The following is a 113,068-nucleotide window of genomic DNA, read 5'->3' on the forward strand; positions in this document are numbered from 1 at the left end:
ATCATCCTCAATTACGTAGAAGTCTCTTTCCTCTGCTAGTTCGACCAGCTCCTTTCTCCTTTCCTCTGCCATGTTTACTCCCGCAGGGTTATGACAGTCAGGAATAACGTATACCAAATCTGGCCTGACTATCTTAGTCAGAACGTTCAGCTCATCTGTGGAGATACCCTTTCCGTCTACCTTGACGGGTATCGTGATAGATGCCCTCAACCTGAAAGCTGAGAAGGTCTCCACGAACGTAGGGTTCTCCACCATAACCGTTCCGTTCTCTAGGAAATATTTGGAGAGAAGCTCTATGGCATGCTGAGCACCGCTGGTAATCACCACAGGATCCTTGCTTGTAATTCCTATTGCCGGAAGGTAATCGTCCACCTGTTTTATCAGTTCTTGCTGACCTCCCGCACCTGGATAGAAAAGAGATTTAGGCCCCAGCTCGTTCAACACGTCTTCGTAAGCCCTTTCTATCTCCTTTACCGGGATGGTTGACGGGTCGGGCGATCCACTGGCCATGTTAATCTCAGCATTACGCCCTAACCTAGATCCCATCTCCACTGGTGAGAGTTCTATTTCCCTTCCTATCCTTGAGACCATCTTCCCCTAACCTCCAGGTTTGTGCCAACGCCCTTCTCCTTAGCTTTGAGGAAGAGCCTTTTCATGGATGCGACATCCTCTAGGCCTATTCCCACAGACTTGAAAATGGTTAACCCTGGTTTCACCGAGACCTTTCCACCAATTAGCTCCGAGAGAGTAACCACTTTCTTCCAATCCATCATTCCCATCTTCTCAGCCAAAATTAGGTCTCCTGCCTCATCTTTGGCCTGCATCTCATCCTCAACGGCTATCATGGTGGATGCCTTAACTACCTCAGGGAAAAGTTCCACCCTCTCAGGTAGATTGGATCCCATGGCGTTTATGTGGACTTTCTCGGTGAGGTGATCCAGTTTTAGGAAGGGAGAAGTGGCGGTGGTTATTGTTACCACCACCTCTACTCTAGAAACCAGCTCTTTCAGATTGGGGACAGTCTCCAGTTTAATCCCCAACTTGGATAGCTTTTCTTTGGCTCTTGCTTCCCTTTCCTGGGTTCTGGTGTATCCAAGGATCTTTATTCCGGGCTTTAGGTGGTGAAATGCCTCAACCTGGGCAATTCCCTGTTTACCCAACCCAATGATTCCCACGGACGAGTAATCCTTCTTCATCACGTCTGAGGCCAACACAGACAGCGCGCCAGTTCTCAAGAGGGACAGCCTGTCAGCCTCAGCTATCATGAGAAGTTCGCCGTCGTTTGCGAAAAGAAGGGATACAAAATTTCCCCTCATATATGTCTTGAAACCAATATATCCTTCCATTGCCCCGGCTTGATAGGTTAGGGTAGATCCGGAAAACGACGTTCTGACCCTCTTGGTATTCACAGCCTTTTTGCTATCCTCTAGGATGAAGGCTTCCCTCAACGCCTCATATGCGTCCTTGAAATTCAGGAGAGCATTTACCTCCTGTTCCTTTATTAACAGCGTCAACGAAGGTCCTCAGTATGATAGGGGCCCTATTGCTTAAAAACAGAACGGTTTAACCATACTTTTTATGGAGTTAACGCCCAGATTACAGGACATTATTAATATTATTAGAAACAAAGGAGAAATTAACGTCCAAGAGATAGCCCTTTTCCTCAAGGTATCACCTAAGACTGCTAAGGGATATGTCAGGGAACTTGTGAGGTTGGGTTACGTATCCATGGATGAGAGCGGGAACGTGAGACTCATCCTAGCTTCAGAGGACCCCATTGAGAGGATTACTAAAATTGTTGAAATCCACGAGGGCGAAATCTCCATGCTTAGGAAACAGATGGAGGAGCTAAGGGAGGAGCTTCAGAAATTAAAGAGGAGAGGCAGAGCATAAGTGGTCCTTCTTAAGATCTAGATCTACAAAGATTCCATATATCGTCTCCTATCCAGTGCAGTGCAGATGCAACCTTCCCCTTTCTATTCTTTAGGGCCTCCATGGCTCCTTCTACCGTACCCATCACGGCCACCGGCTGATCCGTCTTGGTTTTTACAAGGAGAAGATAGCCCGGTTTCACGTCCTCTGCATATTCCACAACGCCCGGGGCGTAAAGATCCGCCCCTCTGGCCACAGCTTTTACGGCACCCTCATCTATTTTTACCCAAGGTAGGTTTGCCCTAAATTTTAACAGAAAGCATAACGTTGGAATTAAATTTTCTCCAAAAAAGCTCAGCATATCATCTACGAAGTAAAATACCTGCCTTTTCTCCTTCCCTATCTCGATTCTTTCTGAGGTTAGCTCAACACCGTAAAGGTTCTTTACCTTCTCCCTAAACTCCTTGGCCTCCTTTTGAGAAAGGAGATGTCTCTGCAACCCTTCATTCACCCAGTGCCTTCTCCAGGAGAATCGGCATGGTGTTCATTTTTCTTTTCAGGCATCCCTCTAGCGCGCTAGTTATTACTGGGGTACCTACAACTGCCCCAGCCTCACCTATTCCCTTGCTCCCCGTTGGGTGGGGCGAGAGGCCATTGGTGATATATTTCCATGTAAAGTGTGGCGTCTCAACAGCCGTGGGCAAAGCGTAATCTCCGAAGGTTGGATTCTGCAAAACACCGTCGTTAATTACCGCCTCCTCATATAATGCCTGGCTTATTCCCTGAAGCGCTCCACCGTGAATCTGACCCTCTGCCAGTAGGGGATTGATAACGTTACCTACATCGTCTATGGCTATGTATTTCTTTACCTTGATCAGTCCTGTCTCCCTGTCTATTTCCATTAACCCCATATGCACACCGTAAGGCGACGTGGGCTTTTTGACAGGGTATACGGAGGTCACATCCAGGGATATGCCGAACTTATATGCCGACTTGATCACGTCAATTAGTTCCAAAGATTTTGCGTTCTTCTTGTGAACTACCTTACCCTCTCTGTATTCTACCTCCTCCACGTCAGCTTCCAAGGCTTTAGCTCCAGCCTCGGTTAGTCTCCTCTTGAGTTCCTGGGACGCCATCAATACGGCTGAACCCCCAACTGTCACCGTTCTGCTTCCCCAGGTCCCAATTCCATCCTCAATCACGTCCGTGTCCCCCCATCTGACCTCTACTAGTTCCATGGGGATCTCCAGGGCATCGGCCGCAAGTTGGGCAAAGGCTGTAGCATCACCCTGACCGTGCGGTCCTGTTCCCGTGACCACGACTATCCTGCCGTCATATTTTGCGTACACTCTGGCCGTCTCCCATGGACCGAAACCCGTTATTTCCACGTACATCGCCAGCCCCACGCACTGGTTATCCCTGGCCTCAGCCTTGAGCTGTTCGTAGTAGGGTTTGGCTGAATTCAGTAACTCTGGATAGTTCCCAGAGTCGTAAGTTATACCAAACACGTTGGTGTAGGGCATTTCCTCAGGCCTAATTACGTTTCTAAGCCTGACCTCCAGCGGATCTAGTTTCAACTCCTCTGCTATCTCCTCCATAATGCTTTCAATGAAATAGGTTGCCTCGGGTCTGCCAGCGCCTCTGTATGAGGTTGTGGGGGTTAGATTTGTGTTGACGCTGTAGGCCGTGATCACTCCATGTTTTATTCTGTATGGTCCAGGGAGCATTCTAGCTGCGCTCATGACATTCCCAGAATCATCATCGTTGGCATCTCGATAGGGTGCCCCCAGATTTCCGACCACTGTTCCAACCACGGCCGTAATTGTTCCATCTCTCCTCACCCCAACCTTGTATCTTAGCCATTTATCCCTTCCATGTCCTGCACTCATCATCTCCTCTGTCCTAGTTGGTATCCACTTCAGAGGAATGCCAAGTTTCAGGGCAAGGAAACTAACAGCGTATTCCTCCGGATGGGTAATTATCTTGCTCCCAAACGCTCCTCCCACATCGGGCTGGATGACCCTAATGTTCTGGATTCCTAGGAAGCTCACCAGGTTTCTTCTCAGGTAATGGGCGGATTGGGTTGAGGACCAAACGTTTAGTCTGTTCCCGTCAAACCAGGCCAGCGTCCCCCTGGTCTCCATGGGAGAGGCTACTATTCTCTGGTTGTGTAGCTCGCCGGAGAGTATTACGGGGGATTGTTCCAGTTCTTTCTTGGCCTCTCCTCCCAGAAATTCCTTCCTGGCGAAAACGTTACTTTCGAGCTTGGAGTAAACCTTGATCTTATCCTCCATGGCTCTGAAGGGGTCAGTCTCATGGGGTATCTGTTCATATTCCACTTCCACGCTCTCCAAAAGATCATATGCCTCATATCTGTCCCTAGCTATTACTGCCGCGATGGGTTGGCCAACATATGTGACCTCATTGCTTGGTATGGGAAAGTCCTTGCCTGGATTTATCTCGGAGCCTGTGAAAACGTTCTGACCGGGTTTAACCCTTATGAGCGCGTGTGGGTATTTCGACCTCACAAATGCCACGTAGTAAGTTCCGGGTAGTTGAATATCATCTACGTATAGACCTCTGCCCGTTATAAGTTTCGGATCCTCAATCCTTTTGACGGGTTTACCTACGTATCTCATTTGTTTTTACTAGATGGAGGATACTTTAAATCTTCTTAAGCCTGTTTAGCACTGTGGGGTGTGTGGAGAGCAGTGACTGCTTTTCCCCGGGATTCACGTGAAGGGCGAGGAGACGAATGTACTCGTCCCTCCCGACTAGCTCTATCGCGTATTTATCGGCCAAGTACTCAAAATGCCTTGAAATATACCTCACCACCACTATACCCGCGAACATAAGTGCCAGCCCTAGCATCACGTCAAGGTTAAGAAGGTATAAAGAAGCCACTGTAATCCCAAGAAGGGAAAGGAAGGTCTTAAGATGATGTTTTCCCCGCAGATGGCCCAGTTCATGCGCAATGGCCAATCTCAAGTTATCAACCCCCTCGTTAACTAATCCTGAGGTAACCACAATCACGTTATTGGGAAGGGAGAAAGCATTGACAAGGGGATCTTCCTTGACCTTCAATGAGAATCTTATTCCGGTCCTTAACCTGAGCTCATTGAGAGTTGAGTCTTCTAAACTCCTGAACCTTTTAAGGAAAACGGCGGGCATTAAGAAGTACAGACTCGTTAAAACTGAGAGACACACTGGGATGAAAATAATCAATGACACACGATATTATGAGCCGTAGTACTATTTAACCTTGAGCAGCTCACTGATACTTTCACTTTAAAAGAGCTGGAAAGTGTTGTTGTAACAAATGAAAGCTATTATCATGGAGGGTGGGAAAGCTGTCCTCAAGGAAGTACCAGTTCCCAAGTTGAATCAGGGCGATGTTCTTGTGGAGATGAAGGCCTGCGGGCTGTGCGGAACAGATATTGAGAAGATGTGCGGGCAATACACGGCGTCCCAGCCCATACTTGGACACGAACCTGCAGGAGTGGTTGCAGAGTCCATGTCCAACACGGTTAAACCTGGCGACAGAGTGTTCGCACACCATCACGTTCCGTGCTATGAATGCTACTACTGCAAGAAGGGAAGCCCTACCATGTGTCCATATTACAGGAAAACTAACCTTGATCCTGGAGGCTTCGCCGAATTCTTCAGGGTGCCTGCATGGAATGTGGAAAGGGGAGGAATACTTGTGTTACCCAGTCACGTGTCGTTTGAGGAGGGCTCATTTGTGGAACCGCTGGCCACAGTGATCAGGGCTCAGAGGCGTGTTGGGATCTCACGTGACGACTCAGTCCTCATAGTTGGTGCAGGTCCCATGGGGCTCTTACATCTACTGAAGGTCAGGGAGATGGGCGTTTCCAACGTGATGATTTCCGATGTTTCAGAGTACAGGCTAGAGTTTGCCGGGTCACTGGGCGCATCCCATTTGTTGAACCCCACTAAGCAACAAGTAGAGCAGGAAGCCAAGAAGGTAACCGATGGGCGAGGCGTTGATGTGGCTATAGTGGCGTCAGGTGCACCTCAGGCCATTCTCTCGGGCCTAAACTCAGTCAGGAAAGGTGGGAGGGTTCTCCTATTTGGTGTTCCGTATAAAGGAACAATACTAAACTATGATATCAGTGACCTGCTCAATAATGAAATCTCAGTGATCCCAAGCAACGCAGCTGTTGAGGAGGATACCAGGGAGGCCTTAAGACTCATTGCAGAGAGGAGAGTTGATGTGGGTAAGCTTGTGACACACAAATACGACCTAGAGCAGTTCCATGAGGCCGTAAGGGTAGCTAAGCAGGGCAATGCCATAAAGGTAGTAATAACAAGTTAGCAGGAACAGGAGATAGAGCAGGAGGGTGAGCCTGAAGAGGGTCAGTGCCCTCTTCACGTCTTCCGTTGAGGGAAGGTTTCCTGAGCCCACCGAGTACGCATTGACCTTCTCTAGCCTCACACCAAGGAGGCCAGCAGCTATGGCTATTGGGTACTTGGCGTTTGGGCTCTCCATATTGGCATTACGCAGGGAATTTATTGCACTTCTCACGTTGAGTCCCATCAGGAGACCGGCCAGTAGCATTGTAAGTCCAGTCAATCTTGCGGGAATATAGTTGAGAATGGTGTCCATCTTGGCTGAGAAGTATCCTTCCTCAATCAGTTGAGGGGTCTTATAGCCAACCATACTATCCATGGTGTTGGCAAACCTCTGGAGCAATGCCCCCGGAAGCCCAAGTACCAAGAACCAGAAGAGGGGTGATGTTATACCGTCTACGAGGCTCTCGAAAAGGGATTCAATTGAGGCGGACGCAACGTGTCCCAGCGATACCTCTCTCAGGTCCCTTCTCACTATATTCTGCACAATTTTTCTGGATTCCTCTCTTAAGGGAATGGAGGAACTCACGATAGTGTAAAGCATCCTTATCGAGAAGGTGGTCTTCAGAACGAGGACGAGCAAAGGGATCTCGATCAACTTAAAGGGCAAGTAAAGGAGAACTAGGCAGAGGAAAAGCACCGGAACCACCGAGACGAACCAGAGCACTACGCCATAACCCTTCCCCTTGAAAGGTTTTATGAGTCTTTCCGATATTTTCCCCACATAGACGACCGGATGAACAAGGGTGGGCGGTTCGCCCATTATCAGGTCTAGAGCAAGTGAGGCAATGAGAACAGGGAGCACTTTATCTCACCAATCAGTATAATGGGGAAGCTTAACGTGATTGCCGCCCCAGTTAGGTCCCCGGATGAACCTCCCAGTACCCTTTTACCTGCGTATATGAAGAGTAGCATTAACACTGTCATGAGCACTGCGGAACATAGGGAGAGGAAAGGAACGCTTTCAATGAGCAGGGCAACCCATTTTCCCTTGAGTTTTTCGTGAAACATCCTACCAAGCGTGCTCCCCTCCATGGGATTGGATAGGGCAAGGGAGAGCAGGCCTACCACCCTGGAGAGGACCTCTGCTGAGATCAGCTGATAAAGGGTCTGGAGCCCCGTCCCTCCCATCACTTGGGTTGCAACGTAAAATATGGTAAGGTAAACCAACAACAGACCAATCCCTCCAGCTCCAACAGAAACGTCCTTCAGGGCCCTCTTCCTCTCCTCTTGAGTTCCTCTGATCATGAGCGCATCGCCAAAGTCCAGGAGGCCGTCCAAATGGTTGAACCCTCTCACAACCTCAACCACGGGAATCAGTAGAACCCATGCTAGACGCCCCATTACTGGATAAAGTGAGAGTACCACAAGGTAATCTATCACTCCAGTTACCAGTCCAACTACCAGAGGTGAAAGAAAGGCGAACTCCATCACAAGATCAAAGTCCACTCTTCCCGCTGGTATCACGGTGAAGAAGCTCAACTGCCCCAAAATTCCCTTTAATACTCGCACATTCCCATACTGGTAACATGGCCATTATAATATCTTCCAGCATGAGCGATTCCGGCAAGTCACTGGTTACCTCAGCGCTGGTGAGACATTTCAGGGCCGTCCCCTTTAAGGCGCAGAACATGTCACTGAATAGCTATCCCACCCATGATGGCGGGGAGATAGCCTTCATACAGGCATTTCAGGCCATGGGAAGTGGGCAACAACCTGAAAGGTTCATGAATCCAATCCTCCTCAAACCATCAGGAAAGGGCATAGAGGTGATTTTCTGGGGAGAGTCTCAGGGGAACTTCTCACCACAAGAATACTACTCTAGGCTCACGGAGTACTGGGAGAAGGTTAGGTCTGCGGTCAGGGATGACATGATCATAGAGAGCGCTGGGGGACTCGGGGAGCCCAATTTCATGGAGAGGGATCTCACAGGTTACAGGTTAATGCAGGAGGGCATAAACTCCATACTGGTACTGGACATAGATAGGGGAGGAGCTTTCGCCTCAGCCTATGGCATATATCAAATGTTGCCATCCTCTATAAGGGAGAGGTTGAAGGGATTCATCATTAATAAGTTCAGGGGAGACGAGAAATTGCTTGAGCCAGCAATCTCCTGGCTTGAGTCAAGAACCTCAATGAAGCACCTAGGAACCATTCCATACGACGAAAGGCTCAGGATAATGGCCGAGGATTCCATGAACGTATCGGATCTTGGAGACGGAGAGCTGGAGGTTGACGTGGTGGCATATCCGTACATGAGTAACTTCAATGAGTTTCACGCATTTGAGAGATCTAACGCAAGGTTGAGATTCGTTACTAAGCCTTCCCATCTGAGCAAGGCCGACTTGATCATACTCCCAGGAACAAGGAATACCAAGCTTTCCCTATCCTGGCTTGTGGAAAGGGGATTCGTGGAAGCTCTCAAGAGAAAGCCTGTTTTGGGAGTTTGTGGCGGATTTCAGATTATGGGTAAAACCCTTTATGATCCCCACGGACTGGAGGCAGGGGAGCCCTCCTCATATTCCGGCTTGGGTCTCCTTTCGATCGACGTTAAGTTCAGGAGAAGCAAGGTTGTCTCCTTATCCCTTGGAGAGTCAGACTATGGTATAATAGAGGGATATGAAATAAGAAGGGGGGAGATAGACTACGTTGAGGGCAAACCCCTGCTTCTTATAACTAGGAGGAACGATGAGCGCGTTGAGATCTATGACGGGGCAAGAAAGGATCAGTATGTGGGGTTAAGCGTTCACGGTTTCCTCTTCTCCGAGGGAGGGAGGAAACTACTCGAGGATTTTGGGATAAGGCTTAGAACCGGCTCCATGCAGGATGAGATAAAGGCGTCGGTGGAAAGGGCGTTCCGGATTCTAAAGGAGGTATTGGATCTGGACGCCATAGAACAGATTTATATGGATAGCATGGCTAAACAAGCCTAAATGTTCTCACCAGAGAAGTTTATCGAGGAGATAGAGCCTCAGATTAGATCGGTAGTGGGAGAGAACAGGGTGGTAGCAGCTGTAAGCGGTGGAGTAGATAGCACCACTGCTGCGGCCCTTATGTACAGGATTTTGGGAAATAAGGTCACCCCGGTCATGATAGATACCGGCTTCCTCCGTGAGAACGAGGCAAACAAGGTAAGGGACCTGCTGAAGAACGTGATGCCCCTTAAAATAGTGGACAGAAGTGAGAGATTCATTAGCTCAATAGAGGGTCTTGACGACGCGGAGGAGAAGAGGAAGAAATTCAGGGACGTTTTCTACTCAACCATTTCAGAAATAGTAGCCCAGGAGAATTCAAGGTTTCTAGTCCAGGGTACCATAGCGCCAGACTGGATAGAAACGCAGGGGGGAATTAAGACGCAACATAATGTCCTGGTTCAGTTGGGCATAAATACGGAAAAAACGTGGGGTTTCTCCCTTGTGGAACCTCTGGCTGATCTGTACAAAAACGAGGTCAGGGAATTGGCCAGATATCTGGGACTGCCCAGAGAGATATCCGAGAGGCAACCCTTTCCCGGGCCCGGATTGCTGGTTAGATGCGTGGGGAGACTCTCTAGGGAGAAACTGGAAATAACCAGGAGAAGTAATTTTATTGTGGAGAACGCGCTGGAGCCCTTGAAACCTTCCCAGTACTTCGCCGCAGTGTTTGAGAGCGACTCAACCCGTGACACGAGGTTATCTGAGCTCCTTCGAGACGAGATCATGGTCTATTCCGTTAAGTCAACGGGAGTTAAGGGGGATGTCAGAACTTACGGAAAGATGGCTTCCTTCAGTCTTAGGAATAGCTACAGGGAGATCAGGGAGATATCCCAGAAGATAACTAGCGGTGAGTATACCAGGGCCCTGATGAGAGTGAAGAGCGCCAAAGGAAAGTACACAGTGGCCATCAGGGCTGTTAGCACTGAGGATTTCATGACTGCTGATATACTTGAAGTGGAACCATCATTGCTCTCAAGGATCGCAGATGAACTGCTTAAAATTCCAGGGGTTGGCGAGGTAGTTTATGACGTTACCACGAAGCCTCCAGCTACAATAGAGTTTGAGTAGGAGTTTGAGATCTAAAAAATCACGGTTTCAATAGCACAATGGAATCGTAATCAGGATCTATCTTTACGTTTATTACCTTCAGCTTGGAATCCTTCCTCTCTAGAGAATCCTTCAATCCTCCGTAGGTATCCACGGTGATGGCTCCCACGGATCTCTCCAGGAACTCATCCACATCCACGAACGTCCCTGATTTTCCTATGGATGGTATATCCGATTTAAACGTGTCAAGGTAGGTCGCTCCACCATCGTTCAATATAAGCACGGTTCCCTTAGCCTTCTCAGCTCTCTGCTGAACTAGACCCACGTTCTTGAGTATACCAGCCAGATCAGTGATCCCTAAAGCCCCTGGATCGTTGGATTGTAGCACTCCTGCCACACCGATTCCTTTCTCAAGGATTGATTCGCTGGTGTTCCACACGGGGCTTTCCACAGGAAGTCTAACCAAGTCCAGAGTTGGAGCGCTCAGATCCACGAAGTATCTGGAGAATCTAAACTGTTGTAACAGCCTCGTTATGTCGTATGGCCACAACTCAGAGTGTGGTTTCATTGTAAAGATCCTTCTACCAGAAGCTATCTCACTTCTCACGTCCCTCTTGACGTTTTCCTTTATTTTCTGCTTAAGCGTAGTTATCAACTCCTTGAGGAAGAGGCCAGTATCTGCTACAATTGGGAGCTGGGGCATCACCACCTTACCTATGTCCTCCCCATCAACGTTATTGTGCATCAGGAAGCCCTTATACTTCATGGACCAGCCGGCTGTGCTCAATTGAGGTAGTCTGGAGCCAAGCACCAGAATGGAATCGGCCTCAATCATGAGTTTTGAGGCGATGTCCGTGGAAAACGCTCCCAATCCTTCACCTGCATAGAGTGGATGAGATGCGGGGAAAACTCCCTTGGCCCGGAAGGTTGTTATCACCGGGGCGTCCAACAGTTCCGCTAGCTCCAGTAGTTGCGGAGATGCGTTACTTGCCCTAACCCCATATCCTGCCACAATCACGGGCAGTTTTGAGTTCCCCATTACCTCGGCTACCTTGGCCACAGTGTTCTTGTCAGGGGTCTTCCTCTCCGGTTTCTGTTCAGCGGTGGAAAGAGGGTAAGCCTTTAACCGGAACAATTCCTCGGCGATCTCCACGAGGGCTGGTCTTGCCCTGTTGCTCAGCGCCTCCTTGTATCCCTTTTCCACAGTTACAGTAATTTCCTCTATGCTGATCACTCTCTCCTTGAACTTAATGAAGGGCGAAAGGGAACCCGATACGTCATCAGGGGATCTCAATTCACCCACTCTCGCCTTTCCCACATCTCTATAGGACCTCAATGTCCCGATCATCAGCAGAGGAACGGAATCCGAGAAAGCCTGCGCAACTATACCACTGCCCTCAAGTAACGAGCTTCCAGGAGCGCTGATTACAACTCCTGCATCTCCAGAATCTCTGGCAAAGGCGTCCGCCAGTTCCAGCGCGTCCCTAACGCTCAGGGAAATATCTATTTCAAGGCCATACTGTACTAACCTCTCTCTGAGGAAATCGGGAATCGAGTTTGAGGTGAATACTCTCTTTACACCTATTTCCTTAAGGACGTAAGCTAGAGCCTCATCCCCTGTCATCTCCCTACCTACAGTCTCCTCCTTTCTCTTGGGCTGGCTCAAAGTTGGATCGCTATAATACCAGAAATTGTTCAATATAAACTTGAGAGCCGGGGGCGGGATTTGAACCCGCGAAATAACGGGTTTCCATCTAGAAACCCACTGCAGCCCCTAGCGCTACCAATGGTAGTGCCGCCTTAGACCGCTCGGCCACCCCGGCGATATTAGAGTTGGAGTAAAAAATTATAAAGTAATTGTGGTTGATGATGTGTGGTTTAGTTGATCACATTTGAGAAAATTGGAGAAATCTTGAGTGAAATAAAGGAGAGGATGGACTTCGTTATAATTGGTGACACGGTGGTGGACTTGGAACTGGGAAGGAAGGGAACGGAGAGTGACGTGGATCTGTTTCCCACCAACTTTAGTGTGTTAGTGGAATACGACGTTCTCCGGAGCCTCGCTGACGAAAAGGGCTGGGATATGGGTTCCACCCCGATTGACACTCCTAGGATAGTGGTTCCACTAAGTGATGAGCAATTGCAGATAGACTTCTACGAGAATATCCAAGACTTCTTTGTTCCGCCTGTCGTCATTGAGAGTGCAGAGGAAAGGGAGATAGGAAGGGATACGTTTAAGGTCATAAAGCTGGAGGATTATATTCTCCTTAAGGCCAACGCATTCAGGGATGAGGACGAGGAGGAACTAAAGAAAATCGTACAATTGATAGGGGAGAAGAAACTAAAAATCGACTTGAAACTTTTGAGGGAACATAGCGAGGCTTTCGAAGAAAATAGCGAAAGTGTGAGAGAGAGGCTCTCTTCCCTAGGTTTCAAGCTCTCTTAGTTGGTAGCTCTTTCTTCTTAGGTCTAAGGTTGGTGCTATGACATCTTCTGCATTTTGTGGCCCTGATGGAGTTGAGAGCGCCGCAGTTTCTGCATACCTTCTTTATAAACACTCTCTCCTGCACTATCTGAATTTTTGCCTGATCCGTTAAAGGCATCCGTTCCTACCCAGTACTTATATAATAGCTAGATTCAAAAGTATTGCGGTAAAGGGAGAGTGGACTTAGAATGAAAATTCCTCTTGATTACCTTTGTGTGAGGAGCGGCCTTCTTTGCAATCGTTGCCAAGGTCTGGTGGACAGCGGTCAAGTCGACCAGTTTGAGGTTAAGGTAATGGAAGCTTTGTTGGACCTAGAGGAGACGCAGTTCAGGGAACTGAAGGATGCTACCTACTATAAGGCCATAAGGTCAGGGAACTTGCTGATACTTTTGGTGGAAAGTCCGCCCTCCATAGATTCATCTAAATGGATTAAGATAGCCCGCGCACTTCAGGACAAACTCAAGCTAAAGGTCAGGATTCTGGAGAAGACCACAAGCATAAAGAACAGTGCGGTCCAGCTTCTCTCTCCGGCTAGGGTGCTCGGTGTGAATACGGTTTGGTTACCTGACGGTTCTGTTCAGTACGTGATAAGGGTAGCAAAGAATGAGAAGAGGCTCTTACCAGCAAACGCGGTGGATCTAGAAAACGCTTTATCCAAGATCCATGACACTAAGGTCAAAATAAGGGTTGAGTAATGCTCCGGACGCATTTCATTCAGGATGTAACACCAGATCTGGATGGAAAGGAAGTTGTTTTAGCCGGTTGGGTTCACAACGTTAGGGACCTGGGAGGAAAGAAGTTCATCCTTCTCAGGGATAAGAGCGGAATAGGTCAGGTTGTGGTTGATAAGTCCTCCCCATCATTTGAAGTCGCCAGGGAGCTAAGCCAGGAGTCAGCGATACAGGTTAAGGGTACGGTTAAGGCTGACAGGAGAGCACCCAACGGAGTTGAGGTATCTTGCAATGAACTGAGGATTCTCAGCAAGGCTAAGGCACCCCTGCCCCTAGATGTCTCTGATAAGGTTAAGGCTGATATAGAAGTTAGGCTGAAGGAAAGGCTCCTAGATTTGAGAAGGCAGGAAATGCAGGCAATGATCAGGATACAGTCCACAGCCGTGAGAACCTTCAGGGATACACTTTACAAACACGGATTTTATGAGATATTTACACCAAAGATCATCGCCACAGGAACCGAAGGAGGCGCCCAGCTCTTCCCAGTGATATACTTTGGGAAGGAGGCATTTCTTGCCCAGAGCCCACAGTTATACAAGGAGTTACTTGCGGGGGCAGTTGAAAGGGTTTTCGAGGTCGCCCCAGCATGGAGGGCTGAGGAATCGGACACCCCTTACCACCTGGCTGAGTTTATAAGCATGGATGTGGAGATGGCCTTTGCGGACTACAATGACGTCATGAACATAGTTGAGGACGTAATAGCTAACGTGCTTGATAACGTAGCTAAGAACCATCAGAACGATCTGGCAATACTTAATCACAGACTTCCCTCCATAACCAGACCCATCAAGAGGGTTACGTATAGGGAGGCAATACAGATACTGCAGTCCCAGGGGCTTCCCACAAAGTTCGGGGATGATATAGGCACTCCCGAATCTAGAGTACTTAACAAGGTACTGGAACAGGACCTTTACTTTATCACGGATTGGCCGGCAGAGGCACGCCCATTCTACACTAAGAGAAAGGAGGGTAATCCCGAGATAAGCGAGAGCTTCGATCTGGTTTACAGGTGGCTGGAACTCGTCTCTGGAAGTAGCAGGAATCACACCAGGGAGGTTCTGGAAAAGGAGTTAAGGGCGCGTGGTCTTAATCCCATCAACTTTGAATTCTTCCTGAAGTGGTTCGACTACGGCATTCCTCCACACGCCGGGTTTGGAATGGGACTGCAGAGATTTATGCTAATGCTAACTGGCCTTCAGAGCGTCAAAGAGGTATCCCTGTTCCCTAGAGATAAGAAGAGACTCGTCCCCTGATCAAGTGAACTCTTTTGGATCAGTATTAAGGATCTCCGATAGGACCACGGTGGCATACATACCTCTCTCTAGGGAAAATGTCACGTAGTTCCCGTCGAAATACAAGTTTCTTACACTCATGAAGGCACTTCTTTTTACAGGTCTCAGGGAGATTCCCAGTTCCTCAATGTGAAAGCTACCCCTCTGTATTCCTTCCTCCTCAAAGACTTCCATGCACTCGGCATCACACTGTTTTGGATCTGTGGGAACCACAATCTGGTCGGTCTCATACACAGTGGAATACCTGAGTTTTCTGGACAGGATCCTGTTGAAAAGGTAACTTTGGTATGCCTCCACATAAAAGCTAAGTTTAACCTGGGACTTCCTCAGGGCTGATAGACAATCTTGAGTCTTCATAAGTTCCAGATAGATATTTCTCTCCTGGCTTGGTATTTTCTTGAGAAGCTCTCCCTTCACTTTTCCCTCCATGTATTGCGTTCTGAATATCCTGATGTTCTCGTTCTCCCAGATGAAGGGATATCCCAAGATGAAATCTACTCCCTTACACCAATCTCTCTGCGTTATGGCCTTTCCCACCAGATGGGTTATAGGTCTTCTGGTTCCGAACCTCTGGTATCCCACAAAGGCTGGTAACACACCCTCCTTCCTGATCGCGTTAATCCTCTCCCCAATCTCCTCCCTGTCCTCTGTAACGAGGTTAATGGAGAAGATATTGCCAGTGTGATTTAATTTAGTTGAGGTATAACCCATGAACTCTATGGAGAAGGATTCCTCCGCGTGAAAATCCAAGGCCTTCCTTGATACGTATATTAGCTGTTCCGTGACTGCATTGGCATCCTTAATCCCTAGATAACCTGGTCTTTCACCCAGAAGTGAGGCCAGCCTAGTCATGACAGCGTTGTGTTCCATTCCCCTCTTCTTCAGAAGGTACACGGCATATCTCCCCCTCTCCGATCCCCGCCAAAGAGTGCACGGCTTTCCGTCAATTTCCTCCGTTACCCTGAATCCGTCTGGCCTTGGGATTGTGACGTGAATGGGTGGCCATTGATGTACCTTAAACTCTATTCCTATGGCAAGATCAAGTAGGTTCATCCTATCACAGCAGTTTAAGGTCTCCAGTTATTTTGTCAATTAGATCATCGGGCCCAGGGCCTATTCCTGCACACGTTATGGTTCCAGGTTCCACCTGAGTTCTCCCCGCATCCGATATTATAGATGTTGGCAATCCCTGAGACCTAGCTCTATCCACCCTTGACAAAAGATCTTCCAGGGAGCTCACCTTAACCACCACCTTAGGTTGCCCCTCGTTAAGCCAGAGATCAAGCCAGTCCCTCCAGCTCGATCTGGTAAGACAGTCCAAGACAAGACTGACCGCAGCGTGGGCGACCTGTGCAGCTATCTTACCTTTCCCCATACTGATGTCCGTTCTTACCATTACCACCATTTTCATATGATTCCCCATCTATGGACGCCAACAACCATTTTAATGTAATCAGATAGAACTAAGCCTTGCCCTTCCTGGTCCAGGATCTTGTACGGTCAGATATATTAGATTTTATAAACCCAGAGAATTGGTATTAGAGAGGTTATTCATTATGTCGATGAGGCTAAGTCTAAGGGAAGAAGTGGAACCGCCTGTGTGTTCCAGTTGCGGGAAGATAATGCATCCCAAGGAGAAGGGCGCGATTTTCAACTGTCCCAACTGTGGCGAAGTCACCATATACAGGGATATGTACTGTAGACTGCAGGGAGTTTCCTACACCTGCCCCAAATGCGGATTCGTTGGTCCTTGAGGTGATCTCATGACAGATGTTATGGTGGTCTTGAAGGTTTTCCCAGAAGGAGATGAGACGGATCTCGAAAAAGTCGCCAACGAGCTGGTCTCAAAACTTCCAGAGGGTTACAAGCTAGTTAGGAAGGAAACCGAGCCCATAGCCTTTGGATTGAAGGCCCTAGTTGTATATGTTTCCATGCCTGAGAAAACAGAAGGTGGGACTGATACCTTGGAGGAGCTAGCATCTGGCATAGAAGGGGTCAGTCACGCAGAAGTAGTGGGAATAACAAGGCTCGGGTTTTAAAGCAGTGTATAAGTTAATCTCTTTTATCCTGTAGTGCATATTTAACTTGATTAGATTTGAGTGCTGGTTCTACCCCAGAGCAAAGGTCGCCAAGGCGAGAATTGTCTCTGAAGGTTATGGAGGCAAGGCAAAAGGACGTAGGCCGAGGAAAGGTAAGAATAGACGTTGAGATGCTTGCTCAAATAGATGTAAGCCCAGGAGATGTGGTTGAAATTGAGGGTACGAGGAAAACTGCTGCAATAGCTTGGCCACTCTCCCCCGATGATGCTACCAGTGAGAGGGATATAATCAGGATGGATGGAATAACCAGAAAGAATGCTGGCGTCTCCATAGGTGACAAGGTAACGGTGAGGAAGGCCTCTGTGAAACAAGCGGCGTCCATTAAGCTTGCCCCCTCAAACTTCTCCATTACCGTGGATCCAGGCTTTGTGGCATACGTAAAGAAGAAGCTCAAGGAATTTCCCCTTGTTGAGGGTGACACGGTTCTGATCCCCGTGCTGGGTCAGGCTATCCCCTTCACTGTGATTCAAGTTAGGCCGGCATCAATTGTCATGGTCGTTGATGAGACCAGTATATCAATTTCCGACAAACCCATAGAGCAGACTAGGTATCCTAGGGTCACGTATGAGGATATAGGAGGAATGAAGAATGTCATACAGAAGATCAGGGAATTAGTGGAGCTACCACTCAGGCATCCAGAGCTGTTCAAGAGACTAGGCATTGAACCGCCTAAGGGAATAATGCTGTATGGTCCTCCGGGTGTGGGTAAGACCCTATTGGCTAAGGCAGTGGCTAATGAGACCGAGTCCTATTTCACCTCGATAAATGGGCCAGAAATAATGAGCAAGTTCTATGGTGAGAGCGAGCAGAGACTCAGGGAGATCTTTGAGGATGCCAAGAAGCATGCCCCAGCCATAATATTCATAGATGAAGTGGATGCCATAGCACCCAAGAGGGATGAGGTGATTGGTGAGGTTGAGAGACGTGTTGTGGCCCAGTTGTTAACCCTTATGGACGGTCTAGAGAGCAGGGGAAATGTGATAGTAATAGCTGCTACAAACAGGCCAAACGCTGTCGATCCTGCCCTGAGAAGACCTGGAAGATTTGACAGGGAAATAGAGATACCTCTACCAGATAAACAGGGCCGGCTAGAGATACTTCAGATTCACACCAGGAATATGCCTCTATCCAAGGATGTGGAACTTGAGAAACTAGCTGACATAAGCCACGGGTACACTGGAGCCGACCTATCAGCTCTAGTTAGGGAAGCAGCGATGAATGCCCTGAGAAGATACCTACCCATGATAGATATCAGCCAGGATAAGATTCCACCAGAGATCCTAGAAAGGATGGAGGTAAAAATGGAGGACTTCATGAACGCGTTCAAGGAAATTGTGCCCAGCGGCATGAGGGAGATTTACATTGAGGTTCCAGAGGTAAAGTGGGATGATATAGGCGGTCTGAACGAGATTAAGGAAGAATTAAGAGAAGTTGCCGAATATCCCTTAAAGTTCCCTGATTACTATGAAACCGCAGGAGTTGAGCCACCCAAGGGTATACTACTGTTTGGACCCCCAGGCACAGGTAAGACTATGCTGGCTAAGGCCGTTGCCACAGAGAGCGGAGCTAACTTTATCGCTGTGAGAGGGCCAGAGGTTCTCTCCAAGTGGGTGGGTGAGAGCGAAAGGGCAATCAGGGAGATATTCAGGAAGGCTAGGATGTACGCGCCTTCAGTGATATTCTTCGATGAAATAGATGCCATAGCCCCCATGAGGGGAATTTCCTCAGACTCCGGTGTAACAGAGAGGTTAGTTAATCAGTTACTTGCCGAGATGGACGGCATAGAGAACCTAGACAATGTGGTTATAGTGGCGGCAACCAACAGGCCAGACATACTGGATCCGGCCCTACTGAGACCCGGACGGTTTGAGAAGCTTATGTACGTACCTCCACCTGATAAGAACGCTAGGTACGATATCCTGAAGGTTCATACCAAGAAGGTAGCCCTATCAGACGAGGTCAACTTAGAGGAGCTGGCGGAAAGGACCGAGGGATATACGGGTGCAGATCTAGCAGCTCTAGTAAGAGAAGCTGCAATGAGGGCCATCAGGGAGGGTATGAGGGAATGCGTGAACAAGGTCAGTGCAGCCTGTCCACCCAACGATAAGGATTGTCGCGACGCTAAGATGAGAGATTGCATGAAGGGAGCGACCATCAAGGTAGAGAACAGACATTTCAATGAGGCGTTGACCAAGGTTAAGCCATCTCTGAGTCAGGAAATGATACAATTCTACCAGACGTGGATCGATAAGGCGAGGCAGCAACTACCCAGGCAAACCGTAAAACCCAGCACATTTACGTGACAATTCATGTGGAGAGACACACCTCTGATTTACATCGTGCTCGAGAAACTACGCAAGATAAATGGAACCATAAGGGATGAGGACCTCTACAAGGAAATAAAGAAGGACGTGAATTACGAGTTTTCATTTAGCGATTTTCTTAAGGCGCTAATGGCTCTGGAAATAAGGGGGGTCATTAGCGTATCGTTAATTAGGGAGAACACCAGAATGGTTACTTATCTAGGTGAAAAGGAATAGGCGTAGATCTTTCCGATCTGGTCTCGGATATAAAGAGGGATCTTAACCTTGCTGAGGTCAAGGGAAAGAAGGTCGGAATTGACGCGTATAATGCCATTTACCAGTTTCTTGCTGCCATCAGGCAGTATGACGGAACTCCCCTCATGAATAGACAGGGCAAGGTGACCAGTCACCTGAATGGGGTATTTTACAGAACGGTGAACTTGCTCGAGGAGGGAATAATCCCCATTTATGTTTTTGACGGAAAACCACCAGAGTTGAAAGCTCAGGAACTGGAGAACAGGAAAAGGATAAAGGAAGAGGCTGAAAAGAAGCTGGAAAAGGCTAAGGAATCCGGGAAGCTGGAGGAAGTCAGGAAATACTCCCAAATGACGTCCAGACTGACAACTGATATGGCGAGGGAGAGCAAGGAACTTCTAGAGTATATGGGGATCCCCACCGTTCAAGCTCCATCAGAGGGCGAAGCTGAGGCTGCCTTCCTTAATTCCAAGGGGATTGTATACGCCTCCGCAAGCCAGGATTACGACTCATTGCTCTTCGGCGCAGAGAGGTTGATAAGAAACCTCACCATTAGCGGGAAAAGGAAACTGCCCAATAAGGACGTTTATGTGGAAGTAAAGCCTGAGATTATTGAATCGGGCATTCTCTTGAAGAAACTGGAGATAACGAGGGAGCAACTCATCGATATTGCGATCCTAGTGGGGACAGATTACAATCCTGAAGGGATAAAGGGAATAGGTCCCAAGAAAGCCTATAAACTGATAAAGACTTACAAGAAAATTGAAAATATAGATAAAAAAGAACTGCCCGAGCCAATCTACTTCGATTATGAGAAGATAAGGGAACTGTTCCTGAAACCCCAGGTAGTTCTTCCCTCAGTCTCTCTGGAACTAGGCGATCCAGATCCCAGTAAGATAATTCAGTTTCTCGTGAATGAAAACGATTTTAATGAGGAGAGGGTGAGAGGGGCCATAGAGAGACTTCAGAAAGCCATGAAGGAGATAAGGGACATAAAAAGGCAAACAGGGTTGGATCAGTGGTTTTAACAGGTTCATAATGTGAATTTAAATCTTAACACGCATATTTGATTTGTGTCATTTACGAGTACTCGCTATTTTCCTGTATTTCTTAACCTGGCAGGAATGCGAATCCTAGTTGTTGGTGGAGGTAAGGTTGGGACTAAACGGGCTCTCAAGTTCCGGGAATACGGAGCTGACGTTACGGTTGTTTCCCTATCATTTTCAGATGAACTCTCCAAGAGGGAAGACATCAGGAGGATCGAGCTGGATGCGAGGGAAGTCGATCAGGAATTCCTGAGGGATTACGACATAGTGGTGACGGCAACCAATAGCCCCGAGTTAAACTCCAGGATATGCGACCTCTGCAGGAAGGCAAGGAAGCTGTGTAATAACCCAACTAACCCGCCCGATTCATCTTTCATTGTTCCCATTTTTTATGAAGACGAGGACATAGGTATTGCCGTTACTACCATGGGAAAGTCGAGCATAATGTCAAAGGTGATACTTGACAGGGCCCTAGAAGCTGTGAGGGAGGACCCCAGGATATTGCTTGAATTGAAGGTTATGTCTGACGTAAAGACAATGCTGAAGAGAAGGGTGAGTGACCCAGGCACTAGATATACTCTCTATCAAAAAATATTTGTTGATAGAGAATTCGAAAGTTTCATTAATAACGGAAATGTGAGTAATGCATTAAAAAGGGCAGAGGAGATCGTCAATGAACATAGCCAATGACATCATGGACTCATACTCTGCAATAGTTTACACTCACAAGACCGTTGGAGTGGATAAGCTTGCCTCCCATTATCTGGGCTGGAATGAGATAAAGGAGCTCTCCAAGTATTATGACGGGGAGATGGCCGTTCTGCAGACGTGCAACAGGATAGAAATTTACCTTTTCTCGAGAGACAGGTCAAGCGTAAGCGAGATACTCCATTATCTTAACGAGGTTCACAACAAGGTCATATCCACAGATGCCACGATTCTGAGGGGAAGGGACGCGGTCAAACATCTATTCGAAGTTGCATCAGGTATTGATTCCCTATCTGTGGGCGAGTATGAGATACTGAAGCAGATAAAGGATGCCATGAGGGACTCCATGAAGTTGGGCATAGGATCCCGTTACATGAGGGCGCTTCTTGAGAGATCCCTGAAGGTAGGAAGAAGAGTCAGACTAGAGACTGCAATCTCTCGTGGTAAGGTAGGCGTATATTCACTTGCCGTGGAGTTCGCCAAAAGTCGTTTAGGCGACATTGTGAATAAGAGAATAGCCATTCTTGGGGCAGGAGAGATTGGGGGAAAACTCGCTCTCATTCTCCACAACGAAGGGGCAACTGACGTGACCATCTTCAACAGGACCTTTGAGCGCGGGAGGAACTTGGCTATCAAGTACGGATATAGTTACTTCCCACTGGACTTCAGCAGGCTACATAACTACGATATAATTTTCTCAGCCATATTCTATCCAGACAAGGTTAAGGCCCCTGAAGGAACGGTTGTCATAGATCTGGGATCTCCGCCAGTGTTTGAGGGTCCAAACGTGTACACCCTCAAGGATCTAGAGGAACTATCAAGGGCTAAGCTGGAGGAAAGGCAGAAGGAGGTTGAGAAGGCACAGTCTATAATTGAAGAGGGGTTAGAGGACTTCAGGAAGGACTGTCTGAAACTGGTCTATGACGATTTTGTTTCATCTTTCATGTCTAGAGTTGAGGAGACTAGAAAGGAGGAAGTGGAGAGGGCCCTGAGGGTACTCGGAGATAATAGCCAGGAAACCAGGGATGTCTTGGATGCCATGACTAGGTCCATGATCAAGAAGATTTTCTCTCCAATGTTTCAGAACATGAGACGGGCAGTTGAAAACAATGAGATAAACTACATTAACTTAGCCACATCACTATTCACTCATGGTGGGATATCCCAAGATAAGACCGAGAAGGTTAAGGCAGAACAAGAATATAAGGGACGCAGTAGCGGAGACGAAGCTGAGTCGTGATGATCTGATCCTGCCCATCTTCGTCAAGGAAGGTATATCCAAACCTGAGGAAATATCTTCAATGCCCGACGTTTACAGATACCCCGTGGGGGACCCTCTCATCAAGTTCGTCGAGGAGAATTACTCTAAGGGCATAAGGAAGGTCATCCTCTTTGGGATTCCATCCTTCAAGGACAACGTGGCAAGCTCAGCCTTTCAGAAGGATGGGGTAATTCAGAGATCTTTGAAAATATTGAGGGAAACCTTCGGGGACAGGATACTTCTCTTCGCTGACGAGTGCACCGATGAGTACACAAGTCACGGGCATTGTGGGATAGTGAATTACAGGGGGAGTCAATATTACATTGATAATGACGAGAGCTTGAAGGTTCATGCCAAGATAGCTCTATCTCAAGCTGAGGCGGGTGCAGACGTGGTAGCGCCCTCCAGCATGATGGATGGAGTAGTTGGAGCCATAAGAGAGGAACTTGATAAGAACGGCTTCACCGACACCCTAATAATGTCATACAGCGTGAAATATGCCTCAGTTTTCTATTCCCCCTTCAGGGAGGCAGCGAGCTCAGCCCCTGCCTTTGGTGACAGGAAAAGTTACCAGATGGATCCACGCAATGCCCATGAGGCAATAAAGGAGGCTAGGCTAGATGTGGAGGAGGGAGCCGACATCCTCATGGTTAAACCTGCTCACACTTACCTTGATGTGATTAGGCTGGTGAAGGAGACCTATCCCGAATATCCCCTGGCGGCTTATCATGTTAGTGGGGAATACTCCATGATTAAGGCCGCGGTCCTCAACGGCTGGTTAAATGAAAGAGCGGCTGTTCTGGAGATCACCTACGCCATAAAACGTGCGGGAGCCGACATGATCCTGACATATTATGCCCCGAAACTTGCTGAATGGATTTCGGAGGCGAGTCCGTTTTGAGCAGCGAGTTATGGAACAAGGCCCAGAGCCTCTTTGCCGGGGGAGTGAATAGTCCCGTTAGGGCAGCAGTGAAACCTTTTCCCTTCTATACCAAGTCGGCAAAGGGGGCATATCTGGTTACAGAGGACTCCAAAAGGCTCATCGATTTCGTTTTAGGCTACGGCCCCCTCATCCTAGGTCACGCTCATCCTAGAGTTATTGAGGCTGTAAAGGATCAGCTGGAGAGGGGATGGTTGTATGGAACCCCAAGCAAGGCTGAGGTGGAATTGGCCTCCCTTATAACGAAGCATATACCCACTGCCCAGAAGGTCAGGTTTGTGAACAGCGGCACCGAGGCGACCATGACTGCACTTAGGCTGAGCAGGGGATTCACAGGCAGGAGTAAGATACTCAAGTTTGACGGTAACTATCACGGGGCACATGATTACGTTCTCATTGACGCGGGAAGCGCAGCTTCAGAGTTCGGTGTACCCTTTTCCCATGGCATACCAAGCGAGGTATCATCCACAGTGCTGGTTTGCCCCTACAATGATCTGGTGTGTACGGAATCTGTGCTAAGGAGGGAGGAAATAGCTGGGGTTATAGTGGAACCAGTAATGGGAAACATGGGAGTTATTCCTCCAGAGAAGGACTTCCTACCGGGTTTGAGGAAACTAACCAGCGAATACGGGGCAGTGCTCATATTCGATGAGGTGATAACGGGTTTCAGACTGGGACTGGGCGGTGCGCAATCGTATTTTGGAGTGAAACCCGACCTGACAACACTGGGGAAAATTATAGGAGGAGGTTTTCCCATAGGCGCGGTGTGCGGAAGGAAGGATATAATGGACCAGCTCACTCCCTCTGGAAGGGTGTTCAATGCTGGAACCTTTAATGCCAACCCTATCTCCATGACAGCTGGGATAGCCACAATCCATGAACTTGAGAGAGGGGAAGTATACAGGGTTAGTGAAAAGGCCGCAAGGATACTCTCTGAGGAAATAGATGGTGCAATAAGGATGGACCACGTGGTGAACAGGGTCTATAACTTCTTCCAATTCTTCCTGGGGGTGAGAGATGTTAAGAACGCCGGTGACGCTCGTAAGGCAAAGAGGGACCTTTACGTCAGAATTCACGAGAATCTCCTAAGGGATGGGGTCTTTATCCCTCCAAGCCAGTTTGAGGCCCTATTTACCTCCGGGGCTCACGACGAGGAGGTTGTGAACCAGAGCGCCAAGGTTTTCAAGAAGGTCCTGGAGGATCTAACGTGAAGATAAGGATTGCAGCCAGGGGGAGCAAGCTCAGCCTTAAACAGGTAGAGATAGTGACCTCTTTCCTGGAAAGCCAGGGATATGAGACAGAATTCATTGAGATTAAGACTAAGGCAGACCTGTTCGGAAACAAACCCCTCCATGAGATAGGGAAGGGTGTTTTCGAGAAGGAAGTGAACGAGGCCGTCCTGGAGGGTAGGGCAGACGTGGCGGTGCACAGCATGAAGGACATGTCCTCAGAGTTACCCCTGGGCCTTGAATTGCTCGCAACTCCCAGGAGGGAGGACCCTGTAGACGTTCTGGTCTCTGAGCTTGACCTTGGTGAATTGCCAGAAAAATCGCGAATAGGTACAGGGAGTCTAAGAAGGGCCAACTTCCTCAAGGTCATAAGGCCAGACCTTGTGGTAGAGAACATAAGGGGCAACGTGGACACGAGGTTAAGGAAATACAGGAACCGTGAGTATGATGGTATCATCCTAGCTGAGGCAGGATTAAGGAGACTTGGGGTTGACATTAAGAGATTTCCCCTTGATGTTGAGAGCTTCACTCCAGAACCCAATCAGGGAATAATAGCAGTTGTGGGAAGCTCCAAGCTCAGGGGTATGTTCCAAGAACTTAATCATGTAGGGACCATGATGGAGGCCCTGGCTGAAAAGGAGACAGTGAAGGTAGTGGGAGGTGGCTGTCACTCCCCATTGGGGGTTTTATTTAGACTGGAGGATGACGTCTTATCTGGGATAGCAAGTTACAGTAATGGGGTGAAGCGCGTTACGGTTAAGGTTTCCACCCGCGAATCACCTCAGATCGCGGGACGCGAACTGGGAAAGATGCTGGTAAAGGCGATGAAAAATGAGGGTCTTATACCTTAGACCTGAGGGGAGCTCTCTACCGGAGATTCCAGGGTTTGAAGTGCTTAACGTCTCAATTTTCTCCGTGAAGTGTCTGGAGTACAATGACTCCTACCTTGGTAGTGAGGGAATAGCCTTCACCAGTGTGAACGCGGTGAAATGTTTCAAGGACTTCAACAGGATAGGGAATAAAAGGATATTTTCCATTGGGCCAGGGACAGCAGAGGAGTTGAGGAAGCACGGCTTTGAGTCAACCTACCCCACCAGATATACCAGCAGGGATCTGGCCCTCCTCATTCTGGGTAGCGGGGTTCGAGAGGTCACTGCGTTCAGAAGTCTTAAGGCCTCAGATGATATGGGGAAACTCCTCGTTTCCATATCCTACCACGAGGTGTATAACTACGACCTCATTCTCGACAATGGCAAACTAAACCAGGTTAGGGAACTTCTCTCAACCTGTTCCGTGGACGTTGTGGTGCTCACGAGTTCATTAATAGCTAAAAGTGTAGCTAATTTCATAAGGGATTGTCATAGAGTAGTTACCATAGGACCAATGACATCTGCTTCACTGAAAACACTTAGACCGGACTTGAGTTTCATTGAAAGCGACGAGTCCACAATAGAAGGGACCGTTAAGGTTATGAAGAATTTGAGAGGAGGTGAAATGAATGGATGATATTCGGGATCTGCTCCTCAAGGTACTCAGGAAGATAGATCCTACAGTAGTTGAGGATACCGTGGACATAAAGTTCATACAGAACTTCAAGGATCGATATGACGTATTTGGACAGTTCAAGAACGCCAAGGGAATTTACGAATTCGCTGTTAGCTTTGATAACAAGGGGAACATAAAGAGGGAACATGTTAACATGATAGCCCCTCACAAAATCAGGGATGACATAGAACGTAAAGTTTACGATAAAGGTGATTGATTGAAAGTTTTATTGGTAGTTGTGGATGGGCTGGCCTATCATCTAATGGAGAGATTCATACATCAGTTACCAGCTATCCAAGAAATGGCTGAGAACGGAGTATACGGCCCACTAGAGAGTACCTTCCCATCCATAACTCCTGTGGCCTTAGCCTCACTTTTTACCGGAGTATCACCTAAGGTTCACGGTGTTGTCGCACCTAGAATATTTGTTAAAGGTAGAAAGATCCAATCCAGCATCTCCGCCTTCTCCAGTAATTCCCTTTTGGTGGATCCCCTCTGGACCATACTGGGAAGAAAGGGCTACAGGGTCATGGTAACCTCTGCTCCCCAGGCTTTGCCAGATAAGTGGAAACTTGATAACGTAATTCTCTTCGATCCGTATAAGGCAAAGCTGAAGAAGTGCTCGGAGAGCATCGTCCTCAAGGAAGGGGAAAACGAGTTTCTTGGAATGAAATGGAGCGTGAAGGGAGAGGACCGGGCCTATCTTGTCCAGGTGGAAGGAAGGGAATTCAAGGTGGAGAAAGACTCATGGCTTGGACCATTGGAACTTGATGGTAAATGCGGAGAGGAGGAGTTGAAGTTCTCAGTCTTCCTTCACGGGAACAATCACGGAGTGTATGTGACTCCTCCAGCCTTTCTGAACTTCAAGTGGGGGAATAACAGGGAGCTTCTACTTGAGGTTTGGGAGAACGTGGTCAAGAGAGTAGGTATGCTACTGGATGGGGACTACAAGGGCTTGAACAAGGGTATCATAAGTTTCGATGAGTACCTGAAGACTGCGGAGCTTTCCTTTAACTTCTTTGTTGAGTACTCCCTCTATCTCCTCAGGAAGAGGGATTGGGACTTCGGGATCACTTACCTTCCCATAGTGGACAATCTTCAGCATCTCTTGTATGGCGTAGATGATGGAAAGGCGTTGGATTTCATCTTTGAAGCCTACAAGATGGCTGATAAGTTTCTAATGTTACATCGGGGTTTAGCAGAAAATATATTCCTTTGTTCCGATCATGGAATAACAAAGATAAAGAAGAGAGTCTACGTAAATAAAATATTGGAGAGGTTGAACGTGTTGAAGATGGATGACGGTAAGATAAACTGGGGGAAGACCAAGGCCTACTATGGTGGAGGAGGGATGATCAGAATAAACCTCAGGGATAGGGAAGAGGCTGGCGTGGTTTATCCAAAGGAGTATCAGAAGCTTGTGAGATACATTGTGAAGAACCTGGAGGAACTGAAGGATGACGGAGAATCAATTTTCACCGGAATTTACATGAGGGATACGCCGGCCTCAGATAGGCAGGGCGACATAGAGTTAAGTATAAGGGATTATTATTCGCTGAGCTCCAACGTTGACCATGAGAACGAAATAGATCCTGTAAGACCCTATTCCACCTCCACGGGTGATCACGGATTCTACAGGAAGGAAGATCTTTACGGGATAGTGCTGGGGTCAGGTCCCAGTCTGGCTAAGGGTAGGAAGATAAAGGCAAAGATCATTGACATAGCTCCAACCATCCTGAAAATCATGGACGTTCAGGGTTCCAAGATGGAGGGAAGGGTCTTGGTGGAGGCCCTGAGTAATGGAGGTCAGGAGTAAGAGACATGGTAGGATCAGGGCACCCTTTGATTGCGAGAAGGGGTTGCCCTATACCGAGGTCAATTTGAATGGGAAACTGGTGGAAAACTGTGAGCCTGTAACGGGACTTAAAGGCTTCAGTCTCCCCTTCAGCGGGATGTACCTGCACCGCGTCAAGTTCATAAGACATGTTCCTTGGCTCCTGGAGAAGATAGCTGAAAGAATGAACGTTCCAGAGCGCTACTCTGCCCTGGAGGAATATGCGGAGGAGAGGATTAACGTGGATACATTGATAATAGGATCAGGACTCTCTGGCCTGACCGCACTCTCCAGGAGTAAGGGTATACTGGTGACAAACGACCTTTTTACTGACCTCTTTGATGATCCCCTTCACCAAGGAGAACTAGTGAGCAAGATCAAGGAAGTGATCAAGCAGAACGAGAGCAGAATCATTCAGGGCGACTTCATGGGAAAGTTCACGGAAGGTTTCGTGGTCAGAGCGGGTAAAAAACTGCTCCTTATTTCACCCTCCAAGGTTATCTTTGCCGTGGGCGGAAGATATTTGCCCCCAATTTTCGAGGGTAACGACTACCCGAACGTGATTTCTAGAAGGTTATATCTCAAGAGGAGATCAATTTACAGTAAGGTTGTGGTCCTTGGCTCCTCAGATGACGCAATTAAGACAGCTTTGGTAGCCGGTGCCAAGATCCTCATTCCGCGTGAGGTGAGACTCTTCTCAAGGAGGTACCTGGAGTTAGCTGAGACTAAAGGGGTGGAGATAGATGAGGTCAACTTCCTGAGGGTGAAACCTAAGGACAGCAAGCTTTCCGTGGAATGGGATAGGGGCAATCAGCTTGTGGATGCAGTGGTCTTCGCTCCAGTGAAGCAACCAAGGATAGAGTCAATGGCTAATGCCGGTTGCGAGTACAGGTTTTACCCCAACATGGGAATATATCTCCCGGAGCACGAGATGGACGGTTACATGAGGAGCTGTGGGCATTTCGTGGTTGGAGGGGCTAGGGGGATTTGGGATGACGAGGCATCAATGCTAAGCGGGGAGGCACCATTTAACCCTGAGGCCCTATCTTTCCTGAGTTATCACCTCAAGGAAATGCCCCTTCACGAATACTACACGAGGAACTTCGTGTCCGTGAGGAGTCCATATTACTACTCTCCTGGTGGATACGCCTGTTTCTGTGAGGATGTGCTCTGGAGCGATGTAGAGCAGGTCACCAAAATGGGCTACGACAATGTAGAACTGGCCAAGAGGGTAGGAGGGATTGGCCTTGGGGAGTGTCAGGGAAAGGTCTGTACTTACGTTACGGGTAGCGTTCTTTCAAGTCAGAAGCTGATAACCTTCAGATCACCGCTTTATCCGATGTGATGATCATGGTGGTTATTCTGGGTGGTGGAGGTCATGGGATAAGCCTGGCCTATCACCTAGCTAAGAAAGGCGTTCCTTCCACAGTGGTTGAGATGTTCAGGATTAATTATGGGTCGAGCGGGAGGAACGCGGGAAGGTTCAGATATCATTTCTACACAAGGGAGAACGTGGAGTTCGCCAAGGAGGCCATTCCCTATCTTCTGAAAATGTGTAGGGAGCTACCCCTCAATCCGGTCTGCGTCAAAACTGGTTATCTCTGGGTTCTTGAAGATGATAGGAGCTTGGATACCATTAAAAGAATGGATGGAATATGGAAATCCTTGGGTGTGAGTGGTAAGTTCCTAGACTGTGCAGAGGTGGACATAAAGAGTGAAGCTCAGTGCTACTTGGCTCCCCAGGATGGAGCCTTTCACCACGACTACCTAACCTTTGGGATGTATGAGGAAGTTAAGGACAAGGTAACGTTGATACCTGGAGAGGCAAAGGAGCTGGTTATCTCCGGAGGAAAGGTTAAGGGAGTCAAGGTTGATGGAAAGTTGATAAGTGCTGACGCTGTTGTGGTCACTCTCGGTGCGTGGAGCGGTAAGTTCATGAAGGAAAACGGAATATCTCTTCCAGTGGAGCCGGAGAAGAAGGAGATTTTCATCACTGAGGATCTTAAGTATCGCGTGAAACCCCTTGTCATAACCCCTAAGGTCTACTTCTCCCATACTCTAAAGGGCGAAATAATAGGTGGAGTTGAGGACGTTAGGGAAAGAGGATTTCTTGATTTTAACGTGTCGCTGGAGAGGATGAAACTCTTCTTAAAAGACGTGAGAAGGTTAGTGAAAGGGGCTGAGGGAATAAGGGTATTAAGGGGATGGGCAGGCTATTACGAGATGACGCCGGACCACTCCCATGTGATGGGCTACTCTGAGTCATGGCCAGAGGGCCTTTTCGTTGACGCCGGTTACAGCGGTCATGGAATGATGTTTTCACCCTACTCTGGAAAGATAATGGCGGATCTGATTCTAGACAACGTAAAGAGTAGATTTATTGACATTTTCAGTCCAGAAAGGTTTGAGAAAAACAGGCTAGTAGATGAGAGAATGGTTATCTAACGTGAACAGTTAGCAGGTTATTGGGTTTCTAACGTCGCGAAACAAGCCAGTGCACATGGCTTCTCATTTCTGGCTACAGGTGCCGGGCGTTTTTATTAATCTTCTCTCATTTAGATTGTTATGGGAAAACTGTTTGGTACCGATGGAGTTAGAGGAATAGTAAACCAAGAGTTAACGGTTGAACTGGCTCTGGGACTTGGGAAGGCAATAGGTACCTTCTTCGGTGAGGGGAGTAACATCCTTTTGGGAAGAGATGCTAGGGCTGGGGGAGACATGCTAAGCAGGGCTGTGGAGAGCGGTCTCCTTAGCACTGGGGTAAGGGTTTTCGAGGGCGGATTTGCTCCCACTCCGGCACTTCAGTATGCCGTGAAGACCCTTGGATATGACGGTGGGGTCATAATAACTGCAAGCCACAACCCCAGGGAGCATAACGGGATCAAGGTTCTGGATAGAGACGGCGTGGAAGTGTCCAGAGAGAAGGAGGACAGAATAGAGGAAATATATTTCTCAGGGAGATTCAACACAATTCCCTGGAACAGGCTAACTCACGACGTAAAGAGGGACGATAGGGTCATAGACACCTATGTACAGGGAGTTCTCTCTCATGTGGACGTAGAGAAGATAAGGGCGAGAAACTTCAAGGTTCTGGTGGATGGAGCCAATAGCGTGGGATCAATTTCCACTCCTATTGTAGCTAGACTGCTTGGATGCAAGATCTTCACCCTCAACGCGAACCTAGATCCCACATTCCCTGCAAGGAATCCAGAACCAACCATGGAGTCCCTGAGGGAGACTGCAGGTATTGCGTCCTCGCTCAAGGTGGATCTCGCTGTTGCACACGACGGAGACGCAGACAGGGCAATCTTCATTGACTCCAAGGGGAGGGTACAGTGGGGAGACAGGAGTGGATCTCTCCTCAGCTGGTGGGCCTCACGAAAGGTGAACTTCCCGAGACGAGTGTTCACCGCTGTTTCCAGTTCCTCTCTTGTTCAGGAGTTTCTGTCGCAGTATGGAATAGAGGTCGTGTGGACAAAGGTAGGAAGTGTGGACATAGCGAGAAAGCTGATCCAGGAAAAGGGAATAGCAGGTTTCGAGGAAAATGGAGGGTTCATTTTCCCGGGTCATCAGTACGTGAGGGACGGGGCCATGTCCTTGGCTTTAATGCTGGAGATGATGGCATTCGAGGGTGTGAGTTCTGCTGAACTCTTCGATAGACTACCCCAGTATCACCTGGTGAAGACCAAGGTAGACCTCAAACCAGGAATGGACGTCTCCAAGATGTATGAAAGGGTGGAGAGGGAACTGGGTGCTGGGAATCAGATAGTGAAAATTGACGGAGTTAAGATCATTAACAAGGACTTCTGGATCCTGGTGAGGAAGAGCGGTACCGAACCCATCATAAGGGTCATGGTTGAGGCCAAGGATGAAGGTATGGCAGAGAGGCTGGCAAATCAAGTAAAGAGCATAATTGGTGCTTCATCATGAAGTACAGGTTAATGGATATACTTGCCTGTCCCATGTGCAAACACTTCCATCTAGATCTCTACGTATTTCAGGAAAAGGACTATCCCAAGAGGGAGCCTAATGGGCAACCTCCACTCTGCGAAATCTACTGTGCCTACAAGAACGCTGATGTCAAGTCTCTGGAATCTCCTCCATGTGGCGAGTGCATAAAGAAGGAGGTAGTGGAAGGCCTTCTGGTTTGCCCCTCCTGTAACAGATGGTACCCAATAATAGACGAAATACCAAGGATGCTACCCGATAAACTGAGGAAAAGGGAGAGCGATCTAGAGTTTCTGGAAAAGTATAGATCTAAAATTCCTCAAAAGGTGCTGGAGAGTGGACTTCCCTTTAACCTCAAGAGTTAACTAGTTTCGCGATATCAAAATTAAAATGAGCTTATTAATGGCCATTCCCTAAGTTACATTGGTGTAAACATTATGGAAGGCTCATTCATTAGTAATCTGGATGAATGGATAAAAATGCAGAAGAACCTCCTTGCAACGATCAAGGATATGGAGAAGAGAGAGGAGACAATGGAAGAGGACAGGCTGGATTTAATTCTAGCATCTAGGGTAGCTTTTCAGCATATGATGAGGACCCTGAAGGCCTTCGATCAGTGGTTGCAGGACCCCATGATAATTAAGCATATGCCGAGGGAGATGCTGGAGGACGTCAAAAAGACAAGTTGGGCCATACTTCAACAGCTCTTGGAACTTGATGTGAGGCATACCAGCCAAGCCAAGGAACTCATAACTAAACTGGGAAAGGAGGGGAAGTTAGACCCACTTATATGGAGTAGGCCACCCGTGGAGGAACAGCCTAGCCAGCCAAAGAGGGGAACCTTCACCACAATGTGATCCCTTTTAATCACTTAAACCTTTTGAGGCACGCGACAATTCTAAGGTATCAGATTTTCACTCTTTAAACGTGAAATGAGAAATTACAGTTAGTTACTAACCAACTAAGATAGAAATTTTGTTCGGGATAAAACTCTTATCTTCTCCTTCTCCTCTCGGATCTTAACTTGAGATTGTACTCTTGGTCAATTGATACTATTTTCTGTTTCAACTCTGTCACCACGCTATTCACTGTGTTCATGAAACCTTCATCCAGTAGTTGCTTATTTGCCGCTAAGGCTTCCTCTCCATCATTGGTCAGTTTTAGCTTCTTCGTCTGGTCAGTCTCTATATAACCTAGGTAGAGAAGCGAAGTTATGTCCTCCTTGACTGTTGGACTGATCAGGTTGTTTCCCAGTGTGTTAAACTGATGACCCATATTCAATCCCTTCTGGGCCCCTTCGTAGAGTAAGGTGATAAGACCCTTTTCCGTAACTCCCCCAAGAACCTTTATGATATAAAGCAATTGGAGCTTTCTCTTGTCCTCCTTAAGTACAGAGGGAGAGATAACCTGCTTTGATGACGTTTTCAGCTCCTTGGATTTACCCGGCTGTCCTCCCTGATTTGGTTGAGACATTCAATCACCGTGTTGCTATAGTACTGGTGGATAGGATTTTAATTATTTCCTCAGCCACCTTTCTCGGAGTACTGCTCTTAGTTATTGCCCCTCCTACAACATAAATGGAAACGGGAAGCTCAGCTAGCTCCGGTATGGTCTTTGGACTTAATCCCCCTGCCACTGAGATCAATCCATACTTGCTGGCCTGCCTAATCTCCTCCTTTAGGTCGGCAACTGTTACTCCTCTTTTCTTCTGCACGTCCAATCCTATGTGAAATCCCACTATATCCACCCCGAGACCGAAGAGCTCCTTTGCCCTTTCCACGGTGTTCTTGACGCCTATGAGGTCTGCCTGAACTACTATTCCCACCTCTCTAGCCCTTTTCACCGCACTTTCCACCGTGGAATCGTCCATTGCGCCCAACACGGTCATAATGTCTGACTTACCCCTGTGGGCTATCTCTACCTCAACATCTCCAGCATCAGCTGTCTTGGTGTCAGCTAGGACTATGTTGTTGAACTCCCTGAGCTTCAACAACCCCCTTATTCCTTCGGATTTCACGAGGGGAGTTCCTGCCTCAATTATGACGTTCCGTAAATCTGCCACCTCCTTGGCCACCTTGAGGGCGTCATCCATGGTAATGAAGTCCAGCGCCACCTGCAGATGTTTCATTTGTTTTAATCTTTCAAGAATCTCAGATCTCATACTTGCTTTAGTTACTCGGGGGTAATAATTAAACTAACCTGCAATGGCTTTTTATTCCCGCCGTGAGAAACTTGATTACTGTGATTTCCTAGTGACAAAATACGTCATAGTTACTGGTGGAGTACTTTCGAGTGTCGGAAAGGGTACCGTTTCAGCTTCTCTCGGTCTCATCCTGAAAAACATGGGCTATAACGTGAGCATAATCAAGGTAGATCCCTACATTAATGTGGACGCCGGCACAATGAACCCCTACATGCACGGGGAGGTCTTCGTTACTGAGGATGGAGCCGAGACTGATCTAGACCTGGGTCATTACGAGAGATTTCTCAACATTAACACAAGTAAGCACAACAACATAACTGCCGGGAAGGTCTACTTTGAGGTCATAAGAAAGGAGAGAGAAGGCAAGTATATGGGCCAGACGGTCCAGATAATACCCCACGTCACTGACGAAATCAAGGCTATGGTGAGGAAAGTTGGTGAGGTGGAGAAGGCGGATATAGTGATAGTAGAGATAGGTGGAACCGTCGGGGATATTGAGGGATTGCCCTTCCTTGAGGCCATGAGAGAGCTCAGGCTGGAGGAGGAAGAGCATAACGTAATATTTGTTCATGTAGCGCTGGTGGAGTACCTTTCCGTTACGGGAGAACTGAAGACAAAACCCCTACAGCACAGCGTCCAGGAACTAAGGAGAATAGGGATACAACCCGATATAGTGATCGCCAGATCCATCGTGGAGCTAGACGAGGATACCAGGAGGAAGATCGCTCTCTTCACCAACGTGAGACCCGAGTACATTTTCTCAAGTTACGACGTGGAGACTGCATACGAAGTCCCCCTTATTCTCCAGAGACAGGGTCTGGGGGATAAGGTGACATCTAAGCTTGGGCTACCGCAAAGGAAGCCAGATTTCGGAGAATGGGAAAAATTCGTGTACTCAGTCAAAAGGAAGGAGGGCAGGAGAGTGAAGATAGCCCTGGTGGGGAAGTACACCAAGCTTAAGGACAGTTACCTCAGCATAAAGGAGGCCATATATCACGCTTCTGCCCATCTAGGCGTGATTCCGGAACTACTTTGGGTCGAGTCCTCAGACCTGGAGAAGGAGAACCCTGAGGTTGTACTAAAGCAGGCCGAGGGTATCATAGTTTTACCCGGATTTGGATCTAGAGGAACAGAGGGTAAGATCAGGGCAATAAACTACGCAAGGGTTAACAACGTACCCTTTTTGGGTATATGCTTTGGGCTACAACTGGCTGTGGTGGAGTTTGCTAGAAATGTGGTGGGTCTTCAGGGAGCGCACAGCACTGAGATAGATCCTAGCGCTCCCCATCCTGTGGTGACCCTCCTGGATGAGCAGAAAAAGGTCACCCAATTTGGCGGGACTATGAGGCTTGGGGCGCAAAGGATAAACCTGCTTCACGGAACTCTTGCACATTCCATTTACGGTAAGGATGTGATTTACGAAAGGCACAGGCACAGGTACGAGGTGAATCCATCTTATGTGGATCTACTTCAGAAACATGGACTGGTCATCTCTGGAATCAGCGAGAACGGTCTGGTGGAAATGATTGAGCTCAAGGATCACAGGTTCTTCATAGCCACCCAGGCTCACCCAGAGTTCAAGAGTAGACCCCTAAACCCCGCTCCCCTGTTCATGAGCTTCCTCAAGGCGGTCGTCGGAAGCTAGGGAGATTATAATCCTGGAGTACTTGGCTTTGATCAGTTTTTTCAACCCCTTGTTTCCCTCGGTGTATCTCACCTCCACAAGTCCTGAACTCTCCAGTAACGCCACCTGAGAGCTAACGTTTCCCTTGGTCATGTGCAATTCCTCGCTGAGGTCCGTGATGCTCTTCTCGCCCTCGGCTATCAGTCTGAGAATATTAACACGGGTGACGGAGGAAAGAGCTTCAGTAACTCTTACAATATCCTCAACGTCAGAGATCACCAGTTCCATGAAACTATATTTTTAGCTCTATTCAAAAGGGTTTGTCCCTGAATTCTTCACGTCATTCTTTTATAGTGGTGAAGTCTTAAGATTAAAGGAGGAGGTAAAATTTTGCAGGCAAAGGTAGAGAATCCTTTGAAAAGCCTAAGGATGGCAACAAACAAAATAGTTCTCGTTAAGCTCAAGGACGGATCAGAGTATATTGGTAAGATGGAACAATCTGACGGAACCATGAACCTAGTCCTCAGGGACTGCAAGGAAATGAGGGAAGGTAGTGACGAACCCATAGCCAATTATGGCAGGGTACTCATAAGGGGTAGCAATGTCCTATTTGTAAGCGTTGACTACGAAAACATCATTAACACGAGCAAGTAATTTTTTAAAAGTAGCAGGGCAGTTGAGGGTGAAATGAAAAACATCAACATTGAATCATTCAGAACTTTAGAACCAGATTCCTTACCAGTTGAGTTAGCCGAGAGGAAAGGGACAGGACACCCGGACTACATTGCAGATTCAGCATCCGAGGAAGCCAGTAGGAAACTATCCCTTTACTATCTAAAGACGTACGGGACCATTCTTCACCACAACCTTGATAAGACCCTTCTGGTGGGAGGTCAGGCCTCTCCCAAGTTCAGGGGCGGTGACGTGATTCATCCTATTTATATTGTAGTGGCTGGCAGGGCCACAACCGAGGTAAGGACCAATGACGGCATTGACAACGTTCCAGTGGGTACCATAATAGTGGAGAGCGTCAAGAACTGGATAAGGGAAAACTTCAGATATCTCGATGCAGAGAAGCACGTTATAGTGGACTACAAGATAGGAAAGGGCTCAGCGGATCTAGTGGGCATATTTGACAAGGGAAGGAAGTCTGTTCCTCTCTCCAACGATACCAGTTTTGGTGTGGGTTTCGCACCCTACTCCAAGCTAGAGCAGTTGGTGTTCCAGACCGAGAGAATGCTCAACTCAAAAAAGGTGAAAACTGAGCTTCCGGAGGTCGGTGAGGACATAAAAGTGATGGGGCTTAGAAGAGGAAAGGAAGTCACGCTCACCATAGCAATGGCCGCCATAAGTCCACTCATAGAGGATAAGAACCATTACATTTCCGTGAAGGAACAGGTGAAAGAGAAGGTACTGGACCTGGCCTCTCAGATAGCCCCAGACCTCAGCGTCAAGGTTAACGTTAATACGGGTGACAGGGAGGACCAGGGAATACTCTATCTTACCGTGACCGGCACGTCCGCAGAGCACGGAGACGATGGAATGACAGGAAGGGGAAATAGGGGAATAGGTCTCATAACTCCCATGAGGCCCATGTCGCTTGAGGCCACCGCGGGCAAGAACCCCGTTAACCATGTGGGCAAGCTCTACAACATCGTGGCGAACCTAATAGCCAAGAAAGCATCGGAACAGGTTAAGGACGTCAGAAATGTGCAGATAGAGGTCCTGGGTCAGATAGGTAGACCCATAAACGATCCTCTGATAGTTAACGTTGAAGTTGCCACTCATTCCGGGACAATAACGTCTGACACCAAGGCAGAGATATCTGGAATAGCCGAGGAGTACCTGGACTCATTTGACAAGATAACCCAGATGATTCTGGAAGGAAAGGTCATGCTATTCTAGACCTAGAAGACCTATATTCCTCAATCAGCCTTTTTAGCAGATCCTCACTCATTTCCTGATTTAATTCCCTTTCCTTTTTCAATAGGTTGAGATCCTTTATGAGGCACTCGTCAACTATGGCGAAATCCTTCCCTACGTACAGGGCCAGGTCGTTGTTGATTCTCCATTCCCCAAAGTAGAGTTCCCCATCCCTAACCTCCAACCCCTTCATATTTCCCTTTACCACAGTGACCCTATCCTTGACCAATTTCTCAATGACGGAAGCAAGTCTAGTCTCCATCTCCGACTGGGCCTGGGCCTGTTCCTTCAGCTTGATTATTTCCCTGTTCTTCTGTTCAAGTATTCTCTTCAGCTCCTCAACTCGCCTATCCCTGTCCAGTTCAGCGTTGTAGAGTCTCTTTATTTCCTCCACCCTCCTCTCCAGCATTTCCTTCTCATGAATCAGCCTAGATACCGTCCTGTTGAGTCTCAACAACTCCTGCTTGAGAAGTGTGTTCTCCTCTGCCAGTTTCTCGTTCTGCTCTGCCTTAACCTCCTGTTTAACCACACCTGTGTTCTGCGGAACGGATATCTTCTTCTCTATCTCGTTCTCTATGCACTCCGCAATGGTGCTCCCGTTCACCACGCATCTGAACACGTTATTTCTATCAATGTCTATTCCGAACCTGGTTATCATGCCCTCAGCCTGCCTCAGTTTCCTCTCCACTTCCCTGTAGGCCACAATAGCAGCAGCCAGGGAGTCCCTTATGTGCGGATCACTTACGTGAATACCATATTTGGTGGAGTACTCATCCAGGAGGGACTGTTTTTCATCCACCGAGAGGGACTTTTCAGGGACGTAGAGTCTGGCCTTCAGGACTGCACTCATTTTCTTAACGGTATCAGGGACGGGATTAACGTCGGTGGCAATTAGGGCTGGAGTTCCCTTCTCCAAGATGAGTTCAATGACTGATTCCCTGTCCACCCCTCTCTTGGTTGTGAGGAGGACGGGATTTCCGTACATATCAAGGATGGAGATTCCAACCTCCAGACCCGGGTCAAGCCCCACGATCACGGGTCTCTGGGAGATTCTCTTGGTGTCCACGAACTCAATCCTGTCCCTGTAATAGGCCCTTATCTCTAGGTTAACGTCGTGACCGCTCATCTTCTTCACTAACCCGTAGAGGCTCTCCCTGGGGGCATACACTATGAACATAGCTCCCTCCATCCCGGCCTTTGTCCTCCTCACAACCACATCATAGTCGAAGTTGTGTCTGTCAAGTTCCTCCTTTACCCTTCTGAACACCCTCAGCACCAACCCCCTCAGGTGCCGCTTGTACCTGTTGGAGCTCATCCCTCCTGGCCCTGATCTCCTCCCCTTGGAAATGATGATTTTGGTCCTGTTCTCAACGAACTTAATTTTGGTACCGGCCCCCTTAAGGGCTAGGGTCGCCACGATGAATGCAGTTCTTGCTGGAGTTGGCTTGCCCTGAACCTCAATTCCGTACTCCTTGGCAACGTCCCTCAGGTCCAGAAAGACGCCGTTCTTCACCGTGACCTGGATCACCTCCAGTTTCTCTGGGAGAAGCGAGAGAAGGGATATTACCTCCCTGTCGTTGCTACCCAGTTCGTAAATGTTGTCCGTTCCGAGTAGGGACACGTCATATTCCCACGCCAGTCTCACTAGCCTGCTCTTCGTGACGTCCTCTGCCTTGACTACCGGTTCCCCGTTCTCGTCCAGAATGGCCACCGAATATCTCGGCTGTTCCGTGGAACTAGGTGAGCCCTTCTCTATATCAATACCCATTACCCTCATGAGTATCCCTTTACGTAGTCCAAAACCTCCTCGAGGTCTCTTTCAAGGGAATATTCCTTTTCAAAATAGGATAGTATCCTGCTCAGGTCCTCAACCAGAACGTCGTCATCTCTGGTTGCCTGCGGCCAGTCTATGACCCTCACCTCCTCATCCCCGTTCACGATAACGTTAAACTGGCTCAGATCACCGTGGGTTAATCCCCTACAGTACACATATGCTATCCTCATGGTTCCAAGGATTGAGTTCAGAACCTTCTCAGGATCATTCAGCTCCACCCTATACAGGGGAAGCCCCTCGAAGTACTCCATGGCCACAGCGTTCGTTGTGAAGGCAATAGGGGTAGGAACATAGCCCATGTTATTCTTTACGCACTGGAGCGCCTCGTACTCCCTTCTAGCGTTCTCAAGGGTCATGGAGACCCAGTTCTTACTGGAAAAGTCGCTGATCCTTTTCTTGAAGCTCTTCCTTCCGACCCTGTGGTACTTCACCGCCACTGTGTTATCCCCACGATCGTATCCAAACATGACCCTGCTCTCCTTCCCTTCACCTATTGTGATTCCCAGGCTTTTGATCACTCCCTTGGAGTAAAGGGACTTGGTCGCCACAATGTCAAGTCCAGTAAAGGTTATGGAGAAGGAGTCCTCTCCCCTTACTCTCCTCTTGGTTATGGCTCCGGTCTTGGTGAGCCTCAGCAGGCTTATCTGGATCTCCCTCTCAGTTAGGGCCAAGCTGTCCTTTAGAATGCTTTGCGGGACGTACTCAAATCTCTCCCTCTTCTCAATAAGGTATTTGAGGATGAGGTAGTCCACCTTGTCCGTGACGGCTACTCTTTCAGCCAATGTAAGAGAGTTCATAAGATAAGAGAACTATGTTGTATGACCTATTTTTGCTTTTACGTGCCTGTAGATTTTTAGCTACTAACCTGAAAGGAAACATTAGATTAACAAAAAATAAAACAACCTGTTTTCTCTAGTTAAATCGATGAGAATATCAGTTCTAAGCTCCAAGGGAGGAGTTGGTAAATCAACAGTAGCCATCTCACTTTCAAAGGTCCTCGCCATGATGGGATTTCCCGTTCTCCTGGTGGATAGGGACCTTGTGGGATACGCCTCATATACGGCCGGGATTAAGGGTCCTGGATTGGTATCCAGCGTATCGGACGGGATTGAGTCCACGGTGTATCGGGACATAGCGGTAGGCAAGGGTTCCGTCACTGTCCTGAAATACTTTGGGGATGGCCCTCGATACAAGACTGACATTGACAAGTTTCACATGGATAGTAAACTTGGGGATAAGGGGTGGGCTATATACACGAGGATCCTCAGAATGAAGGAATATTCCTTCGTGATTGTGGACAATGCCCAGCTGGTAAGGCCTGAGGACGACATAGTGAAACATGAACTGGAGAAGTTCAAGGAAGTTTATCCAGGGTTCCCCATCTGGCAGTTGTTCGTGTCAGATTCCCTCAACAGGACCATTGAGGACAACATAGCTTACGCTGAATCAATAGGCTCTGTCAGGGATGGTACAATGCTAGGTTTCATCATAAACATGATACGTCCCGGAGAGGCGGAGAGGTTCAGAGGAGTGCTGGACAACGCGATGAAAAGGCTGAATGCCAGGTTTGGTGCATTGTTGCCCTTCTCAGAGGACCTCTTCCAGTTCACAGGAACCTTTGAGGAGTTTCCAGTTCTCCCAGAGATTAAGGATTTCGCCTTGAAGGTGGCAAGTTTAAGGGCTAGATGATCGTGAGACCGGTGAAATGAAAATATTATCCTCATGACGTTGAATATCACATGAAATCCGCAGTAGGTCCTGTGATAATTGGTGCCTCTGGCGTCTTCGGATATTTTCTCGAGGCTGATAAGGCCAAGGAGGCACTTAGAGTTGCGCGAAAACTTTACCCGGACTTTCGCGTTTCCCTTGTGGACCTATCAGTACCAGAGGAGAAAATTTTGGCAGTTGACATAGACCCGGACCTTGGGGACTTTAATACCGGTTACGCTATCCTTGTGGAGGCTTGAACTAGCAAATTTTTTATGGGATAAACGAATAGTGTGCTGAGGACCCGTCGTCTAGCCTGGTTAGGACGCAGCCCTCACACGGCTGAGGTCGAGGGTTCAAATCCCTCCGGGTCCATACTTTTACGTTACTTTCATTGAACTCCGCCGGTTTTATTCCCATAGCATAACGCGAGAGGAAAAATTACATAACGCGCCTTTGAACATGATTATGGAGAGTGGTTTGAAATGATTGATATAAAAATCTCGAGAGAGTGTCCGGATTGCATAAAATTCGGCCTATTTAACTAAGAAGCATAAAATTAATTACTTGTCTCAAGCCGACACCTTGAAAAAGGATTAAATAGTTCTATACAGTTTATATCGACGATTCTATATTAACAGGTCATTAGCATCCAGCACTACCCCTCACGTCCCAGGACGTTAGGGGAGTTGGACCGCTCGCAGTTGAGGAGGAGTCCTGCGCTGAATGGACAGGAAGTGGACCATGTTGTACGTTATGGCCATCATGTAGATGAAGGCCTCGTTTCTAACCTTGGTCTCAGCGTAGGGCCTCCAGTGCTGCTTAAGGAAGATCCCGAAGTGCTCCACTAGTACTTAGGTAAAGTTTTTATCTTGGTATTACTAATATAGAATGTGGAGGAATTAGAGAAGGCTTACAGGGAGGAAAAGAATGCTAGGATAAGGCAGAGAATACTGGGGGTGAAGATGTACCTCGTGGACGGGTTCAGGGAGTACAGGGTGGCCGAGGTCCTCGGGGTTTCGTACTCAACGGTGAAGAAGTGGGTCGCGAAGTACAAGAGGGGAGGGGTCGGAGCGTTGAGGGATAGGCCAAGGTCGGGTAGGCCCAGGAAGTACTCCAGCGAGGAGGTGAAGAAGGTGCTGGAGACAAGTCCCAGGGAGCTGGGATACAACCTGGAGGGGTGGACCATGAGGGCGCTGAACGCTGAGCTGAGGAAGAGGGGGATAGTTTACAATAGGTATCACCTTTACAGGGTAGTGCACCAGCTGGGGTACGGTTTCGTGACGCCCAGGCCGGTGAACGCCAGGGCCGAGGTGGAGAAGCACCGCGATTTTAAAAAAAGTGAAGGAACTGATGGGACGCAGGATAGCGTTCTTCGATGAGACAAGGGTGGTGGTGGGCACCACGGTGAGGAGGTGCCTCGCCAGGAGGGGTTCCAGGCCCAGGATCAGGGTGAACCTGGGCTTCCAGCACTTCTACGTCTTCCTCGCCCTTGACGCCATTTCAAGGAAGGTGCTGTACACCCTCTACAACTCCCTCTCCAGCAAGAACATGAAGAGCTTCGTTTACAGGATGGAGAGGAAGTGGGGCAGGGAGACCAAGTACCTCGTCCTTGACAACCACTCCTCCCACAAGACGGGGGCTATCCTGGACCTGTTCAGGAGAAGGGGAGTGAGACCCGTTTTCACCCCAAAGTACTCGCCAGAGCTAAACCCTGTGGAGAGGATCTTCAAGGACCTGAAGTTCCACCTTGCGAACAGGTTCTTCAACAACGTGGAAGAGGCAAGGGAGGAGGTGAGGAGGTTCTTCGAGGAACATCACGATCAGTTTAATCTTGATGTGGTCCAATATCTGGATTTAGATGAAATAGAGGTAGAAAACAATGGATAAAAACTTCCACAAAGTACTAACGTAGGGGCGAAGGTACTTCCATGGACCGCGGGGATGGACGAAGGTACCGCGTTCCCTGAAACCCCTGTCCACGAGCTTGAGCCCCCTCCTGGACAGCCTGCACCTCGCGTCGGAGAAGTTGGCGAACTCGACCTCAAGTCCGTGGACGAAGAGGGCGGGCGAGATGAGCGGGAAGACCTTGAGCCCAAAGTACGACCTTGTCCACTTCTTGGTCCACCTTCCCTGGAACCTCCTCCTTGTCCTCGCCCTCAGCCTGGCCTTAACGAACGCCTTCAACCTGTCCACAGGTCCAAGGCTCACAGCGTCAAGCCTGTACTTCTCCATCATGATCTCCAGGCTGGTCTTCCCTGGAGGTAAATCCAGGAGGAAGGAGTCAACGAGCCACTCAACTCCCTCGTAGAGCGCGCTAGAAGGTAAATACACGGTTCCGCACTTGGCCTCAAGTTCGCTCGCAATCTCCCTGAGCAGGTCCCTCCTAACCCTCGCGAACCTCTCCACGAAGTGGAACAGGGTGGACTTCCCAACGCGTTCACCAACGAAAAGCCTAACTATCACGTCCGTGTTCACCAAGTTCACCGCGTCCCTCAGGGAACAACAATACACTACCATGACCACCAGCAACTTGAAGTAGGTGAAACTCCCCGGTATCCTCCTCTCCACCCTCGGCCTAACCATCTCCACCACGGGCGTTAGGAGGAAAAGGATTTTATCCCTGAAGGGCATATCCTCTACCGGGGGAACGGACATCACTACGTATTGTGGTTGGATAATCTTGGAGTTCATGGTATGATGTCCGTTCTCCCCCACTTAAGTATTACGCCACGATTCTACAGAAGTTCTATAATCTCCAAATATTTTCTCGTAGAATTTTTCTCAGTCCGGACACTCTCTCGAACACGATGTGTACCAACTCCTCCTGGAGTTGATACATGGGTTCGATTGTTAGTTTGCTCATGGTAATAGTTAGCTTAGTCATGGTATGACATCGTGTTCCCCTTAAAGTATTACTGAAAAATGATAGATTGATTTTGATCATCCCACGTAGATTAACTAATTACAATTCGCAATGGAAACCTGAATGGCCCACTCCGAAAAAGAAGAGCCATTTTATCAATTTTTCTTTCCACTTTACGTAAAGCAATTTAATCAAGAAATTTCTGCTAAATTTTTGAAACAAGGATTTAAAGATGAAGGAAAAGAATATGAAGAAGAAGCAATAATTGAAGCTGTAAAAGAATTAGACGGAATACCAGCATGGTTGAATTATTTTGGATTAAAGAGCTTATCCTGTAATAAAATCGATTTACAATGCATAAATAAAGTTCTAAACGAAATATATCAAGATCCAGTAATTAAAAGCATAATAGATAATGAATACAAAAAATTGGGTAAGAATGCCAAAGAAATTTTGAAATTCTTGGCTAAAAAAGGAGGAAAAGGAAACTTAAGGGGAATAAATCTAGGTAAATCTAGCATAAATGAAGGATTAAAAAGTTTATTAAATGATGGATATATAGTTAGAGAAGAAAGAGGAACTTACGAAATTATAGATCCAATAATTTCTAAAATACTTCCAGATATAAGTTAAAATAATTTCTAAAAATACCATCAATGTACTACATTTCTATTTTGATATCTAAAGGAATATAATAATTAAAAGTTCTCAATAAGTATACTAAAAATTTATGCACATTAACTATACTAAGTATTGACTTATGATTTAAGAAAAAAGTTTTGAGATTATGTTTACATTATTTTTGCTTCTTCAATTGGCTCATAATTTATCTTCCTCAAAAGCAATGTATCACCCAAAAATAGTCCAATTGTCCACAAAGCTAAAAATAATGCAGACCATTCCACTGATACTGTAGGTGCATTAATTCCAGATGCGCCAGTAACTGGAGGTTTATTACCAGAATAACCGTAAAACAGCAGAGATATTATATTTAGATATGGCGATGCATATGTAATCCACTCTGGATAAGATGAAGCAAAAACATACAATGAATAAAATATAAATCCTAGAACTAAAGGAATATAGTTTACTAATTGTTGGTACTTTATTCCTCTAAATTTCATTGAAATTAAGACCAGAAAGAATGAAAGCGAGATTAAGAAAAGAAACGATAAAATGGCTACAGGGAAAACCACATAAGGTTTAGTGGGCATCACAGTATAACCCACACCGTTGGTAGAGAACATGACAGAAATAGCATAAGTTAGTATTAAGGACAGAACTATTCCTGCAATTGTACCACCTAAGAACATTGACATCAAATATTTACTAGGAGTCAATTTACTATACTTGAATAAATATGAAAGTGAACCACTCTGAAAATAAACTAAAAATGTTAAACTTACACCTATGGCACTTAAGAAAATTATCATCAGGACAGCATACCAGGCAGAAACTATATCAGTGTACACAGAGGACTTCACAATAGATAAATCTTCGGGTAAAGTATTCATTTCTCCAGGTACGCTAACATATGCTCCTATAACTCCCCAAAAGAGTATAAACAAAACTCCCCACCCTATAATATTAGGATTTTTCAATATGGATTTTATAATGTATGATAAAGTTTTTCTCATATATTGAATAAAGAATGGATACTTAAATAGGACAAAGAAAGTTCAAAAATTGAACTATACACCCTATTTATAACCTTGTAGGATAATAAAATACTCATGATAGATTATAAAGATCTTACAATAAAATTTTCCAATACACAAATATTTGATAAATTAAATTTATCTATTAAACAACATTCAATAGTTATTGGACCAACTGGTTCAGGAAAAACTACATTAATAAAAGCAGTATGCGGACTCATACCTTATAAAGGAGACATTCTAGTTGATGGACAAGAAATAAGAAAAATCAAAAATTACCTTAATCTTTCTACAAATATTCCAGAAGTTTATACATTAGGAAGAGAAGTAAAAGATATTGCAGATATATATTCAGAAATTAAAGACCTTAAATTAGATACTTTTCTAGAAATATTAAAAGAATTAAGAATTTATGACGAAGTTATAAATAAGAGAATTTTTAAATTATCAGCAGGCCAGAGCGCAATAGTTAGAACTGCATTAGCTTTATCTTCTCCGAGTAAGAACATGCTAATTGATGAACCATTTGAAAATGTAGATCCATCCAAGAGGTTAACTATAGCTAGATTTTTGAAAGAAAATATAAAGGACGGATTTATTACTACTCACGAATTAGATCTATTAAAACAGTTTAATTCCTGGCCACTCTATATAATTCTAAGCGGAAGAGTATATGGTCCTATAATAACTGAAGATTTTCTAAATTCAACTATTGTTGAAGGAGAGATTCCTGATGCTATTTTAACGTTAGATGTAGATGGCAAGAAAATTTCTATTACAAGAGATAATGGATCCGGCATTAAATTGCTTACCTTAGGAAATATTAATAGACTATATGGTGTAATATAAATGGAGGATTATAAAAAACTTATCGAAGAAGGGAATAAACTTGCTGATACGATAATATCGAAAAAAATGAGAAAAACTCTCGGAATTTATTACGGAACCTGGGTAATTTATTTTTTATTTATTAACCTAGTCAATTATGTAGAAAGCTTATACACATCCAATAACGTTATTTTTACTTTAACAGACATTGTAATAGTTATCCCTTTCATTATATATTCTGTCTACATATTTGGAAAAATAATACGATTGCGTTTAATTAGATTTGGATATAATAATAGACACTTCCAGATAACTAGAATGTTCTATTCATTATATTATACAATTCTAATGATAATTTTTATGATAACCTTTGATCAATGGTATAGTATCATTCCTATTCTCCTCTTTACTGCTGGAATTTCTTTAGCTATGTGGAGAATCTTATTTTCTCGTTATAAACTCACTAAAGGAAAATATTATGATATACTAGCAATAGGTAGTTTTCAACTTTATCCTCTTTATCCAATATTGGCTGCATCATCGTTTAGTAAATTTGCCACTATATACATTTTTATATTCATTATATTATGGGCATATGCATCAATTAAATCTTTCTTAGAGTTGATAGATAATGGAGAATAGCAAAGATGCTGAAAACAAAGACAGTATTAAAGATCTCTTGCAATTTCTAAATAATAGAGCTTTGAATAATTCTGTTAGACTAGGAATATTAATTGCGTTATCAAATTTTGAAAGATTATCCTTTTCAGAATTACTCGAATATACTAAAATACAAAAAAGTTCTTTATACATGCATCTTCAAGTTTTAGAAGAAGAAGGTTTAATTACAATTAAAAAACAATTTACATTATCTGGACCAAGGACATATGCAAGTATAACTGATAAAGGAAAAGACACTATAAAGAAATATTTTGATCTAGTAAACAAATTAAAGTAAGCTTTTCATTTTTATATTAAAAACGAGTATTATAAGATTAGTCTTACGAACAATTAGACTTTTATAAGTATTTCTATAATAAAAATATAAATCCTTTATTCTGGTGGAATCATTTGAAAAGCAAGATTTATATCAATTCCATCTTTATGCATCCTATAATATCTTGCTACAAAATAGTAAACTAAGCCCACAACAGGTATTCCTCCAATTATTGCATAATTTGTTATAGGATTACCTACGACCATTGAAGCATAAAGACTATTAACACTAGCATACCATAACGAGAAGAATACTGCCATAACTAAAACTATAGAAGATAAAGTCCCATAAATTAATAATTCTGTCTTATCCTTCTTACTCAGTTCTTCCCCAGGTATTCCTCTAATACCTCCCACTAATGCTGAAATAGCAGCTAACAGGAATTGATATAAGAATAGTACTCCTATTAATACTATAGTAGAAACTATTAAATATCCTTGAATAGTAACATACTCAAAAATTAAAGCTAAAACTAAAACGATACTAGAACTTATTAGAGGAGTCTTTAGCCTAGGATTAACATAAGCTAATTTTTCTGGCAATAATCTATCAAAAGACATCGCTAAAAGTACCCGGGCGATTCAGGTTTCCATTGCGAATTGTAATTAGTTAATCTACGTGGGATGATCAAAATCAATCTATCATTTTTCAGTAATACTTTAAGGGGAACACGATGTCATACCATGACTAAGCTAACTATTACCATGAGCAAACTAACAATCGAACCCATGTATCAACTCCAGGAGGAGTTGGTACACATCGTGTTCGACCCCGTATTTCCTAAGCACTGGCTCATAAATAAACCTGTTGAGGAGGCGGAGGAGCTAGCGATGAGGGAGGCGGAGGAGGTAAGCCCGAGGTACGCGAGGGGGAAGAGGCTGAAGAGGAGGGGATACGCGAGGTACAGGTTCCTAACTGGTTTCTCGGTGGTGATGGAGGGCAGGAGGATTGAGTACAGGCTCAGGTGGATGAGCGTGAGGTTGCCCGTGATGTACGACGGGAAGGGGAGGGTGAGGACGGGGGTTGAGAGGGAGTTGCTGAGGGAGGAGGAAGATGTGCTCAGGAACTCACGTTCTACTCAGTGCTGGGAGGGAAGATGAACGCGAGGCTCTGGACCCCTGAGCTTGAGGTTGAGGGAGACTTCCGGTACGTGATAGTTGACGGGAAGTGGGTCAAGCTCAGGGGAGGGAAGGGAGTCCTCCTGGTGGCCATGGGCGTCACGCGTGAGGGCAGGAAGGCTGTGCTGGACTTCCTCCTGGCTAAGGAGGAGGACGCGAGGAGTTACTGGAGGCTTCTTGCAAGGGTGTGGAGGAAGTTCAACTTCAAGCTCGTGGTTGCGGACATGGTCAGGTCCGTGGACTCCGCGCTTGAGCTCTCGGGAATAGACGCGAAGAGGCAGCTCTGCCTCAACCACGTCAAGAGGCGCTTAGACCGCGACGAAAGGAAGGAGATCGACCTCCTGCTCTCTGGCCTGCTCGCCGAGTTACCTGACAGGATCAAGGAACTGGTGGAACGCGGTCTCCTCTCCTTCCTCTCCCTTCCTCAAGAACTTCAGCGCCTCCTCTCCACCAACAACCTGGTGGAGTCCTTCAACTCCCTGGTGGAGAGGAGGAGGTTCGGCAAGTACCACACGCCCCACAGGCTACTTCAGATCATCTGGGCCATCGCCGATAACTACAACATTTTGGATAATTTTTTACAAGAATGGAATAATATCCATATGTCTATCATTTTCTTTACGATCGAAACGTCACCACTCAATTAATCCTACATTGAATAATGAGAAATGAAGGAACTAGAATTCAATTCACAATGGAAACCTGAATGGCCCTTGTTAGTATAGTGCTTTACGGATTTTAACGTAGTGAGATATTCTTCAAGAAAATCCATACCAAAACGAAAATCGTTCATAGATGAGCGATGTCATTGATCTTAAAGATAAAATTTAACTGGAAGATCCTTGGACAGATCTGAAAAACTTTTAGGTAAAATGGACTTGAAGGGATTTTCAGGAAAGTACTATTAGTATAGCAAGGCTAATGACATTTACGAAATAGCAAATATAGAAGATCTTAGCCATCTTTAAACAACAGTAATAAATACTATATTCTGAATTTAATCTTAATAATTTTCCATAACGTAAAGTTCAGGTTCTATAAATACAGATTATTTCTTTAAGAATTTATCAATAGAAGTTTGATTACCAGCTAGTTGATCTAAGAATAATTTTATGTCTCTAGTAGTATATTTACTAAGGACCTTGTCAACAAAGTTTTTCATACCTTCAATCCACTCAGAACCTGAACTTGTTCTTCTAACTCGTAATATTAAGGTGTATAGGGGTCTGTTACTAATATCCTTCACGTAAATACTTACACCCACTTCTTTCCCAAATTCTTTTCTAAAAACTTCATCAAGTTGTTGTTCTATTGGTCTATCTGCGTCGTATTTACCCAGATATTCCCTTATTAATTGTTCAGCTAATGAGGTAGTTCCGGCTAGTCTCCTTAAGCCCCAGCTGGAATTAAGTATGATGTCACTACCTGATACTTTATCTAGTAGCGGTAAATAAGAAGGTAATTTAGGTTCCAAACCCTCTGGATCTACGAAAATTAAAACGTACGTATTTTTATCCACACTATTCAGTATATGTTGGCTTTGAATTAAAGTATTTGAATCTCCAATTAGTGTTGTATATTTGAGATTTAAGCTTAGATTTTTTCTTATTGCATTTAGTCTGTTTTCCAACAGGGCGATTTTGTTTTTATCATTATCAATTAGAATTATTTCATCAAATCCTTTTCTACCTTCAGATGTCATTTTTAGGGTAGAGATAACTGGTATTAATGGTGAACCTAAGCATACATAATCAGTATCTTCAATTTTAACTAATCCACCTCCAGAAAATGTATCTATAAAGACCAGTTTGCTAAAATGTTTCCCTGCTATTTTAATAGCTATATCGGTATAATACCATAAAAACATTAGCTTTATCAACGTGTGTGGACCATATTCGTTATCAATGTTACTGTCAAACCAGTAGTGCTGTTGTTTAAGTATATTAACTATACTCTCGGAGTGCTCATCAAATCCGCAGACAACTTTTAAGGCATCTCGTAACCTATCAGCTTTTTCCTTACGCTTTTTCCCTGGACTCATCTATAAAACAACATTATTTACAAACATTTAACTCCTTGTGGAGATTAAGGGGTTAAAATCCCTATCCGTAAGATTGTGGAGAATGGAGCCTAGCTCGGTTTGTTGTGTATTTAGCGTTGAAGGCTCCTTAAATACACAACAATAAGTACTTTGCATAAGTTTCTTACACGTGAGAGTGTCCGGATTGAGAAAAATTCAATAAGAAATTATCTGCAGATGATAGAATTTTAGCAGAACTATGGCGTAATACTTAAGTCGGGGAGAACGGACATCATACCATGGACAACGCCACAATCCAACGACCACAATACGTGGTGATGTCCGTTCCCCCACTGGAAGATATGCCCTCCAGAAAAATCCTTTTCCTCCTCATGCCCGTGGTGGAGATGGTGAGGGAGAGGGTCGAGGGGAGGTTACCGGGTGGGTTCACGTACTTCAAGCTGCTGATAGTGATGATCGTTTTCACGTGTTCCTTGAGGGACGCGGTGAACCTTGTGAACACGGACGTGGTGGTCAGGCTCTTCGTTGATGAGCGCGTGGGGAAGACGACCCTGTTCGACTTCCTTGAGAGGTTCGCAAGGGAGAGGAATAACCTGCTCAGGGAGATCGCGAGGGATCTGGAGGGGAGGTGCAGGACCATGTACCTACCGTCTAGCGCGCTCCACGACGGGATTGAGTGGCTGGTGGACTCGTTCCTGCTGGACCTCCCTCCCGGGAAGACCAGCCTGGAGACCATGATGGAGAAGTACAGGCTTGGGGGCTACCCCGGTTAGTTGTGGAATATGAGGTGAAAAATAATGGCAAAAAATAAAAATATCCCTGGAAGGGGTAATACCATGAGTTCGGAGGCAGAAAGGGTAAAGGCCAAGGCGAAGGCAGTGCTGGAGGAGGCAGTTAAGAAGGGCGTGTCCCTCACCGAGATAGAGGAGCTCGTGCTCCAGGCAGCAATGGAGGCGGAGAGGGACGCGTACCTGGAGGAGCACGACGACGTGAAGAACGGGACGTACTTCAGGTACTTGAGGACCAGGGACGACGAGCTGAGGCTGAGGGTTCCAAGGACGAGAAGGAAGGGCTTCAGGCCAAGGATTTTGCCTGAAAAGGGCGAGAGGACAAGCGAGGACTACGAGTAGTACTTTCCTGAAAATCCCTTCAAGTCCATTTTACCTAAAAGTTTTTCAGATCTGTCCAAGGATCTTCCAGTTAAATTTTATCTTTAAGATCAATGACATCGCTCATCTATGAACGATTTTCGTTTTGGTATGGATTTTCTTGAAGAATATCTCACTACGTTAAAATCCGTAAAGCACTATACGAGGAGTTCCTGGAGGCCCTGGTCCTGGAGGGGTTGTCCCCAGGCCAGATCAAGGCAGTCCTGAGGAGCAGGGGGATAGAGTACAGCCCGGAGGTGATGGACAGGGTGGTTAAGGAAATAGCGAGAAGGTTGATGGAGTTCAAATCTGCTCCTCTCCCCCACGACCTGTTCAGCGTATGCGGACGTGAAGTTCATCAAGGTCAGGGAGAACGAGGTGGTGAAGGAGAAAGCAGTGTACGTGGCTATTGGCGTCGACCTGGACGGAAACAAGTTCGTCCTGGACTACGAGATCAGGGAGAACGAGGATATAGACGGATGGAGGCACTTCCTCAACGGGCTAATCTCCAGGGGAGTCAGCAGGGTTGACGTGATTGTCACGGACGACTTCCCGGGACTGGACAGGCTGATCTCCACGCTCTTCCCCTCCTCCCAGCACCAGCTCTGTTTGGTTCATCTGGCCAGACCTGCAGGGCGCTTCCGGACGGCGAGAAGGAGAAGGTCTCCTCCCATCTCCCCTCAAGTCGGCCAGGAACGTTGAGGAGGGAAAGGCCATCCTCGAGTCCCTCAGCAAGGTAGTGGAGCCCTACTCCCCCAGGCGAGCTAGGCGACTCCTTGAGGCCTCAGACCTCTACACGGCCTTCCTGAACTTCCCGAGGGAGGTGAGGCACTACATCTACACAAACAACAGTTCCGAGAGCTTCAACTCCTACCTTGACGGGATACAGGACGACCTAGGAGGTTACTTCCCGTCCCTCCTTTACCTGGAGGCCTACCTGTTCGTGGCTATCCATCGAAATAACGCGAGGTGGAAGTCGCGTCCCATGTCGGTCATCAGGCATCACTCCTACCACCTTCGTCAGCTCCACGCTGCCCGCTTCCAGGTGACGGACCATGAAAGCTTATAACGCGGGTTCTTTATATTTTCCTACACAACAATATGGGGTAGCCCCGGCTTGACGCTGTGAGTCTTGGACCTGTGGACAGGTTGAGGGCGTTCGTGAAGGCCAGGCTGAGGGCGAGGACAAGGAGGAGGTTCCAGGGAAGGTGGACCAAGAAGCGGACAAGGTCGTACTTTGGGCTCAAGGTCTTCCCGCTCATCTCGCCCGCCCTCTTCGTCCACGGTCTTGAGGTTGAGTTCGCCAACTTCTCGGACGCGAGGTGCTGTCCAGGAGGGGGCTCAAGCTTGACAGGGGTTTCAGGGAACGCGGTACCTTCGTCCACCCCCGCGGTCCCTGGAAATATCTTCGTCCCTACGTGGAGTACTTCGGGATCTTCCTTAAGCACTGGAGGCCCTACGCTGAGAGCAGGGCCAGGAACGAGGCCTTCATCTACATGATAGCCATCACAACATGGTCCACTTCCTCTCCATCCATAGGAGGACTCCTCCCCACCTGCGTGCTGTGCAGCTCCCCTGACGTCCTGGGACGTGAAGGGTCAGGGTGTAGCGTTGATGATATATTAAGATTTACTCCTAGATATAAATCGTGTAGAATTATTTAATCCTTCTTCAAGGTGCAAGCTTGATATGACTGATTAATATTATACATTATAGTCAAATAAGCCGAATTCTGTGCATTCCGGACACTCTCACGTGCTCTCCAAAACGTGCCTCTAATCGGAAGGTGAACTGCCCAGCCCTCACGGTGAAGCTTCTTGGTTCATTGACATGCTCGATCCTCTCCATCCACGGCGTCGAATGGAACCCATACTTGACGCCCAGTGTGGGAGGGTTACTGAGGCATCGGTCTCCGCAAGCTTGACTTCGGTTCCATCCCTGGGTGGCCATCCCACGTGATCGCACGATGGGATTTAGCAGGCCACAGTTGATTTACGCATTATCATTCAAAATCTTCCTTTGGGCTATCCATCCCTCACGATGGGGTCTTCTGCCCCCTTAACCCCTAAAGAGATAAAAATTAATCAAAACCACTAACGACCTTTACGTCCTCATCCAACATATCCTTAGCTCTCCTCCACAACTCCACGAACTTAGTGTACCTCCCGTACCTTTTGATCCACGTCAAGACCGTGCCTAGAAGAACCTAAAGGACGGGGATCTCACGCTCATCCCGTTTGCATGCATCTTAAGGGTCCTCTCCCTCACGCTCTTATCGTAACGATGTTCCGCTCCCTCCACGAACTTCCTCCCGCACTCTTGGCAAAGATAGAACTGCTTCCCGGAAACCTCCCCATTCTTAACCACGTTATTGCACGAGGGACAGGGAACGTACCTGTAAACCAGTTCCCTTCTTCTCTTGGTCGTGGATAATACTCTTTAAAATGTTTATGCCTCAATGATGTACTATGGACACGCTCGATAGAAAGACAAAATATTTAATGATACTTTCAGACGTTAGACTAAGGGAATTGGTATTATATGAAATCAGTCCTTTATACAAATGAGCAGGAGAAGAAGCGTCACGAGAGAAGGTCATTAGCTGCTAAGAAAGCCTGGGAAACAATTAGGAAAACAGAACTTATTAAAAACCTACATGATCATAATACTTTGGATAATTTCTTCTTTGAGTTAGATACTAGATTTATCTCTTTCTCAGAATATGAAATTAAGCCTCCACTAATCAAGCCTTCTAAACTTACCTCTTTCCAGAATGGGGGAGTTGGTAAAGAGTTAAGCGATGGCTGGGCGTTGAACTTCGCGGTGGGATGTACCCATGGCTGTCGCTTTTGCTATGTAGACAACATTCACAAGCGGTTTACAATACACCGTGTAGGTAATATTGTAAACAGACCCTGGGGTATGTACTTCCTAAAGCCAAGAAATATAGAAGAGGCCATCGCAAAGACTCCATGGAAAAGATGGAAAAATAGGTTAGTCATGATGTCTTCAACACATGATCCCTACTTACCTCAGCTCTACCCAATACCCAGAGAAATCCTGCAGAAAGCCTTACCAGCTGGAGTGAGATTTTTGATCCAGACTAGGTCTGTGTTGGCCCTTAAGGACTTGGACATCCTTAGCAAGTACAGAGAACAGGTCATCGTTCAAGTCTCCATAGCAACAATGGACGAGAAGTTTGCATCGTTAATCGAACCAAGGGTTTCGCCACCCAAGGGAAGAGTGGAGATCTTGAGAAAAGCGAAAGAGGCTGGGTTACGTACCGGCGTGATCGTCGCTCCGGTTTTTCCGCCAAACAAGGTGAGGCCAGACGTAAGAGAAGATCTGAGGAATATTATCGATTCGATTGCAGATTACGCGGACAATATCTTCGGTGAGATGATCCATAGAAGGGGGGTAAACCTAGGGTACATAGAGGAGGAACTGGGAAGAATAGAACTAACTCCAGAGATTGATGAGGAACTTGGTGACATGTTTTATGATGTATTGGCGGAGTTCGGATTGAAGGGAACTTGGTGGTATGAACTTAGGAAAGAGTAAAAATCTCCTTTGTCTTTGAGATTCATTCTGGGCCTACCCATGTAAAAGGCCTTTAATGTGAAGTGAACAGCAAATAGGACTAGATGCGAAATTCTGTTTCCCCTAAACAATCTAGGGCCTAGTTCGGTTTGTTGTGTATTTCACATTAAAGTCTTCTTAAATACACAACAATATGAGGTAAGTCCCGAATCCAGAAAGCTCAGCTGATTACGATTTTCACACATCTGGAAAGTCTTAGTTCACCAGATTGTACCTTAATCTGTTACCTCAAGGTAACTTCTTCAGATTCCAGGCCCCTATAGAGCATAGCCTTGATATCATTGTCATAATGTCAGTAGAGACACTGATTACAGCTCTATGTTCGCGTGTACCCTCCTAAGATCTTCCTCGGTCTTCTTTAACCTCATCATTAACTCCGCGACTATCCCATCCAGAAAGACCTGAGTTGTGTCCTCGAAGAGCGTACCAAGAGGGGCGAGAGGCTCCGTTATACCCAGGATCTGTCTAGCGAAGTAATCCTCGTTCTGAGAGTACTTGGTTCTCCCGGGAATCTCCACCACCACATCTGCTAATTTTCCAAGAGGGCTATCATGATAGCTGGTCAATGCAATCAGGGTAGCCTTGGCGTCCTTAGCTGCCTCTGCCGCAGTGACTATAAGCTTGGTTCTTCCCGATCCAGATATGGCTATGGCCAGGTCCTTCTCCCTAATTGCTGGGACGATGGTCTCTCCTAGAACGTATGCATTATATCCAAGGTGAAGAAGTCTCATGGCGAAGGCTCTACCCACTAGGCCACTTCTCCCCGCACCCATGACAAGAACTTTCCCTCCCTTATTCTCGTAAAAATTAGCCAGCGTATCAACCATTCTCTCCGTCTGGTCTGGACTTATGAGCTCCACAGACCTCAAAATGAACTCAGCAATATCATACATGGTCTTGAGGCTGAGAGGAAAATTGATAGATGATGGAGGTTCCACCCTATCCGCCGTGCCTTAATTTGAAAGATATCTTTTAAAGTTACCTTATAACTTAACGAATTTGCAACCCTTAAGAAAGATCAAGATATTATCTTCAAAAAATCTAAAAAAGCTAAAGTGAGATGGTGGGTAATGTTGGAGTTCTGTTAAGCGACCTCTTCGGTTCCCTTTCAATTGACGTCACACAAAAACCTGGAGGACTTGGATCAGTAACTCCACACACTAGATGGTGGGTGTAGATGTTCTGTGAAAGGATCTAGGGAGAAAATGAAATTGCCCGAGGTCCTGGACATACTCATAGGCAGTGAAGGACAGGTAAAGAAAATGAAACATATCCACACAGGTAGATTGCGTTTTGAAGACAGTTACTTCTGCAATATTTTTACTGCCTCCTCCGGTGACGCTCCATCATGAACCAGCTTGGAGACTGCCTGTGCCATCAGATCAGGGTTTTGCGATTGCCAAAGGTTCCTCCCTACTGTGATACCAGAGGCACCAGAGTCCAGCGCATCCCTCAGCATCTTCAGGAACTCCAGATCGTTGGAGGTCTTAGGACCACCCCTTATGAGTATCGGTGCAAAGGAGGCCTCCACTACAGACGCAAACCCATTCTTATCACCCGTGTAGTCCACCTTGAGCAAATCAGGTCCAATCTCCGAGGCTAGCCTGGACACGTACTTCACCGCATTGGTCTCCTTGATGGAGTCCGTTATCTCCTTTCTCACGAAGAGCGGTTCTATGATGAAGGGTAACCCATAGTCCTGAGCCTCCCTCCTCGCCTTGGAGAGCTGTTCCAGGTTGTAACCCTCTATCCTATCATCCCCATATCCGACCACTAAGTAGGTGACCACGGCATCAGCGCCCGCTCTTACTGCCTCCTTGACCTCGTAAACCATAGAGTAATATCCCTGGTCGTACTTTCTGGCATCTCTCCAGACGTTGGCCGTGTCGAGCCTGGCAATCAGCATGGGAGATGACCTGGAGTAAAAGTTTTCCTCCACCGTCCTCAACATTGCTGGGGTCATCTGAAGCGCATCTGGATAGTTACCCATTTTCTTGACGACACTCATGGCGTTCTCAATTCCCCTGAGTGGACCCATAACCAGCCCATGATCCAGGGCAACTACGAAGGCCTTTCCCCTGTGAAATAGTTTTTTCAGTCTAATGTCCAGTCCGCTCATTAACTATTCTTGTCTGGGATCGCTTTAATTTTTACTTGGACTACTGGGGTGCTTACCCCAGTCAAGGGGGAAACAATACATTGGTTGTGTACTGATCTCAATTCCATTTAGCCTGAAGACGTTCTGCTTCTGGCTGGCGAAAGGATTGGTTTCACAACGTCTATCGCTCCGTTTATAATTTGCCTTGAGTATCTATTTAGCGCTAAATTCACGATCACGAACGGGATAAGTGCCAATCCCGCCCTTTCGGCCATGATATACAAGTCCTGCACAAATCTGGAGCCGTGAATTGGAAGAACCGGGTAAAGCATGAAAATCAAGCCTATCACCAGGGAAGATACTACGGGCACGCTCACCTCAAGGAGAGGAACGCGAAAGTTGTATAGCTCCTTGGAACTTTGGAAAGCCGACACACATATCGCCACCGAGTTTATGAGAAGGCCTAGACTCATGGATGCGGAATAGATGGCGGGATCCGTAACGTGAGAGACATAGAGAAACCCCATTAAACCTATCGCCACCCCAGTACCAATCACGGAGAGGGTGGAATTTCGTTTCGCTAATCGCGCTAGATGTCCTTTTAACTCATCTCTAGATTCCACGCTCAGGGTTTGATCTATCATGTAGACGCTCGTGTAAAATATCTGGAAGAACCCTCGTAGTAGGTTTGATATAGAAAGGATAATCAGGGATATGTAGGCAGCTACGTACTCGGGTCTCAGTAAGTAGAGGAGGGGAAGTCCGTCAGCTAGCGCAAGCAAGAGGAACAGGGAGCTGGCAAGCGAGAAGAGCTTAAGGGAGGTCTCTATGACAGAGGGGTCCTTCGTCTCGCTGAGCTTGGGTATGAGTCCGCTGAACGCCCCAGTGGACCATACAACTAGGTTGGAGATTATGAGCGCGGACTCGAAATACGACACCGGCACCGTATTCCTAACGAGAAACACTGCGACCCAAGTTAGGGTAGCCTCAAGAATGTACTGTATGTATGGGATCATGAAAATTACCGATTTCCTGAGGGCCATTAACGCCACGTGAATGTCCCTCCTAAAGTTTGCCTTGACAAAGAACATGTTTATCCCTATTTGCGCAATGTAGCCCAGCATGTAGGCCAGAATAACTGCCTCAATGGATAGTCTGAGGATCAGTAGTCCGTAAACGGCAACTCCAAGCCTGATTAGCTGGAAGGTTAACGAGGCAATTGCGTTGACTCTCGGACCTCTCCCCAACGATATAGCGTTGGTTGCCTTCATGAAGAAGATGGTGAAGATTAGGAGTACCCCTAGATAGAAGTAAGCTGGTTCGTTGTAGTGCGAAATGCTCACGAAATACGGGACAAGAGCTACGTAAATAACCGAGCTGAGTACCGCAGTTATCATGTCTATGAGGAGAATGCCCCCCACAGGTCTGCCCTCAGCAGTGTATCTCGAGGTGATGTTGGAGAGAAGGTCTCCAGGTATCGTGAAGTAACCAGTCACTAACACGAAAATGAATTGCCAGGCTCCAAAGGTCTCTACGGAGACGGCGGAGAGATATCTGGCGACTACAAGGGAAAAGAGAAAGGAAATAGGGGATCCAATCAATCTAAGGGCTAAGCTGAAGATGCCGATCCTCGCTAGGCCTGGCTTTGGTTTACTCAAGTATGGGACACCTTTTTACGTCCCAATAAAAATTGCGGATTAAAGAGTAATCGCAAGTCTCACGATTCAAACATGTCATCTAAGGCCCTGGCCACATCCCTGATTGAGATTATACCCGTGAGCTTACCATCCTGGTTAACCACGGGAAGGTGCCTGATGTTGTAGGTCCTCATAAGGCTAAGAGCCCCTGTAATCGGTGAGTCTTCCCTCACGGTGATGAGCGAGGCCGTCATTATGTCGTCCACCTTATCATCCAATTTATGGTCCTTTCCTATGGCTCTCACCACATCCCTTTCCGTAACTATGCCTATGGGCTTACCCTTTTCCGTTATAATGACCGAACCAACGTTTTTCTCGGTCATTATTTTGGTTATCTGTCTTAATGTTGCACCCTTTTCAACTGATATAACTTCAGTTTTCATGTAATCTTTTACGATCTCTTCCATGTGAACGAATAAAGCTTCACGGATTTAAAATTAAGCCAACAAAGGTTCGAGGTAATGTATTTTGTTGCAAATGTCAATAATTACAATCTAGCTGGAGGAAAAGCGGGGACCAATTTTCCAGTTTATTATACCTTATATGTGAATTCCAGGGCATTGAAGTAATTATCCGGATCTCCCACGTTCAGCCATCTCTCCTTCTCCAGGAGAATCGCATACACTTCCCCGCCCTGTCTGAGAATGTTTGCAATACCGTATGTCAACTCCAGCTCTCCTTCCGTTACGTTTACCTGTTCCAGTGCACTCATGATCTTGGGGGAAAAGATATAAACTGCAGAGATCCCGAGGTCTGATTTTGGCACCTTCGGTTTCTCCTCTGCCTCCTTTACCCTCAGCAACTTATGGCCCATTCTCTCCCCCATCTCATCAGCAGTTACTACACCGTACCTCTGGGGGTTACTTACCTTCCTCACCATGAGTACTGCATCGGGTTCCATTTCCTCAAAGACCCTGGTTGCCTCAACGTATCCTCCCGTCAATACACCATCGTCAGCGTGGACAAAGAAGGGGTCATTCCCCACAAAATCCTTAGCCCTTAGGACCGCATCACCAAACCCCTTCGGAACATTTTGAGTGACGAAGGTGACACCTCTCTCCGCTAGATAATCCACAAGAAGCTTGCCCTGGCTTCCCACAACTATGCACGGCTTATTAACCCCAGCCTCGCCCAGGGAATCCAGAATTAGGTCGATAACAGGTCTCATCACAAATTTCCCGTCCTCCTTCCTGAAGAGGGGAAGGAGAGCCTTGGGCAGAACTGATGTGATATACTTCATTCTACTGCCCTTACCGGCTGCTGTGATTACTGCCTTTTCCACTTTCATGGGAGAAAGGAGATATATCTCAATTTAAACTATATGCTAGGTTTCCCCGGAGTTGAAATTTGACGTGTCTCAGGCTCACTTAGAGCACGGGATTGTTTATCTGTGTACGGGGTTTGGGTCTCATTGAATTTCATGTACTTTGTATTCAATTCTCGACCCTTGGAGTTCACCGAAGTCGCGGATTGAACCGTTCATCCTTCTCACTCCCATTAGGGGGATAACCCCACTCACCTTGCGGTGAGGAAACCTCCACATCCTGAGGTTAAACTTATGCAGAAACCTCCTCATGATGTTAAGTGAAGCATTGAATTGCCTATCAAGGGTGAACCCGCACCTCCCGCACCTGAAGGTCCTGCCAACCGTTCGGGAAACCCATCCACATCTGGGGCAAGACCTGGATGTGAGGTGCGGGTTCACCTCCACCACTCTACAACCGTATAGGGGAGCCTTATACTTCAACACGACAACCAGTTTCCTCCAGACAGTCCTCGAAAGCTTGCGTGATAAGGATTCGCTGGCGTCATCGAACATGCTCTCCTTATTCAACCTCTCGAAGACCAGAACATGATTATTGTATAGCTCAAGAATGAAGTTAGCCAGCTTGTGAACCAAATCGTTAACCCTATTCCTCTCGCGATGAGAGTACCTCCTCATCAGTTTCTTGCCACCCTTCAACTTTCTAGAGGCAACTGACTGTACCTTAGCCCTCTTCATTTGCATGACATACTTCAAGGAGTAAAGTTGCTTTAGAGAGATCGTGATGAATTTCTCGCCATCGTAACCGTCCAAGGAGTACAAGTTAGAATCGAATGCTACAGTTTCAGGTGGCGTGGTTGTTGGTGATTCTTTTCTGAACACTAAGTATACTTTATCCTCCTTGATGACTGGTTCTGTTAACTCCATTCCTTCCACTCTGCTAGAGAACCATCTTCTATCCCAGGAATACGTTATGTACTCGTGTGGTTTCACGGTTATCCTAACGCTCTTACCGAGGACTTTCCTCAACGTGGTTTTCACCCTCACGTAACCCTTCCTCACAAGCGGTGGTTTGAACTTGCTTCTCCCCTTCTCAAATCTCCTCCTCCAGGAGTCAAGGATAGAGTATACGTCGTGAATAGCTTGGTCAACGTAGTGTTTTGCTAATCCTTGCGCATTCTCTTTCATTAGGTCTCTCAATTCCTTGTATATTTCCTTCTTTTTTGGTAGCTCGACTCTTCCATTCTTCACGTTAACTTTGCTGAACACGTACTTTATTCCTTTGTTTAGTAAGTTCACGTAGGCACGAATTAACTCTTTGCTTCTCTCCTCCTCATTTCTTATCGCATACGTTAAATGTATGTATTCTTTTTCTGGCATGAATGTTTTAATTCTTAAGTTCTTCAACACATTTCTTCACCTTTTCATACTTATGACCTCTCGTTCCGCCATAGAACGAGGCTAAGATACTGGTTAAGTCTTCAATTAGTTCCTGTTCTGGATCCTCTTTTTCGAGGACTGTTATCTCGCAACAGTGTGCCCTGCACACCTCCTCAAGTATCTCGAACCCGAATCTCACCAGCCTGTCCTGGTGAGCCACGACTACCTTGCTCACCTCGTTATTCAGCACCATCTTCAGGAGTCTTCGAAATCCTTTTCTCCTCATGTTCAATCCAGATCCCATATCAGTGATAACGAGGTCGTGTTCCGGAACCCTTTCCTTCAAGTAGTTCACTTGATTAACCAGGTCGTTCTCTGCACCTGATGACACCCTAGCGTAAAGTACCACTTTCTTTTTCCTTATTATTCCTGCCAATCTCTCAACGTCCTCTTCTCTAAATCTCATTTTCCCAGATGGCAATCTCTCTGGTTTTATGTACCCCTTTTTCACGTATTCCTGCAATGTTCTGTAGGAGATTCCCAGTCTCTGGCACACTTCCTTGGGCCTCAGCATTGTATCTGATTTGTATACAAAGTATTTAAACTTCACGCTCTAACGGAAACAGTTTTCAACGGCGGATAGGGAATTCATTCTTCTAGCTACAGGTTCAGTATGAGTGAATCGATCTTTTCTTCATTTCCATACCGTCTTGGGCATTATGACGTGTTTAAAACCTTCAAGTCTCTCCTTGTAAGGCAAGAGGTCCTTTATCATAACCTTGGTCTCGTCCCGAATGTTTCTCTTGGGTTTAAATCCCAGAGATGGAAGGACCTTAACTTCAGGGTTATAGTAGTGTTCCTCCGCCTCCACTCTGGGATTCTTTACGTGAGTTATATCAACCTTTAACCCTAACTCTTCCGCAGCGTTCTTCACTATCTCGGCCAGTTGCCTCACGTTGTAAACTTCTGCAAACTGGTTAACAACCCTGTACTCGCCATCCTTGGGTGGATTTTCTATCAAGAGCCTCAATGCCTCCACGCTATCCTCTAGGGAGATGAAACCTCTAGTCTGTTTCCCCTTACCATAGGGTGTGAGGGGTAGACCTAGGACAGCCTCCACACAGTACCTGTTTATCACTGTTCCCCACGTCTCGTCGAAATCAAACCTGGTTCTCAGTTCCTCTTCCGTTATTTCCTCGGTCCTAGTTCCGTAAACAGGCCCCTGCATTATGTCTGTTACGGTAAGGTTGGAAAGCTTACCCTTAAAGAGAATCAGAAAGGTATCGAATATCTTGCTCCAGTGATAGTAGGAGCCACCCCACTTTGGAGTAGGGATAACATCCTCCTTCCCCTGAATGATAGCCTTCACGAATGCTGACTCGGGGATGTCAAAGTTTGGAGTACCGTACTCGCCCATAGTCCCCATCTTGAGAATGTGAATCGATGGGTCTACCTCGCTCACGGCGTAAAGGAGGCTCAGCGTCGATTTCAGGTTATTTTCAAGGGTGTACCAGGCATGCTCATAGTCCTTCATCGAGTATGGTGCCGATCTCTGCTCTGCAAAATGAACTATCACGTCCGGTTTGAAGTCCCTAATGGTCTCCTCGAGCAATACCTTGTCCTTCGCATCGCCCACTATAAACCTGATATCGGCACCTAATTTCCTCCTCACCGCTTCAACCCTTTCCTTTGGGGACGGTAAGGGGAACGCGGAATCGGACCCAACCTCAGCCGAGAATCTTCTTGTGGAGAGGTTGTCAATGCCCGCAACCTCATGCCCCTTGGCCACCAGTCTGAGAGCCAGGGCCCATCCTATGTAGCCGTCAATACCAAGGATTAAAGCCTTCATAAAAACCTATTTGAGGTTAGACTAAAAATTTTCTGACTAGAGACGAAATGAAAAAGAAACTCATTGGTACTTCAGTTTCTCCAGCATCTGTATCCTTTTGGCTGGATGGGGATGATCACTGAAGAAGTCAGCATACCAAGGCACCCTTTCAGTCTTCCAGTAGTTTATAAGTTCATCCACGTTCCCGTATACCTCTTGAGGAGTTGTTGACGTAAAGAACAGCATCTTCATGATGTTATTCTTGTTTCTGTACCTCTCCACTGCTCTGGGATCCACAGTCAGGGTTATCTTGGCTAGAGCTCTCTCTAGGTTATCTGCACCGCCTGGTACTGTCTTGGCTGAATTGAAATCGGCATAGGCCTCTCTCATCCTGTTTATGGCTAGGATGAAGAACTGGAAAATGAAGCTGAGAACCAGAAGGCCTATCCCTATTGCCCAGGCGTAAAGGGATCCGTTTCTCTGTCCCCCTCCTCCACCGAGGAAACCGCTCCACATTAACGAGTATCCAATCCAGTACATTATGGCAGGGATGAGTCCTATGGCCAAGAGGAGCTCCACATCCCTGTGTTTCAGGTGACCAAGTTCATGACCTAGTACAGCTTTGATCTCATCAGGAGTGAGTACCCTCAAAAGGGGAAGAGTTATGGCCACCCTCTTCCCCGCTATTGGGCTTCCGTACGCGAAAGCGTTAGGGAACGGAACATCTGCGATATATACCTTAGGAGTACCAATTTTGTTGTAGAGTGCTACCTCATCCACGAGGTTAACCAACCAGCCATATTGTGGGTCACCCGGGGTCACCTCCTTAGCCCTGTACATGGCGTTTATCAGGTAGGGACCCACAAGCCACTGAATCACGTTTATTATTCCCACCAGAATCAGTGCACCAACTATAATGTAAGGGGTAAACGACCCATACAGGTAACCCAATACTCCGTAGACTAGGGCAAAACCTGCCACTAAAACAGCGAGACTTAGTAGTATCATTCCAAGTTTAAGTTTGATTGAGACTAAGTTCATCTGTATCAAAGTATATGATGCAAAGATGGGATAAAAAAGATTTTCAAGATAACTCTTTACACTGGGAGAGACACTCCTTCGCTCCTTGGATCCGCAACGGCTACGTGCATGTCCTTCTTTGTCTTAAGGGCTTGAACTATTCCCACTTGCGGGGAGAAGGGTTCCAGTTTGGTGGAAGGAGTACCCAGCCTGCTTTCCGCGACAACCTTGTTTCCAGTGAACATGAATCTTGGGGCATTAACGGCCTCATCAATCTCCATCATGTAATCTACGTAATACTCCAGAACTTCCGAGTGAATCTGAGGTCTTAAATCCCCACCTGCACATCCAATGATAAGCTCGTCGTCCTTTCCCTCAGCGTAAAGTATGGAAAGGGTATGAAGCGGGCGCTTTCTTCCCTCTGGCTTATTTCTTCCCTCGGTGAAGTTATCGCCTCGGTTGTTGAACACTATGTCGTTCACCACAATCCCAGATCCGAAGGGCTGGAACAGGCTCTGTATGAAACCCACTCTGTTTTCCTCGTCTGCTACAGTGAAAAACGTCGTATCCCCATCCTGGTTAACCTTAGCCTCCATCCCAACCTCCATGAGCCTTTGAGTGAGGTAATTGTTATCCAGTAGGAAGGCCGGTAATGGATGGAACCTGGGGTCTGCAACGTACTGATCCCTATCCTCGTATGCCAGAGCTGAGATCCTGACGTGCTCGTTCACCCTCTTCACGTCATTGTAGGGCAATTTGTTTATCCCAGTCATCTCAACCATCTTAAGGATCTGCAGGGTTGTGATCCCTTGGGTGTTAGGAGGAAATTCGTAAACCGTATACCCCCTGTAGTTAGTCCTAAGCAACTCCACCTTCTCTGCCTTGAACTCACTGAAGTCCTCCAGCTCCACTGGGACACCCCTTCTTTTAAGTCCATCCACCAGTTCCTCCGCAACTTCCCCTTCGTAAAATGATCTGGGGTCCCTTGCCACTCTTCTTAGTACCTCCCCGACTCCCCTAACCTTTATTCTGTCTCCGAACCTCTTTCCACCGTAAAGTGATTGCCAGTCTTGAGTAAGTCTTTCAGAGTTGACTATGGCATGATGGAGGCCTCTTCCCACGTAAAACCCGTTCACTGCTAGTTTAATTGCCGGTTCCAGAAGTCTGTCAAGGCTCATGGTAGTGTAATCCTCCATGGCATGCCAGAGTTCCACCAGACCTGGAACCACAATTGACCTGGGACTTCTGGGATCTATCTTTTCCTCCCCAATGGCCTTGGGTGCCCATCCCGTGGAGTTTATGGCAATAATACCCTCCGGGGTTTTAGCCAGGAGTAGTCCATCTCCCCCTAACCCACTCGTGTGGGGTATAACTACTGAAAGGGTTGCGCTCACTGCTATGGCTGCGTCAAACGCGTTTCCACCCTGCTCAAGTATCTTTGCTCCCACGTAACTCGCAACGTAATTCTGGGAGGCTACAATTCTCCTACCCGCAGCTGTTGGCATATTTCCTTAATAACATGGCAACAAATAAACCTTAGATATCCTTGAGGATTTCCAAGGACTTTCTAGAGCGAGTGGAGAAGGACAGCTGTCTCCCTTACAGGGACAGCGAGGTTGTCTGCGTTACGGAGGATCTACCAGGGTCAGACGACGCACCGGTACAACTGGAGGTGGACAGGGAGGGAGGGAACGTTCTGCTGAGGCATGTAATACTGGATAGGGAGGACAATCCGCTTTATGTGGAGTATTTCATTGACAGGAACTTCCTAGACAGCATCTCCTCCACCAGGAGTGTGATAGTACTTTTCGTGAATACGGAAGGAGATATAAGGAAAAGGTTTTCCATACCTCTAACCGACGAAGATATACGCCTGATAAGGAGTGAGATGAGAGTTGGAAGTTAGGGAATTACAAAACAGGTTGAGGGAGATGTATTTCGAGAAGGATAAGGAGAGGGGAATTTTCGGTACCTTCACTTGGTTCACCGAAGAGGTGGGCGAACTGGCTGAGGCTCTTCTGCAGGGTGAGAGGGGATCCGTTGAGGAGGAGCTTGCGGACGTGATAGCTTGGGCCATATCAATAGCTAACCTGACGGGTGTTGACGTGGAGGAAGCTTTAAAGAAAAAGTACGGATTGTGACAGCATGAACAGAGAGGAGTTCTTTTCTGCACTGAGGGAAGCGCTCATAGATTCAAGGAAGAGATTCTACAGGAACTTGGTTTTCATAGAAAGACCTGACTACCTGGAGGATTTGAGGCATGTGCTGACTCTTTTCAACGAAACTCAGGGAGGTACGAGGAGGGCTTATGCCTTTCACCCTTGGGCTACCGGGTCCAAGGATAGGTTCGTCGCGGTGAAAGATCTACTGAAGCAGGTGGACGACATAGATTACTCGAGCTCAGAGTATTATCTGGGAAGGACATATGACTTGGTAGTCCTGGATCTTGTGGACAACTTTCAGCCCAACTACGTGGGCAGGCTAACTGATCTAACCAGCGGAGGAGGACTAGTGGTGATGTACACTGACAACCTGACACAGAACAAGATATTTCGAAATTCCATTGCCAGAAAGGGGGTAGTTCACGATTACTATGAACAGAGATTCAGAAGGAAGTTGGCTGAGCACGAGGGTGTGTTCAGGATAGAGTTGAGTTACGAGGCTAAACCCTTCACAGGTGAGGTTAGACTCACCACTGAGAAGAGACCGTTGAGAAGCATGTACTTCCCAAAGGAACTTCATGATCTTTGCCTCACCGACGAGCAGGACAGGGTTCTGGAAGAGTTCAGGATCATGTACAGGGGAGGCAAGAGGATTCTCGTGATAACAGCCCCTAGGGGGAGGGGAAAGAGCGCTGTTACTGGGCTGGGTATTGCGGCTCTGATAGCGGACTCCAATCGCGAAAGAACTAGGGTTGTAATAACTGCCCCTTCTCTCGCCTCAGCATCGCAGATTATGGAGTTCGCAAAGAGGGGTCTTGACGCGCTTCAGGTCCCCAACGAAGCTGAGATGTCTGATGTGGGGATTGTGAGAGCAATCAGGGGTGATAACTTCTCAGTTGTTTACGTTTCCCCAGAGACCGCCGTGGGAGAGGATGGGACTTTTCTAGTTGTGGACGAAGCTGCGGCGATCGGGATAAATCTGCTGGCTCAATATGTCAACAGATGGAGAAAGGTAGTCTTCGTTTCCACAGTTTACGGTTATGAGGGATCAGGAAAGGCCTTTTTACGATACCTCAAGAACATTCTAGAGGAGAGAAAGGCCTGGGCACGTTGGCTAACCATGAGCAAACCCTTGCGCTATGCCGAAGGTGATCCAGTGGAGAAATGGCTCTATGACGCCCTGCTTCTCAACCCTGAACCGGCTAGGCCAAGAAGCCTGGAATCCGTGGAGTTCGTCACGCTAGACAAGGAGAAGCTATTCTCCGACGATGTACAGTTGTCTCAGGCGTATGGTATTCTAGTGTCTGCCCACTATCGTAATAATCCAGACGATCTGATGATCATGGGAGACGGACCCCATCACATCCTGAAGGCCATAAGGGCAGAGGACGGTTTCATCTCAGTCTCCCAGATCTCGGAGGAGGGAAACCTCTCCGACTCCATGATAGATCTGGCCCTTAAGGGAGGGACCTTCGACGGAGATCTAATTCCCGATAGGTTACTGAAACATGTGAGGATAAGAGAGGTGGGAAAGCTTAGTGGTTGGAGAATAGTGAGGATAGCCACGGTCCCAGAACTTCAGGACAAGGGATTTGGAAGTCAGCTCCTCCAAATGATACTTGACGACGCCAGGGCTAAGGGGATTGACTGGGTTGGATCCTCATTCATGGGTGATCCAAAGGTCCTGAGATTCTGGATCAGGAACGGTTTTACCCCCGTTCATGTCTCTCCAAAGAGAAACGAAAAGTTTGGAGATTTTCCAGTAGTGGTTATTTATCCCATATCCGATCTTTCCAAGAGGGTTGTGGGAATAGCCTCCTACGTGTTCAAGGAGAAGCTGTTGAATACCATACATGACGTCTACTTCAACATGACCCCGGACATGGCCATGTTACTTCTACAGGGTAGTAAGGCGCATCAGGACGTAAAGTTGAACAGGGTCCATCTGGCAAAACTGGTGGCATTTCTTCAGGGAACGAGCCCATATGAATCCTCAGCAGATGCGATTCACGTTCTGGTCATGAAGTATTTCTGGGACGGTAAAAGAGATTGGAAACTGGATGACGACTTGGAGAAGGTGCTCTTGGCCAAGGTTCTTCAGGGAATGCCATGGTCGTATCTGAACGTTGTAGTGGGAAAGGGTAGGACCAACTCCACGGAGGCCATACATGAGGCGGTGCAGATTCTCGCAAAAAGATATTATAACTTGGATGAGGAAGGAGAAATTGCGATTTCGTTACCCGATCTGGATGATGAGTTCACAACACGATGAATTGTGATATAATGCATCTCAACTGATCAGGCAACAATGGCTAGGGAGTTGAGAATTATTGCTACCACCGTTAATAGAGAGAAAAGTTGATGGAAACCAATGGACATTCCTGGCTTTTCAGGGTTCTTATTGATTGACCTGTATACCCAGAGGCCAGCACCAATTTCAAGTACTGTGAATAGCAGGGTTAACCAGTAGTGAAGATATATCACAGCGAATACGAATATCACAGCAAGAATCCCATGAATAGCCCACGCCCACTGTATTTTCCCCTGTGGCTTTCTAACTTGGCCTATGGGCCTAGACATTCTTCTCAGTCCCGTCACCACTCCTCCCATGAAGATTACGAAATACAGGAAGTGCGGAGGTATTATAGCCTCTTCAAGGAATTGGATAACGTTTACGTGATAACCTAGCCCTTCCAGAAAGATAAGAAGGTACGTAACGAATGTGGTGTAGGCAGCTATGTCGTGAAGGCCCTGAAATATCGAGGGTAATTTTCCCGCAAGAACGTATAGAGTTGCCATTCCAAGAAGTGCTGTAAATACCACTGCCACAAATCCCACGAGGGTAATGAATGAGGGTGACATTACTAGAAATGCAAGGGATATCAGTCCTACAATGGTTGCGCTGATCCTGTGTAACGCCTCCGGATCTCCCTTCATGGCCACTTGGTGAATATCTCTGGTATAGGGCCACTTGGTACCTAAGGATAGACCATACCCATAACCCTCTACAATACCGCCCAGTACAACAGTCATACCGGCCAAGATTGACGCAACAATTCCTAAAGTGTATAGCATGAGATAGAGTAGAAGCGAGCCGGTAAAATAGTTTAATGAACCAGGAGTTAACAAACTGGCTTAATTAGGGAACTGGGAAGGGTATATCTATTGCTTAACTTGGTGATGTATATATCTTACTCACCTTGCTTACGCGTCTCGCCTACATGAATTGAGTCGTCCTTTCCATTATGCTTTCTACAATAGATTGAAGATATCCACCAAAACGAGACTCCTCAATGAAGGGTATACTCACCACAATCTGGAAAAGTTTTTCCAGTTTCCTAGAAATATTGTATCCCTCGGGAACCTGGTTAATCACCAGACCGAACTTGCTGTAAAACTTATCACTATATTCCAGTGTCACCTTAAGATTCAGCGGATCTGTGACGAAAATTGGTAGGGAATCTATGTCCAATTTTATGATCGGATTATCTGGAATAGCGCACGAAAAGTTATCTATCACCACGTAATCCCATCCCTTGGAGTAAACTTCTTTTAACTTTTCCGATGCCCTCTCCAGGTCCTTAGAGTCAATTCTAAATGGCTTTCTGAAAAGTTTGAGCATACAGAGATTACCATCGCACAGCATGTCATCGGTTATCCACATTTTTCTTCCAAGGCCACAGGTAGGAGTCTTATCCACAATTAGAGTCTTACCGAATCTGGCAAGCTCCCTAGACAGAGATAGAGCCACACTTGTTTTACCGACTCCCTCCTTTACTCCAAGTACGTTTATCTTTATCAACAACACATAAGATTTAATAGAAGTATTAAAACCTTCAAGAGTTAGAGGAGATAATCCCTGTTCAGGTAAATCCAAAGTTTCATCAGGCGATCCTAGCTTAAATCTCTACAGGGATACGACGAAGAAACGTCAAACTGAGCGAAGGAAGAAACGTCAAACTGAGCGAAGCTAAATTATACCCCAAGGCCAAGAAGTTCTTCTTTAAACGAGTCTATTTATTACCTTAAACGAGTTGATGTAGATCGATCAGCATGGACCTGTTTATATCCAAGGTCTGGAAACTTATTGACCTACAGCTCCCACTCGTTGTGACGGATGCAGAAACCTATCTGGTCAGGGAGGGCAATATAACCCAGGAGGACTACGAGAAAATCAAGAATGTTGCTAGATCCATAAAGTCCTCCTATTATTCGGGAGATTTGAATAAACTTAAAACTTCTCTAAAAGAAGCATTAAATCAGTTAAAAAGTATTCAACCCAAAAAACCCTTTCCACCAGAGATGAAGGCAAGGTTTGATGGCGTCATCAAGACCCTGACAGAATTAAACGAGCCACAGCAGGTAACCTCTTAATATAGTCATCTGTTCCTTAACTCTAAACATGATAAAAATGTCCTCCAGGAGGAATGAATATCTTTCTTTTTCCCTTTAAGCCAAATATACTCTTTTTAAGGGATTCACCCTTTAAGCTTTGATGAAAACGGAGGATTTTTCCAGGGAAATTTTTTAAACTTTTAGGATCGAAAAGCTTAAAGGGAGATCATGAAGTTAAGCCGAGGTGTTCTTTCTCTTAAAGAAGCATACGGGCAAGCTATGGCAGTCACTGCACCTTTAGGTAGCGTTGTTTCGACATCAACGGCGGCTATACTATATGCAGGTCACTCAGTTGTGTTTACCACATTGCTTGCTTTACTTGGCAGTGCCCTCTGGATCTACACTCTCACAAGTTATACTAGAAGGGTGGCATCCCCTGGAGGCTATTACACCTTCGGTTATAGCGCCTGGAGAAATAAGACTGTGTCGTTCTTTGAGGCCCTAACTGAGGTTTTCGCATACTCCCTACTTAACGCAGTCAATGCCATCACTCTGTACCTGCTGGTGAGTATAGGTCTCCAGGTTATTGGCGTTTCCACCCCATGGTGGGTTGAACCACTGGTTATAGGCCTCGGTTTAGCTTACCCAACTTTAATCTCCCTAACTGATATCAAGAAACTTTTGGGATACGTTGTTACCATAAGTGCCTCCGCCGAGGTTGTTCTTCTGCTGGGACTATTCGTTCTTTCATTATCTAAGCCATTTCATCCTGAGTACTTCACACCAGACGGCGTCAGCGGAAGTGATATTGCTCAGGCATTTGTGCTCTCCATGGTGAGCATTTCAGGGGCCGGAGCAGCTTCTTACCTGGGGGAGGAGGCCAAGAAACCATACAAGACCATAACTCAGGGAATGTGGTTATCTCTGCTCATAGGAGGAATAGCCATGTTTTTGGGGACTTATGCGTTAGTAGCGTTATGGAACGGTTCCCTCTCAGCACTGGCCAATTCCCCACAACCCCTCATATATGAAATGTTCCAGTATGGCAAGATACCCATGATAATTGCTCTGGTGTTAGCTGCGAACAGCTTACTCGCCTCAAACATTGGAACTACCCTGGGATCGGCCAGAATTCTGTTTAACCTAGCGAGGGAAAAGTCAGCACCAATGTTTCTGGCAAGGACTGCAAGGAATGGTGAACCCCTCGTTGCGACCATGATGATAGGTGGCCTTTCAACTCTAGTAGTAATATTCTCAGTTCTTGGCCTAGGCGTCTCCAATGCGTTCGCTGTGGTAAGCGTTATTACTGGAATATTCTGGCTCACGGGTAGAATTGTGGATGGGTTTGGGGTTCCGGTATTTTACTACAGAATAGGTCAACTATCCTGGAATACATTATTGATCCCCCTGGTGGCTACTGCCCTAAACGTATGGGGAGTTGGAGAGTCTCTTTCCTCACCTGATATGTTCTCGATCTACACACTTGTAGCCATTGTCTTGATAATTGCAGTCTGGTATGCAATGATAGGGAGAAAGGGGAGGCCGGGATCCCTTGTAGTTGACGAAAACAATCAAGTGATCACAATTGAGGAATACATGGAAAGACTCAAGAAGAAAATTCCTAACTAGTTTTATTCTGCATTTAGATATTTATTTGTTAATATACTTCCCAACAGCACCATAACTAAGGCAAACATTGCTAGATATCCCAAGTAGTTCCATGATGGATCATTGTAAAGTAGCATTCCCCTGTTCAGTTCGGCGGCATAAGTAAGGGGATTAACGTCACTTATTGCCCTTAGCCATCCGGGGAAGAAAGCCTTGGGAAACAGAGCCGTGCTTGAGAACATAAGGGGAAGGTTTATCAGGTTGGAGATCACTCCAGGAGCCTGCCAGTCGGCCGTTTTTAAGGTAAACATGGAGTACAGAGAGGAGAAACCTATACCCACGAAGGCCAGTGATAGGAAGAGCACGCCTAGGGAGAGAGGAGTGAGATCCAGCCTGACCCCCAAGAAGTAACTGGCCACCAGCAGAATGGGAACCTGGAGTAGACCCCTGGTCATTCCCCCCAATGTCTTAGCTAGGAACACGTCATACTTGGGCGTAGGCGTGATGAGTACCCTCTTGAGATAGCCAAACCTCTTGTCCTGGATTAGACTCATGGAACTGAACATCCCCACGAAAAGCATGGATATTGACAGTTCGCCCGGCAGGATGAAGGCGATATAGTTTGTAGTATGGAAGAAACTTGTTAGAACCTGGGACGGCACTCCAGAAAAACTACTTCCGAAGAACACTAGCCACATTATGGGCTGGGAGATAAGCATTATCCACATGTAAACGCTTCTGAAAATCCTCTTTGCCTCCCTCATGTAGAGGGCGTAAAGTCTGTCCATCATCTTCTCGCCCTCCTTATCATTGCGTAGAACCTTCTCGCATCAAAGTCCTGTTCCTCAATAGTTCCTCCAGTGAGATTGATGAAAACCGTGTCCAAGCTGGACTTGTTTATCTTTATGCCCTTAATGTTGTCGTTACCTATGGCCCTTATCACGTCCATTAGCATGGTTTCAGCATTACTTACCTTTATCCTAACCTTACCATTGGTCACGACTGCGTTCTCAAACCCAACGTTCACATTGGTGCCGTTCTTGAGCTCAATCTCAATGATATCTCCACCATACCTGGACTTCAACTCCTCAGGGGTGCCCAGGGCTATTATCTTCCCCTTGTTAATGATTCCTATCCTCGAACATAACGAGTCCGCCTCCTCCATGTAGTGGGTTGTGAGGAGTATGGTTACCTGGTAGTCCCTATTTATCTCCCTTATCAGGTTCCACATGGTTGCCCTAGTGTTAACGTCAAGCCCTATGGTGGGCTCATCCATAAAGATTACCTCAGGCGAGTTGAGTAAGGCCATGGACACCTCAAGTTTCTTCCTCATTCCGGTGGAGAACTTCCCCGTCTTCCTGTTGGCGAAGTCTAGAATACCGAAGTACTTCAGTAGGGAGGTAGCCCTCTCCTTCCAGTTCCTCACGCCCGTGAGCCTTGCCTGAATTTCCAGGTTCTCCCATGCAGTGAGATCATCATCCAGTATCACCTCTGATGAGATCCATCCGATCCTTGACTTTACCTCAATGGGGTTTTTCCTTATGCTATACCCCGCAATTACTGCATCTCCCTCAGTGGGAGGTGTTAGCCCCGTGAGCATTTTGATGGTTGTTGTTTTCCCAGCGCCGTTAGGACCCAAGAGGCCAAATATTTCTCCCTTCTCCACCTTGAAGGATATGTGATCGACCGCAACAAAATCTCCATATTTCTTTGTGAGATTTTCTGTCTCTATGGAATACATAGGTGAATATCGGATTATAGAGTAAAAAAGATATATCTTATCACTTTACCACGAGAACTGGGATGTCAGATCTGCTGACCAGCTCGTTGGATACGCTGCCCAGCACAATCTTCTTAATCCCAGTTAATCCCCTGCTCCCCGTTACAATGAGATCGCATTCAATCTTGTTACAGTAATCTATGATAGCGGAAGGTACATCCGCTGATTCCAGAACCTTAGTGACCACCTTATAGCCCTCAATTTCCCTCTTCACAGCGTTTAAGGCCTCTTCAGCCTTCTTATCGCTCTCGATGGTCACCTGTTCCGGGCTCCTTGGTATTTCCTTTACAACTGTAACCATGTGAAGCTCATCACTGTCCCTCATGAGTTTCAAGGTAAATAGTAACGCCTTTCTGGCGTAATCGGATCCGTCATAAGCTAAAACAATTTTCATGACTATAATATATTAACATCGTAGTATATGAGCTTTTTATCATGATAATTAAAAAATTATCACTTTAACCCTCTTTCACGGTACTTTGGGATGAAACTTCTATGGGAGTCATGTTAACATCATAGCCCTTGAAATACCAGGTTATTGTGGCAACTGCACCAAGGGCCCATAGTGCAGTATTGTATAGCACGTAAAGGAATGGTGAGTTAAGGAAGCTCGTGAAGTAAACTGAGAGCGAGCTTAACGTGATGGGAAATACCCTGACGAGCCCTATCATGAAAGCCCTATTGGTGCTGGGGAGTATAAGGGGTTCGTAGATAGTTCTCACTGCCCATCCGAATTCACTGAAGGCCATATTGAGGAGAAGGAGGCCATAGAATAGTCCCATGTTACTGGAAACCGTGTTAATCGTGAAGAGGATACCCAGGATCGTGATTGTTCCTCCCAAGAAGGAGAAGAGGGAAAATTTCCTACTCTTTACCCTGTTCACAGCGAACCCTGCAATAATTCCAGCAGCGCTGGCCCCTACATTGGCTATGAACACTATGAAGTTCTCCAGGTTTGGGAAGTAGAAGTCACCAATGTAGAAGGCCATAAGGCCGTAGGTAAGGTACTGGGATATGGCAATGGCGACCAGGAACCAGTATCTGGACAGAAGGCTTAACTTGTTCACGTTTCTATTTTCCTGGGTATCCTGGGTCCTATTTCCCAGCTTGGACAGCTCGGTCTCAGCTTTCTCTCTTAACCCCTTCATGTAAAGCCATCTGACGGATTCGGGTAGCCTAAGTCTCACCCCTATCAGGAAAGCTAAACCCACCAGGGCTGTTAGGGAAAGCGACAGTAGCTCCAGTGTTGGGCTACTGGATGACGCGGAGAGCAGGACAATTGCCGAGGCAACCATTGCTCCCACGTTATCGAAGTTGGGAGCTAGAACCAGTATCTGATCCCTCCTTCTTAAGGGCATCATCTCTGCAGCATAGGATAGCATAACAGGGACTTCTCCCTCAACTCCAAGCACTCCCAGCACTATTCCAAAGGTTAGGGTGAAAAGCAAAGGAGTACTGGTCAAGGGAGTCTTGGTGAATTGAGAGATTAGGGACACTATGGCTATGATCAGCGCTCCAATCCCATACATGGACATTGTAACAATGAAGGTCCTCTTTCTCCCATACATTCTGTCAGAGATAAGGGGAAATATCAAGTTTCCCGCCAGCGTAGCAACGATGGGGGCAATGATGAAGAATACGTTGTTTATGGATGGGTACAGGAGTGGGGCTATGGTACTTATGGTTCCCCACATGAAGAATCCTAAGGCCAGGGAAGCGAAAAGCAGAGTATGCGTAGATGTCCACACAACCTTATCTACTTTATCTAAAGGTTCCATAAATTTTTGTTATATAACTAGGTTATAAATCTACTTTATACACTGGAGTTCAGGAGCTGTGAATAGCTGCCCTGGGCCAAGTTATCACGGAGATGAACACCGTGATGAGGGCAACAAGGTTAATTATGTCTATGATCTTGGCCATCCCCACGATTCCCATGTATTGCATTGCCATCCCGGTAACCACCTCGGCTATGCCACCAACCAGTCCGCCTATGTTGTACGACATCCCCGACAGGAGTCCCCTTACTTCCATGGGGACAGAGTGAGCAAGAAGTAGAGGGATTAGTGGCCAAAATCCACAGGACGAGGCGTAAATCACCGTGGCAATAATTGAGGCAAGCGGACCTAGGTTTACGAATCCAGGAACGGTGAAGAACAGGGAAGCGGTGAGGGTTACCAGTGCTGAAATAATTAGTTTCCTCACGTTTATTCTATCTGCCAGTCTTCCAAACACTATAAATGATATGGCTAAGCCCAAGTTGGAGACGAGGAGAGTGAGCCCCAAGGTGGAGGCCGAAATTCCAATTAATTTCTCCGCAAAAGTTGGGTAGTTACCGAAAACAGAGAAGTATGCCACAAACATCCCTGCCATGGCCATCGTTGACTTCAGAATGAGGTTTAGATAATCCTTGTATTCCACCTTTACCTTTGAGACTCTCACAGTCTTGGACTCGGGTACCTTCAGCTTCATATAGGGCACCAGAAGTAGAGGAAACGTTCCAGTGGCCAGAAATATTCTCCAATCCTGTGCTATGAAGGGAGAAAAATAGATATACATGGCACCCGTGAGCGCGTAGCCTATCCCGTACCCTGACTGGACTATCCCAGTGAGTACTCCCCTGATGGAGACCGGAGCGCTTTCATACGCAACGACAGTACCCGCGGTCCACTCTCCTCCCATGAATATCCCTTCAAATAATCTGGCAATGAACAAAACTATCACGTTGGGCGAGAAGGCCATGAGTCCATGAAAAGCAGAGTAGCCCAGGGTAGTGAACATCAGAACTGGTTTCCTTCCGTACCTGTCTGAAAACCTCCCGAATAGTGTTCCTCCAATAACCCGCCCCAGTAGGCCAAAGGAGAAGAGCAAGGATACCAGTACGTAATCAATGTGGAATGTGTCCTCAATGTACTGATAGACATAGGTGAGAATTAATAAATCGTAAATGTTTCCTGCCCATGCAATTGTGGACGCTAAGGTTGCGTGAAGGTATGGTTTCATTTCGAAAAAATGGTTCAAACTAAACTTAATAATATTTCCTGTGTTGTCAACGCAAGCGTTGAGGCCTTGATAGGAGAAGATGCTATTACTACGTACTCCAGCATCATATCTGCCTGCTAACACTCAGATTAGTGCTGACAGAAGAGCGTATGAGGGATCACTTTGACGAGCTAGTGGAAAGCCATGCAATTAGTTAGCTGTACTAAGTGGGGTTCTGTTAAGCAGTGTAGCGAGTTTTCTTTCAATTTAAGAGTAGATAATATAAGGACTAATTGCAATAAACTCCGCAAACTAAAATCAGCTGTAGTTAAATTGTCTCAGTTTCATCTTTCCATGTGTACAGGGTACTGGTTACAAGAAAGTTGCCTGGACCATGGATAGACCATCTTAAGAAGGAGGCTGAGGTGGAGATCTGGGAGGAGAGAGACCCTCCACCTCGGTCATGGATACTTTCCAGAGTTAAGGACAAGGACGGGTTGCTGGTAACCTTGACTGAAAAGGTGGACAGGGAGGTCATAGATGCCGGAAAGAACCTCAAGGTGATAAGTACATACAGCGTGGGTTTTGACCACATTGATGTGAAATATGCCATCAGTAAAGGAATAAGGGTGACGAACACTCCCGACGTCCTGACAGACGCCACGGCGGATCTGATATTCGGCCTCTTACTGGCCGTAGCTAGGAGGATTGTAGAGGGAGACAGGTTAATCAGGTCAGGTCAATGGAATCTCCCCTGGTATCCGGAGTTCATGTTAGGAAAAGAAGTTAGCCATAGTACCTTGGGAATCCTGGGAATGGGAAGAATAGGAAGGGCGGTTCTGAACAGAGCCAAGGGGTTCAATATGAGAGTGCTATATCACAGCAGGAGACCCCACGATGTAGATGCCGAGTTTGTGGACCTGGATACCCTTTTGGCTGAATCGGACTTTCTGGTGGTTACAGTAGACCTTAATCCTGAAACCTATCACATGCTGGATTACTCCAGGTTAACCAAGATGAAGAGCACTGCTTACCTCATCAACGCCTCTAGGGGACCTGTGGTCAAAGAAGATGACCTTGTGAAAGTGCTGTCTGAGAGTAAAATTGCCGGTGCAGCTCTGGACGTCTTTGAAAGGGAACCCATTGGTTCTGATAACCCCCTGATTAAGTTTCCCAATGTGGTTCTGACTCCCCATCTGGGAAGTGCCACAAGGGAGACCAGGGAAAGGATGGCAGAAGTAGCCGTGAAAAATCTGATCAACTGCCTTAAGGGAGAGAGCCCACTTTATGAAGTCAGATTATGACCTTCAGGGGATATTTAGGGACGCCATCACTGGCAATTACAGGAACTTAGTCTTCATAGAGGGGGATTATAGAGAACCTCTCCTTCACTTCATCAACGAATATCTCAAGGCAGAGAAGAACCCATCCGTGGGATATTACTTCCATCCGTGGATTCAGGGAAGCAAGGAAAGGCTGGGCTGGGTTAAGTCGCTCCTTACCTCCGTGACGGATATTGATTATTCCTCCTCCGAGAGATTTCTGGGAAGTACATTCGATCTTTCCATAATTGACGCGGTGGACGACTTCAGACCGTCATATGTGGCGAGGGCTATTGAAACCGTGAGGGGAGGCGGACTTATCATAATTTACACCAATAACCTGGAAGAGGGAAAGCTGTACAAGTCCACACTAGCTAGGGATGGGAAGGTTAACAATCTGTTCGAGGAAAGGCTAAGGCGTAAGTTGCTCTCCCATAGGGGCATCCTGTACTGGAGGGAGGGCAAACTCGTGGTGAGGCCCTATTCAAGCTCCGAGGTAAGTAAGCCCAAAAGGACCAGAGGAGGTAAGTATCCCCAGCTTGCCAATCTCTGCAGAACTGATGATCAGGTCAAGGTGTTAGACGAGATCGATTTCCTCCTGGAGGACGGTAAGAAACTCTTGGTGGTGACTGCACCAAGAGGCAGGGGTAAGAGCGCTTCAGTGGGTTTAGCTTTGCCTCTCCTAATCTCCCAGAGCAGATATCCTCTCTCCATCACTGTCACATCCCCAACCTACTGGTCAGGTGCAGAGGTAATGAGATTTTCCGAACTCTCCTTGAAAGCCCTTGGAAAGAAGTTCAGGAGGGTGATCTCCAGGGACGGCAAAGTTCTGTCCCTTGAGACTGGGGAGAGCAGAATAAGATGGCTCCCTCCAGATCTAGCAAAGGATCAACACGGGGACATTCTGGTTGTGGATGAGGCGGCCGCGCTGGGTAGGGAGTTCACTGATTATATTTTGAGGAGATGGGATAAGGTAGCCCTTGTTACCACAGTTCACGGGTATGAGGGTTCAGGGAAAATATTCCTTAAGATGTTTGAGAGTTACACTGGGGAACATGACATTCAGAGGCTTAAACTGGACTTTCCCATCAGGTATAGCAAGGGAGACCCAGTGGAGAGATTTCTGAACGACACGTTTCTGCTTAATGCCGAGGCCAATGAGGGCCACTACATGAACAGGATAGTTGAGATGGATGTGAAATACCTATTCGAGGACGAGAAAAAGCTGGCCTCAGTATACGGGATCTTAGTTACAGCTCACTACAGGAACACTCCTGACGATCTCATGATGCTCGGGGATATGGCGTTTCAGAGATTATTTGTGGCAGAAAGTGACGTTGGCGTGGCCCAGATCGTTGAGGAAGGAGGACTCTCCCCTGATGCCATTCAATCCATAGCCCAGGGAGAGGAGAACTTAGGTCATCTAATCCCCCAGAGGCTGATTAAGTACTCGAGGATGTTTGAGTTAGGGGAGTTACGCGGTTGGAGGGTGATGCGCATAGCGGTCGCTCCCTCGCTTCAGGGCAGGGGAATAGGTTCTCAGCTCCTCAGAGAGATTGAAGAAAGGGCTGTGAGAGAGGGAGTTGATTGGATGGGTTCCTCCTTTCTCGCAAACTACAACGTTATCAAGTTCTGGGCAAAGAACGGTTACATTCCGCTTCACGTTTCCACGAAGAAAAACGAAAGCCTTGGTGGATATTCGGTTATAGTTATGAAACCCTTCTCCTCTAGAGCCAGGGAAATCGCTCATCAAGTTGCCAGACTACTCAAGGACAAGTTACTCCGGACAACACATCAAGTCTACTTTAATATGGATCCAAGAATCCTTGTCCTATTGCTTAAGCTAGCACCTCCAATCTCTGCCGTGAAGATCCCCGATCCCTACCTAAAGAAGCTAAGGGCATACCTGGAGGGTATCCTTCCCTACAACTCGGTCGCTGAAGCTGTTCATCTGCTGGGGGAGAAGTACTTTAAGGAACTAGCATTTGACTTAGACGACGTTTCCCTGGCCACATTAGTTTCGAGGACATATCAGGGAAGGAGCTGGTATCACGCTGGAATATCCTTGGGCATGACAAGCTCTCAGGTGGAACGTAAACTCAAGGAGACAGTTAGATTAATTTTAGAAAAATATCAGTTGTTATAGCAACTATTGTTACATTATTCATATATCTCTATTAAAAAGTTTAATCTTATGTCAAGTTTTTTAAGCTAAGCCAATAATGATGCAGATCAAGTTGAGGAGAGAATCATCCTTTGCATATACTGCACTTACCCTTTCCTTAATGACCATAGCTGCGAGGTCTACAAATAACATGGTCACCACTACCGTTGGCCCACTATCTAAGTATCTTCTAGGTTTCTCAAACACGTTAGTTGGAGTTATTACAGCTGTGATGTTCGCGACTACGTTCATTGCTACGTCCTATGTAAATCCCAGCCTGAACTCGTCGCTCAGGCGTAAGGTGTTCATTCTATCTAACTTGGCGATTTTGCTCCTTTTACCCACATATTTCTTTGCGACAAGTCTCACCATATGGGTAATTTCCGCTCTAATAGGTCTTGCCTTTGGACTGGTGATGCCTAACCTCATCACTGCAGCGTCCCTAGTTAACGATAGAAGGACGGCTGAGAGGTTACTGGCCCTCTACTCCACCAGCCTCAGCGTTAGCCTGATTCTTGGACCAGCTTACGAGAGCTTCATCCTGAGCAGGTTTTCCTATAACTACGTTTTCCTGGCGTTCCTTCCAATTTCTGCTGTAGCCTTTGCCCTAGCATGGACCGTCAAGTTCCCAGATACCAAGAAGGAAGTGAGGGGATCAAGGGCCCTGAAGAACAAGGGATTTATCTCCTCCGTGCTGGCAATAACAACCTATAACGTTCCTTTTGCCGCCATAACGGCGTTCTTAACCATACTTGCAGTGGACAGGTTTCACGTTCCGGGAGACCTGGCCTACTCCACCTATATCCCCTTCTTCACAATGTCATTCCTGACTAGGTTATACATGACCATAAGACCATTCAACTCATTAAGAATCCCAATGCTAATATCTATCCTGATTACCGTCTTTACCCTTGCTGGGACCCTCCTGTCGCCCACGTACGGTGTGTTTCTCCTTGTTATGGCCTTGCTTGGCATTCCCCACGGGTCAGTCTTCCCCATGTCTACCATCATGATTCAGAGGGCCACCTCTAAGGAGGAAAGAAACGCCGTTAATTCCTACTTCCTGGCCTACAATAACTTCCTGTTCATAGCGGTTCCCAGCGTGGTCGGATACCTGTCTCAGTTCATTGGACTGTCTCTCACCTTTGGGCTACTCTCGGTACCTGTGGTCATAACCAGTGTCTTCTTCTTCCTCAGGTTCTGGAATGATGATATTCTTACAGGGCAGATACGATCAAGTTAACACTGTTTAAGAGTAAATGTCATGCTGAACTTGGAAAAGTTATATAAATAACAAGGCTTGTAGAAGCCCATGTTAAGGCCGTTAATAGCCATTGACCTAAACAGCAACGTGAGGAGCAGGTCCATTGCCAGGTTTGTATCCAGAATCCTGAGGGTATTTGGAATAGCGGACGTCATTTTCATAATGGACGATGACAGCATCGTGGAATTTAACAATACCCACGTGTTTTCCATTTCCGATCCAGAGTCCGTCACCTCTCTTACCGAGAACCTGAAGAAACTATCAGAGAAAAAGGACGTCCTTGATCTACAGAGCGTCATTACCCTGAAGAGGGAGCTGGGCAGGAGCCTCCTCATAGTGGTTTCTGATAGGAAAATAAAGAGAGAGCATGAGCTAATATTCAAGTATAACGGTAAAAGGGTTCAGAAGGTCGTTTAATGGATCGTTAAAGGTAAAAGCATCCGAACAAGTTTATGACGAGTTGAGATTTTCAGTAGCTGGCGACGTAAGGTTTATGGCATCATTTCTTAATGACAGCTTAGGTATTGGACTGGACTTGCAGAAAATTGAATTCATAAGGAGCTACGGGTCCAGATCCAGGGCTTACGCAAGAACGTTTTCTCTACCAAGTCAATGGAGGTACGTTCTGGATACGGATAAACTTTACGTAATAGAGGTGATATCTGAGAGGTTCGACAGATTGTCCTGTGAGGATAAGGCCTATGTGGTGATCCACGAGCTCATGCATATTCCCTCAAAAATGACAGGAGGCCTGAGGAACCACAGTTACTCGGGTTTCAGGAGGATAAGAGCACTCCTTAGGAGGGTAAACCTACCCACCGACGTCTGTAGAGCTAGCAACCCCTAATTATTCAATAGAAATTCCATTTAATTTATATATCTCTTGTACTTTAAAATTATAAGGTAATCGATTCATGGACGCGGTGAAACTCTCCGCCACGCTCATAGCCATAGCATTCCTTGTTGCCTTTGTTGTTCTGCTCAACGTAAAGTCCATGGTAATCAGTGGTATAAACCAAGTTTTTCAGTTGAAAGATTCATTAAGCCAAGTTAAGATCAGGAGCGTCTCCAGTACTCAACATAACATAACTCTCTCACTGAGTAACCCGTTCAACGTTTCCATGTACGTTTATAACGTAAGTGGGGAGTACATCTATCTGAAAAATCCCATACGTGTACCGCCTATGGGTCAAGGCAATTTCACGCTGATAATAACTAACCCCAAAGCCTTCTACTCACTGGCACAGGCGAGGCAGGAGAATATCACTCTTTACCTAGGAATTGGTACCTTCAACTTCACGCAGGGAGTGAACATATAATGCAGTTCAAAATTACTACCATTTACTACCTTCTCGTGGCAGTAGTTTCCATTATACCCTTCCCTTGGTGGTATTATAGCGTAGGAGGAATAGTTGCCATCGAGGATTCTCCCTTTCAGGCACTGATTTACTTCATGGGCACTAGGTTAATTCTCTCGGACGTTATAACTTTCCTCCTTACCGCCTTCAGGCTTTACGTATTCATATTGGCAATAGGATACGCGTTTCAGTCAATGAGGGGTAATCCAAAGATATACTCCACAATGTTCTGGTTTCCCGTACTCTATGTTCTGGATCCCATCCTGATTTACGTTCTCTTCAAGTTCATCCCTCAACTCTTGGGAGTCCCCATACAGTATCCATTCTTTATCTGGGGAACCGAGACCTTTACCTCAACTTATAAGGGAGATCAGATTGTTGCTGAGGTGGTTAGCTATCCCACACCTGTTTACTGGTTTGCCCTGGGAACCGCTGTCCTCTATCCGTTTTCCAGATGGGAGATCAGGTCATCAAGAGGAAGGGCAAGACAGCCCTAGTTTTATTTACTTTATTGTATCCTTTTGATTTGAAAGTAACTTACTATCGTCCGGGTAATCTCATTTCTTTCACTTTACGTGCTAATTTATATACTGTAAAAAGTAAAGTTAGATTAAAAGGTGAAGCAAATGAGTGACCTGATAGGTTCCATAGGCATCCTTGTATTCAGGCTACTCTATGGGGTAGCATTGATACCCCACTCTTTCCCAAAAATTTCCATGAATAAGCAGGTCAAGGAAATGATGAAGCAAATAGGAATTCCCGGTGCGTTTGTGGACCTTTCACTGATAATTGAGCTAGCAGGAGGTTTGCTAGTAATCCTAGGGGTTTAGGTCTCATTGAATTTCATGTATTTTGTATTCAATTCTCGACCCTTGGAGTTCACCGAAGTCGCGGATTAACCCGTTCATCCTTCTCACTCCCATTAGGGGGATAACCCCACTCACCTTACGGTGAGGAAACCCCCACATCTTGAGGTTGAATTTAGATAAGAACCTCTTCATAATGTTAAGTGAAGCATTGAATTGCCTATCAAGGGTGAACCCGCACCTCCCGCACCTGAAGGTCTTGCCAACCGTTCGGGAAACCCATCCACATCTGGGGCAAGACCTGGATGTGAGGTGTGGGTTAACCTCCACTACCTTACAACCGTATAGAGAAGCTTTGTATTTCAACGTGTTAACTAACTTCCTCCAAACAGTCCTTGAAAGCTTACGTGACAGTGAGGCACTAGCATCATCAAACATACCCTGCTTATTCAACCTTTCGAAGACTAAAACATGATTATTGTACAACTCGAGGATGAAGTTAGCCAGCTTGTTAATCAAATCGTTAACCCTATTCCTCTCGCGATGAGAGTACTTCATCAAGAGTCTCCTACCACCCTTCAACTTCTTAGAGGCAATTGACTGTACCTTAGCCCTCTTCATCTGCATGACGTACTTCAAGGAGTAAAGTTGCTTCAGAGAGATCGTGATAAACTTCTCACCATCATAACCGTCGAGTGAAAAGAGATTAGAATCAAACGAAACGACCTCTAGGGGAGTTGTACTCGGTAATTCTTTTCTAAACACCAGATACACTTTATCCTCCTTGATCACCGGTTCTGTTAACTCCATTCCCTCAACTCTTTCAGAGAACCATGTTCCATCCCAAGAATACGTGATATACTCGTGTGGTTTCACGGTTATCCTAACGCTCTTACCAATGATTTTTCTTAGCGTTGTTTTTACTCTTACATAACCCTTCTTCACAAGTGGTGGTTTGAATTCACTTCTTCCCTTCTCAAATCTTCTTCTCCAGGAGTCAAGGATAGAGTATACATCATGAATTGCTTGATCTATGTAGTGTTTTGCTAATCCTTGTGCATTCTCTTTCATTAAGTATTCTCTCAACTCCTTGTATATTTCCTTCTTTTTTGGTAATTCTGCTCTTTTATCCTTTATTTTGATTTTGTTAAACACGTATTTTATCCCTTTGTTCAGTAGGTTTACATAAGCGTGAATTAGTTCTTTGCTTCTTTCCTCCTCATTTCTTATCGCATACGTGAGGTGTACGTATTCTTTTTCTGTCATGAACGTTTTAATTCTTAAGTTCCTCAGCACATTTCTTCACCTTTTCACGCTCATGACCTCTCGTTCCGCCAGAGAACGAGACCAGGATACTGATTAGGTCTTCAATTAATTCCTGCTCTGGCGTCCTGTCCTCTTTTTCCACCACTATTTCGCAACCGTGTGCTTTGCACACTTGCTCGAGTATTTCTAACCCAAATCTTACTAGTCTGTCTGGATAAGCTATCACTATTTTGCTAACTTCGTTGTTTAGTATCATCTTCAAGAGTCTTTGGAACCCTTTTCTTTTCATATTCAGCCCAGATCCTATGTCTGTTATTACGATGTCGTGTTCTGGTACCTTTTCCTTTAAGTAGTTCACTTGGTTCACTAAGTCATCTTTTTGTGCGTTTGATGATACTCTAGCGTAGAGTACTATTTTCTTTTTTCTTATTATCCCCTCAAGTTTCTCTACATCCTCTTCTCTAAATCTCATTTTTCCGGATGGTAGTCTTTCTGGTGTTATTACACCCTTCTTTACATATTCCTGTAATGTTCTGTATGAGATTCCTAATCTCTGGCATACTTCTTTGGGTCTTAGCATCGTAAATAAATTTGTATACAAACTATTTAAACTTCACGGTGTTATGGAAACTGTTTCAAACGGCACCATATACGTGTTGGTGGACTTTGTATTGGCGCTGTTCTTTCTGGGAACTACCATAGTGAGCGTGGCAAAAATGAAGAAACCGCTACCATCCATAACTAATCCTGGATACGACCTGGACATCCTGTTCCTGGCTGGTGCTCTCCTACTTCTCCTCCTAGGCCCCGGCCCCATATCTTTACTGCCTGGCCCACAGCTGTAGGAATTTAAAAGATAGTTATTTTTCAGATGGTCTGGAGATCATATCTTCAAACTTTTCTGATCCTTTTTAAAAAGACGTAGATAATGTAAAGAATTTATAGCAAGATAATAACATTTCATGGCATGAGGTTCCAGTCACTTAATGAACTACAACTCTACCTTGAGGAAGGAGATCCTGTGTTCAGAATGCTAGAGGCTAAGATCATACATCTGGGGCAGGGAGAAGCGGTGGTGGAGGTTCCTTACAAGTACGAAATAACTAGAAGGGGAGGCGTGCTGAACGGGGGTATGATCATGACCATCATGGATTTCACTGGAGGAATAGTGGTGGCAAGCGTAAATGACGGCGATGATCAGGTGACACAGGAGCTTAAGGTGAACTTCCTTGAACCCATGCATAAGGGTCCCTTTCAATGCCATGCAAGAATCCTGAGAAAGGGTTACACAGCGGTGGTCGTTGATATAGAGTTCATGGACAACGAGGGAAAACTAGGCGCTAAGGCCTTAGGAACGTGGTATATTATTAGGGGAAGGAAGGTCACAAAAAGTTAATTTTTATTCAATACCCACTTCTCTCCCCATTGTCCCATCAACTTGAAAATACTTTCTAGTTCCTTACCCTTGCTGGTCAGAGCATACTCCACCTTGAAGGGTCTAGTATCCACTATTCTCCTCTCCACTATACCAGCCTCCTCCATGAACTTGAGGGTGGAGGATAGGGTCTTTGAGCTCAGCCCAGTTTCCCTCAGGAGTTGATTGAAACCCTTCGGTCCATCAAAGAGATACCTCAGTACCAGTAGCCTAGCCTCTGTCCCTATGATCTTAATTGTCTCCACGATAGGACACGTAGCTTTGTTTTGTTCATCACGTGAAATTGATGCCATCTGATTTACATGAAGTAACCTCACTCTTATAAAGGTTCGGAAAACCTCGCTCTTTAGGGCTGGGGATGAATAGCACATCCAAACAAAAACAAATATTAAAGAAGTCCTGACTACCAGTTCGTAATGTATACCTTAAGGTTTCGCGCGTACGCCTCCCCTGACGTGTTGAGGGAGTTGAAATCCCAGTTGAGGTTGCTGTGCGAGGCGTACAACACCTTAAGGTATGCAGACATCACGTTCCACGAAAGGGATGGGAAATGGCTTAACAAGACCGAGTTGAGGCAGCTCGCCCTTAATCTAAGAAGGCAGGACCCTGACTACCAACGCGTTCACTCCCAGGTCTTCCAGAACGTAGCGGACAGGTACTGCGAGGCCAGGGATCGCTTTCTCCAGGGGCTGGCCAGGTTCCCCAGGGAGAAGAAACCTGAAAGGTACAGGTCCCTGGTCTACCCTCAGTCTGGATGGAAGATCCTCTCAACTAGGCCGGCCAGGTCAGGGAAGAAGAGCTGGATTTACCTTTCCCTCTCGGGTCTTGGCGTGTTCAAGGTCCTGGTTCATCGACCGCTTCCAGACAGTGTATCAAGGGTCGCGGTGAAGGTGACACCAACAAACAAGTTATTCGTGTCCTTTCTGGTGGAGGGAGACCTTCACGTTCAAACCGAAAACACAGGCAAGGTCGCTGCACTCGACCTAGGCATCTCCCACCTCCTGGTCACGTCAGACGGCCACTACGTGGATAACCCCCGCTTTCTGGAGAGGGCTCTCCTCAAGTACAGGTCACTCTCCAGGCTTCTCTCCAGAAAGAGGAAAGGCTCGAGCAACTGGGAGAAGGCCAGGCTCCGTCTCGCCAGACTCCTGGAACGGGTGATCAACGCTAAGACCGACTTCTACTACAAGCTGGCCAACGCCCTAGCCAAGCGTTACGACGTCCTGGTGATCGAGGACCTCAACGTGGTGAAGATGACCAGAGACGGGTCAAGAACCCTGAACAGGCATCTCCGTGACGTTTCCTTTTCTAGATTCTCCTTCATCCTGAAATGGGTCTTCCAGAAACACGGTAAAGAGGTCCTACAAGTCAACCCCGCATACTCCTCTCAGACCTGCTCCAGGTGCGGAAAGAAACACCATCTCTCCCTCTCAGACCGCGTCATCACCTGCCAATGTGGCCTAGTTCTTGACCGCGACCTCAACGCCTCCCTCAACCTCCTCAGGAGGGCAGGGTGGGAGCCACCCGTTGAGCCTGTGGAGATGAGACCTCTATGGCAAGCCTCATCCATGAAGCAGGAAGCTCCGCCCTTCAGGGCGGGGTAGCTCACGATCTAAATCTGCTTTAGGAAATAAAATGGCTAGACTTGTAAGGCACGACAAGAATTCCCCATACCAAGTTAAGACGAATAGCGGGGAGACCTTGTGGATATGCGCGTGCGGTCTCTCCAATAACAAACCCTTCTGCGACGGGTCCCATAAGAAAACGCAGGACGAGAACCCCGGCGACATATACGTGTACGATGGGAACAGCAGGGTGAAGGTAAACCCGCTATACATGTGAGAGGCTAATGGAGAATCTTTTTTATTAGCTCTAGCGAGTGGGGGTTTTCCAGGGAGGACGTATCTCCCAGGTCCCTGTTAAGTATTGTGTTCCTTATGAGCCTTCTCATTATCTTGGCGTTTCTGGTCTTTGGCAATTCAGGCACCAGTTTCACTGCTGAGGGTGCTATGGCCTTTCCCAGTTTGTCCTCGAGGTACCTTAACAGTTCTTCCTCTAGACTTTCTTTCATCTCCTTGGGCACTGCTAGACATACTATCTTTTCTCCCTTAACTGGGTCCGGTAACCCAACGCACGCGCTCTCCACTACCGCCTGATGGGCATTGAGGACCGCCTCTATCTCTCCAGGGCCTATTCTCTTCCCAGAGACCTTTATGGTATCGTCGCTCCTTCCCACTATGTAGAAGTATCCATCCTCATCCCTAAGAGCCAGATCCCCATGAACCCAGACGCCCTTCCATCTGGACCAGTAGGTGGAGATGTACCTATCTGGATCCCTCCAGAATCCTCTGGTCATCCCTGGCCAAACACTTAACACCACTAATTCCCCTTCCTCGTTTGGTCCCGTAGGTTTACCGCTCTCGTCGAAGATCTCAGCCCTTATTCCAGGCGATTGTCCATTGAAGGAGGACGGCTTCATTTCCTTGATCACGTAATTGCCCAGTATGCCACCTGAGATCTCCGTACCACCGGAGTAATTGATCACCGGAGATTGTGTGGCTTGGGCTATCCATTTCCAGCTCTCTGGATCTATGGGCTCGCCAGTGTTTCCCACAACCCTCACGTTAAGTTTCATGGAGGGCTTGGAGGACTTGAGGCTCCTGATCAAACTGGCCGATAGACCTAGGACCTTTACCTTCAAGGTATCCACGAAACTCTCCATGATCTCAGGAGTTGCGTAACCGTCCAGAAGGGCAATCCTCCCCCCAAGCATCAGGGACCCAAACACAAGCCATGGCCCCATCATCCATCCCATATCTGAAATCCAGGAAACTCTCTCACTCCTTCTTACGTCAAAATGGAAATACATATCTGCCGAGGCCTTGACCGGAAAGCCACCGTGTACATGAACGCAGCCCTTTGGTCGCCCGGTGGTACCTGAGGTGTAGATGATCATCAGGGGACTCTCAGCCTCTGTTTCCTCATAACCGTCTCCCCCTTCCTTCACTACTTCCCTGAGGTCATGATAATCCTTGAGCTCAGCTGAGGACTTTAGTGCAACCTTAATCACATCAAGTCTCTCTAGGTTCCTGGTGGGTTCTATAAACTTCCCCTTTCTCGCATATCTATCCACAGTGAAGATTGCCTTGGCTCCGCTATCTTCCATTCTGACTCGGATTGGTTCCTCGCCGTAGCCTGAGAAGAGGGGAACTATCACCATCCCGGCCCTTGCTATCCCCAGCATTACGGGAACTATCTCGGCCGTCATGGGCATGTAAACCGCTACCCTGTCACCAGGTGACAATCCCACCTTTCTTAGCCAGCTGGATATGGATTTTGCCCAGCTAAGGGTCTGAGAGTGGGTGAACTCCTTAACTTCCCCTTCCTCGTTCATGGACGAGACAATGGGATCCGGAGAATCCCTTAACTGGTCAGTAACGTTCAGCTTTCCCCCAACAAACCATCTGGGCCATTCCTTTCCTCGAGATAGGTCCAGTACCTTCTCTGGGCTTTTCCTGAACTCCACTCCTATTCTTTTCAGAAATGCGGACCAAAACTCAGGTTCCTTCCAGGTGGACTCCTGAAATTGCTCTAGGGATTGGCTCCTCTCGGTCATCCATTTTCCTATATTACTTTCATCCTTCCATTCAGCGTCGGGCTTCCATGTCAAGCTCTTACCCTGAGGGGAATGCTGTACTCTAGGATTTCAACCTTTTTCCCTATCTCCGGAATACCCTGAACAATCGCCAGAAGACCCCCGGTCGCTTCCTTGAACCTAACCAGGCCCACTGTGATGGGTTCATCCAGCCTCTTTTCCCTGTTATCGAAGTATATTGTCGTGAAGCTGTCCAGATACGGCTCCTTAACTTCCACATACTCTCCGTTCTCCAGGAAGCAATCCTCGCAGTACAGCCTGGGCGGTACGTATACCCTTCCGCACCTGGGGCACTTCCTTCCAAGTATCTTCCCCTCCCTCAAACCCCTGAGGAAAGCCTCGCTGTCTGGTCCCACCGTGTAGACATACCTCTCAACTTCCATAACGTCCTTCCACGTGAGGAGCTCATCCTCTTTCCCATGCTTATCCCACGACATTCATACCACCTCAAAGCACTCTATGTCCTCTATGCTTCCCTCCCTCTTCTCCACAGGTTTCCATCTGGCCCTCACTGTTTTTCCCATGATCCTCATGCTCTTTACGTCGTCATAGGAACAGCAGATTCTGTGAAACAGCCCGGGGTACACGTAATCCCTTGGGGATGAAGGGAAAAGCCTGATGGTTCCCACTATCTCGGGCTCCTCAAGCCTGTCCCTGGTCCACGATATGAAGCTGGCCACAGCGGTCATAACAATTCCCTCATCCTTCACCTCCACCCACTGGGAAGTGGGATAGAAGCAATCCTCGCAGTACAGCCTGGGCGGTACGTATACCCTTCCGCACCTGGGGCACTTCCTTCCAAGTATCTTCCCCTCCCTCAAACCCCTGAGGAAAGTACTGAGGGCCTGCCCTGCTGTGTAGGAGTACTTGGCCTGTGGCCTGTACGTGACGGTGAAGTGTTCCTTCAATTCCTCCTCCTTCAAGGGATGCACCATGATCTCACCTCAATTCCTCATAACTATGACCGTGGAGGCCTGCATCAGATCACCCCACGCTTGAGCCACACCCGTGTGAACGGGTCTCTTCACCTGCATCTTTCCCGCAGTTCCCTTGAGTTGCCAGTATATGCTTATGACTTTCATCAACCCTGCGGCCGCTATGGGATTTCCAACTCCCAGAAGCCCACCGGAGGGACTGCTGGGTATGTCTCCATCCCTATCGAAGAACCCTTCCTTCAGGAGCAGTGGTGCTTCGCCCTTTCTTGCCAACATGAGCCCCTCAAGGTGATGAAGTTCCTTATAATCAAAGGGGTCGTAAGGTTCCACAACGTCTATCTCTCTCTGCGGTCTCTCTATCCCCGCCATTCTGTAGGCCATCCTAGCGGCGTTCTCAAGATACCTTGGGTAGGCCAGTTCCCTATTGGGCCATGAGGTGTTGTCAAGAGTCCATCCCACTCCCTCAACCCATATGGGCGTATCTGTGTATCTCCTCGCAATGTCACCGTCCACGAAAACCATCGCAGCTGCCCCATCACTTACTGGACTCACGTCGAGAAGTTGTACCGGCCACACCAGAACCTCGCTTCTCAGCACATCATCCACAGTGATTTCCCCACCTAGCTGAGCATAGGGATTATTCGCAGCGTTTCTCTTGTTCTTCACCGAGACCAGAGCGATCTCCTCCTTGCTTATCTTATTCACGAACATGTACCTGTGCATTTCCATGGCGAAGATCCAGATGAGGTTTGGGTTCAGCGGTTTCTCCGTGATGGGGTCCCAGATATACCTGAAAACTGCCTGGGGATGAGGTCTACCCGGGCTCATCTTCTCCTCTGCCACAGCAAGGACCTTCTTGCACATCCCGCTGGCCACGTGATACCACCCAGATATTGCCGTCATGACCCCGGTTGCTCCTCCAACGTAGACCCTACTCGCCGGTTTCATCACTCCTCCAGCGCCGTGAGCTAGGTATTCACCCTTCATGTGGACCCCATCGAAGGCATCTGGTGCGCTCCCTATTACCACGCAGTCTATATCCCTTAACTCTAGACCTGCCTCGTCAAGGGCCTTCCTTGAGGCCTCCCACGCTAGTTCCTGGGGTGTTTCCAACATTCTTCTTCTGAAGGGAGTCATTCCGGCACCTATGGCCGCGACCCTTCTGAACTTCAGGTTAGTTTTCATTCTTGCGTCACCTCTGCAATACCGCCACTCCTCCCGTGAAGGTAGGTATCCCTCTCCAGCTCGCTACCACCGCTGAACTGACCCCCTCTCTCATGTACTCTACAGCGTCAAGGACAAGGGAAAGTCCTGACGCCTCCAGGGGATAACCCTTGGCCAGATGGCCTCCCTTAGGGTTAACCGGTAGATAACTCCCCTCATGGAAATATCCTTCCCTCAGCTTCTCCGCCACGTTGTTAACTCCAAGGGCCTCTACGTGTTGCAGTTCCTTATAGCTGTACCTGTCGTCAACGAACATTCCGTTGACCTTTAGGGGAGACTCCAGCTTGGCCATACCAAAGGCCAGTTCAGACGCCTTCCTAAGATAGAAGGCATCGCCCAGCTTGGCCAGTTCCAAGTTGGAATTGTCAGTAGAGAATCCTATTCCCGTGATCCAGATTGGCGTATCATTGAACTTCCTCGCAAAGGTCTCCGAGGCAAGAACAACCACTATGGCCCCATCCACGGGACGGGCGACGTCCACGCGGGTCAGGGGGTAAACAATCATCTCCTGAGAGAGGACATCTTCCTTTGACAGCATTGACGCGTGTGGGGCTCTCCCTGTTTTTAGGCCGCTGGCCCTGTTCTTTATTACCACCTCCGCTAGGTCCTCCCTAGTCACACCGGTTCTGTGCATGAACTTCGTGGCATCCAACCCCGCTATGAAGTGATAGTTAGGAATCTTGGCCTCCCTAACGTAGACGGGATCCATGGCTAACTCCACGATCTCAGGGAAGGTCAGGATATCGCTGGGTTTGGCATGGGATTCAACCACTACAACGTCCGCAACCCCTGAGTTAATCAACATGAACCCGTGTGCTAGCCCTTGGAGTCCATCGCCGGCCACCGTCATTGTTGGCCTCATGGATCCTCCCACGGGGTCTGGGGCGAACTCGTCTGAAATGGATATTCCTTCCCAGAAATCCTCTTGGCATGATATGAAAGCGTCAATCTGTTCCCTTGGGTTCATCCCTCCAGCATCATAAAATGCCCTCTGAGCAGCCTCAAACATCATCTCCCTAAACGAGAGGTCGTGGACATTAGTGGAGAACCCGTACCAACCAATTCCCACAATACCCACGTTCTCCACTATCTCACATGATAATTATGTTTAAAATCCTATATAAAATCTACTTATTTTCACAAGTCTATAAAAGTACACTTAATAAGATTTAAAAAAATTATAACTAGATTAAAGCTCATGTATAAGCTCCTCCACGTGCCTTGAGAGAATCATCCTCTGAACCTCATCTGTACCCTCTCCTATTCTGGTCAGCCTCACGTCCCTGTAGGCTCGCTCAACTCTCGTTAGCTTTGCGTATCCCATTCCTCCCATCACCTGAACCATCCTGTCCACAACCCTGTTGGCGATCCCTGAGGAAACAAGCTTCAGTGACGAGATAAGGGGTTCTGCCTTTCTCCAGTCCCTAGTGAAGGCATTACATGTAACCTCGAGGAGTGCCCTCGCGGACTCAAGCTCCGCAATGGAGTCTGAGAACATCCAGGCTATTCCCTCATGTTCAGTGAGCCTCTTCCCGAAGGCCTGCCTTTCCTTAGCCCAGTTGTAGGCCTCCTCAACAGCTCCCAAAGCAAGTCCCAGGGATATCGCAGAGATAGCTATTCTGCCCACGGAAAGAGCGTATTTCACCACCTCCCATCCTCCCACGAGCTCACCCTCGCAATCGTTCATCCTTATTTTAGCCGTCCCTGTTCCCCTGTTACCCTGGACCTCGATCTTCTCTCTTTCCACGCATTGGGTGTCCCTCACGAGGTAGGCGGATATCTTCCCCTCGTCATTTCTGGCTGCAACTAGAAACACGTTTGCGTAAAGTCCCTGCGTGATCCACATTTTCTCCCCGTCTATCCTCCACGTTCCGTTCACCTTCCTAGCTACTGATCTCATGGAGGAGGTATCTGACCCACAGCATGGTTCACTTAGGGCGAATGAGCCTAGGGTCTTACCCCTGGCCAGTTCCTCCGTTAGATCTTGGTCCCTACCATACTTTCTCAGGGGCGCGTTCACCAGCTCTCCCTGAACGTCCTGCAGGAGCGCGACCGAACCGCTCACCTTGGCTATCTCCTCCAGACAGATCATGGAGTCCAGTAACTCCGCGCCGTAATGAAGGGGATCCAGAATCCCCAGTTCTCCCATCTTCAGGATCAGTTCCCGGGGGTAAAGGTCATCCCTGTCAATCCTGTCCGCTACCCTCAGGATCTCCCTTCTGGCAAAGTCTGAAACTGTGGAAACGAGAAGCTCGTCCATTGATAATTATAGATCTGAAGATATTTAAACATGTATTTTGCGAGTTGATGGGGTAAGTAACGTTTTATAATGGATTGAGCTGTGTCTCCCATGTTTCCAGAGCTACTGGGTATAAGGAAGGAAGAGGAAAGGGAGGGGTACGTAAGAATGTCCATGATCACGGAGGAGAATCAGGTAAACGTACACGGCACCGTGCACGGGGCAGTAATATTTGCGTTGATTGACTCTGCCTTCGAAGCGATAAGTAACCAGGGGAGGAGGGCTGTTGCACTTAACGTAGAGGTGAATTACAGGAGACCAGTGAGTCCAGGGGAGAAACTGGTTGCCGAGGCGTGGCCTGAGTCGCTTGGAAAAACCACTTCAGTGTACAGGATTAGGGTTACGAACTCCCAGGGGAAGGTCGTAGCCATCGCCACTGCACTGTCGTACAGTGTGTTGTAAATTTTCATTCACTGGGAATGAGTTCTGTATTTTAAAGGGTATGAGAAGGTTATCTCATGAACAGACTCGTAGTCATTCTGGTGATCCTAGTTCTGGTTTTCTTCGTACTGGCCTCCTTCGCAGGCACGGTGCATAGGTTCAGCTGGGCTTACTTTCCCACCGAACAGGAGAGTAGCGAAGCCATCATTGTGATGAAGGTATCACAGTACGTTGCGTTTCTGAACGTCAGCGTGAATCTAATACCCATATTCAACGGGTCGTCTACCAGCTACGTCAACAATTCAGTGCAGGTATATTTGCCCAACGGTTCCATCGTGGTGCTCAACTCCATGAGACCAGCTATCTCGTTCAGGGTGGAATTACCCTATGGTGAGGGAGTTCCCCTTGGTGACACTGAGGGCTTCGGATATGGAGGCCATGGTCTCCCCACAATCACCATCAATTATCGCTCGAACTACAGTGACCCGGTCGCATTTTATGTAATTCCCAACTACTTTAGCTACCAGGAGGGCTTAACATCTCACCTACCCTCCCAAGGGCTTGTCACTGCAATGCCCAGCGGAGTGGTATTCTACCTTCTGGTAAACGGAACGGCACTGGTTCAGGTAGAAGGGGTGGGTTACGCATGAGCGACAGAAGTAAGGAACTTCTAGATAAGGTATCCAGGCTGGCAAACTTACTTGAGGATATCAATCTAATTCTGGAGGACGCCAAAAGTACCATATTGATTCCTATTGGGGTGATAATTTCCCTGATAGGTTTCACAATTCTTTACATTGTGGAGTCGCTAGAGTCATCATCTTTCGTGTTGATAACTCCCTACTCCAGTTTCCTCATTATAGGCGTTTTACCCGGCCTCGCACTTGGAATGGCCCTCTTCTATTTCAAACATAGGTCCAACGTCAAGCGGAAGAAGGTACACAGTTTCACTTCTGTATCAGAAGCATTGCAATTCCTGGAGGGAACCGACTGGTCAGAGTTGAGGAAGAGGATTTTCCTAGGCAGGTTGTTACTAGCAATTGGAGTTGTGCTTTTCGTGATACTGGCGTGGCTCGTCATAACGGGGGCGCTTAGCGTCATTATCCTTCTATTGGGAATAGGGTTTCCCTTCCTCACAACCTTTACCATTCCAGTTGCTGGAGCGCTCTCAGCTATCCTAACGGGTTACATTGCGTGGTATACCTGGAAGAATATTATCCTAGGTTCGCTAATTCTTGGTGACCTGCTATGGGACCTTAGGTGGTTAGAGATTGAGTTCCAAGAACGGGGACCTCAGGCCTGACCTCTACGTCATCGCAAGGATAATAGAGGTGCTGAAGAAGAATGGTCCCACCAAGAGGACTCCCCTTGCCAGGGACACCGGTCTAGCTTACGACAGGTTGCTTGTTTACCTCGAATGGATGGAGAGGAGGAACCTCATCAGGATAAACGAGGAGGGGGAGGTTATCCTGACAGAGGAGGGCCTAAAGAGTTACGACGCAATAGTGGACTGGATCCTCAAGTATGTGGGGAAAATAAGGTTCAGACGTTACACTAATCCTTGAACAGCCTCCTTGATATGATCAGCTTCATCACATTCATGGCTCCCTCCGCCCCTACTAGGTAAGAGACTATGCCCCTGAATCCCATCTCCACCATCGCATCCCTGGAGTAGCCATAAGCGCCCATCCACATCATCACGGCCTTCGTTATGTCGAAGGCCACCTGCGGGGCCGTGAGTTTGCTCATGGCTGCTAGCATTGCAGTCTCGTCAGAGTTGGGTTCCCTGTCCATCATCCAGGCTGCCTTGTAGTTGAGAAGCTTCGCCATCTCTAGCCTAGTTTTAAGTTCAGCGGCCTCGAAGGCTATGGCCTCGAAATCCTTGAGCTTGGTCGAGAAAACCTCTCTCTGCTTAACGTACTCTAGTCCCATCTCGAGGATTGCCTCAGCTGCACCTATGCAGGCCCCGGCAACCAGCACTCTTGCGTGGTTAAACCCATCCATGGCGTAGTAGAAGCCCCTGTTCAACTCGCCCACCAAGTTTCCCTCAGGGATCTCCGCGTTGACATACCTCATTATCCCAGTGGAAATTCCCATCCTTCCCATATTCTCTATCTTTGACACCTCTATGCCCTGCGTAGAAGTGGGGACAAAAAACATGGATATTCCCCTGTGACCTGCCTCAGGACTAGTCTTGGCCAGGGTAAGATGTCCTCCACCCCAGTTATAGGCCTCTAGGACACCGCTTATGTAGATCTTCTGTCCGTTCAACACGAACCTTCCATCCTTTCTAGTTGCAAGGGTCTTTATCCCAGCAACGTCGCTTCCTCCGGATGGTTCCGTTGAGGCTACCCCGAGGAACCAATCCCCTGAGGTCACCTTGGGAAGAACGGCTTCCCTCAAACTCTTGGAACCGTATCTGTCCAGCACGTATCCCCAACCGCTCTCCAGAAGGAAATAAACCGCAGTGGCCATGCTGAAGTCAGCCCTGGCTATCTCCTCTGCAGCTATGGTGGACAGAAGGAATCCTGCCCCCTGACCTCCCACGTCCTGAGACGCCGTCATGGCCCATATTCCTAGAGACGACGCCTTCTTGACGAACTCTCTTGGGATCCCCTCCCTATCGATCTTTCCGACAAGTGGCCTAAGTTCCCTCTGGAGGAAATTCCTCAAGTTTTCTCGAAATAGTGATTCTTCCTCTGAGAAAGAGAAGTCCATATAATTATATTATTCAGAAAGTTATAAAAGTATCGTGACGATTCAGATGTTTCAAAAATGTTTTAAATCGAGGTTGTAATCTTATTATTCGACATAGTCAGACTATACGAAGAGCGTTCTCCGAAAGGATTTTCTAATTACTTTTCTGATTAATTTGTTAAACTGAATCGCATGCAATTTTAAACGAGCAGATTTATATCGATAATGACAAATATATATTCATGAGCACGGCTTCAAGAATAATAGAGGAAGATTCAAGGTATTTAATGCAATCATTCAGTAGATGGTATCCCCTAGTGATTGAACGAGCCAAGGGATCCCTGGTCTATGATGTTGACGGAAAGGAGTACATAGACATGAATGCCGGGATAGGGGTTATGGCGCTCGGGCATGGGAACGAGAAGATTGTGCATGCGGTTCAGGAGCAAATGAACAAGTTCTTCCATTACAGCCTGACGGACTTCTATTACGATCTGGCAGTCAGGGTAGCTCGAAAGCTGGTATCCCTGGTGGGGTTTCAGGGTAAGGTGTTTTACACCAACAGCGGGACAGAGAGCGTTGAGGCGAGCCTGAAGATAGCCAGGGGTCACACGAGGAGACAGTACGTAATTGGATTCACCAATTCTTTTCATGGGAGAACCTTCGGCTCCATGTCCTTTACCTCCAGCAAAGCCGTTCAAAGGTCCTCGTTCTCTCCCCTATTACCCTCAACCCTCCTAGTTCCTTATCCCGATAGACACAACCCGCTCTGTCGGGAGGACTGCGCCAGCGCCATCTTGGATTACATTGAGGATTGGGTCCTCAAAAAGATCGTTGATCCCAACGACGTGGCAGGTTTCCTTCTGGAGCCCATCCAGGGAGAGGGAGGAGTTGTAGTCCCCCCTAGGGAGTTCCTCCAGGGTCTTCAGAGAATAGCTAGGAAACATGGGATTCTCCTCATCTTGGATGAGGTGCAGACGGGAATAGGCAGAACCGGCAAGATGTTTGCCTTTGAGCATTTCGGCGTGGAGCCCGACCTGGTATGTCTGGCGAAGGCATTGGGAGGAGGGTTACCCCTAGGGGCAGTTGTGGGTAAGAGCGAGATCATGGACCTTCCGAGGGGATCACATGCCAACACCTTTGGAGGAAACGCGCTTGCCCTGGCCGCAGCGGAGGTCGTGCTTGAGGAAGTCCCCAGACTTCTGGAGAGGGTAAATGCGCAGGGGAAGATAATCACGGATATTCTGAGCTCATCTAGGTCCAGGTACGTGGAGGAGATCAGGGGCATGGGTCTCATGATAGGGGTGGATCTGAGAAAGGATGGGGAACCATATGAGGAGGGACTGGAAAATGTGTTAAGGAGGTCCTTTGAGAGGGGCGTTCTGGCCATAGGTGCAGGTGAATCGGTGGTGAGATTACTTCCTCCTCTCGTTATAGAGGAAGAGCTGGCTAAAAGAGGTAGCTCTATAATAAAGGAGGAGCTAGACAGATTGTAGGTGATGTAGTTGGTGTTCCCGTTCAAGGGCCTCGAGGACTTCAAGATAGACTTGGATCAAGATCATGAACTTTTGCGCACCACAATAAGGGATTTCCTGGAGAGGGAGGTAAGGAATAAGGTTGAAGAGGGGGAAAGGAAGGGAGACCTTGGAGAGGTTAGGGAGAGGATAAAGGAGCTGGGACTTAACGGATTGGATGTGCCCCAGGAGTACGGAGGAGCAGGTGGTGATTATCTCTCTCTTCTAGTTACCACGGAAGAGATCAGCAGGGTCTGGCCCTCACTCTCCACATTCTTCCTGATAAATTGGATGTTCACCAGCGCTCTACTCAGGTTTGGTAGCAAGGAAATCAAGGAAAGATATGTGCCTCCTGTGGCAAGTGGAGAGAAAATAGCAGCCTTTGCCAACACAGAACCCGGAGCGGGCACAGATGTAGCCGGAATGACGTCCGTTGCAAAGAAGATTGATGGAGGTTACATTCTAACAGGGAAGAAGATATTCATCACCAGCGGAGACCTTGCAGATTATATCATTGTTACCGCTAGGACTTCCCCTCCATCCGAGCAGAGATGGAAGGGAATCACCATGTTCGTTGTGGAGAAGGACTTTCCGGGCTTCAAGGTTGAGGGAAGGATAGACACGACTGGGCTAAAGGCATCTCACACCACGGAGATATCCTTTAACGAGGTGAAGGTTCCGGAGGAGAACGTGGTTGGGGAGGTTGGGCAGGGATTCAAGTATGCTGTCTCGTCCTTCGATTACGCCAGAACCATAGTTGCCGCTCAGGCGCTAGGGATAGGCCAAGCTGCCCTGGAAAGGATGGTTAGATACTCCGTGGATAGAAAGAGCTTTGGGCAGAGCATAGCATCGTTTCAGATGGTCCAACAAAAGGTTTCGGAGTCCATGGCGGACCTCACCACATCGAGGCTCCTGGTTTACTGGGCCGGATCCTTGTTCAAGAGGGGAATGGAGAACGAGTACATCATGGCCGCCTCTCTGGCCAAGTTCTTCGCCACAGAGGCTGCTGAGAGGATAGTATTGAGGGCCATGACTGTCCACGGTGGATATGGGGTCACCACCTCCACCGGCCTTGAGAGGATGTTAAGGGATATACAGATCCTTAAGACCTATGAGGGGACTAACGACATTCAAAGAGTCTCCGCGGCTAGACACTTCTACAGGAAGTTCATGGGGCTAAACGTATGATAGGTAAGCCCGTGAGGAGGTTAGAGGATCCAAGGCTGATCTCCGGAAGAGGAAGGTTCATAGACGACATTCACCTACCAGGTGAACTCTTCCTAGGAGTGATAAGATCTCCATATCCAAGGGCAAGATTTCGGGTTCACGGTAATGGAGTAGGGGTCATAACTCAGGCGGATCTGAAAACTAACCCGATGCCCAATTTCTTTTACGAATCAGCGCCCAGGGAATTTCCCCTTGCTGTGGACGAGGCCAGATACGTTGGCGAGCCCATTGCACTGGTGACGGGAAGGGACAGGTATGAGGTTGAGGATTTGAAGGAGAGAGTTGAGGTAGAGTACGACCCCCTCCCACCAGTGGAGAGCGCATGTGAAGCTCTCAACGGCTCTAACTTAGTCCACCAGGAGCTGGGTTCAAACCTGGTGTATCAGGATTCCTTTGAGTACGGAAGGCAACCCTCTTCCTTCAAGACCTTGGAGAAGACCTTTCGCGTTAACAGGATTTCCCCAATGCCACTCGAGACCAACGGGGTTATAGCCGATTACTCACCCGTGGAAGGAAGCCTCACGGTTTACGCTAACACTCAGGTTCCACAGGTATTTAGAACTGCTCTAAGTATAGTTTTTCAGATACCTAGGAGTAGGATAAGGATAATTGTTCCAGATTCAGGTGGAGGATTCGGGGGCAAGATTTTCCTGAAGCCTCTCGTCCTGGCTACCATGGCCTCCATGATCACAGGAAGACCCGTGAAATACATTGAGACCAGAACGGAGCACGTCATGTCCGCAGTTCAGGGCCCAGACAGGGAGTATCATGCTAAGATCATGTACAGGGAAGGAGAGATCCTTGGAATGGAAGTGGATCTCTTGGAAAATTTCGGCGCCTACATGCACACCTATCAGCCTCTTCCAATCCTGAGGCAGATATATCACCTCACAGGGGCTTACAACATTCAATATCTCAAGTTCAACGTTAAGGGAGTGCTGACCAACATGCCTCCTACGGGGCCTTACAGGGGTCTCGGTATTCCACCCGCAGTGTTAGTCTTGGAAAACATGGTCAGCTCCGTGTCCAGAAAGGAGAAGACTACCCAGTGGGAGATCAGGAGGCAGAACTTCATCAAGACTTTACCTCATACCACAATCACGGGGGCAATTTATGACAGTGGGGATTACGTGAAATCCCTGGAGGTCTTGAGGGAAGCCCTTGGAGAGAAGGGGCCAGGTCTCACTGGTATGGGTGTGGCCTTCGCCCTGGAACCGGGTTCCTCCCTGGCCTTTCAGACCCTGGTGGTGAAGAAGGCGAGAACGCCCTATTATGAGGGAGTTTACATCAAGATGGACAGCGGGGGAGACGTCACGGTTTCATTGAGCACGAACTCCATGGGAACAGGTCATGAAACCTCAGTGGCCCAGGTTGTTTCCCACGTTCTGGGAATATCAATGGATAAGATAAGGGTAGTCCTGGGAGATACCTCAGGGCCCCCAGGAACCGGATTCTATGGTAGCAGGTTCTCGGTGGTTGCCATAAGTGCAGTGTATAAGGCCTCAATCAAGCTCAGGGAAAGAATCAGGGAGCTTGTGGCCCAGGTGCTCAATATTGAGGTGGATAGGGTGGAGATCAAGGATGGGATGGTAAGGGTGGGCAACAAAAGTTTTCCAGTGGAGGAAGTAGCTAACCTGGTCTATAACAGGTATCATTCGCCCCTTGATGATATGGGAATAGAGGCTACAGAGGTGTTCAACTCGCCAAACGTCAACGTTGCGGACGAGAGCAGGAGGGTTAACTTCTCCTCAACCTATGGGGTTAACGCCCATGGTGCAATCATAGAAGTTGATCCAGAGACCGGTTTCATCAAGATCAAGAAATACGTTGTGGTAAGCGATAGTGGTAACATAATCAATCCCCTTATAGTGGACGGCCAGCTCATGGGTGGCACCGCAATGGGAATAGGGGCTTCTCTCCTTGAGGTCATAAGATACGTCTCAGGAATTCCACAGCAGACCAACCTGGCAGATTACTGGATGCCCACAGCCCTTGAAATACCTAGGATGGATATCAAGCATCTGATCTCACCATCCCCATTTACCCCCCTGGGAACCAAGGGTGTGGCTGAGGGCGGAGCCACCGTCCCCTATGCCGTCCTCGTTAACGCTCTAGAGGATGCCTTGGGTATCACTTTAAGCCGGGTGGAGGTCCCCATAACGCCAGAGTTCGTCCTTGAACAGCTAGAGAAAAGTGTGGTTAAAGCAATTTAGTTTTCTCCCAGGTTTAAGCAGTTAGGAGATTTCTAGATTTTTTCAGTAATGCTTTAAATCTTAGGCAGGAAAGTTAAAGTATGGAGCTAGCTGAACTTTTCTCGGAGTTTGCCACCTCAACCTCCTTCTCTGACCTTTCTGATAGGGCAGTACATGAGGCCAAGAGAAGGATGTTGGACTCCCTTGCGGTGGCTCACGCTTCAATATCCTCTCCGCCTGCAGAAGTGACGAGAAAGGTAATCCCATACTTTCAGGGTCAGGGCTTGCTTCTGGGAGGAGGTACGTCTTCCCCTGACATGGCTGCATTTTACAACACCCTATTGATCAGATATCTTGACTTTAACGACACTTACCTTTCCCTGGAACCTCTACATCCATCGGACATGATAGGTGGTCTCCTCGCGGTCAATCCCAGACTGAGCGGGAAGGAACTGATCAGGGCCATAGTTCTGGGCTACGAGATTTCAACCAGGTTATGTGATTCCACCTCACTGAGAAAGAAGGGGTACGATCACGTGAATTTCCTTCAGGTTGGATCAGCGGTGGCCCTTGGAGTGGCTCTAGGTCTCAACAAGGAACAGCTTCAGAACGCCATTTCCATAACTTTGGTTCCGCATGTGGCACTGAGGGAAACCCGTTCTGGAAGCCTAAGCATGTGGAAGGCTGGAGCAACGGCAGAGGCTGTGAGGAACTCGGTTTTTGCTGTCCTGCTTGCAAAGTCTGGGTTCACCGGTCCCTCAACACCATTCTCGGGAAAGATGGGGTTCAAGAACGTGATTGCCCCCGATATGTCCGATGAGCCCTTCAAGAACCTGGGAACCGGCAAGATCCTGGAGACATACATAAAGAAGTATCCTGTGGAGTATCATGCTCAGGCAGCTGTGGAGGCCGGCCTCAGATTGAGGAGCCAGTTGAGGGGAGAGATATCCAAGATCACCGTGGAAACGTACGAGGCGGGAAGGACAATTCTTGCTGACGAAGGTAAATGGGATCCAAAGAACAAGGAAACGGCAGATCATAGCTTACCCTTCATAGTAGCAGTTACCCTGCTCACGGGCGAGTTCTGGCTTGACGCCTATGACCTGATAGGGGATCCAAAGGTCACGGAACTCATGAGAAAGATCGAGGTTGTAGAGAACGAGAAATACACCAAGGTCTATCCCTCAGAGTTACCCACCGCGATTGTTGTCAAGACCACGCAGGGCATCTTCTCCGAAGAGGTCAGAATCCCCAGGGGGCATTACAAGAACCCCATGAGCGATGAGGAGGTGGAGGAGAAGGCCAAGAAACTGGGTTTAAGTAAGGATGTCGCGAACAAGATCTGGAACCTGGAGAAGATGGAGGTGAAGGATATTGTCTCTTGGTAAGGAGTTCACCATAGTACCAGGGGTGTTCAACCCGTTTACCGCCCTTCTCGCCGAGAGGGTAGGGTTTAAGGCTGTATATCTTTCTGGAGGGGCCCTTACCTCATCCCTGGGGTTGCCCGATATTGGGATCATAGACCTCTACGAGCTGGTGGACATGGTAAGGAGAATAAGGGAAGTAACATCAATTCCCATGATTGTGGATGCTGACACGGGATTTGGAGAGGCACTCAACGTGTACAGGACTGTCTCCCTTCTGGAAAGGGCAGGGGCGGACGCGATTCAGATAGAGGACCAGAGAATGCCCAAGAAATGCGGTCACCTGGACGGAAAGGAGGTTGTACCCCATACGGAGATGGTCTCCAAGATAAAGGCTGCGGTGAGGGCAAGAAAAAACAGCAAGATCATCGCCAGGGTGGACTCAAGGGCAGTTTTCGGCCTGCAGGACGCCATAGAGAGGGCAAAGGCCTACCTGGAGGCCGGGGCAGATATAATCTTTCCAGAGGCGCTTCAGTCCAAGGAGGAGTTCAGGGAATTTGCCAAGGCGGTTAATGCTCCTCTCCTAGCTAACATGACAGAGTTCGGTAAAACTCCTCTAATAACTGCAAAGGAATTCCAGGAAATGGGCTACACATACGTGATCTTCCCTGTAACAATCTTTAGGGTAGCTGCCAAGGCCATGGAGGAGGCACTGAAGACCCTGATGAATGAGGGGACTCAGAAGAACCTCATGGACAAGATGATGACGAGAAAGGAACAGTACGAGGTCATCCATTATGACTTTTATGAGAAGTTAGATAAAGAACTAGCATAACTTTTATTAAAATCGAAATGTAATATATCTATTATGGCGAGTATTGTAAAGCACCTGATAAGTAAAAATCCCGTTGCGGTGGAGAGAGGGACTCCTGTCATCAAGGCTGTTGAGCTCATGGCTTCTCACAACATGGGTTCTGTCATTATAACCAAGGATGGTAAGCTCGCCGGGATCATCACAGAGAGGGATGTGATTAGGGGAATTGCGCGGGGCATTAGCCTTAACCAGCCGGTGGAGGAGTTTGGAACCATGAAGGACCTTGTGACTGTGAGGGAGGATGATACCGTGTACACCGCTGTCAAGAAGATGGCGGAGAGGAATTTGAGGCATCTGATCGTGGTGGACAGGGACGGGAACCTCAAGGGAGTGATCTCCGTCAGGGATATCATAAGGGAATCTCACGTGTTAAAGGCAATTTCCCAGGTAGAGGGAGAGGAATTTCCTGGAAGTGATTGAAATGAGTCAGATAAGTAGAGGATTGGAAAACGTATTCATCAAGACAACCTCGTTAACCTATATAGACGGGGAAAACGGAATACTGAGGTACGGTGGGTACGACATTGAGGATCTGGTGGAACACACCAGCTTCGAGGAAGTTGTTCATCTAATGCTGTACGGGGATTTACCCACGAAACTTCAACTGCAGAGGTTGAAGAGCGCATTGGACGAGGCATACGAGGTACCCCAACAGGTCATAGACATGATATATTCCTTGCCAAGGGATTCTGACGCTGTTGGCATGATGGAGACTGCCTTTTCTGCCCTTTCCTCCATTTACGGAATGCCCTGGAATAAGGCCACGAACAGGGACAACGCGATTAAGCTTGTGGCAAGGGCCTCCACGGTCGTGGCAAACGTTCTCAGGGCGAAGGAAGGGAAGAAGCCAGCCATTCCTGAACCTTCCGAAAGTTTTGCGAAGAGCTTCCTTAAGGCCTCATTTTCCAGAACGCCCACGGATGAGGAGGTTAAGGCCATGGACGCTGCTCTTATCCTTTACGCCGATCATGAGGTACCCGCATCTACCACAGCTGCACTGGTCACTTCATCGACTCTCTCCGATATTTACTCCTGCGTAGTGGCAGCCCTTGCGGCACTTAAGGGTCCACTTCACGGTGGAGCTGCCGAGGAAGCATTCAAACAGTTTGTGGAAATTGGGGAGCCCGACATGACAGAAACTTGGTTTAAGAGGAAGATAGTGGAGGGTAAGTCCAGGCTAATGGGCTTCGGACACAGGGTGTACAAGACCTACGATCCCAGGGCAAAGATATTCAAGAAATATGCCAAGCTCCTCTCAGAGAGGAATCAGGAGGCAAGGAGATACTTCGAAATAGCGCAGAAGCTGGAGGAGCTAGGAGTGGAGAGTTTCGGAGCCAAGCACATCTTCCCCAATACTGACTTCTACTCCGGAGTAGTGTTCTACGCTCTAGGATTCCCGGTTTACATGTTTACTTCCCTGTTTGCCCTTTCCAGAACGTTGGGATGGACGGCTCATGTCATAGAATACGTGGAGGATCAGCATAGGCTCATAAGGCCCAGGGCTTTGTACGTCGGTCCTCTTAAGAGGGAGATAGTGCCCATAGAACTAAGGGGGTAGCTCTTTCCTCAGCTTAAACTCTAATATCTTCTTTTCTTACTTAATTGTAATGCCTAAGAGACCAAAGTTAAACATTGCGCTTTATGACGGAATAAGAAGAGGTTCCCTTGCTCTCATACTGTTTGCCACCTTTCTAGGAATGTCCGTTGAGACCGTTGACACATCTCTCTACTTTTTACCCCTCGTGATATCGTACATAATGTTATTTCTCTTCGGATGGTTGAACAGGAAATCCTTCTCCTCTCTCGGTGAAAAGTTCAGCCTTTCTGTAAGACTTTATCCGGTATTAATGACAGGTCTGGTTCTTGGTTTTGTCTCCTCCGTAATGGTGGAGATCAGGGTTAACCCATCAGTTTTTTCGATTTTAGAATTCATTGGTATTCTTCTGGTCCTCAGTTACCTCTTCGAATACTCTCTAGAGATGGTAAGGCTCAGCGATGACTTTGGTTCTAGGGGATTGAAGATAGCTTCCGGCATACTGGCTATATCCATTCCAGTTTATCTCATAGTTGGTGCAATTCCCTTTGCCATACTCGTTACCGCTGGAGGAATGTACGCGTATGTAGAAATGACAAAAATAGTAAATATCTATAAAAATGAATGAGTTAAAGCCTATATGTATACCTGGTTTTCGAGGATGGAATCATAATAAGGGAGATCAAGAGTAGAATTGTGGGAAGATACAACCTAGGCAAAGGAGCGAAGTAATCTAAATAGGGAGTTGCAAAACCCATGTAGTAAAGAACCACTGAGAGCACCAGAAGGGCTATTCCTAGGGCAAGCCACCCCTTCATGTAAACGTAATGGACGAACAACTCCTGCCAGTCCGCCTTGCTAGTCTCAACCATGATGGCCTCTCCCTTCATGAAAGCTAGGCTCTTCTTGCTCCCCATCATCGCGAACCCGTTCATCCTCTTGAACCCGAGCTCTCTAGCTTCCTCGTTCCCCTTCTCCACGTTAAACTTGAGAATGCCAGCCAACTCCTCGCTAACATTCACCTTCTCTACCACATTCCACTTCTCATCAACCTTAACGTGACCGAGATATCCCTTGATCTTCATTGTGCCATCACCCCCTGAAAAGCTTCAAGGACCTTGTTCCAGTTGGTCTTCACTGCGTCAACAAAGACCACGTAGTTTCCCATGACCGCTATACCTAGGTTGTCAAGGATCATAGCAAACCCCAACAGCTCTCCCATATCCAGTTTCTTGGCTTCATCTTCCCCTATCCTGTAGTTCTCCTTGAGGAATGCGCTTAACTTGTTTAAGTCCACATTAATATCCTCTCCCATAACCTTTCTCATCCCCCCTTCCTCAATCCTGTAAACCGCCCTAAGTCCAGGTATGATCTCAAATCCCATTTCTATCAACTATATCATTCGCTTTTTAACTTTTAAACCTTTCTTAGTTAACATAATGTTAGTTTTTAACTGTATTTTTAAAAAATAATATCGTAATAGGATTAACTTAATAGAATATACACGCAGTGGAGCATATGTAGGCGCCTACGAAGGCTAGTGCCATCACGTACGAGAACGAGTAGTCTATTGTGCTGTAGAACAGAAGCCCTCCAGCGGCAGCGATTGCAATGAACACCGCGTTGAGCAATCCCAGAATTCTCAGTCCTCTCCTGCTCTCCCTCGCCGTTGCAGTGTAGAGGGCCAGCCCAAAGAACGCTGTGAGCATGGCGAAGCTAATGTGGGCTGAAAGAATGAAGGATTGCCAGCTCGCCTCAATAGGAAACTTATCATAAAGTAATGCAGCCACTCCAGCTATGAAAGCTCCAGTCATGAAAAGGGTCTCAACTATGGCCAGATTAGTCGTTAGCCTTGATTTGGGTCCAACTCCAGTCAGAGCCATGACTATCATGATATATTGGAAAATAAGGTTTTAAAAATTTTTATGTTATCTTTCAGTGAGATAAACAGTAGAAGAGAAGTCCCGAAGTAGTGAAGAGGGTGCCAACGAATCCCACAGCCATTCCCAGCGCATAAGAGGGATCCACGAAACCTCCGAAATAGAAGAGTCCTTCGAAAGCGGCAACCAGAACGAACAGAACGTTGAACAGCGCTATTGCCTTTAACTTGATCTCGTTAGTCCTCATTGCCGCAGCCAAGATGATTATACTGAGAATCGCCACGGTGATGGCTCCGTAAATATGTGCCGTAATTGCTGCCCCTGCCAATCCAAGGTTGAAGATAGGTATCCCCATTCCTGCAGAATACAGACCGATCAGGGTCAGTATCTCCAGCATTGAAAGCCCGGTAACGTAGTTATGACGAGCCACTAAGTCCATTATTTTGTATACCCTAGTCTCGAGGCTCATTTCACTCACATTATTTAGGTAAATCTTTAATCTAATAAAGTTTACATAGCAAAAGTGCAAGGATCGAGAACAAAAAATTAACTAAATCTTTTGAAAACAAGAATAAAGATACCTGACATGAGCAGGATGTAGATTGAGACGGCGATCTCGATCGTGATACCGTTTCCCAGTGAGAACCCTGAGAAAATATTAAATGGGATTGAAAGGATAAGGAAGAAAATTACACCAATTGAGGTTATCAGAGCTATTGTCTTGTCATTCAATTACCTCACCTGATGGGCGAAGTGTTCCATATCATGTTGTATGCTATAAAGAATGCTATACCCGCAGTTCCTCCAAATATCATGGCCAATATCATCAATCCCAGCTTAGTCATCTCATCCCACCTAAGAAGAGAAAGTGTCTCCCTCGTTATTAAGCTTTGAATAGCATTGAGTTGGAGTCTGTCCCTTGCTTAGGAGCATCTTTGGACAGCCTGTCTGCTCGTTATACGAGGAAAGGTAAGCAAAGCTGGCCAGATCGGAGGGTTGACCCATGATGACCGGGGCCTTCAAGTTCATTCCAACAGCGTATAGATAGTCCGTGTTCTGATCCCAGTAAAGTTCCACGTAAGGCAATGGCCTTTGTGTTGGGCCCGTTAGCACAGCCGCTCCTTTCCATGGATCGTATGTGGAGCCGTGGCAATCGCAGTGAATCACCGATGATGCACCGGCATTCTGCGCAGCCTGATAGGCCACAGTCGGCAAGAAGTTGGGAGTAACTCCGCCAGGGGCGAAATATTTAGGAGGATAGAAATGAATTTCAGGGGGCTGGCATCCCAGGTGCTGGCATATGGCGCTATACGCCACGATGGAGTTGTGAGGTCCTACCCCTCCGGGGAAAGTATAGGTACTTCCGTCCTCAGGGATGACCACCGTTGTGGAGGGGATTGCAACCGGATTGTCGTTAGAGTCGCCCATATTGATAAGGAAAGTTATGTCTCCTTCCATGGGATACTGGAACAGCAGGATTGAGGGATCATTAACAGGTAAACTAGATGCCTCAATGGGGTTACCATCAGAATCCACGATAATTATCCACGGAAAATTCTTAATGTAAACAGGAGGCTGATTAAGGTAAGAGATCACAGGAACAGCGCTAGCCACAGCCAACGCGCCTATTCCTATTAATATTCCCTTTAGAAACATCCTCCTCCCGGGGTTCAGCGGGCCCACCTTCTCCTCAGCGTAATTATAGAGGTAATCTCTTCCCTTCTCAGCGAACTTTTTCTCGTCGAACCTTGTCTTGGGATCCCTCATTTTTCTTATCAACCTAGTCGCGAAAATGAAGTCGTCTCTCTTCAGCGCGAAATGCCTACCCATAACTATCACATTAAATGTTTGTTGAGTGAAAGGTTTAAATATTTTGTTATAATAGATCTTATCAAATTTATCTCTCTTGATCTTTCTCATGAAAACAAAATAAAAATACTTAACTAACCATGATAACGCTGGGGTAAGTTTTAGTTAATTTACGTTATTGTTAAAACTATTTTTAAAAGATAAAAAGGAAAGCAAGTTAAACTTAAATTAAGTTAAAATAGAAAAGTTAAAAAGGGGGTTTCTCCATCATTTTAGAATGATAAAAGGGTGTTAAAGATTGGCTGATTTTAAGGAAAAGATAGCTCATCACGCTGAGCTTGCCTGGTTTATCGTAATGTTAGTCATGGTTGCTGTTTTCTTCTCATGGTCAGTGATAGAGGTAACTAACGGGTCCAGCACGAGTATAAGGTATGGTTTACCGCTGTTCTCGGGCTTACCAGCACAGGCCCAACAGGCAGTTTTGACCTTTGAGAAATCACCTCCAGCTAACCGAACCTCTGAAGTGGTGGACGGAATACTGGTAGTAAATATGACCGCAATGCAGAACGGAACCTTCTCAGACGTGTTTCATCCTAACGTGATTGTTGCACAGCCAGGGGAACCAATCACGATCATTCTGAACTCACCTCAGGTCATCACGGGCTTCTTCATTAGACTTCCCGACGGGGTAGTCAACGTTAACGCTGTGCCTAACGAACCAAGTTACGTTTACTTCGTGGCACCCAACCAGCCAGGAAATTACACGTGGAGGGAGCCGGAGCTGGCTGGTTATGATTTTTCATATATGACTGGAACCCTTGAGGTGGTATGATTGAGTTTCCAGGTCAAAGATGTCTTGAAAATAATTTCCAATTATTTCAGTATTTTTTCTACATCTAATATAAAGAAGGTTCTGTTCCCATCAACTACCTCCGGGGTTATATGGCAGTATTTCGCTGGTTCCTTGGCGTGGCTAGCCGTTGTGGGAATGGCTGCCATGAATCTGAGGACCTACCTGACCTATCCCTCAAACAGTCCAGAGGTTGGCGTAACGTATTACGCTTTCCTAACCCTACACGGATGGTCAGCGATGCTGGGATTGGTTCCCTTTGCTGCCATCTCAGTGATAGCTTACTCCATGTACAAGGATGGGATGAGCATAAGGAGGACCAAGTTAATGAGCGGAATGTTCTGGCTTGCCAATGCTGGTCTGATTTTCGCCCTACTGGGAGGACCAGACATGGGATGGTATATGTATCCGCCACTTGCAGTGGAGGACAACTCCAATTTCCACGCCTTCCTCAATTATCATGGGGCACTGATGGGAATAGCCTACCTGGCGTTGGCCATAAGCTCCCTGGCGCAAACCATAGCAACTGTGAACCTGGTGAGTGATGCCTATGCGACCAAGCCCAAGGGGCAGAAGCTAGGAATATTCTCAGCCTATGGCGTTGCCTTCGCTGTGATTATTGCGCTGACTTTACCGGCGTTGACTGCTGCCGAGCTGTGGTACACTCTCAACATACTTGCGGGAGTTCCCATTAACACGTTATTGTGGCTGGTGCTCTTCTGGTTCTACGGCCATCCCGTAGTATATTACGTTCCCTTCCCGCTGTTCGGCGCACTCTACTACTTCGTGCCGAAGTTTTCAGGGAGGCCACTGTTCAGCGAGAAATGGGCTAGGTGGAACATATATCTCCTTGCCATAGGCTCAATGTTGATCTGGGTTCATCACCTTCAGACCTTCCCAATTCCTGTCCCCGTGAGGCTATGGATAAACCTCTCCACGTTGGTGCTGGCCTCGGGTTCAGGTTTAACCGTGCTCAATCTAGGTTTAACCGTGCTTACTAGCAAAGGATACAACTACAAGGATCCGGTTGGGATGGCAACACTAATGGCCCTCATAGGCTTCATCCTAGGAGGAGTGCAAGCTGTCCCACTTCCCATGTTCCCCATAAATCCCATAGTCCACAACACGTACTATGTTGTTGGTCACTTCCACCTGGTTATCTGGACCTTAATATTGATGGGATTCACGGCGGTCTTCCTAGACGTTTTGAGAACTGTGAGACCCGGGTTTGATTACAGTAAGTCCGCTACTCGACTCATTAACGCTGGCATACTTGTGTGGACAATTCCCTTCGTAATAGTGGGTTACCTAATGAGCATGGAGGGCTATATGGGAATGCTGAGAAGGGTGATAGCCTACCCCACCACCTTCTATCC

127 protein-coding genes, 2 tRNA genes and 1 pseudogene (2 of these 130 only partly in view) are annotated in these 113,068 nt (G+C 47.1%); 74 read left to right on the plus strand and 56 right to left on the minus strand.

The window, feature by feature from the left end; genetic code table 11:
* Both QVC96_RS03770 and QVC96_RS03775 read right to left on the minus strand, forming a co-directional pair.
* Positions 1-591, minus strand: partial view of a PLP-dependent aminotransferase family protein gene (locus QVC96_RS03770; RefSeq protein ID WP_287689940.1) — the 5' portion only. Its footprint begins 540 nt before the window's first position; only the first 591 of its 1,131 coding nucleotides appear in the window; it begins with the start codon at positions 589-591; its stop codon lies off the left edge, out of view.
* On the minus strand, positions 576-1,514 hold the full coding sequence (locus tag QVC96_RS03775) for an ornithine cyclodeaminase family protein (RefSeq protein ID WP_238026687.1): 939 nt from the start codon (positions 1,512-1,514) through the stop codon (positions 576-578). The genes QVC96_RS03770 and QVC96_RS03775 overlap by 16 nt, the downstream gene beginning before the upstream one ends.
* A gap of 64 nt (positions 1,515-1,578) precedes the next feature.
* On the opposite strand from QVC96_RS03775, the gene QVC96_RS03780 reads away from it, so the two are divergent.
* A complete protein-coding gene (locus QVC96_RS03780) occupies positions 1,579-1,893 on the plus strand; it encodes a winged helix-turn-helix transcriptional regulator (protein ID WP_238026689.1) in 315 nt (104 codons plus the stop codon).
* Between the two features lie 10 nt (positions 1,894-1,903).
* Here QVC96_RS03780 and QVC96_RS03785 read toward each other — a convergent pair whose 3' ends face one another.
* The 3 genes from QVC96_RS03785 to QVC96_RS03795 are packed head-to-tail and all read right to left on the minus strand — an operon-like array spanning position 1,904 to position 5,103.
* Positions 1,904-2,371: an RNA-binding protein gene (locus tag QVC96_RS03785; protein WP_238026691.1), complete on the minus strand. Its 468-nt coding sequence runs from the start codon at positions 2,369-2,371 to the stop codon at positions 1,904-1,906.
* Between the two features lie 4 nt (positions 2,372-2,375).
* Positions 2,376-4,511 (minus strand): xanthine dehydrogenase family protein molybdopterin-binding subunit, encoded by a 2,136-nt coding sequence (locus QVC96_RS03790; RefSeq protein WP_287689941.1) that lies wholly within the window; start codon positions 4,509-4,511, stop codon positions 2,376-2,378.
* A gap of 25 nt (positions 4,512-4,536) precedes the next feature.
* Entirely contained in the window at positions 4,537-5,103 is a 567-nt protein-coding gene (locus tag QVC96_RS03795) for a M48 family metalloprotease (protein WP_287689942.1), read from the minus strand.
* 88 nt (positions 5,104-5,191) lie between these two features.
* Here QVC96_RS03795 and QVC96_RS03800 point away from each other — a divergent pair, with 88 nt between their 5' ends.
* The gene (locus tag QVC96_RS03800; protein ID WP_238026695.1) at positions 5,192-6,208 is read left to right on the plus strand and encodes a zinc-dependent dehydrogenase; all 1,017 of its coding nucleotides are present in this window, start codon (positions 5,192-5,194) and stop codon (positions 6,206-6,208) included.
* Here the strand turns inward: QVC96_RS03800 and QVC96_RS03805 are convergent.
* Positions 6,137-7,048, minus strand: a complete 912-nt coding sequence (locus QVC96_RS03805; RefSeq protein WP_287689943.1) for a cobalamin biosynthesis protein — start codon at positions 7,046-7,048, stop codon at positions 6,137-6,139. The two genes, QVC96_RS03800 and QVC96_RS03805, sit on opposite strands and share 72 nt — an antisense overlap.
* Positions 7,015-7,755 (minus strand): adenosylcobinamide-GDP ribazoletransferase, encoded by a 741-nt coding sequence (gene cobS / locus QVC96_RS03810; protein WP_238026697.1) that lies wholly within the window; start codon positions 7,753-7,755, stop codon positions 7,015-7,017. The genes QVC96_RS03805 and cobS overlap by 34 nt, the downstream gene beginning before the upstream one ends.
* A 17-nt stretch (positions 7,756-7,772) precedes the next feature.
* Here cobS and QVC96_RS03815 point away from each other — a divergent pair, with 17 nt between their 5' ends.
* Complete coding sequence (locus QVC96_RS03815) at positions 7,773-9,176, plus strand: cobyric acid synthase (protein ID WP_287689944.1); 1,404 nt, start codon at positions 7,773-7,775, stop codon at positions 9,174-9,176.
* Positions 9,177-10,286: an ATP-binding protein gene (locus tag QVC96_RS03820; protein WP_238026699.1), complete on the plus strand. Its 1,110-nt coding sequence runs from the start codon at positions 9,177-9,179 to the stop codon at positions 10,284-10,286.
* 19 nt (positions 10,287-10,305) lie between these two features.
* Here the strand turns inward: QVC96_RS03820 and QVC96_RS03825 are convergent, their stop codons facing one another.
* Both QVC96_RS03825 and QVC96_RS03830 read right to left on the minus strand, forming a co-directional pair.
* A complete protein-coding gene (locus QVC96_RS03825; protein ID WP_287689945.1) occupies positions 10,306-11,931 on the minus strand; it encodes a thiamine pyrophosphate-binding protein in 1,626 nt (541 codons plus the stop codon).
* A gap of 45 nt (positions 11,932-11,976) precedes the next feature.
* Positions 11,977-12,088, minus strand: a tRNA-Cys gene (locus tag QVC96_RS03830).
* A 59-nt stretch (positions 12,089-12,147) separates the two neighbouring features.
* On the opposite strand from QVC96_RS03830, the gene QVC96_RS03835 reads away from it, so the two are divergent.
* Positions 12,148-12,711 (plus strand): nucleotidyltransferase, encoded by a 564-nt coding sequence (locus QVC96_RS03835; protein ID WP_287689946.1) that lies wholly within the window; start codon positions 12,148-12,150, stop codon positions 12,709-12,711.
* On the opposite strand, the gene QVC96_RS03840 is transcribed toward QVC96_RS03835, so the two are convergent.
* On the minus strand, positions 12,698-12,868 hold the full coding sequence (locus tag QVC96_RS03840; RefSeq protein ID WP_011921348.1) for a 50S ribosomal protein L40e: 171 nt from the start codon (positions 12,866-12,868) through the stop codon (positions 12,698-12,700). The two genes, QVC96_RS03835 and QVC96_RS03840, sit on opposite strands and share 14 nt — an antisense overlap.
* Before the next feature lie 70 nt (positions 12,869-12,938).
* Between QVC96_RS03840 and QVC96_RS03845 the strand changes: the two genes are divergently transcribed.
* Together QVC96_RS03845 and aspS are read left to right on the plus strand one after the other, a co-directional pair.
* Positions 12,939-13,445 carry a transcription elongation factor NusA gene (locus QVC96_RS03845; protein WP_238026701.1) on the plus strand — a complete coding sequence of 169 codons (507 nt, stop codon included), beginning with the start codon at positions 12,939-12,941 and terminating at the stop codon, positions 13,443-13,445.
* Positions 13,445-14,734, plus strand: coding sequence for an aspartate--tRNA(Asn) ligase (aspS, locus tag QVC96_RS03850; RefSeq protein ID WP_287689947.1), 1,290 nt, complete (start codon positions 13,445-13,447; stop codon positions 14,732-14,734). The genes QVC96_RS03845 and aspS overlap by 1 nt, the downstream gene beginning before the upstream one ends.
* On the opposite strand, the gene truD is transcribed toward aspS, so the two are convergent.
* Positions 14,735-15,826: a tRNA pseudouridine(13) synthase TruD gene (gene truD / locus QVC96_RS03855; RefSeq protein ID WP_287689948.1), complete on the minus strand. Its 1,092-nt coding sequence runs from the start codon at positions 15,824-15,826 to the stop codon at positions 14,735-14,737. It abuts the gene before it with no gap.
* 4 nt (positions 15,827-15,830) lie between these two features.
* Entirely contained in the window at positions 15,831-16,184 is a 354-nt protein-coding gene (gene pth2 / locus QVC96_RS03860) for a peptidyl-tRNA hydrolase Pth2 (RefSeq protein ID WP_238026706.1), read from the minus strand.
* Between the two features lie 145 nt (positions 16,185-16,329).
* Between pth2 and QVC96_RS03865 the strand changes: the two genes are divergently transcribed.
* The 18 genes from QVC96_RS03865 (at position 16,330) to QVC96_RS03950 (ending at position 32,798) form a co-directional block, all read left to right on the plus strand.
* Positions 16,330-16,527, plus strand: a complete 198-nt coding sequence (locus QVC96_RS03865) for a zinc finger domain-containing protein (RefSeq protein ID WP_238026708.1) — start codon at positions 16,330-16,332, stop codon at positions 16,525-16,527.
* A gap of 9 nt (positions 16,528-16,536) precedes the next feature.
* Positions 16,537-16,812 (plus strand): elongation factor 1-beta, encoded by a 276-nt coding sequence (locus QVC96_RS03870; RefSeq protein WP_238026710.1) that lies wholly within the window; start codon positions 16,537-16,539, stop codon positions 16,810-16,812.
* A gap of 56 nt (positions 16,813-16,868) precedes the next feature.
* The gene (locus QVC96_RS03875; protein WP_238026712.1) at positions 16,869-19,175 is read left to right on the plus strand and encodes a CDC48 family AAA ATPase; all 2,307 of its coding nucleotides are present in this window, start codon (positions 16,869-16,871) and stop codon (positions 19,173-19,175) included.
* Between the two features lie 6 nt (positions 19,176-19,181).
* On the plus strand, positions 19,182-19,412 hold the full coding sequence (locus QVC96_RS03880; RefSeq protein WP_238026713.1) for a hypothetical protein: 231 nt from the start codon (positions 19,182-19,184) through the stop codon (positions 19,410-19,412).
* On the plus strand, positions 19,409-20,458 hold the full coding sequence (gene fen, locus QVC96_RS03885; protein ID WP_287690410.1) for a flap endonuclease-1: 1,050 nt from the start codon (positions 19,409-19,411) through the stop codon (positions 20,456-20,458). Before QVC96_RS03880 ends, fen begins: the two co-directional genes overlap by 4 nt.
* Before the next feature lie 45 nt (positions 20,459-20,503).
* Positions 20,504-21,166, plus strand: coding sequence for a precorrin-2 dehydrogenase/sirohydrochlorin ferrochelatase family protein (locus tag QVC96_RS03890; protein ID WP_287689949.1), 663 nt, complete (start codon positions 20,504-20,506; stop codon positions 21,164-21,166).
* Positions 21,150-22,424, plus strand: a complete 1,275-nt coding sequence (locus tag QVC96_RS03895) for a glutamyl-tRNA reductase (RefSeq protein ID WP_287689950.1) — start codon at positions 21,150-21,152, stop codon at positions 22,422-22,424. Before QVC96_RS03890 ends, QVC96_RS03895 begins: the two co-directional genes overlap by 17 nt.
* Complete coding sequence (gene hemB / locus QVC96_RS03900) at positions 22,336-23,346, plus strand: porphobilinogen synthase (protein ID WP_238026718.1); 1,011 nt, start codon at positions 22,336-22,338, stop codon at positions 23,344-23,346. Before QVC96_RS03895 ends, hemB begins: the two co-directional genes overlap by 89 nt.
* Positions 23,319-24,596: a glutamate-1-semialdehyde 2,1-aminomutase gene (gene hemL / locus QVC96_RS03905; RefSeq protein ID WP_287689951.1), complete on the plus strand. Its 1,278-nt coding sequence runs from the start codon at positions 23,319-23,321 to the stop codon at positions 24,594-24,596. Before hemB ends, hemL begins: the two co-directional genes overlap by 28 nt.
* Positions 24,593-25,465, plus strand: coding sequence for a hydroxymethylbilane synthase (gene hemC / locus QVC96_RS03910; protein ID WP_287689952.1), 873 nt, complete (start codon positions 24,593-24,595; stop codon positions 25,463-25,465). The genes hemL and hemC overlap by 4 nt, the downstream gene beginning before the upstream one ends.
* The gene (locus QVC96_RS03915) at positions 25,446-26,120 is read left to right on the plus strand and encodes a uroporphyrinogen-III synthase (protein WP_287689953.1); all 675 of its coding nucleotides are present in this window, start codon (positions 25,446-25,448) and stop codon (positions 26,118-26,120) included. The genes hemC and QVC96_RS03915 overlap by 20 nt, the downstream gene beginning before the upstream one ends.
* A complete protein-coding gene (locus tag QVC96_RS03920; RefSeq protein ID WP_238026723.1) occupies positions 26,113-26,376 on the plus strand; it encodes a hypothetical protein in 264 nt (87 codons plus the stop codon). Before QVC96_RS03915 ends, QVC96_RS03920 begins: the two co-directional genes overlap by 8 nt.
* Positions 26,377-27,975 (plus strand): alkaline phosphatase family protein, encoded by a 1,599-nt coding sequence (locus QVC96_RS03925; protein ID WP_287689954.1) that lies wholly within the window; start codon positions 26,377-26,379, stop codon positions 27,973-27,975.
* On the plus strand, positions 27,959-29,338 hold the full coding sequence (locus QVC96_RS03930) for a ferredoxin (RefSeq protein WP_287689955.1): 1,380 nt from the start codon (positions 27,959-27,961) through the stop codon (positions 29,336-29,338). Before QVC96_RS03925 ends, QVC96_RS03930 begins: the two co-directional genes overlap by 17 nt.
* Before the next feature lie 5 nt (positions 29,339-29,343).
* Positions 29,344-30,438, plus strand: coding sequence for an NAD(P)/FAD-dependent oxidoreductase (locus tag QVC96_RS03935; protein ID WP_287689956.1), 1,095 nt, complete (start codon positions 29,344-29,346; stop codon positions 30,436-30,438).
* Between the two features lie 120 nt (positions 30,439-30,558).
* A complete protein-coding gene (glmM, locus tag QVC96_RS03940; RefSeq protein ID WP_287689957.1) occupies positions 30,559-31,923 on the plus strand; it encodes a phosphoglucosamine mutase in 1,365 nt (454 codons plus the stop codon).
* Complete coding sequence (locus QVC96_RS03945; protein ID WP_287689958.1) at positions 31,920-32,306, plus strand: Trm112 family protein; 387 nt, start codon at positions 31,920-31,922, stop codon at positions 32,304-32,306. The genes glmM and QVC96_RS03945 overlap by 4 nt, the downstream gene beginning before the upstream one ends.
* Before the next feature lie 72 nt (positions 32,307-32,378).
* Entirely contained in the window at positions 32,379-32,798 is a 420-nt protein-coding gene (locus tag QVC96_RS03950) for a DUF2153 domain-containing protein (RefSeq protein ID WP_238026728.1), read from the plus strand.
* A 136-nt stretch (positions 32,799-32,934) separates the two neighbouring features.
* Here QVC96_RS03950 and QVC96_RS03955 read toward each other — a convergent pair whose 3' ends face one another.
* Positions 32,935-33,414, minus strand: coding sequence for a hypothetical protein (locus tag QVC96_RS03955; protein WP_238026729.1), 480 nt, complete (start codon positions 33,412-33,414; stop codon positions 32,935-32,937).
* A gap of 4 nt (positions 33,415-33,418) precedes the next feature.
* Positions 33,419-34,102 (minus strand): orotidine 5'-phosphate decarboxylase / HUMPS family protein, encoded by a 684-nt coding sequence (locus tag QVC96_RS03960; RefSeq protein ID WP_238026730.1) that lies wholly within the window; start codon positions 34,100-34,102, stop codon positions 33,419-33,421.
* Positions 34,103-34,193: 91 nt separating this feature from the next.
* Here QVC96_RS03960 and QVC96_RS03965 point away from each other — a divergent pair, with 91 nt between their 5' ends.
* Positions 34,194-35,789: a CTP synthase gene (locus QVC96_RS03965; RefSeq protein WP_287689959.1), complete on the plus strand. Its 1,596-nt coding sequence runs from the start codon at positions 34,194-34,196 to the stop codon at positions 35,787-35,789.
* Here QVC96_RS03965 and QVC96_RS03970 read toward each other — a convergent pair.
* Positions 35,736-36,056: an ArsR/SmtB family transcription factor gene (locus QVC96_RS03970; RefSeq protein ID WP_238026732.1), complete on the minus strand. Its 321-nt coding sequence runs from the start codon at positions 36,054-36,056 to the stop codon at positions 35,736-35,738. The genes QVC96_RS03965 and QVC96_RS03970 overlap by 54 nt on opposite strands.
* A gap of 102 nt (positions 36,057-36,158) precedes the next feature.
* Between QVC96_RS03970 and QVC96_RS03975 the strand changes: the two genes are divergently transcribed.
* Both QVC96_RS03975 and QVC96_RS03980 read left to right on the plus strand, forming a co-directional pair.
* Positions 36,159-36,422: a U6 snRNA-associated Sm-like protein LSm6 gene (locus QVC96_RS03975; protein WP_287689960.1), complete on the plus strand. Its 264-nt coding sequence runs from the start codon at positions 36,159-36,161 to the stop codon at positions 36,420-36,422.
* A 33-nt stretch (positions 36,423-36,455) separates the two neighbouring features.
* The gene (locus tag QVC96_RS03980; RefSeq protein WP_287689961.1) at positions 36,456-37,673 is read left to right on the plus strand and encodes a methionine adenosyltransferase; all 1,218 of its coding nucleotides are present in this window, start codon (positions 36,456-36,458) and stop codon (positions 37,671-37,673) included.
* On the opposite strand, the gene QVC96_RS03985 is transcribed toward QVC96_RS03980, so the two are convergent.
* Complete coding sequence (locus QVC96_RS03985; protein WP_287689962.1) at positions 37,660-39,468, minus strand: DUF460 domain-containing protein; 1,809 nt, start codon at positions 39,466-39,468, stop codon at positions 37,660-37,662. The genes QVC96_RS03980 and QVC96_RS03985 overlap by 14 nt on opposite strands.
* Positions 39,465-40,307: an RIO1 family regulatory kinase/ATPase gene (locus QVC96_RS03990; protein ID WP_287689963.1), complete on the minus strand. Its 843-nt coding sequence runs from the start codon at positions 40,305-40,307 to the stop codon at positions 39,465-39,467. The genes QVC96_RS03985 and QVC96_RS03990 overlap by 4 nt, the downstream gene beginning before the upstream one ends.
* A gap of 142 nt (positions 40,308-40,449) precedes the next feature.
* On the opposite strand from QVC96_RS03990, the gene QVC96_RS03995 reads away from it, so the two are divergent.
* From QVC96_RS03995 to QVC96_RS04005, 3 genes are all read left to right on the plus strand, one after another.
* Positions 40,450-41,214, plus strand: a complete 765-nt coding sequence (locus QVC96_RS03995) for an AAA family ATPase (RefSeq protein ID WP_287689964.1) — start codon at positions 40,450-40,452, stop codon at positions 41,212-41,214.
* Positions 41,215-41,264: 50 nt separating this feature from the next.
* The gene (locus tag QVC96_RS04000) at positions 41,265-41,492 is read left to right on the plus strand and encodes a hypothetical protein (RefSeq protein ID WP_238026738.1); all 228 of its coding nucleotides are present in this window, start codon (positions 41,265-41,267) and stop codon (positions 41,490-41,492) included.
* Positions 41,493-41,532: 40 nt separating this feature from the next.
* Positions 41,533-41,607, plus strand: a tRNA-Val gene (locus tag QVC96_RS04005).
* 305 nt (positions 41,608-41,912) lie between these two features.
* On the opposite strand, the gene QVC96_RS04010 is transcribed toward QVC96_RS04005, so the two are convergent.
* Entirely contained in the window at positions 41,913-42,080 is a 168-nt protein-coding gene (locus QVC96_RS04010; RefSeq protein ID WP_287689441.1) for a hypothetical protein, read from the minus strand.
* A 45-nt stretch (positions 42,081-42,125) separates the two neighbouring features.
* On the opposite strand from QVC96_RS04010, the gene QVC96_RS04015 reads away from it, so the two are divergent.
* Together QVC96_RS04015 and QVC96_RS04020 are read left to right on the plus strand one after the other, a co-directional pair.
* Entirely contained in the window at positions 42,126-42,614 is a 489-nt protein-coding gene (locus QVC96_RS04015) for a helix-turn-helix domain-containing protein (protein ID WP_238027283.1), read from the plus strand.
* On the plus strand, positions 42,586-43,122 hold the full coding sequence (locus QVC96_RS04020) for an IS630 family transposase (protein WP_287688834.1): 537 nt from the start codon (positions 42,586-42,588) through the stop codon (positions 43,120-43,122). Before QVC96_RS04015 ends, QVC96_RS04020 begins: the two co-directional genes overlap by 29 nt.
* Here QVC96_RS04020 and QVC96_RS04025 read toward each other — a convergent pair.
* The gene (locus tag QVC96_RS04025) at positions 43,090-43,926 is read right to left on the minus strand and encodes an IS5/IS1182 family transposase (RefSeq protein WP_287689965.1); all 837 of its coding nucleotides are present in this window, start codon (positions 43,924-43,926) and stop codon (positions 43,090-43,092) included. The two genes, QVC96_RS04020 and QVC96_RS04025, sit on opposite strands and share 33 nt — an antisense overlap.
* 295 nt (positions 43,927-44,221) lie before the next feature.
* Between QVC96_RS04025 and QVC96_RS04030 the strand changes: the two genes are divergently transcribed.
* The gene (locus QVC96_RS04030) at positions 44,222-44,731 is read left to right on the plus strand and encodes a hypothetical protein (RefSeq protein ID WP_287689966.1); all 510 of its coding nucleotides are present in this window, start codon (positions 44,222-44,224) and stop codon (positions 44,729-44,731) included.
* 158 nt (positions 44,732-44,889) lie between these two features.
* On the opposite strand, the gene QVC96_RS04035 is transcribed toward QVC96_RS04030, so the two are convergent.
* Positions 44,890-45,735, minus strand: coding sequence for a hypothetical protein (locus QVC96_RS04035; protein WP_287689967.1), 846 nt, complete (start codon positions 45,733-45,735; stop codon positions 44,890-44,892).
* A 96-nt stretch (positions 45,736-45,831) separates the two neighbouring features.
* Here QVC96_RS04035 and QVC96_RS04040 point away from each other — a divergent pair, with 96 nt between their 5' ends.
* Genes QVC96_RS04040 through QVC96_RS04050 form a run of 3 tightly spaced genes read left to right on the plus strand, consistent with a single transcriptional unit; the run spans position 45,832 to position 47,542 of the window.
* Positions 45,832-46,605: an ATP-binding cassette domain-containing protein gene (locus QVC96_RS04040; protein ID WP_287689968.1), complete on the plus strand. Its 774-nt coding sequence runs from the start codon at positions 45,832-45,834 to the stop codon at positions 46,603-46,605.
* On the plus strand, positions 46,606-47,226 hold the full coding sequence (locus tag QVC96_RS04045; protein WP_287689969.1) for a hypothetical protein: 621 nt from the start codon (positions 46,606-46,608) through the stop codon (positions 47,224-47,226).
* Complete coding sequence (locus QVC96_RS04050; protein WP_287689970.1) at positions 47,216-47,542, plus strand: transcriptional regulator; 327 nt, start codon at positions 47,216-47,218, stop codon at positions 47,540-47,542. The genes QVC96_RS04045 and QVC96_RS04050 overlap by 11 nt, the downstream gene beginning before the upstream one ends.
* 95 nt (positions 47,543-47,637) lie before the next feature.
* Here QVC96_RS04050 and QVC96_RS04055 read toward each other — a convergent pair whose 3' ends face one another.
* Positions 47,638-48,141, minus strand: coding sequence for a hypothetical protein (locus tag QVC96_RS04055; protein WP_287689971.1), 504 nt, complete (start codon positions 48,139-48,141; stop codon positions 47,638-47,640).
* A 123-nt stretch (positions 48,142-48,264) separates the two neighbouring features.
* Here QVC96_RS04055 and QVC96_RS13875 point away from each other — a divergent pair, with 123 nt between their 5' ends.
* Together QVC96_RS13875 and QVC96_RS13880 are read left to right on the plus strand one after the other, a co-directional pair.
* Entirely contained in the window at positions 48,265-48,681 is a 417-nt protein-coding gene (locus QVC96_RS13875; RefSeq protein WP_425597977.1) for a hypothetical protein, read from the plus strand.
* Entirely contained in the window at positions 48,678-49,346 is a 669-nt protein-coding gene (locus tag QVC96_RS13880) for a transposase (RefSeq protein WP_425597978.1), read from the plus strand. The genes QVC96_RS13875 and QVC96_RS13880 overlap by 4 nt, the downstream gene beginning before the upstream one ends.
* A gap of 401 nt (positions 49,347-49,747) precedes the next feature.
* Here the strand turns inward: QVC96_RS13880 and tcmP are convergent, their stop codons facing one another.
* Positions 49,748-50,740, minus strand: coding sequence for a three-Cys-motif partner protein TcmP (gene tcmP, locus QVC96_RS04065; protein WP_287689972.1), 993 nt, complete (start codon positions 50,738-50,740; stop codon positions 49,748-49,750).
* A gap of 278 nt (positions 50,741-51,018) precedes the next feature.
* Between tcmP and QVC96_RS04070 the strand changes: the two genes are divergently transcribed.
* The 3 genes and pseudogenes from QVC96_RS04070 (at position 51,019) to QVC96_RS04085 (ending at position 53,388) form a co-directional block, all read left to right on the plus strand.
* Positions 51,019-51,513, plus strand: coding sequence for a hypothetical protein (locus QVC96_RS04070; RefSeq protein WP_287689973.1), 495 nt, complete (start codon positions 51,019-51,021; stop codon positions 51,511-51,513).
* A gap of 84 nt (positions 51,514-51,597) precedes the next feature.
* Positions 51,598-52,957 (plus strand): annotated as a pseudogene (locus tag QVC96_RS04080) (IS256 family transposase); the annotation flags it as partial.
* Positions 52,958-53,013: 56 nt separating this feature from the next.
* Positions 53,014-53,388: a hypothetical protein gene (locus QVC96_RS04085; RefSeq protein WP_287689974.1), complete on the plus strand. Its 375-nt coding sequence runs from the start codon at positions 53,014-53,016 to the stop codon at positions 53,386-53,388.
* Between the two features lie 696 nt (positions 53,389-54,084).
* On the opposite strand, the gene QVC96_RS04090 is transcribed toward QVC96_RS04085, so the two are convergent.
* Positions 54,085-54,255, minus strand: a complete 171-nt coding sequence (locus QVC96_RS04090) for an IS1/IS1595 family N-terminal zinc-binding domain-containing protein (RefSeq protein WP_287689975.1) — start codon at positions 54,253-54,255, stop codon at positions 54,085-54,087.
* Between the two features lie 174 nt (positions 54,256-54,429).
* On the opposite strand from QVC96_RS04090, the gene QVC96_RS04095 reads away from it, so the two are divergent.
* On the plus strand, positions 54,430-55,449 hold the full coding sequence (locus QVC96_RS04095) for an SPL family radical SAM protein (protein ID WP_287689976.1): 1,020 nt from the start codon (positions 54,430-54,432) through the stop codon (positions 55,447-55,449).
* A 347-nt stretch (positions 55,450-55,796) separates the two neighbouring features.
* Here the strand turns inward: QVC96_RS04095 and hxlB are convergent, their stop codons facing one another.
* From hxlB to QVC96_RS04145, 10 genes are all read right to left on the minus strand, one after another.
* Entirely contained in the window at positions 55,797-56,381 is a 585-nt protein-coding gene (gene hxlB / locus QVC96_RS04100; protein ID WP_287690412.1) for a 6-phospho-3-hexuloisomerase, read from the minus strand.
* A 410-nt stretch (positions 56,382-56,791) separates the two neighbouring features.
* The gene (locus QVC96_RS04105; RefSeq protein ID WP_287689977.1) at positions 56,792-57,607 is read right to left on the minus strand and encodes a class I fructose-bisphosphate aldolase; all 816 of its coding nucleotides are present in this window, start codon (positions 57,605-57,607) and stop codon (positions 56,792-56,794) included.
* A gap of 107 nt (positions 57,608-57,714) precedes the next feature.
* Positions 57,715-59,244, minus strand: a complete 1,530-nt coding sequence (locus QVC96_RS04110) for a hypothetical protein (protein ID WP_238026740.1) — start codon at positions 59,242-59,244, stop codon at positions 57,715-57,717.
* Between the two features lie 59 nt (positions 59,245-59,303).
* Complete coding sequence (locus QVC96_RS04115) at positions 59,304-59,690, minus strand: CBS domain-containing protein (protein ID WP_238026741.1); 387 nt, start codon at positions 59,688-59,690, stop codon at positions 59,304-59,306.
* Positions 59,691-59,815: 125 nt separating this feature from the next.
* Entirely contained in the window at positions 59,816-60,571 is a 756-nt protein-coding gene (locus QVC96_RS04120; protein ID WP_238026742.1) for a nucleotidyltransferase family protein, read from the minus strand.
* Between the two features lie 120 nt (positions 60,572-60,691).
* Positions 60,692-61,957: a transposase gene (locus QVC96_RS04125; protein WP_287689978.1), complete on the minus strand. Its 1,266-nt coding sequence runs from the start codon at positions 61,955-61,957 to the stop codon at positions 60,692-60,694.
* Positions 61,935-62,501, minus strand: a complete 567-nt coding sequence (locus QVC96_RS04130; RefSeq protein WP_287689979.1) for an IS607 family transposase — start codon at positions 62,499-62,501, stop codon at positions 61,935-61,937. The genes QVC96_RS04125 and QVC96_RS04130 overlap by 23 nt, the downstream gene beginning before the upstream one ends.
* A gap of 120 nt (positions 62,502-62,621) precedes the next feature.
* A complete protein-coding gene (agl3, locus tag QVC96_RS04135; RefSeq protein WP_238026079.1) occupies positions 62,622-63,776 on the minus strand; it encodes a UDP-sulfoquinovose synthase in 1,155 nt (384 codons plus the stop codon).
* A 60-nt stretch (positions 63,777-63,836) separates the two neighbouring features.
* On the minus strand, positions 63,837-64,796 hold the full coding sequence (gene htpX / locus QVC96_RS04140; RefSeq protein WP_287690413.1) for a zinc metalloprotease HtpX: 960 nt from the start codon (positions 64,794-64,796) through the stop codon (positions 63,837-63,839).
* Positions 64,797-64,852: 56 nt separating this feature from the next.
* On the minus strand, positions 64,853-66,280 hold the full coding sequence (locus tag QVC96_RS04145) for a gamma-glutamyltransferase family protein (RefSeq protein WP_238026080.1): 1,428 nt from the start codon (positions 66,278-66,280) through the stop codon (positions 64,853-64,855).
* A gap of 41 nt (positions 66,281-66,321) precedes the next feature.
* Between QVC96_RS04145 and QVC96_RS04150 the strand changes: the two genes are divergently transcribed.
* From QVC96_RS04150 to QVC96_RS04160, 3 genes are read left to right on the plus strand one after another with little or no spacing between them, the layout of a single operon-like run.
* Positions 66,322-66,681, plus strand: a complete 360-nt coding sequence (locus tag QVC96_RS04150) for a hypothetical protein (protein WP_238026082.1) — start codon at positions 66,322-66,324, stop codon at positions 66,679-66,681.
* Positions 66,671-66,916: a MazG nucleotide pyrophosphohydrolase domain-containing protein gene (locus tag QVC96_RS04155; protein ID WP_238026083.1), complete on the plus strand. Its 246-nt coding sequence runs from the start codon at positions 66,671-66,673 to the stop codon at positions 66,914-66,916. The genes QVC96_RS04150 and QVC96_RS04155 overlap by 11 nt, the downstream gene beginning before the upstream one ends.
* 4 nt (positions 66,917-66,920) lie before the next feature.
* Positions 66,921-69,209 (plus strand): tRNA(Met) cytidine acetyltransferase TmcA, encoded by a 2,289-nt coding sequence (locus QVC96_RS04160; protein WP_238026084.1) that lies wholly within the window; start codon positions 66,921-66,923, stop codon positions 69,207-69,209.
* Between the two features lie 26 nt (positions 69,210-69,235).
* On the opposite strand, the gene QVC96_RS04165 is transcribed toward QVC96_RS04160, so the two are convergent.
* On the minus strand, positions 69,236-70,012 hold the full coding sequence (locus QVC96_RS04165) for a cytochrome C oxidase assembly protein (protein ID WP_238026085.1): 777 nt from the start codon (positions 70,010-70,012) through the stop codon (positions 69,236-69,238).
* Positions 70,013-70,154: 142 nt separating this feature from the next.
* Positions 70,155-70,742, minus strand: coding sequence for a ParA family protein (locus QVC96_RS04170; protein ID WP_287689980.1), 588 nt, complete (start codon positions 70,740-70,742; stop codon positions 70,155-70,157).
* Positions 70,743-70,990: 248 nt separating this feature from the next.
* Here QVC96_RS04170 and QVC96_RS04175 point away from each other — a divergent pair, with 248 nt between their 5' ends.
* Positions 70,991-71,311 carry a hypothetical protein gene (locus tag QVC96_RS04175; protein ID WP_287689981.1) on the plus strand — a complete coding sequence of 107 codons (321 nt, stop codon included), beginning with the start codon at positions 70,991-70,993 and terminating at the stop codon, positions 71,309-71,311.
* Between the two features lie 189 nt (positions 71,312-71,500).
* Positions 71,501-72,901, plus strand: a complete 1,401-nt coding sequence (locus QVC96_RS04180; protein WP_287689982.1) for an APC family permease — start codon at positions 71,501-71,503, stop codon at positions 72,899-72,901.
* A gap of 2 nt (positions 72,902-72,903) precedes the next feature.
* On the opposite strand, the gene QVC96_RS04185 is transcribed toward QVC96_RS04180, so the two are convergent.
* The 5 genes from QVC96_RS04185 to QVC96_RS04205 all read right to left on the minus strand — a co-directional run bounded on the left by QVC96_RS04185 (position 72,904) and on the right by QVC96_RS04205 (position 77,663).
* Entirely contained in the window at positions 72,904-73,671 is a 768-nt protein-coding gene (locus QVC96_RS04185) for an ABC transporter permease (protein WP_238026089.1), read from the minus strand.
* Positions 73,668-74,621 carry an ATP-binding cassette domain-containing protein gene (locus QVC96_RS04190; protein WP_238026090.1) on the minus strand — a complete coding sequence of 318 codons (954 nt, stop codon included), beginning with the start codon at positions 74,619-74,621 and terminating at the stop codon, positions 73,668-73,670. The genes QVC96_RS04185 and QVC96_RS04190 overlap by 4 nt, the downstream gene beginning before the upstream one ends.
* Before the next feature lie 40 nt (positions 74,622-74,661).
* Complete coding sequence (locus tag QVC96_RS04195; protein ID WP_287689983.1) at positions 74,662-75,054, minus strand: universal stress protein; 393 nt, start codon at positions 75,052-75,054, stop codon at positions 74,662-74,664.
* Between the two features lie 64 nt (positions 75,055-75,118).
* On the minus strand, positions 75,119-76,438 hold the full coding sequence (locus QVC96_RS04200) for an MFS transporter (RefSeq protein ID WP_287689984.1): 1,320 nt from the start codon (positions 76,436-76,438) through the stop codon (positions 75,119-75,121).
* A gap of 49 nt (positions 76,439-76,487) precedes the next feature.
* Positions 76,488-77,663: an MFS transporter gene (locus QVC96_RS04205; RefSeq protein ID WP_287689985.1), complete on the minus strand. Its 1,176-nt coding sequence runs from the start codon at positions 77,661-77,663 to the stop codon at positions 76,488-76,490.
* 335 nt (positions 77,664-77,998) lie between these two features.
* Between QVC96_RS04205 and QVC96_RS04210 the strand changes: the two genes are divergently transcribed.
* From QVC96_RS04210 to QVC96_RS04245, 8 genes are all read left to right on the plus strand, one after another.
* The gene (locus QVC96_RS04210; RefSeq protein ID WP_287689986.1) at positions 77,999-78,946 is read left to right on the plus strand and encodes a 2-hydroxyacid dehydrogenase; all 948 of its coding nucleotides are present in this window, start codon (positions 77,999-78,001) and stop codon (positions 78,944-78,946) included.
* Entirely contained in the window at positions 78,930-81,110 is a 2,181-nt protein-coding gene (locus tag QVC96_RS04215; protein ID WP_287689987.1) for a tRNA(Met) cytidine acetyltransferase TmcA, read from the plus strand. The genes QVC96_RS04210 and QVC96_RS04215 overlap by 17 nt, the downstream gene beginning before the upstream one ends.
* A gap of 76 nt (positions 81,111-81,186) precedes the next feature.
* Positions 81,187-82,371 (plus strand): MFS transporter, encoded by a 1,185-nt coding sequence (locus QVC96_RS04220; RefSeq protein WP_238026101.1) that lies wholly within the window; start codon positions 81,187-81,189, stop codon positions 82,369-82,371.
* A 69-nt stretch (positions 82,372-82,440) separates the two neighbouring features.
* Entirely contained in the window at positions 82,441-82,809 is a 369-nt protein-coding gene (locus QVC96_RS04225; RefSeq protein ID WP_287689988.1) for a hypothetical protein, read from the plus strand.
* A gap of 43 nt (positions 82,810-82,852) precedes the next feature.
* Complete coding sequence (locus QVC96_RS04230) at positions 82,853-83,239, plus strand: putative metallopeptidase (RefSeq protein ID WP_238026103.1); 387 nt, start codon at positions 82,853-82,855, stop codon at positions 83,237-83,239.
* 67 nt (positions 83,240-83,306) lie between these two features.
* Positions 83,307-83,711, plus strand: coding sequence for a hypothetical protein (locus QVC96_RS04235; protein ID WP_287689989.1), 405 nt, complete (start codon positions 83,307-83,309; stop codon positions 83,709-83,711).
* Positions 83,711-84,247 (plus strand): hypothetical protein, encoded by a 537-nt coding sequence (locus QVC96_RS04240; protein ID WP_287689990.1) that lies wholly within the window; start codon positions 83,711-83,713, stop codon positions 84,245-84,247. Before QVC96_RS04235 ends, QVC96_RS04240 begins: the two co-directional genes overlap by 1 nt.
* 129 nt (positions 84,248-84,376) lie before the next feature.
* Complete coding sequence (locus tag QVC96_RS04245; protein ID WP_287689991.1) at positions 84,377-84,580, plus strand: DoxX family protein; 204 nt, start codon at positions 84,377-84,379, stop codon at positions 84,578-84,580.
* 3 nt (positions 84,581-84,583) lie between these two features.
* Here the strand turns inward: QVC96_RS04245 and QVC96_RS04250 are convergent, their stop codons facing one another.
* Both QVC96_RS04250 and QVC96_RS04255 read right to left on the minus strand, forming a co-directional pair.
* Positions 84,584-85,852 (minus strand): transposase, encoded by a 1,269-nt coding sequence (locus tag QVC96_RS04250; protein ID WP_287689992.1) that lies wholly within the window; start codon positions 85,850-85,852, stop codon positions 84,584-84,586.
* Complete coding sequence (locus tag QVC96_RS04255; protein WP_287689993.1) at positions 85,830-86,402, minus strand: IS607 family transposase; 573 nt, start codon at positions 86,400-86,402, stop codon at positions 85,830-85,832. The genes QVC96_RS04250 and QVC96_RS04255 overlap by 23 nt, the downstream gene beginning before the upstream one ends.
* A gap of 43 nt (positions 86,403-86,445) precedes the next feature.
* Here QVC96_RS04255 and QVC96_RS04260 point away from each other — a divergent pair, with 43 nt between their 5' ends.
* A complete protein-coding gene (locus QVC96_RS04260; RefSeq protein WP_287689994.1) occupies positions 86,446-86,667 on the plus strand; it encodes a hypothetical protein in 222 nt (73 codons plus the stop codon).
* A 122-nt stretch (positions 86,668-86,789) separates the two neighbouring features.
* Positions 86,790-87,218, plus strand: coding sequence for a PaaI family thioesterase (locus QVC96_RS04265; protein WP_238026107.1), 429 nt, complete (start codon positions 86,790-86,792; stop codon positions 87,216-87,218).
* Here QVC96_RS04265 and QVC96_RS04270 read toward each other — a convergent pair.
* Positions 87,215-87,502 (minus strand): winged helix-turn-helix transcriptional regulator, encoded by a 288-nt coding sequence (locus QVC96_RS04270; protein WP_425597979.1) that lies wholly within the window; start codon positions 87,500-87,502, stop codon positions 87,215-87,217. The genes QVC96_RS04265 and QVC96_RS04270 overlap by 4 nt on opposite strands.
* Before the next feature lie 171 nt (positions 87,503-87,673).
* Between QVC96_RS04270 and QVC96_RS04275 the strand changes: the two genes are divergently transcribed.
* Positions 87,674-88,861: an RNA-guided endonuclease InsQ/TnpB family protein gene (locus QVC96_RS04275; protein ID WP_287689995.1), complete on the plus strand. Its 1,188-nt coding sequence runs from the start codon at positions 87,674-87,676 to the stop codon at positions 88,859-88,861.
* Between the two features lie 31 nt (positions 88,862-88,892).
* Positions 88,893-89,099: a CDGSH iron-sulfur domain-containing protein gene (locus tag QVC96_RS04280; protein WP_287689996.1), complete on the plus strand. Its 207-nt coding sequence runs from the start codon at positions 88,893-88,895 to the stop codon at positions 89,097-89,099.
* Between the two features lie 4 nt (positions 89,100-89,103).
* On the opposite strand, the gene QVC96_RS04285 is transcribed toward QVC96_RS04280, so the two are convergent.
* From QVC96_RS04285 to QVC96_RS04310, 6 genes are all read right to left on the minus strand, one after another.
* The gene (locus QVC96_RS04285) at positions 89,104-90,927 is read right to left on the minus strand and encodes an AMP-binding protein (RefSeq protein WP_287689997.1); all 1,824 of its coding nucleotides are present in this window, start codon (positions 90,925-90,927) and stop codon (positions 89,104-89,106) included.
* Positions 90,924-91,349: a Zn-ribbon domain-containing OB-fold protein gene (locus QVC96_RS04290; protein ID WP_287689998.1), complete on the minus strand. Its 426-nt coding sequence runs from the start codon at positions 91,347-91,349 to the stop codon at positions 90,924-90,926. The genes QVC96_RS04285 and QVC96_RS04290 overlap by 4 nt, the downstream gene beginning before the upstream one ends.
* On the minus strand, positions 91,350-91,847 hold the full coding sequence (locus tag QVC96_RS04295; protein ID WP_238026114.1) for a Zn-ribbon domain-containing OB-fold protein: 498 nt from the start codon (positions 91,845-91,847) through the stop codon (positions 91,350-91,352).
* Positions 91,848-91,856: 9 nt separating this feature from the next.
* The gene (locus QVC96_RS04300) at positions 91,857-93,032 is read right to left on the minus strand and encodes a thiolase domain-containing protein (protein WP_238026115.1); all 1,176 of its coding nucleotides are present in this window, start codon (positions 93,030-93,032) and stop codon (positions 91,857-91,859) included.
* Between the two features lie 7 nt (positions 93,033-93,039).
* On the minus strand, positions 93,040-94,158 hold the full coding sequence (locus QVC96_RS04305; RefSeq protein WP_287689999.1) for a thiolase domain-containing protein: 1,119 nt from the start codon (positions 94,156-94,158) through the stop codon (positions 93,040-93,042).
* Between the two features lie 102 nt (positions 94,159-94,260).
* Positions 94,261-95,331 (minus strand): acyl-CoA dehydrogenase family protein, encoded by a 1,071-nt coding sequence (locus QVC96_RS04310; protein WP_238026117.1) that lies wholly within the window; start codon positions 95,329-95,331, stop codon positions 94,261-94,263.
* 90 nt (positions 95,332-95,421) lie between these two features.
* Between QVC96_RS04310 and QVC96_RS04315 the strand changes: the two genes are divergently transcribed.
* From QVC96_RS04315 to QVC96_RS04330, 4 genes are read left to right on the plus strand one after another with little or no spacing between them, the layout of a single operon-like run.
* Positions 95,422-95,772: a PaaI family thioesterase gene (locus tag QVC96_RS04315; RefSeq protein WP_238026118.1), complete on the plus strand. Its 351-nt coding sequence runs from the start codon at positions 95,422-95,424 to the stop codon at positions 95,770-95,772.
* Between the two features lie 56 nt (positions 95,773-95,828).
* Entirely contained in the window at positions 95,829-96,401 is a 573-nt protein-coding gene (locus QVC96_RS04320) for a hypothetical protein (RefSeq protein WP_287690000.1), read from the plus strand.
* Complete coding sequence (locus QVC96_RS04325; protein ID WP_287690001.1) at positions 96,398-97,054, plus strand: hypothetical protein; 657 nt, start codon at positions 96,398-96,400, stop codon at positions 97,052-97,054. Before QVC96_RS04320 ends, QVC96_RS04325 begins: the two co-directional genes overlap by 4 nt.
* A complete protein-coding gene (locus tag QVC96_RS04330; RefSeq protein ID WP_287690002.1) occupies positions 97,023-97,316 on the plus strand; it encodes a winged helix-turn-helix domain-containing protein in 294 nt (97 codons plus the stop codon). The genes QVC96_RS04325 and QVC96_RS04330 overlap by 32 nt, the downstream gene beginning before the upstream one ends.
* Here QVC96_RS04330 and QVC96_RS04335 read toward each other — a convergent pair.
* Positions 97,306-98,469, minus strand: coding sequence for an acyl-CoA dehydrogenase family protein (locus QVC96_RS04335; protein ID WP_287690003.1), 1,164 nt, complete (start codon positions 98,467-98,469; stop codon positions 97,306-97,308). The two genes, QVC96_RS04330 and QVC96_RS04335, sit on opposite strands and share 11 nt — an antisense overlap.
* A gap of 221 nt (positions 98,470-98,690) precedes the next feature.
* Here QVC96_RS04335 and QVC96_RS04340 point away from each other — a divergent pair, with 221 nt between their 5' ends.
* From QVC96_RS04340 to QVC96_RS04375, 8 genes are all read left to right on the plus strand, one after another.
* On the plus strand, positions 98,691-99,944 hold the full coding sequence (locus QVC96_RS04340; RefSeq protein WP_287690004.1) for an acetyl ornithine aminotransferase family protein: 1,254 nt from the start codon (positions 98,691-98,693) through the stop codon (positions 99,942-99,944).
* Between the two features lie 9 nt (positions 99,945-99,953).
* Entirely contained in the window at positions 99,954-101,150 is a 1,197-nt protein-coding gene (locus QVC96_RS04345; protein WP_287690005.1) for an acyl-CoA dehydrogenase family protein, read from the plus strand.
* Entirely contained in the window at positions 101,147-103,402 is a 2,256-nt protein-coding gene (locus tag QVC96_RS04350; protein ID WP_287690006.1) for a xanthine dehydrogenase family protein molybdopterin-binding subunit, read from the plus strand. The genes QVC96_RS04345 and QVC96_RS04350 overlap by 4 nt, the downstream gene beginning before the upstream one ends.
* 80 nt (positions 103,403-103,482) lie before the next feature.
* The gene (locus QVC96_RS04355; RefSeq protein WP_238026126.1) at positions 103,483-104,769 is read left to right on the plus strand and encodes an MmgE/PrpD family protein; all 1,287 of its coding nucleotides are present in this window, start codon (positions 103,483-103,485) and stop codon (positions 104,767-104,769) included.
* Positions 104,756-105,580, plus strand: a complete 825-nt coding sequence (gene prpB, locus QVC96_RS04360; RefSeq protein ID WP_255776180.1) for a methylisocitrate lyase — start codon at positions 104,756-104,758, stop codon at positions 105,578-105,580. The genes QVC96_RS04355 and prpB overlap by 14 nt, the downstream gene beginning before the upstream one ends.
* 33 nt (positions 105,581-105,613) lie before the next feature.
* The gene (locus QVC96_RS04365; protein ID WP_238026127.1) at positions 105,614-106,039 is read left to right on the plus strand and encodes a CBS domain-containing protein; all 426 of its coding nucleotides are present in this window, start codon (positions 105,614-105,616) and stop codon (positions 106,037-106,039) included.
* 1 nt (position 106,040) lies between these two features.
* Positions 106,041-107,177 carry a citrate synthase gene (gene gltA / locus QVC96_RS04370; protein WP_287690007.1) on the plus strand — a complete coding sequence of 379 codons (1,137 nt, stop codon included), beginning with the start codon at positions 106,041-106,043 and terminating at the stop codon, positions 107,175-107,177.
* A gap of 49 nt (positions 107,178-107,226) precedes the next feature.
* Positions 107,227-107,781, plus strand: a complete 555-nt coding sequence (locus QVC96_RS04375) for a hypothetical protein (protein WP_238026129.1) — start codon at positions 107,227-107,229, stop codon at positions 107,779-107,781.
* Between the two features lies 1 nt (position 107,782).
* On the opposite strand, the gene QVC96_RS04380 is transcribed toward QVC96_RS04375, so the two are convergent.
* The 6 genes from QVC96_RS04380 to QVC96_RS04405 all read right to left on the minus strand — a co-directional run bounded on the left by QVC96_RS04380 (position 107,783) and on the right by QVC96_RS04405 (position 110,863).
* Positions 107,783-108,238, minus strand: a complete 456-nt coding sequence (locus QVC96_RS04380; RefSeq protein WP_238026130.1) for a hypothetical protein — start codon at positions 108,236-108,238, stop codon at positions 107,783-107,785.
* Positions 108,235-108,537, minus strand: coding sequence for a hypothetical protein (locus tag QVC96_RS04385; RefSeq protein WP_238026177.1), 303 nt, complete (start codon positions 108,535-108,537; stop codon positions 108,235-108,237). Before QVC96_RS04385 ends, QVC96_RS04380 begins: the two co-directional genes overlap by 4 nt.
* 106 nt (positions 108,538-108,643) lie before the next feature.
* Positions 108,644-109,045: a hypothetical protein gene (locus tag QVC96_RS04390; protein ID WP_238026131.1), complete on the minus strand. Its 402-nt coding sequence runs from the start codon at positions 109,043-109,045 to the stop codon at positions 108,644-108,646.
* A 43-nt stretch (positions 109,046-109,088) separates the two neighbouring features.
* Positions 109,089-109,502, minus strand: coding sequence for a hypothetical protein (locus tag QVC96_RS04395; RefSeq protein WP_287690415.1), 414 nt, complete (start codon positions 109,500-109,502; stop codon positions 109,089-109,091).
* A gap of 77 nt (positions 109,503-109,579) precedes the next feature.
* Positions 109,580-109,765, minus strand: a complete 186-nt coding sequence (locus QVC96_RS04400) for a hypothetical protein (protein WP_287690008.1) — start codon at positions 109,763-109,765, stop codon at positions 109,580-109,582.
* Positions 109,766-109,888: 123 nt separating this feature from the next.
* Entirely contained in the window at positions 109,889-110,863 is a 975-nt protein-coding gene (locus QVC96_RS04405) for a Rieske 2Fe-2S domain-containing protein (RefSeq protein ID WP_238026179.1), read from the minus strand.
* 334 nt (positions 110,864-111,197) lie between these two features.
* Between QVC96_RS04405 and soxA the strand changes: the two genes are divergently transcribed.
* The gene (gene soxA, locus QVC96_RS04410; RefSeq protein WP_238026180.1) at positions 111,198-111,674 is read left to right on the plus strand and encodes a proton pump complex quinol oxidase subunit SoxA; all 477 of its coding nucleotides are present in this window, start codon (positions 111,198-111,200) and stop codon (positions 111,672-111,674) included.
* 51 nt (positions 111,675-111,725) lie between these two features.
* A protein-coding gene (gene soxB / locus QVC96_RS04415; protein WP_238026181.1) for a proton pump complex quinol oxidase subunit SoxB crosses the window boundary here: on the plus strand, positions 111,726-113,068 show its 5' portion. 250 nt of this gene lie beyond the right edge of the window; only the first 1,343 of its 1,593 coding nucleotides appear in the window; its start codon is at positions 111,726-111,728; its stop codon lies off the right edge, out of view.

The organism is Metallosphaera javensis (ex Sakai et al. 2022) (genome assembly GCA_021654415.1).
GTDB classification, from domain to species: Archaea; Thermoproteota; Thermoprotei_A; order Sulfolobales; family Sulfolobaceae; genus Metallosphaera; species Metallosphaera javensis.

Excerpts from the sequence above, each read along its gene's own strand:
- QVC96_RS03780 (WP_238026689.1), top strand. The coding sequence starts at position 1,579 with ATGGAGTTAACGCCCAGATTACAGGACATTATTAATATTATTAGAAAC.
- QVC96_RS03790 (WP_287689941.1), bottom strand. The coding sequence starts at position 4,511 with ATGAGATACGTAGGTAAACCCGTCAAAAGGATTGAGGATCCGAAACTT.
- QVC96_RS03800 (WP_238026695.1), top strand. The coding sequence starts at position 5,192 with ATGAAAGCTATTATCATGGAGGGTGGGAAAGCTGTCCTCAAGGAAGTA.
- QVC96_RS03815 (WP_287689944.1), top strand. The coding sequence starts at position 7,773 with ATGGCCATTATAATATCTTCCAGCATGAGCGATTCCGGCAAGTCACTG.
- QVC96_RS03820 (WP_238026699.1), top strand. The coding sequence starts at position 9,177 with ATGTTCTCACCAGAGAAGTTTATCGAGGAGATAGAGCCTCAGATTAGA.
- QVC96_RS03840 (WP_011921348.1), bottom strand. The coding sequence starts at position 12,868 with ATGCCTTTAACGGATCAGGCAAAAATTCAGATAGTGCAGGAGAGAGTG.
- QVC96_RS03845 (WP_238026701.1), top strand. The coding sequence starts at position 12,939 with ATGAAAATTCCTCTTGATTACCTTTGTGTGAGGAGCGGCCTTCTTTGC.
- aspS (WP_287689947.1), top strand. The coding sequence starts at position 13,445 with ATGCTCCGGACGCATTTCATTCAGGATGTAACACCAGATCTGGATGGA.
- truD (WP_287689948.1), bottom strand. The coding sequence starts at position 15,826 with ATGAACCTACTTGATCTTGCCATAGGAATAGAGTTTAAGGTACATCAA.
- pth2 (WP_238026706.1), bottom strand. The coding sequence starts at position 16,184 with ATGAAAATGGTGGTAATGGTAAGAACGGACATCAGTATGGGGAAAGGT.
- QVC96_RS03865 (WP_238026708.1), top strand. The coding sequence starts at position 16,330 with ATGTCGATGAGGCTAAGTCTAAGGGAAGAAGTGGAACCGCCTGTGTGT.
- QVC96_RS03870 (WP_238026710.1), top strand. The coding sequence starts at position 16,537 with ATGACAGATGTTATGGTGGTCTTGAAGGTTTTCCCAGAAGGAGATGAG.
- QVC96_RS03880 (WP_238026713.1), top strand. The coding sequence starts at position 19,182 with ATGTGGAGAGACACACCTCTGATTTACATCGTGCTCGAGAAACTACGC.
- QVC96_RS03895 (WP_287689950.1), top strand. The coding sequence starts at position 21,150 with ATGAACATAGCCAATGACATCATGGACTCATACTCTGCAATAGTTTAC.
- hemB (WP_238026718.1), top strand. The coding sequence starts at position 22,336 with ATGGTGGGATATCCCAAGATAAGACCGAGAAGGTTAAGGCAGAACAAG.
- hemL (WP_287689951.1), top strand. The coding sequence starts at position 23,319 with ATGGATTTCGGAGGCGAGTCCGTTTTGAGCAGCGAGTTATGGAACAAG.
- QVC96_RS03915 (WP_287689953.1), top strand. The coding sequence starts at position 25,446 with ATGAGGGTCTTATACCTTAGACCTGAGGGGAGCTCTCTACCGGAGATT.
- QVC96_RS03920 (WP_238026723.1), top strand. The coding sequence starts at position 26,113 with ATGGATGATATTCGGGATCTGCTCCTCAAGGTACTCAGGAAGATAGAT.
- QVC96_RS03930 (WP_287689955.1), top strand. The coding sequence starts at position 27,959 with ATGGAGGTCAGGAGTAAGAGACATGGTAGGATCAGGGCACCCTTTGAT.
- QVC96_RS03935 (WP_287689956.1), top strand. The coding sequence starts at position 29,344 with ATGGTGGTTATTCTGGGTGGTGGAGGTCATGGGATAAGCCTGGCCTAT.
- glmM (WP_287689957.1), top strand. The coding sequence starts at position 30,559 with ATGGGAAAACTGTTTGGTACCGATGGAGTTAGAGGAATAGTAAACCAA.
- QVC96_RS03945 (WP_287689958.1), top strand. The coding sequence starts at position 31,920 with ATGAAGTACAGGTTAATGGATATACTTGCCTGTCCCATGTGCAAACAC.
- QVC96_RS03950 (WP_238026728.1), top strand. The coding sequence starts at position 32,379 with ATGGAAGGCTCATTCATTAGTAATCTGGATGAATGGATAAAAATGCAG.
- QVC96_RS03955 (WP_238026729.1), bottom strand. The coding sequence starts at position 33,414 with ATGTCTCAACCAAATCAGGGAGGACAGCCGGGTAAATCCAAGGAGCTG.
- QVC96_RS03960 (WP_238026730.1), bottom strand. The coding sequence starts at position 34,102 with ATGAGATCTGAGATTCTTGAAAGATTAAAACAAATGAAACATCTGCAG.
- QVC96_RS03970 (WP_238026732.1), bottom strand. The coding sequence starts at position 36,056 with ATGGAACTGGTGATCTCTGACGTTGAGGATATTGTAAGAGTTACTGAA.
- QVC96_RS03980 (WP_287689961.1), top strand. The coding sequence starts at position 36,456 with ATGAAAAACATCAACATTGAATCATTCAGAACTTTAGAACCAGATTCC.
- QVC96_RS03985 (WP_287689962.1), bottom strand. The coding sequence starts at position 39,468 with ATGAGGGTAATGGGTATTGATATAGAGAAGGGCTCACCTAGTTCCACG.
- QVC96_RS03995 (WP_287689964.1), top strand. The coding sequence starts at position 40,450 with ATGAGAATATCAGTTCTAAGCTCCAAGGGAGGAGTTGGTAAATCAACA.
- QVC96_RS04000 (WP_238026738.1), top strand. The coding sequence starts at position 41,265 with ATGAAATCCGCAGTAGGTCCTGTGATAATTGGTGCCTCTGGCGTCTTC.
- QVC96_RS04020 (WP_287688834.1), top strand. The coding sequence starts at position 42,586 with ATGGGACGCAGGATAGCGTTCTTCGATGAGACAAGGGTGGTGGTGGGC.
- QVC96_RS04025 (WP_287689965.1), bottom strand. The coding sequence starts at position 43,926 with ATGAACTCCAAGATTATCCAACCACAATACGTAGTGATGTCCGTTCCC.
- QVC96_RS04030 (WP_287689966.1), top strand. The coding sequence starts at position 44,222 with ATGGCCCACTCCGAAAAAGAAGAGCCATTTTATCAATTTTTCTTTCCA.
- QVC96_RS04035 (WP_287689967.1), bottom strand. The coding sequence starts at position 45,735 with ATGAGAAAAACTTTATCATACATTATAAAATCCATATTGAAAAATCCT.
- QVC96_RS04040 (WP_287689968.1), top strand. The coding sequence starts at position 45,832 with ATGATAGATTATAAAGATCTTACAATAAAATTTTCCAATACACAAATA.
- QVC96_RS04045 (WP_287689969.1), top strand. The coding sequence starts at position 46,606 with ATGGAGGATTATAAAAAACTTATCGAAGAAGGGAATAAACTTGCTGAT.
- QVC96_RS04050 (WP_287689970.1), top strand. The coding sequence starts at position 47,216 with ATGGAGAATAGCAAAGATGCTGAAAACAAAGACAGTATTAAAGATCTC.
- QVC96_RS04055 (WP_287689971.1), bottom strand. The coding sequence starts at position 48,141 with ATGTCTTTTGATAGATTATTGCCAGAAAAATTAGCTTATGTTAATCCT.
- QVC96_RS13875 (WP_425597977.1), top strand. The coding sequence starts at position 48,265 with ATGACTAAGCTAACTATTACCATGAGCAAACTAACAATCGAACCCATG.
- QVC96_RS13880 (WP_425597978.1), top strand. The coding sequence starts at position 48,678 with ATGAACGCGAGGCTCTGGACCCCTGAGCTTGAGGTTGAGGGAGACTTC.
- tcmP (WP_287689972.1), bottom strand. The coding sequence starts at position 50,740 with ATGAGTCCAGGGAAAAAGCGTAAGGAAAAAGCTGATAGGTTACGAGAT.
- QVC96_RS04070 (WP_287689973.1), top strand. The coding sequence starts at position 51,019 with ATGGACAACGCCACAATCCAACGACCACAATACGTGGTGATGTCCGTT.
- QVC96_RS04095 (WP_287689976.1), top strand. The coding sequence starts at position 54,430 with ATGAAATCAGTCCTTTATACAAATGAGCAGGAGAAGAAGCGTCACGAG.
- hxlB (WP_287690412.1), bottom strand. The coding sequence starts at position 56,381 with ATGTATGATATTGCTGAGTTCATTTTGAGGTCTGTGGAGCTCATAAGT.
- QVC96_RS04105 (WP_287689977.1), bottom strand. The coding sequence starts at position 57,607 with ATGAGCGGACTGGACATTAGACTGAAAAAACTATTTCACAGGGGAAAG.
- QVC96_RS04115 (WP_238026741.1), bottom strand. The coding sequence starts at position 59,690 with ATGGAAGAGATCGTAAAAGATTACATGAAAACTGAAGTTATATCAGTT.
- QVC96_RS04120 (WP_238026742.1), bottom strand. The coding sequence starts at position 60,571 with ATGAAAGTGGAAAAGGCAGTAATCACAGCAGCCGGTAAGGGCAGTAGA.
- QVC96_RS04130 (WP_287689979.1), bottom strand. The coding sequence starts at position 62,501 with ATGCTGAGGCCCAAGGAAGTGTGCCAGAGACTGGGAATCTCCTACAGA.
- agl3 (WP_238026079.1), bottom strand. The coding sequence starts at position 63,776 with ATGAAGGCTTTAATCCTTGGTATTGACGGCTACATAGGATGGGCCCTG.
- htpX (WP_287690413.1), bottom strand. The coding sequence starts at position 64,796 with ATGAACTTAGTCTCAATCAAACTTAAACTTGGAATGATACTACTAAGT.
- QVC96_RS04145 (WP_238026080.1), bottom strand. The coding sequence starts at position 66,280 with ATGCCAACAGCTGCGGGTAGGAGAATTGTAGCCTCCCAGAATTACGTT.
- QVC96_RS04160 (WP_238026084.1), top strand. The coding sequence starts at position 66,921 with ATGAACAGAGAGGAGTTCTTTTCTGCACTGAGGGAAGCGCTCATAGAT.
- QVC96_RS04165 (WP_238026085.1), bottom strand. The coding sequence starts at position 70,012 with ATGCTATACACTTTAGGAATTGTTGCGTCAATCTTGGCCGGTATGACT.
- QVC96_RS04175 (WP_287689981.1), top strand. The coding sequence starts at position 70,991 with ATGGACCTGTTTATATCCAAGGTCTGGAAACTTATTGACCTACAGCTC.
- QVC96_RS04180 (WP_287689982.1), top strand. The coding sequence starts at position 71,501 with ATGAAGTTAAGCCGAGGTGTTCTTTCTCTTAAAGAAGCATACGGGCAA.
- QVC96_RS04185 (WP_238026089.1), bottom strand. The coding sequence starts at position 73,671 with ATGATGGACAGACTTTACGCCCTCTACATGAGGGAGGCAAAGAGGATT.
- QVC96_RS04190 (WP_238026090.1), bottom strand. The coding sequence starts at position 74,621 with ATGTATTCCATAGAGACAGAAAATCTCACAAAGAAATATGGAGATTTT.
- QVC96_RS04195 (WP_287689983.1), bottom strand. The coding sequence starts at position 75,054 with ATGAAAATTGTTTTAGCTTATGACGGATCCGATTACGCCAGAAAGGCG.
- QVC96_RS04200 (WP_287689984.1), bottom strand. The coding sequence starts at position 76,438 with ATGGAACCTTTAGATAAAGTAGATAAGGTTGTGTGGACATCTACGCAT.
- QVC96_RS04205 (WP_287689985.1), bottom strand. The coding sequence starts at position 77,663 with ATGAAACCATACCTTCACGCAACCTTAGCGTCCACAATTGCATGGGCA.
- QVC96_RS04215 (WP_287689987.1), top strand. The coding sequence starts at position 78,930 with ATGAAGTCAGATTATGACCTTCAGGGGATATTTAGGGACGCCATCACT.
- QVC96_RS04220 (WP_238026101.1), top strand. The coding sequence starts at position 81,187 with ATGATGCAGATCAAGTTGAGGAGAGAATCATCCTTTGCATATACTGCA.
- QVC96_RS04225 (WP_287689988.1), top strand. The coding sequence starts at position 82,441 with ATGTTAAGGCCGTTAATAGCCATTGACCTAAACAGCAACGTGAGGAGC.
- QVC96_RS04235 (WP_287689989.1), top strand. The coding sequence starts at position 83,307 with ATGGACGCGGTGAAACTCTCCGCCACGCTCATAGCCATAGCATTCCTT.
- QVC96_RS04240 (WP_287689990.1), top strand. The coding sequence starts at position 83,711 with ATGCAGTTCAAAATTACTACCATTTACTACCTTCTCGTGGCAGTAGTT.
- QVC96_RS04245 (WP_287689991.1), top strand. The coding sequence starts at position 84,377 with ATGAGTGACCTGATAGGTTCCATAGGCATCCTTGTATTCAGGCTACTC.
- QVC96_RS04255 (WP_287689993.1), bottom strand. The coding sequence starts at position 86,402 with ATGCTAAGACCCAAAGAAGTATGCCAGAGATTAGGAATCTCATACAGA.
- QVC96_RS04260 (WP_287689994.1), top strand. The coding sequence starts at position 86,446 with ATGGAAACTGTTTCAAACGGCACCATATACGTGTTGGTGGACTTTGTA.
- QVC96_RS04265 (WP_238026107.1), top strand. The coding sequence starts at position 86,790 with ATGAGGTTCCAGTCACTTAATGAACTACAACTCTACCTTGAGGAAGGA.
- QVC96_RS04275 (WP_287689995.1), top strand. The coding sequence starts at position 87,674 with ATGTATACCTTAAGGTTTCGCGCGTACGCCTCCCCTGACGTGTTGAGG.
- QVC96_RS04280 (WP_287689996.1), top strand. The coding sequence starts at position 88,893 with ATGGCTAGACTTGTAAGGCACGACAAGAATTCCCCATACCAAGTTAAG.
- QVC96_RS04290 (WP_287689998.1), bottom strand. The coding sequence starts at position 91,349 with ATGTCGTGGGATAAGCATGGGAAAGAGGATGAGCTCCTCACGTGGAAG.
- QVC96_RS04295 (WP_238026114.1), bottom strand. The coding sequence starts at position 91,847 with ATGGTGCATCCCTTGAAGGAGGAGGAATTGAAGGAACACTTCACCGTC.
- QVC96_RS04300 (WP_238026115.1), bottom strand. The coding sequence starts at position 93,032 with ATGAAAACTAACCTGAAGTTCAGAAGGGTCGCGGCCATAGGTGCCGGA.
- QVC96_RS04310 (WP_238026117.1), bottom strand. The coding sequence starts at position 95,331 with ATGGACGAGCTTCTCGTTTCCACAGTTTCAGACTTTGCCAGAAGGGAG.
- QVC96_RS04315 (WP_238026118.1), top strand. The coding sequence starts at position 95,422 with ATGTTTCCAGAGCTACTGGGTATAAGGAAGGAAGAGGAAAGGGAGGGG.
- QVC96_RS04320 (WP_287690000.1), top strand. The coding sequence starts at position 95,829 with ATGAACAGACTCGTAGTCATTCTGGTGATCCTAGTTCTGGTTTTCTTC.
- QVC96_RS04325 (WP_287690001.1), top strand. The coding sequence starts at position 96,398 with ATGAGCGACAGAAGTAAGGAACTTCTAGATAAGGTATCCAGGCTGGCA.
- QVC96_RS04335 (WP_287690003.1), bottom strand. The coding sequence starts at position 98,469 with ATGGACTTCTCTTTCTCAGAGGAAGAATCACTATTTCGAGAAAACTTG.
- QVC96_RS04340 (WP_287690004.1), top strand. The coding sequence starts at position 98,691 with ATGAGCACGGCTTCAAGAATAATAGAGGAAGATTCAAGGTATTTAATG.
- QVC96_RS04350 (WP_287690006.1), top strand. The coding sequence starts at position 101,147 with ATGATAGGTAAGCCCGTGAGGAGGTTAGAGGATCCAAGGCTGATCTCC.
- QVC96_RS04355 (WP_238026126.1), top strand. The coding sequence starts at position 103,483 with ATGGAGCTAGCTGAACTTTTCTCGGAGTTTGCCACCTCAACCTCCTTC.
- QVC96_RS04365 (WP_238026127.1), top strand. The coding sequence starts at position 105,614 with ATGGCGAGTATTGTAAAGCACCTGATAAGTAAAAATCCCGTTGCGGTG.
- gltA (WP_287690007.1), top strand. The coding sequence starts at position 106,041 with ATGAGTCAGATAAGTAGAGGATTGGAAAACGTATTCATCAAGACAACC.
- QVC96_RS04375 (WP_238026129.1), top strand. The coding sequence starts at position 107,227 with ATGCCTAAGAGACCAAAGTTAAACATTGCGCTTTATGACGGAATAAGA.
- QVC96_RS04380 (WP_238026130.1), bottom strand. The coding sequence starts at position 108,238 with ATGAAGATCAAGGGATATCTCGGTCACGTTAAGGTTGATGAGAAGTGG.
- QVC96_RS04385 (WP_238026177.1), bottom strand. The coding sequence starts at position 108,537 with ATGGGATTTGAGATCATACCTGGACTTAGGGCGGTTTACAGGATTGAG.
- QVC96_RS04390 (WP_238026131.1), bottom strand. The coding sequence starts at position 109,045 with ATGATAGTCATGGCTCTGACTGGAGTTGGACCCAAATCAAGGCTAACG.
- QVC96_RS04395 (WP_287690415.1), bottom strand. The coding sequence starts at position 109,502 with ATGAGCCTCGAGACTAGGGTATACAAAATAATGGACTTAGTGGCTCGT.
- QVC96_RS04405 (WP_238026179.1), bottom strand. The coding sequence starts at position 110,863 with ATGGGTAGGCATTTCGCGCTGAAGAGAGACGACTTCATTTTCGCGACT.
- soxA (WP_238026180.1), top strand. The coding sequence starts at position 111,198 with ATGTTAGTCATGGTTGCTGTTTTCTTCTCATGGTCAGTGATAGAGGTA.